General features: G+C 46.5%; 70 protein-coding genes, 4 tRNA genes and 3 pseudogenes (1 of these 77 running past the window's edge). 39 read left to right on the plus strand and 38 right to left on the minus strand.

The window, feature by feature from the left end; genetic code table 11:
* From L5M29_RS14530 to L5M29_RS14545, 4 genes and pseudogenes are all read right to left on the minus strand, one after another.
* Positions 1 to 234: pseudogene (locus tag L5M29_RS14530) on the minus strand (transposase) (it extends 307 nt beyond the left edge of the window).
* Positions 235 to 386: 152 nt separating this feature from the next.
* The gene (gene arsH, locus L5M29_RS14535) at positions 387 to 1,109 is read right to left on the minus strand and encodes an arsenical resistance protein ArsH (RefSeq protein ID WP_311981122.1); all 723 of its coding nucleotides are present in this window, start codon (positions 1,107 to 1,109) and stop codon (positions 387 to 389) included.
* Positions 1,106 to 1,540, minus strand: a complete 435-nt coding sequence (gene arsC, locus L5M29_RS14540; protein WP_198573266.1) for a glutaredoxin-dependent arsenate reductase — start codon at positions 1,538 to 1,540, stop codon at positions 1,106 to 1,108. The genes arsH and arsC overlap by 4 nt, the downstream gene beginning before the upstream one ends.
* An 87-nt stretch (positions 1,541 to 1,627) precedes the next feature.
* Positions 1,628 to 2,911, minus strand: a complete 1,284-nt coding sequence (locus L5M29_RS14545; RefSeq protein WP_263168391.1) for an arsenic transporter — start codon at positions 2,909 to 2,911, stop codon at positions 1,628 to 1,630.
* A gap of 357 nt (positions 2,912 to 3,268) precedes the next feature.
* Between L5M29_RS14545 and L5M29_RS14550 the strand changes: the two genes are divergently transcribed.
* From L5M29_RS14550 to L5M29_RS14580, 7 genes are all read left to right on the plus strand, one after another.
* Positions 3,269 to 3,616, plus strand: a complete 348-nt coding sequence (locus L5M29_RS14550; RefSeq protein WP_105250495.1) for a metalloregulator ArsR/SmtB family transcription factor — start codon at positions 3,269 to 3,271, stop codon at positions 3,614 to 3,616.
* A gap of 90 nt (positions 3,617 to 3,706) precedes the next feature.
* Positions 3,707 to 4,705: a permease gene (locus L5M29_RS14555; RefSeq protein WP_263168392.1), complete on the plus strand. Its 999-nt coding sequence runs from the start codon at positions 3,707 to 3,709 to the stop codon at positions 4,703 to 4,705.
* A gap of 11 nt (positions 4,706 to 4,716) precedes the next feature.
* Complete coding sequence (locus L5M29_RS14560) at positions 4,717 to 4,830, plus strand: thioredoxin family protein (RefSeq protein WP_263168394.1); 114 nt, start codon at positions 4,717 to 4,719, stop codon at positions 4,828 to 4,830.
* Positions 4,831 to 4,894: 64 nt separating this feature from the next.
* Positions 4,895 to 5,905: an ArsJ-associated glyceraldehyde-3-phosphate dehydrogenase gene (locus L5M29_RS14565; RefSeq protein WP_263168396.1), complete on the plus strand. Its 1,011-nt coding sequence runs from the start codon at positions 4,895 to 4,897 to the stop codon at positions 5,903 to 5,905.
* 5 nt (positions 5,906 to 5,910) lie between these two features.
* Positions 5,911 to 7,161, plus strand: a complete 1,251-nt coding sequence (arsJ, locus tag L5M29_RS14570; protein WP_263168397.1) for an organoarsenical effux MFS transporter ArsJ — start codon at positions 5,911 to 5,913, stop codon at positions 7,159 to 7,161.
* 456 nt (positions 7,162 to 7,617) lie between these two features.
* On the plus strand, positions 7,618 to 9,108 hold the full coding sequence (locus L5M29_RS14575; RefSeq protein WP_173248049.1) for a SulP family inorganic anion transporter: 1,491 nt from the start codon (positions 7,618 to 7,620) through the stop codon (positions 9,106 to 9,108).
* A gap of 32 nt (positions 9,109 to 9,140) precedes the next feature.
* The gene (locus L5M29_RS14580) at positions 9,141 to 9,995 is read left to right on the plus strand and encodes a universal stress protein (protein ID WP_173248047.1); all 855 of its coding nucleotides are present in this window, start codon (positions 9,141 to 9,143) and stop codon (positions 9,993 to 9,995) included.
* Between the two features lie 147 nt (positions 9,996 to 10,142).
* Here L5M29_RS14580 and L5M29_RS14585 read toward each other — a convergent pair whose 3' ends face one another.
* The 4 genes from L5M29_RS14585 to L5M29_RS14600 form a co-directional block, all read right to left on the minus strand.
* A complete protein-coding gene (locus L5M29_RS14585) occupies positions 10,143 to 10,727 on the minus strand; it encodes a YSC84-related protein (protein WP_105250489.1) in 585 nt (194 codons plus the stop codon).
* A 152-nt stretch (positions 10,728 to 10,879) separates the two neighbouring features.
* The gene (locus L5M29_RS14590; protein WP_263168398.1) at positions 10,880 to 11,794 is read right to left on the minus strand and encodes a hypothetical protein; all 915 of its coding nucleotides are present in this window, start codon (positions 11,792 to 11,794) and stop codon (positions 10,880 to 10,882) included.
* A gap of 57 nt (positions 11,795 to 11,851) precedes the next feature.
* Complete coding sequence (locus L5M29_RS14595; protein WP_071940633.1) at positions 11,852 to 12,250, minus strand: nitrous oxide-stimulated promoter family protein; 399 nt, start codon at positions 12,248 to 12,250, stop codon at positions 11,852 to 11,854.
* A gap of 147 nt (positions 12,251 to 12,397) precedes the next feature.
* The gene (locus L5M29_RS14600) at positions 12,398 to 12,757 is read right to left on the minus strand and encodes a DsrE/DsrF/TusD sulfur relay family protein (protein ID WP_006083495.1); all 360 of its coding nucleotides are present in this window, start codon (positions 12,755 to 12,757) and stop codon (positions 12,398 to 12,400) included.
* Positions 12,758 to 13,031: 274 nt separating this feature from the next.
* Between L5M29_RS14600 and L5M29_RS14605 the strand changes: the two genes are divergently transcribed.
* The 7 genes from L5M29_RS14605 to L5M29_RS14635 all read left to right on the plus strand — a co-directional run bounded on the left by L5M29_RS14605 (position 13,032) and on the right by L5M29_RS14635 (position 18,614).
* On the plus strand, positions 13,032 to 13,868 hold the full coding sequence (locus L5M29_RS14605) for a hypothetical protein (protein WP_263168399.1): 837 nt from the start codon (positions 13,032 to 13,034) through the stop codon (positions 13,866 to 13,868).
* Positions 13,869 to 14,011: 143 nt separating this feature from the next.
* Complete coding sequence (locus tag L5M29_RS14610) at positions 14,012 to 14,323, plus strand: hypothetical protein (protein ID WP_131524950.1); 312 nt, start codon at positions 14,012 to 14,014, stop codon at positions 14,321 to 14,323.
* Between the two features lie 9 nt (positions 14,324 to 14,332).
* Positions 14,333 to 15,787, plus strand: coding sequence for a protein adenylyltransferase SelO (locus tag L5M29_RS14615; protein ID WP_263168401.1), 1,455 nt, complete (start codon positions 14,333 to 14,335; stop codon positions 15,785 to 15,787).
* 13 nt (positions 15,788 to 15,800) lie between these two features.
* Positions 15,801 to 16,133 (plus strand): DUF3630 family protein, encoded by a 333-nt coding sequence (locus L5M29_RS14620; RefSeq protein WP_263168403.1) that lies wholly within the window; start codon positions 15,801 to 15,803, stop codon positions 16,131 to 16,133.
* A 2-nt stretch (positions 16,134 to 16,135) separates the two neighbouring features.
* On the plus strand, positions 16,136 to 17,158 hold the full coding sequence (locus L5M29_RS14625) for a serine/threonine protein kinase (RefSeq protein ID WP_263147576.1): 1,023 nt from the start codon (positions 16,136 to 16,138) through the stop codon (positions 17,156 to 17,158).
* A gap of 129 nt (positions 17,159 to 17,287) precedes the next feature.
* Positions 17,288 to 17,896, plus strand: a complete 609-nt coding sequence (locus L5M29_RS14630; protein ID WP_113941610.1) for a thiol:disulfide interchange protein DsbA/DsbL — start codon at positions 17,288 to 17,290, stop codon at positions 17,894 to 17,896.
* Between the two features lie 505 nt (positions 17,897 to 18,401).
* Entirely contained in the window at positions 18,402 to 18,614 is a 213-nt protein-coding gene (locus L5M29_RS14635) for a DUF1107 domain-containing protein (protein WP_006083486.1), read from the plus strand.
* Here the strand turns inward: L5M29_RS14635 and L5M29_RS14640 are convergent.
* Entirely contained in the window at positions 18,611 to 18,832 is a 222-nt protein-coding gene (locus L5M29_RS14640; protein WP_006083484.1) for a cell division protein ZapB, read from the minus strand. The two genes, L5M29_RS14635 and L5M29_RS14640, sit on opposite strands and share 4 nt — an antisense overlap.
* Before the next feature lie 179 nt (positions 18,833 to 19,011).
* On the opposite strand from L5M29_RS14640, the gene L5M29_RS14645 reads away from it, so the two are divergent.
* Together L5M29_RS14645 and L5M29_RS14650 are read left to right on the plus strand one after the other, a co-directional pair.
* Entirely contained in the window at positions 19,012 to 20,505 is a 1,494-nt protein-coding gene (locus L5M29_RS14645; RefSeq protein ID WP_263168406.1) for a Na+/H+ antiporter NhaC family protein, read from the plus strand.
* Positions 20,506 to 20,586: 81 nt separating this feature from the next.
* Positions 20,587 to 20,940, plus strand: a complete 354-nt coding sequence (locus L5M29_RS14650; protein ID WP_173248029.1) for a RidA family protein — start codon at positions 20,587 to 20,589, stop codon at positions 20,938 to 20,940.
* A gap of 163 nt (positions 20,941 to 21,103) precedes the next feature.
* Here L5M29_RS14650 and L5M29_RS14655 read toward each other — a convergent pair whose 3' ends face one another.
* Both L5M29_RS14655 and L5M29_RS14660 read right to left on the minus strand, forming a co-directional pair.
* Complete coding sequence (locus L5M29_RS14655) at positions 21,104 to 21,445, minus strand: hypothetical protein (RefSeq protein WP_219251781.1); 342 nt, start codon at positions 21,443 to 21,445, stop codon at positions 21,104 to 21,106.
* Between the two features lie 13 nt (positions 21,446 to 21,458).
* Positions 21,459 to 21,731 carry a Rho-binding antiterminator gene (locus L5M29_RS14660; RefSeq protein ID WP_131524943.1) on the minus strand — a complete coding sequence of 91 codons (273 nt, stop codon included), beginning with the start codon at positions 21,729 to 21,731 and terminating at the stop codon, positions 21,459 to 21,461.
* 229 nt (positions 21,732 to 21,960) lie between these two features.
* Between L5M29_RS14660 and L5M29_RS14665 the strand changes: the two genes are divergently transcribed.
* Positions 21,961 to 23,052, plus strand: coding sequence for a branched-chain amino acid aminotransferase (locus L5M29_RS14665; protein ID WP_263163952.1), 1,092 nt, complete (start codon positions 21,961 to 21,963; stop codon positions 23,050 to 23,052).
* A 72-nt stretch (positions 23,053 to 23,124) separates the two neighbouring features.
* On the opposite strand, the gene L5M29_RS14670 is transcribed toward L5M29_RS14665, so the two are convergent.
* From L5M29_RS14670 to L5M29_RS14695, 6 genes are all read right to left on the minus strand, one after another.
* Complete coding sequence (locus L5M29_RS14670; RefSeq protein WP_263168462.1) at positions 23,125 to 27,651, minus strand: EAL domain-containing protein; 4,527 nt, start codon at positions 27,649 to 27,651, stop codon at positions 23,125 to 23,127.
* Positions 27,652 to 28,021: 370 nt separating this feature from the next.
* Positions 28,022 to 29,227, minus strand: a complete 1,206-nt coding sequence (gene prpF, locus L5M29_RS14675) for a 2-methylaconitate cis-trans isomerase PrpF (RefSeq protein WP_263168408.1) — start codon at positions 29,225 to 29,227, stop codon at positions 28,022 to 28,024.
* Positions 29,228 to 29,320: 93 nt separating this feature from the next.
* Positions 29,321 to 31,924 (minus strand): Fe/S-dependent 2-methylisocitrate dehydratase AcnD, encoded by a 2,604-nt coding sequence (gene acnD, locus L5M29_RS14680; protein WP_263168409.1) that lies wholly within the window; start codon positions 31,922 to 31,924, stop codon positions 29,321 to 29,323.
* A gap of 80 nt (positions 31,925 to 32,004) precedes the next feature.
* The gene (gene prpC, locus L5M29_RS14685; protein WP_014611487.1) at positions 32,005 to 33,132 is read right to left on the minus strand and encodes a 2-methylcitrate synthase; all 1,128 of its coding nucleotides are present in this window, start codon (positions 33,130 to 33,132) and stop codon (positions 32,005 to 32,007) included.
* 167 nt (positions 33,133 to 33,299) lie between these two features.
* A complete protein-coding gene (gene prpB, locus L5M29_RS14690) occupies positions 33,300 to 34,178 on the minus strand; it encodes a methylisocitrate lyase (RefSeq protein WP_006084450.1) in 879 nt (292 codons plus the stop codon).
* A 52-nt stretch (positions 34,179 to 34,230) separates the two neighbouring features.
* On the minus strand, positions 34,231 to 34,998 hold the full coding sequence (locus L5M29_RS14695) for a GntR family transcriptional regulator (protein WP_006084449.1): 768 nt from the start codon (positions 34,996 to 34,998) through the stop codon (positions 34,231 to 34,233).
* A gap of 300 nt (positions 34,999 to 35,298) precedes the next feature.
* On the opposite strand from L5M29_RS14695, the gene L5M29_RS14700 reads away from it, so the two are divergent.
* Positions 35,299 to 35,793: a DUF523 domain-containing protein gene (locus tag L5M29_RS14700; protein WP_263168411.1), complete on the plus strand. Its 495-nt coding sequence runs from the start codon at positions 35,299 to 35,301 to the stop codon at positions 35,791 to 35,793.
* Positions 35,794 to 35,800: 7 nt separating this feature from the next.
* On the opposite strand, the gene L5M29_RS14705 is transcribed toward L5M29_RS14700, so the two are convergent.
* From L5M29_RS14705 to L5M29_RS14715, 3 genes are all read right to left on the minus strand, one after another.
* Positions 35,801 to 36,745 carry an acyltransferase gene (locus tag L5M29_RS14705; protein ID WP_263168413.1) on the minus strand — a complete coding sequence of 315 codons (945 nt, stop codon included), beginning with the start codon at positions 36,743 to 36,745 and terminating at the stop codon, positions 35,801 to 35,803.
* 13 nt (positions 36,746 to 36,758) lie between these two features.
* Positions 36,759 to 37,655 (minus strand): acyltransferase, encoded by an 897-nt coding sequence (locus tag L5M29_RS14710; RefSeq protein ID WP_212600634.1) that lies wholly within the window; start codon positions 37,653 to 37,655, stop codon positions 36,759 to 36,761.
* A 112-nt stretch (positions 37,656 to 37,767) separates the two neighbouring features.
* Positions 37,768 to 39,294, minus strand: a complete 1,527-nt coding sequence (locus L5M29_RS14715) for a YifB family Mg chelatase-like AAA ATPase (RefSeq protein WP_263168415.1) — start codon at positions 39,292 to 39,294, stop codon at positions 37,768 to 37,770.
* A 216-nt stretch (positions 39,295 to 39,510) separates the two neighbouring features.
* Between L5M29_RS14715 and L5M29_RS14720 the strand changes: the two genes are divergently transcribed.
* From L5M29_RS14720 to L5M29_RS14740, 4 genes and pseudogenes are all read left to right on the plus strand, one after another.
* The gene (locus L5M29_RS14720; protein ID WP_263168416.1) at positions 39,511 to 40,629 is read left to right on the plus strand and encodes a YwqG family protein; all 1,119 of its coding nucleotides are present in this window, start codon (positions 39,511 to 39,513) and stop codon (positions 40,627 to 40,629) included.
* Between the two features lie 678 nt (positions 40,630 to 41,307).
* Positions 41,308 to 42,336 (plus strand): annotated as a pseudogene (locus L5M29_RS23760) (ABC transporter substrate-binding protein).
* 45 nt (positions 42,337 to 42,381) lie between these two features.
* Positions 42,382 to 44,165: pseudogene (locus tag L5M29_RS14735) on the plus strand (GGDEF domain-containing protein).
* A gap of 755 nt (positions 44,166 to 44,920) precedes the next feature.
* Positions 44,921 to 46,237 (plus strand): hemolysin family protein, encoded by a 1,317-nt coding sequence (locus tag L5M29_RS14740; RefSeq protein ID WP_105250472.1) that lies wholly within the window; start codon positions 44,921 to 44,923, stop codon positions 46,235 to 46,237.
* 193 nt (positions 46,238 to 46,430) lie between these two features.
* Here L5M29_RS14740 and ilvY read toward each other — a convergent pair whose 3' ends face one another.
* The gene (ilvY, locus tag L5M29_RS14745; protein WP_105250471.1) at positions 46,431 to 47,303 is read right to left on the minus strand and encodes an HTH-type transcriptional activator IlvY; all 873 of its coding nucleotides are present in this window, start codon (positions 47,301 to 47,303) and stop codon (positions 46,431 to 46,433) included.
* Between the two features lie 249 nt (positions 47,304 to 47,552).
* Between ilvY and ilvC the strand changes: the two genes are divergently transcribed.
* The 10 genes from ilvC to L5M29_RS14795 all read left to right on the plus strand — a co-directional run bounded on the left by ilvC (position 47,553) and on the right by L5M29_RS14795 (position 59,872).
* Complete coding sequence (gene ilvC, locus L5M29_RS14750; RefSeq protein WP_131524931.1) at positions 47,553 to 49,031, plus strand: ketol-acid reductoisomerase; 1,479 nt, start codon at positions 47,553 to 47,555, stop codon at positions 49,029 to 49,031.
* A gap of 724 nt (positions 49,032 to 49,755) precedes the next feature.
* Positions 49,756 to 51,429 carry an acetolactate synthase 2 catalytic subunit gene (ilvG, locus tag L5M29_RS14755; RefSeq protein ID WP_011790989.1) on the plus strand — a complete coding sequence of 558 codons (1,674 nt, stop codon included), beginning with the start codon at positions 49,756 to 49,758 and terminating at the stop codon, positions 51,427 to 51,429.
* Positions 51,426 to 51,683, plus strand: coding sequence for an acetolactate synthase 2 small subunit (ilvM, locus tag L5M29_RS14760; protein ID WP_006083459.1), 258 nt, complete (start codon positions 51,426 to 51,428; stop codon positions 51,681 to 51,683). Before ilvG ends, ilvM begins: the two co-directional genes overlap by 4 nt.
* A 57-nt stretch (positions 51,684 to 51,740) precedes the next feature.
* A complete protein-coding gene (gene ilvD, locus L5M29_RS14765; protein WP_263141166.1) occupies positions 51,741 to 53,600 on the plus strand; it encodes a dihydroxy-acid dehydratase in 1,860 nt (619 codons plus the stop codon).
* 17 nt (positions 53,601 to 53,617) lie between these two features.
* Positions 53,618 to 55,219 carry a threonine ammonia-lyase, biosynthetic gene (ilvA, locus tag L5M29_RS14770; protein WP_263168464.1) on the plus strand — a complete coding sequence of 534 codons (1,602 nt, stop codon included), beginning with the start codon at positions 53,618 to 53,620 and terminating at the stop codon, positions 55,217 to 55,219.
* 207 nt (positions 55,220 to 55,426) lie between these two features.
* A complete protein-coding gene (locus L5M29_RS14775) occupies positions 55,427 to 56,560 on the plus strand; it encodes a pyridoxal-phosphate-dependent aminotransferase family protein (protein ID WP_263168422.1) in 1,134 nt (377 codons plus the stop codon).
* Position 56,561: 1 nt separating this feature from the next.
* Entirely contained in the window at positions 56,562 to 56,822 is a 261-nt protein-coding gene (locus L5M29_RS14780) for a hypothetical protein (RefSeq protein WP_263168423.1), read from the plus strand.
* 489 nt (positions 56,823 to 57,311) lie between these two features.
* Positions 57,312 to 57,932 (plus strand): imm11 family protein, encoded by a 621-nt coding sequence (locus tag L5M29_RS14785; protein ID WP_263168424.1) that lies wholly within the window; start codon positions 57,312 to 57,314, stop codon positions 57,930 to 57,932.
* Between the two features lie 47 nt (positions 57,933 to 57,979).
* A complete protein-coding gene (locus L5M29_RS14790) occupies positions 57,980 to 58,498 on the plus strand; it encodes a DUF4303 domain-containing protein (protein WP_263168426.1) in 519 nt (172 codons plus the stop codon).
* A gap of 510 nt (positions 58,499 to 59,008) precedes the next feature.
* Positions 59,009 to 59,872, plus strand: coding sequence for a Tim44 domain-containing protein (locus L5M29_RS14795; protein ID WP_263168428.1), 864 nt, complete (start codon positions 59,009 to 59,011; stop codon positions 59,870 to 59,872).
* A gap of 227 nt (positions 59,873 to 60,099) precedes the next feature.
* On the opposite strand, the gene L5M29_RS14800 is transcribed toward L5M29_RS14795, so the two are convergent.
* From L5M29_RS14800 to L5M29_RS14810, 3 genes are all read right to left on the minus strand, one after another.
* On the minus strand, positions 60,100 to 61,482 hold the full coding sequence (locus L5M29_RS14800; RefSeq protein ID WP_263168430.1) for an IS4 family transposase: 1,383 nt from the start codon (positions 61,480 to 61,482) through the stop codon (positions 60,100 to 60,102).
* A 140-nt stretch (positions 61,483 to 61,622) separates the two neighbouring features.
* Complete coding sequence (locus tag L5M29_RS14805; protein ID WP_263168431.1) at positions 61,623 to 62,987, minus strand: sodium-dependent transporter; 1,365 nt, start codon at positions 62,985 to 62,987, stop codon at positions 61,623 to 61,625.
* A 368-nt stretch (positions 62,988 to 63,355) separates the two neighbouring features.
* Complete coding sequence (locus L5M29_RS14810; protein WP_263168465.1) at positions 63,356 to 63,856, minus strand: Lrp/AsnC family transcriptional regulator; 501 nt, start codon at positions 63,854 to 63,856, stop codon at positions 63,356 to 63,358.
* A gap of 189 nt (positions 63,857 to 64,045) precedes the next feature.
* On the opposite strand from L5M29_RS14810, the gene L5M29_RS14815 reads away from it, so the two are divergent.
* Positions 64,046 to 64,771: a substrate-binding periplasmic protein gene (locus tag L5M29_RS14815; protein ID WP_263168433.1), complete on the plus strand. Its 726-nt coding sequence runs from the start codon at positions 64,046 to 64,048 to the stop codon at positions 64,769 to 64,771.
* An 83-nt stretch (positions 64,772 to 64,854) separates the two neighbouring features.
* Here the strand turns inward: L5M29_RS14815 and L5M29_RS14820 are convergent, their stop codons facing one another.
* The 3 genes from L5M29_RS14820 to L5M29_RS14830 all read right to left on the minus strand — a co-directional run bounded on the left by L5M29_RS14820 (position 64,855) and on the right by L5M29_RS14830 (position 67,944).
* Positions 64,855 to 65,664 carry a phosphatase PAP2 family protein gene (locus tag L5M29_RS14820; protein WP_173913158.1) on the minus strand — a complete coding sequence of 270 codons (810 nt, stop codon included), beginning with the start codon at positions 65,662 to 65,664 and terminating at the stop codon, positions 64,855 to 64,857.
* A 94-nt stretch (positions 65,665 to 65,758) separates the two neighbouring features.
* Positions 65,759 to 67,237, minus strand: a complete 1,479-nt coding sequence (gene creD, locus L5M29_RS14825; protein WP_263168436.1) for a cell envelope integrity protein CreD — start codon at positions 67,235 to 67,237, stop codon at positions 65,759 to 65,761.
* Positions 67,238 to 67,413: 176 nt separating this feature from the next.
* A complete protein-coding gene (locus L5M29_RS14830; RefSeq protein ID WP_263168438.1) occupies positions 67,414 to 67,944 on the minus strand; it encodes a hypothetical protein in 531 nt (176 codons plus the stop codon).
* 249 nt (positions 67,945 to 68,193) lie between these two features.
* On the opposite strand from L5M29_RS14830, the gene L5M29_RS14835 reads away from it, so the two are divergent.
* Positions 68,194 to 69,366: a winged helix-turn-helix domain-containing protein gene (locus L5M29_RS14835; RefSeq protein ID WP_263168441.1), complete on the plus strand. Its 1,173-nt coding sequence runs from the start codon at positions 68,194 to 68,196 to the stop codon at positions 69,364 to 69,366.
* On the opposite strand, the gene L5M29_RS14840 is transcribed toward L5M29_RS14835, so the two are convergent.
* From L5M29_RS14840 to ubiK, 3 genes are all read right to left on the minus strand, one after another.
* Positions 69,363 to 69,710: a hypothetical protein gene (locus L5M29_RS14840; RefSeq protein ID WP_263168444.1), complete on the minus strand. Its 348-nt coding sequence runs from the start codon at positions 69,708 to 69,710 to the stop codon at positions 69,363 to 69,365. The genes L5M29_RS14835 and L5M29_RS14840 overlap by 4 nt on opposite strands.
* Before the next feature lie 36 nt (positions 69,711 to 69,746).
* Positions 69,747 to 70,112: a hypothetical protein gene (locus L5M29_RS14845; RefSeq protein ID WP_263168445.1), complete on the minus strand. Its 366-nt coding sequence runs from the start codon at positions 70,110 to 70,112 to the stop codon at positions 69,747 to 69,749.
* Between the two features lie 93 nt (positions 70,113 to 70,205).
* Positions 70,206 to 70,460, minus strand: coding sequence for a ubiquinone biosynthesis accessory factor UbiK (gene ubiK / locus L5M29_RS14850; protein ID WP_006083441.1), 255 nt, complete (start codon positions 70,458 to 70,460; stop codon positions 70,206 to 70,208).
* Positions 70,461 to 70,694: 234 nt separating this feature from the next.
* Between ubiK and rep the strand changes: the two genes are divergently transcribed.
* Positions 70,695 to 72,707, plus strand: a complete 2,013-nt coding sequence (gene rep, locus L5M29_RS14855; RefSeq protein WP_263168447.1) for a DNA helicase Rep — start codon at positions 70,695 to 70,697, stop codon at positions 72,705 to 72,707.
* Between the two features lie 47 nt (positions 72,708 to 72,754).
* On the opposite strand, the gene L5M29_RS14860 is transcribed toward rep, so the two are convergent.
* Positions 72,755 to 75,403 carry a diguanylate cyclase domain-containing protein gene (locus L5M29_RS14860; RefSeq protein WP_263168450.1) on the minus strand — a complete coding sequence of 883 codons (2,649 nt, stop codon included), beginning with the start codon at positions 75,401 to 75,403 and terminating at the stop codon, positions 72,755 to 72,757.
* A 206-nt stretch (positions 75,404 to 75,609) separates the two neighbouring features.
* On the opposite strand from L5M29_RS14860, the gene L5M29_RS14865 reads away from it, so the two are divergent.
* The 4 genes from L5M29_RS14865 to L5M29_RS14880 all read left to right on the plus strand — a co-directional run bounded on the left by L5M29_RS14865 (position 75,610) and on the right by L5M29_RS14880 (position 76,157).
* Positions 75,610 to 75,686, plus strand: a tRNA-Arg gene (locus tag L5M29_RS14865).
* A 53-nt stretch (positions 75,687 to 75,739) separates the two neighbouring features.
* A tRNA-His gene (locus tag L5M29_RS14870) sits at positions 75,740 to 75,815 on the plus strand.
* Positions 75,816 to 75,847: 32 nt separating this feature from the next.
* Positions 75,848 to 75,924: transfer RNA gene (locus tag L5M29_RS14875), tRNA-Pro, on the plus strand.
* Positions 75,925 to 76,080: 156 nt separating this feature from the next.
* Positions 76,081 to 76,157 (plus strand) — tRNA-Pro (locus L5M29_RS14880).
* 258 nt (positions 76,158 to 76,415) lie between these two features.
* Here L5M29_RS14880 and L5M29_RS14885 read toward each other — a convergent pair.
* From L5M29_RS14885 to L5M29_RS14915, 7 genes are all read right to left on the minus strand, one after another.
* Positions 76,416 to 78,335: an EAL domain-containing protein gene (locus L5M29_RS14885; protein ID WP_173496181.1), complete on the minus strand. Its 1,920-nt coding sequence runs from the start codon at positions 78,333 to 78,335 to the stop codon at positions 76,416 to 76,418.
* An 8-nt stretch (positions 78,336 to 78,343) separates the two neighbouring features.
* The gene (locus L5M29_RS14890; RefSeq protein ID WP_105250450.1) at positions 78,344 to 79,051 is read right to left on the minus strand and encodes a transglutaminase-like cysteine peptidase; all 708 of its coding nucleotides are present in this window, start codon (positions 79,049 to 79,051) and stop codon (positions 78,344 to 78,346) included.
* 19 nt (positions 79,052 to 79,070) lie between these two features.
* The gene (locus L5M29_RS14895) at positions 79,071 to 79,679 is read right to left on the minus strand and encodes an OmpA family protein (protein ID WP_105250449.1); all 609 of its coding nucleotides are present in this window, start codon (positions 79,677 to 79,679) and stop codon (positions 79,071 to 79,073) included.
* Complete coding sequence (locus tag L5M29_RS14900) at positions 79,676 to 81,097, minus strand: TolC family outer membrane protein (RefSeq protein WP_263168454.1); 1,422 nt, start codon at positions 81,095 to 81,097, stop codon at positions 79,676 to 79,678. Before L5M29_RS14900 ends, L5M29_RS14895 begins: the two co-directional genes overlap by 4 nt.
* A gap of 29 nt (positions 81,098 to 81,126) precedes the next feature.
* Complete coding sequence (locus L5M29_RS14905) at positions 81,127 to 82,509, minus strand: HlyD family type I secretion periplasmic adaptor subunit (protein WP_168825932.1); 1,383 nt, start codon at positions 82,507 to 82,509, stop codon at positions 81,127 to 81,129.
* Positions 82,506 to 84,683: a type I secretion system permease/ATPase gene (locus L5M29_RS14910; protein ID WP_263168456.1), complete on the minus strand. Its 2,178-nt coding sequence runs from the start codon at positions 84,681 to 84,683 to the stop codon at positions 82,506 to 82,508. Before L5M29_RS14910 ends, L5M29_RS14905 begins: the two co-directional genes overlap by 4 nt.
* Positions 84,684 to 84,772: 89 nt before the next feature.
* On the minus strand, positions 84,773 to 88,366 hold a 3,594-nt coding region (locus L5M29_RS14915), incomplete at its 5' end, for a type I secretion C-terminal target domain-containing protein (RefSeq protein WP_263168457.1).

The following is an 88,366-nucleotide window of genomic DNA, read 5'->3' on the forward strand; positions in this document are numbered from 1 at the left end:
AGTGAAAAGCAATAAGGCACGTTTTCGACGAACAACTTCGTGGCAGGGCAGTGATAATGGCTAAGTCGCTAAACAAACGTGGACGGCCTTTCTTGCGCAACTTAACTTCGGCTTTCCACTTGTTTGTGGCGTCTTATCAATCCAGAAGGTGGGTGAACTGCGGTTGATTAAGGCTTGGTTGTATTGCTTCCAGTTAGTCGTTTTATAGCGAGGTTTCGGCTTGGTTGATGGCAAGTTACAGAGAGTTTTTAGCTGGCTTTAAGGATTTAGGTGCTCACTCGTGTATTTGGAATGTACTTATTTGGCGTGATGGTTCTTATATGGAGTAAAAGTTGGCGCAGGGCTAATCTTTTGCTCCATAGTCGAGAATACTTTTAGTGTTTAATCTATATTTCTTTTTGATTTACTCGGGTTGATAGCTCTGAAGCGCTTTCTTTGCGTTCGCTATATCGGTTCGTGAGGAAATCAACATTGCCCCTCAGGAGTAAAGTGAATTTCATCAATTCCTCCATAACATCAACTACGCGATCGTAGTAAGGCGAAGGTTTCATTCGGCCTGCCTCGTCAAACTCTAACCAAGCTTTTGCGATTGAAGACTGGTTGGGTATGGTGAACATGCGCATCCATCGTCCCAATATACGCATTTGGTTTAGTGTGTTGAAGGACTGTGAACCACCACTCACCTGCATTATTGCTAATGTCTTACCTTGTGAAGGCCGGACAGCACCTTCAGCCAAAGGGATCCAATCGATTTGGGCTTTCATAATACTGGTCATCGCACCGTGGCGTTCTGGTGAACACCACACCATACCTTCGCACCAACGTACCATTTCTCTTAGTTCCATGACTTTGGGATGACTGTCAGGCGCATCATCAGGAAGTGGAAGTCCAGAAGGGTTAAAAATACGCACCTCTGCGCCCATGTGTGTTAATAGTCGAGCGGCTTCTTCCGTCGTCAGTCGGCTATAGGAGCGTTCTCGTACTGAGCCATAAAGCATCAGTATTCTAGGCGGATGGGTTAGAGGAGTTAGATTAAAACAGTCCATATCCATGTTATTAACCATTAATTCTTGTTTGAGTGCTGGCATATCGTGGTTTAGTGGTTTCATGTGCGAACTCTTTGTCCCTGTTCATTAATGATGATTTCGCCATCTTCTTTGGTGAAAGGGCCTTGTTGTGCTTTGGTCAAAATATCAAGCACTGTCTCAGACGGGCGACAGAGTTTTGTGCCTCGCGGCGTAACGACGATAGGACGGTTAATTAAAATGGGATAAGTCAGCATAAAGTTAACCAGTTCTTCATCAGTAAATGTGTCTTCAGAAAGTCCTAGTCGTTCAAATGGTTCAACATTGTTGCGTAACAATGAACGCACAGAGATTTTCATCTCATTAATTAACTTAAGTAATTCATCGCGGGAGGGCGGCGTTTCTAAGTAGTGGATGATTTGGGGTTCGACTCCACTATTACGGATCAATGCTAAAGTGTTGCGCGATGTGCCACAGGCTGGATTGTGGTAAATCTTAATGCTGTCATCAATCATATTAGTCATAACATGTCTCTGATAAATAATCGCTTATAAATTTATCCATAGGCACTAAACAGATGCTCTAGTGCCCATGGACGAAGATTAGAAGGAGAGGCGCAGCGCCAGTGCCGCTAGGGTGACAAATAGCACAGGTAGCGTCATCACTATGCCGACGCGGAAATAATAACCCCAGGTAATATTGATATTTTTCTGCGCCAGTACATGCAGCCATAGCAGGGTTGCTAAACTGCCGATGGGGGTGATTTTAGGACCCAAATCGCTACCAATCACGTTAGCGTAAATCATGGCTTCTTTAATCACGCCGGTCGCATTGCTACCGTCTATCGAGAGGGCGCCAATTAACACCGTTGGCATGTTGTTCATGAGGGACGATAAAAACGCGACCAAGAAGCCCGTGCCCATAGTGGCAGCCCAAAGCCCTTGTTCTGCCAAGCTATTTAATACGCTTGATAGGTAATCGGTTAAGCCTGCGTTGCGAAGACCATAAACAACCAAATACATGCCGAGTGAAAAGATCACTATCTGCCATGGCGCGCCGCGCAGTACCTTAGTGGTATCTATGGCTTGGCCTTTTTTCGCGACAACAAACAGGATCAGGGCACCCACGGCAGCCACTAAACTCACGGGCACACCGAGCGGTTCTAAGCCAAAAAAGCCCACCAAGAGTAAGACTAATACGCCCCAACCGGTTTTAAAGGTGTTGAGGTCGCGAATGGCGGCCTTAGGTTCGCGTAGTTTTTGCAAGTCGTAGGTCGCGGGAATATCTTTGCGGAAAAACAGATGCAGCATGACTAAGGTGGCACTAATAGCAGCAATATCGACAGGCACCATCACAGAGGCGTATTCGTTAAAACCTATGTTGAAGAAGTCCGCTGAAACAATATTGACTAGGTTAGAGACAATTAACGGCAAACTTGCGGTATCGGCAATAAAACCCGCCGCCATTACAAAGGCTAAGGTTGCTCCGGCGCTAAAGCCCAGAGCCAGTAACATAGCAATCACTATGGGGGTGAGGATCAGCGCCGCGCCATCATTGGCAAACAATGCGGCAACAGTCGCGCCGAGTAATACTATGTAAGTAAAGAGTAAACGGCCACGACCTTTGCCCCAACGGGCCACATGCAGCGCGGCCCATTCGAAAAATCCCGACTCATCCAATAATAAACTGATGATGATCACGGCAATAAAGGTGGCGGTCGCATTCCAGACAATATTCCATACCACAGGAATATCCCCTAAGTGCACCACACCCAGTAGTAGGGCCAATACGGCGCCCAAGGTAGCACTCCAACCTATGCCTAACCCCTTAGGTTGCCAAATTACTAACACTATGGTGAGAACAAAAATTGCCCCAGCTAACCACATACAAGCTCCTAAAAGGGCAGAGACTGTCTACCCGTAATCATAAAATAATGCCCTCACCTAACGATATTGTCGGTGGGTCTGAATGATTTTTTATATGTGAATTTTCGTATATATCTTAGTATTGAACACTATACTCAAGCACCATTTTGACTAATGCATGAAACTTAAGGTGATCTTATATACGGATATTTACATATATGAAAATTCGTATATATTGTACAAGGTCTTTCCAAAAGATCCATAGCCATGAAAAATGAGTGTTGTTTCTTACCGCTCACAGCTTGCTGTTTGAATGAACCTTTAGGAAAGTTAACAAAAGGATCAAAATGTTTCTATTAGTTCAGTCTAAGGGCATCAATGATTAATCCAACCCAGTTTTTTAAATGTTTAGCCGATGAAACCCGCTTGCGTTGCATGATGTTGATCCAGCAAGAGGGGGAGCTCTGTGTCTGTGAATTGACCGAGGCATTGCAAGAGACCCAGCCTAAGATTTCGCGACATTTGGCCCAATTACGTAAATGCGGTTTATTAGTTGATCGCCGTCAGGGGCAATGGATTTTCTATCGTATCAATAATGACTTACCCGAATGGAGTCAGTTAGTGTTGAGTGAAGTTACCAACCAAAACACTGTATTCCTTGAAGAAAATATGCGTAATTTGTGCAAGATGGGCGGGCGTCCTGACCGTGCTAAAGCTTGCTGCTAGAAGACTAGCAGCAAAAATTTAACCTCAAATATACGTTTTTTCATATGTTTGCGTGTCTAAAGTTTTGCTTAATATTAAGGTGGCGTAACAATGCTGCAAATATTTTCAGATTTAGCAAGCTGGTTAACTTTTGATTTGATGGGTTTAGAGCCTAATACTAAGCTCGCCGACGCCATCCATTTTTTTATTGAAGATACCACTAAGATTTTTGCGCTCCTGTTGCTGATGATTTATGGCATCGCTTTGGTGCGGGCCTCGCTCAATGTCGAGCGGGTTCGGGATTACTTGGCGGGTAAAAATCGTTTTGTCGGTTACTTTATGGGATCGGGTTTTGGCGCTGTTACCCCATTCTGCTCATGTTCGAGTATTCCGGTTTTTTTAGGTTTCACTTCCGCGGGGATCCCCGTTGGGATCACTATGGCATTTCTGATCACTTCGCCGTTAATTAATGAAGTCGCCGTTCTGTTGCTTGTGAGTCTGTTGGGCTGGAAGTTTACTGTGATATACGTGCTGGTCGGCATGTCAGTGGGTATGTTGGCGGGGGCATTTTTGGACACGATCCGCGCTGAGCGTTGGCTGCAGTCCTTTGCCGCCAAAGCACTCGAGCAAGGAAAGGCACAAGCAAGTCACGATAATAGCGAGGGTATGACATCAACATCCATGACGTTAACGGAACGGCATGAATTTGCGAAAGGCGAGACCCTAGAGATTTTTGGCCGAGTGTGGAAATGGGTCATTATTGGGGTTGGGCTTGGCGCCGCACTCCATGGATTTGTGCCTGACGGTTGGATCGAAGCCCACTTAGGCGATGGTCAATGGTGGTCGGTTCCTGCGGCGGTATTGATTGGTATTCCTCTGTATTCCAATGCGACTGGGGTTATTCCTATCATGGAGAGCCTTATCACTAATGGCTTGCCCGTAGGGACGACATTGGCATTTTGTATGTCTACGGTTGCCGCCAGTTTTCCCGAGTTCATTTTGCTCAAGCAGGTGATGCAATGGCGTTTGCTGGCCATCGTTTTTGCTATTTTATTGATTTCATTCACCTTAATCGGTTGGATCTTTAACGCTATAGGTCCCATTCTGTGAGAATTATAAAAATGTTAAATATCAAAGCATTAGGTAGTGGATGCGCTAAATACACTAAAACCGCTGAGATTATTACCGCCATTGCCAACGAGAAGGGCATTAGCGCGGCTATATCGAACAGATAACGCTTTAATCTTAAAAAAATAATATAAAACACCTAATATAAAACTGAGTGTGAAGGATGCAGGTATGACAATCAAAATCGGGATAAATGGCTTTGGCCGTATGGGACGTTTAGCATTGCGCGCTGCTTGGAGCTGGGAAGAGGTTGAGTTTGTGCAGATTAATGATCCCGCAGGGGATGCGGCGACCTTAGCCCATTTGCTGACATTCGACTCTGTGCATGGTCGCTGGCAGTACGAAGCCAATGCCGATGGTGATGACATCATTATCGATGGCAAGCGTATTCGCTGTACACGCAACAAAACCATCGCCGAAACCGATTGGTCCGCCTGCGATGTGGTGATTGAAGCCTCGGGTAAGATGAAAACCAAAGAAGTGCTGCAAGCTTATTTAGATCAAGGCGTTAAACGCGTTGTGGTCACAGCGCCTGTTAAAGAAGAGGGCGTGTTAAACGTTGTCATGGGGGTGAATCATCAACTCTATGACAAAGCCATTCATCCGATTGTGACTGCGGCCTCCTGTACTACTAACTGTTTGGCGCCAATCGTCAAAGTGATCCACGAAAACCTCGGCATAGTGCATGGTTCCATGACGACTATTCACGATATTACCAACACTCAAACTATTTTAGATGCGCCGCATAAAGATCTCCGCCGTGCACGGGCCTGTGGTTTAAGCCTTATCCCTACGACAACAGGCTCAGCGACGGCCATTACCCATATTTTCCCTGAACTCAAAGGTAAGCTTAACGGCCATGCGGTGCGGGTGCCATTAGCGAACGCCTCATTAACCGATTGCGTGTTCGAGGTGAGTCGCAAAACGACCGAAGCTGAAGTCAATCGCCTGTTAAAAGAAGCGGCAGACGGACCGCTAAAAGGTATTTTAGGTTATGAGGAACGACCGTTAGTCTCGGTTGATTATAAAACCGATCCGCGTTCGAGCATTATCGATGCGCTATCGACCATGATTATCAATGGCACTCAGGTCAAACTCTACGCTTGGTATGACAACGAGTGGGGTTATGCCAATCGCACCGTCGAACTGGCCCGCATGGTCGGTCTGATGGATAAGGCATAGGCTTTATGGCTAAGCTGACAGGGTTCTTGTCTAACATATCACCCGAGATCCGCCAGTATTTGGTGGTCACAGGCAACTATTGGGCATTCACGCTTACCGATGGCGCATTACGTATGTTAGTGGTGCTCCATTTCCATGGATTAGGTTATAGCCCGCTGCAAATTGCCATGCTATTCCTCTTCTATGAAATCTTTGGGGTGGTAACGAACTTAGTCGGCGGCTGGCTTGGGGCGCGTTTAGGCTTAAATAAGACCATGAATGTGGGCCTATTTATGCAGATTGTCGCCCTTAGCATGCTGCTTGTGCCTAGCGGTATGCTGACGGTTGCTTGGGTGATGGCAGCACAGGCCTTGTCGGGTATCGCTAAAGATCTCAATAAAATGAGCGCTAAAAGCAGTATCAAGTTGTTGGTGCCCAATGATGCTCAGGGTGAGCTGTATAAGTGGGTTGCCATGCTCACTGGCTCCAAAAATGCGCTAAAGGGCGCGGGGTTCTTCTTGGGCGGTGCCTTACTGACCCTGTTTGGATTCCAGCAGGCCGTGTTAGGCATGGCGATTGGCCTATTGCTGGTGTGGATTTTTAGTCTGTTAAGTTTACAGCGCGATTTAGGTAAAGCCAAAAACAAACCTAAGTTCACGGAAATTTTCTCTAAGAGTCCGGCGGTAAACACGCTTTCTGCCGCACGCATGTTTTTGTTTGGTGCGCGGGATGTGTGGTTTGTGGTGGCTTTACCCGTTTATTTGGCCTCAACCTTTGGTTGGGGTCATTGGTATGTCGGCGGTTTTCTCGCACTCTGGGTGATAGGTTATGGCATAGTGCAAGGCTTTGCACCTCGATTGACGGGGACAAAGTCGGCGGGCAAAAACAAGGTTCCCGATGGACGTAGCGCCTTAGGTTGGGCGGCGATATTGAGCATAGTGCCGGCAGGCATTGCGCTGGCGATAAGTTATGACTTCCATGCCGCGAATATACTGATTTGGGGATTGATGCTGTTTGGCGCCTTATTCGCGATCAACTCTTCATTACACAGTTATCTTATCGTCAGTTATGCGGATGAAGATGGCGTATCGTTAGATGTGGGTTTTTACTACATGGCTAATGCTATGGGGCGTTTGATCGGGACTGTGTTGTCTGGCTGGGTGTATCAAGTGTATGGCATGGCGGCTTGTCTGTGGATATCGGCGGCATTTATTGCGTTAGCGGCGCTTATCTCAATCAAACTACCTCGGCATAAAGCGATATCAGATGGTGCTTAATACTTACCTAAGCTATCCCTGAGTTGTTGCGGTTGTTTTTATTCAATACCCACCAAAGTATGGTGGGTATTTTAATCACTCTGATGTTAACTGAAGTTTTTTGATTTTGAGCAAACAACTCTCTATACTCCGGCCTGTTTTATACACGTCATTATGTCGCTATTCCCAATAGCACAACTATTTTTAATGCAGTCAAATTTGAGTTGGCTCATATAAGTGAGGTTATTTTTCGGTGATGAGCATTAAGCCGCATTAGTTTAATCCTTCCTTCTTGGATCGTTAAGATCCGTCCTTAGTCGCTACCGACTCGGTAGTTGTTTTGCAGTACCCCATAATCCCAATTGCATTCCGTCACCTTGACGCATAAGTACCTCATTGGCTATGCGCTGACATTTGAGTCAAGTGTTGATATTAGCTATTGGAAGATATGATTAAATTTCAATCAGAGTGAGTGACATGATACAAACCATGAAAAAAGAGTGGTTCTCCAACATACGCGGAGATCTGTTAGCCGGTATTGTGGTTGCACTGGCGTTAGTCCCTGAGGCGATTGCCTTTTCTATTATTGCAGGCGTCGATCCTAAAGTCGGCCTGTATGCTTCATTCTGTATCGCAGTGGTCATCGCGTTTACAGGTGGCCGTCCTGGTATGATCTCTGCCGCAACGGGCGCTATGGCGTTGTTGATGGTGACCTTAGTGAAGGAACACGGCCTCGAGTATTTACTCGCGGCGACCCTATTAACGGGTGTGCTGCAAATTGCCGCGGGTTACTTAAAGCTAGGAAGCTTGATGCGTTTCGTCTCCCGCTCTGTGGTGACAGGCTTTGTGAATGCACTGGCGATTCTGATCTTTATGGCCCAGTTGCCCGAACTGACCAATGTGACTTGGCATGTCTATGCGATGACGATTGCAGGTCTTGGTATTATCTATTTATTCCCACTTATCCCTGTGATCGGTAAATCCGTACCTTCGCCTCTCGTGTGTATTGTCGGATTAACACTTTTTGCGGTTTATATGGGGTTAGATATTCGTACTGTCGGTGACATGGGGCAACTGCCTGATACTTTGCCTATTTTCCTCTGGCCTGAAGTGCCATTGACCCTTGAAACTCTGATGATCATCTTCCCATACTCGGCCGGCCTTGCCGTGGTGGGTTTGCTAGAATCTATGATGACCGCCACCATAGTCGATGACTTAACCGATACCCAAAGCGATAAGAATCGTGAGTGTAAGGGCCAAGGTATTGCCAATATCGGCGCGGGTTTAATGGGCGGTATGGCCGGTTGCGCTATGATTGGTCAGTCGATCATCAACGTTAAATCGGGTGGTCGCGGACGGTTATCGACCTTTTCAGCGGGGGTATTTCTACTCATATTGATTGTATTCCTCGGCGAATGGTTAAAGCTCATCCCTATGGCGGCACTGGTTGCCGTGATGATCATGGTGTCTATCGGTACTTTCTCTTGGGATTCAATTCGTAATCTTAAGCATCATCCAATATCAACCAATCTTGTGATGGTGGCGACCGTTGCTGTGGTGGTCGCTACCCATAACTTAGCTATGGGAGTATTTGTGGGGGTATTACTCGCGTCTCTGTTCTTTGCTAATAAAGTGGGCCGTTTTATGGTGGTTAAGAGTGTAACGGCTGCTGCCGACGCTGGTCGCCATTATCAAGTTATTGGGCAAGTCTTTTTTGCCTCGGCAGATAAGTTCAGTAATTCATTTGATTTTAGGGAAGTGGTTGATAAGGTGACTATCGACTTATCTCAAGCGCATTTCTGGGATATTACTGCGGTATCGGCCCTAGACAAGGTAGTGATTAAATTCCGTCGCGAGGGAACTGAAGTGGAGTTAATTGGCCTTAACCAAGCAAGTGCAACCATAGTCGATAAGTTTGGGGTGCATGATAAGCCTGAAGACGTTGAAAACATGATGTCTGGTCACTAAGCCCTTAGCAACACAGGAAAAGGAAAATAACGATGACAAATGTGATTGCCTGTATCGACGGTTCAAAAGTGACACTCGCTGTATGTGACGCCAGTAGCTGGGCCGCTCAGCAACTGGATGCCCCAGTAACCCTATTACATGTATTGGATAAGTCAGCCTATCCAATAGAGTCAAATCTGTCAGGAAATATTGGCCTAGGTACACGGGAGCACTTGCTCAATGAAATGGTTGAGCTTGAAGCGCGTCGAGGCAAACTCGCACTCGAGCAGGGTAAGTATATGTTGCAAGATGCGCAAACGCGCATCGTGGAGGCACAACCCGCAGTCGTGGTTGAAACCTTGCAGCGTCACGGCGATTTAGTCGAAACTCTGTTAGAGCAAGAATCCCATGCCAGACTGGTGGTGATGGGCCGTCAAGGGGAGCAGCATCAAGATCAGACGCAGGCCATTGGCAGCCATTTAGAAAATGTCATTCGCACGCTTAAGCAGCCTATTTTAGTGGTGATGGACGAGTTTACTGCACCGAAGCGATTTATGATCGCCTATGATGGCAGTGTGACCGCAAGAAAAGCCCTCGATCGAGTCGTAAGCAGTCCGCTACTTAAAGGGCTCGAATGTCATTTAGTGATGGTGTCTGATGATCAATCGCTGGCGACAGCTGAACTGGCGTTGGTGACCGAATCTCTGATTGCGGCGGATTTCAATGTGGTTACCGCCGTTTGTCAGGGAGAAGTGCAAACGGCCCTTGAGATCTATCAACTTGAGCATCAAATCGATCTTATGGTGATGGGCGCCTATGGTCATTCGCGTATTCGGGAGTTTTTTGTGGGTAGTAATACCACAAGGATGATCAGTAAAAGCCATATCCCCTTGTTATTACTTCGCTAAGTTAAATATGCATTTCAACTTATTTCGCTCAATCCTAATGACTTGGTTTTAGTTAGAACATCTGAGTCAGAAGCTTGAGGTAATCATTTAAGAAAAAACGGCGAGCATTTAGGCTCGCCGTTTGATATCACAGTCGAATGGTTCGTGTTAGTTAGCTTTAGGCTCGAAGCTAAAGGCTTGACCCGCAAGAGCGGCTTCAAACATTAAGCCGCCTTTTGCTGCGGTAAATACCGCCATACCGTTGATATAAGAGCCGCTCGCTGAGCGATTACCACCCGATTGGCCTGCGCCTGCTGAGTTGCCTGTGGTTCCTGCTTGAGCGCTTGCTCCCATGTTGATGGCAACTGCCGACGCTTGGGCGTCAAACTCGAAACTGCCGCTCGTGAAGGCTTCATAGGCTTTGGCATCTTTAAAGAAGATGATTTCGCTGTAGGCTTGTCCACCTAATTGAAAACCGATGGATAATTGAGTCAGACTCGAATCACCCATATAGGCACCGCCTTGGTAGACTCGGCCTTTGCCATAGGCTGCACCGATCCCAATTCCGCCTTTACCCACAGTTGGGAATAAAGCATAGCCATAGGCTGTGTCGAAAAATTTACTGGTTTCTTTCGCTTTTTGGAAATTGACTACAGCCTGATCGTAGCTTTCATCTGCATGTACAGTTGGGGCTGCAAATAGGCTCACAATAAGGCATGTTGATGCCGCAATGGCTGTTAAAAATGATTTCATGGTAACGCCTCTTCAAGTCTTTAGTTGTTCCAGACTAGCCTTTATCGACACAAATGACAGCCAAAAGTGACATATGTGTCAGCTTAGGTTCAGTGTTCGACTTAATGGTTGGAGTGATATTGGTGGTGATGATTGGAGTGCAGTTTCGCCAATTAGTTCTTAGGTGGCGAAGAACCTTGGTTTTTTTCTGCATCGTCCTGCTGAACTTGATGCAAAAAGTCATACTCCTCTGGGGTGAGAATATTTTCAATGACGAGTGGGCGTTGCTCTAGCTCTGGTTCGGCCATGCGGCCTTTTAAGTAGGCAGAGCGGGTGATTTGCTTTAGCCCATACACCGCCAGCATATACATGCTCAGTAGTAAGGTCAGCCTTGGCAATGCGTGGGAAAGTAGCGATAGATTATCACCAAGATAGAAAGGCAAGATCACCACAAATACGCGGATTAACCAATTCAACAACATGGCCAAGGTCAAGCTTATCAGCCAACGAAACCGAATGGTGCCGAGCGCCTCTTGGGTTTGAGTGACATCTCTTTGATTGCGCTTATGTCGACGAAACAACATCCACAGCGCGATAAAGTAAAAACAGGTTTGTACAGATAACAGCGCTGGGAGTAGAGCGCCCCATTGGCTGATACTCATTTCTTTAAGCATCAGAGCTATGGGTTGCCACTCGTTAATGGGATGTGCAGTTAATCTTAGGGCAATATCTAAAATGGCGAAAACTAATGTTAATGCAGATGGCCAGTAATGCTTTGAAAACCCTAGCGGTTTATGGGTTGGTGCTAAACTGCGTTTGCAATATAGATAGAGCAAAGGCATGAGCAAAAAATAGATAGGGTTAATCAGATTGAATAGGATATGAATGGGAATTGGACTGTTATCGCGGTTCAACATACCCGTGAGGAAGTATAGAGCAATAAGACTTAAGAAAGCGGCGAGGAGTTTTTGGTTAGCGTCTGGGTGATAGAAATAGCGAATATAAATAGCTAACGCGAGGCAATGTACGCCTCCAAATAATGACAACCACCAGTAAGCTTGAGTGAAAAAACTATGAAACTCGTTCATATGCGATACCTCGAGCCCTGTTATATCAGGGAAATCGGCTCGGTAAAAGTATCGCCGTTAGTTTTTCTGTTGGCTTGCTATGCGCTGATGACGATTTGAAGCCGCCTCGGGCACAACGCTGGGAACGGGAATGCGTTCCGCGAGTAAGTGCTTGATTGCACGAACGGGATGCGGTAATAACATCCGTGGACCAGAAAAGATCATGATCTCTTTGACGATTTGTTTCTGCGCAGGTTTGTAGCAATGCACTGGGCATTTATTACAGGTGGGTTTGTTTTGTCCGTAGGGGCAGCGATCTAGGCGTGTTGCGGCATAATCCAATAACTCAATGCAATCTGCACATAGGCTCGTCGCGTCTTGGCCTTGGTGTTTCGCCTTGCAATAAATTGTCACCATTGCGGCAATGGTTTGGTGTTCGTACAGGAGTTTGCCCGTAAGCAGTGTGGCTGTGCCCATTGGAATACCTTAGCTTGTCACTCGGATATCCCATCATAGGCAGTGAAACTGGCGCTGACAAAACGAAAGCGCCAATTTATGAAGGTGCGCACAAAATGGTGCTTTAAATAATCCAACTATCCCCAATGTCACACCTAAAAATAAATCTTAGATATGCATCACTTTGTCGGCGGCCAGTGTCCAGCGAGTTAAATCTTGTAGTGTGCCTATGTGCGCACCTTCGATAATCATTTCCGCTGTGACGCCTCGTGCTTGAGCGCAGGTCTTGCAAAGTAGAATAGGAACTTGCTGTGCCGAGAGAATTTCAAACATCTGCTGCAGGTTGTAGCTTAAGTCCGGTGTGGTTTGATTTTTGAGTGCGCCAAACACGGCATCTGACATGAGAAAAAGTTTAAGATCGACCGCTTGCTCGTCCTGATCCTTCAGGGCTAATGCGATGCGTAAGCTGTTAAATAGCTTTTCTGTCCCGTAAGGGCTGGCGTGGGCCACGATAAGAATACTTTGCATCAGGTTTTCCTTATATTTGTCGTAAACTGGGCGATTGGGGTGATAAGGCAATACGGTTGCGTCAGTCTAGCGCAATTGACTATAACTATTTGAGCGCAAGATCGTATAAAAAGGCATAAATACTTGATTTGCACCGACACAATGGACTTTAATAGCGGTTAATCTCTGCTCAATTTTTAGCTAGACTCGGTTGCCATGGACACTGTCCTGATGGACGTTGGCAAACCCATTGACACGGCTTCTGATGAGAAGCGGCCATCAAAGGTGAACAAGAATGAAGATCTTAGTCGTATTTATACTGATTGCTGTCGGGGTGTTTTTATTCCTTCGCGCGCAGCGATTGGCGAAAGAAGAACAAGAGGCGATGAAACCCAAGTCGACCAAGGTAAAACCTGTAGTTCCCACCGAAGAGGCACCTATTTTCTCCGCTGCTGAGCCCGAGCGTGTAGAACCTGAGCCAGTTAAAAGGGTTGAGGATACTGGCGTGGCTGAAGTCGAGCCCGTTATCGAAGTTGAAGCCGAATTAATGCCCCGTGAGACTAATGAGCCTGCGAGCATTTCGGTGGCGCTAGACACAGATATCATCGAAGTCGATATTCCTGCGGCCCATAATGAAGAGGCGGTGATCATTTTAGGCGCCACGCCTGCAGATGAACAAGATGATGTTAAGACTGAAGCAGAGCCAGTATCGAACACACGTTCTGAGGTAGGTGCGCCAGGGGCTTGGGCGAATGTGACTTTAGTTCGGGCCTTTGAGGAGTATCAAGGAGCGACGTCAGCCAGTGCTCGCTATACCGCGCTGCAAAATATGATTGCTGAATGCTACAAACAGCGTAAATCGGCGGATTACCTCAACTATGGTGCTCAATTAGCGGAAGAGTATATTGCACTGTTCCAAGCGGCTAGCGCCGAGCAAGGCAAAGATACTGAGCTTAAATCTTCCGGTTTCCTGCATTTAGCCACCTTGCTAAATGATACCCAAGCCTTCGATGCCGCCATTGTCATCTGTCGCAAAGCACTTGAGCTTGGGCTGAGCGATGGCACTGTCACTGGCTTTGAGGGCCGAATCAACCGGATTGAGAAAGCACAGACTAAAGCAACCACGGCTTGATATGTTGTAGGGAGCGCTTAGCGGGTAAACCCTTAGTCGAAAAGCGGTTATTTCCCTCGTCTAAGCAGTGTAGAATCCCTGCTAACTGAATGCGCAAAAGGCGAACTAAGGTTCGCTTTTTTTATGGGCTTAATAGGGGAAAAATGAAACTAAGCTATGCCTTACCGAATGTCTTATTCGGGCTTGGATTATTGCTACTCAGTGGCTGTACTAAAACCCCAGAATGGACCCTATTTTATTATCCCGATGTGAGTGCCATTCCGGTGACACCTTTGCAGGCCGAAGATATTAATGGTTACTACGATACTCTAGCGCAATGCCAGAGCAAGGCTCATGGTATGCAACGTCTAAGTCGTTCTGGCGTGAGTGGTTTTGGCCTTGGATCTTATCAATGTGGGCACCTATGCGAGTTCGACGATAAGTCGGTGCTGGTTTGCAAGACCATGAGCCAATAGGTGGGCAAGATGAAGTTTAAACAGGATTTTTTTACTCAGCTGCCTGAGTTTTACTCGCAAGTATATCCACAAGGGATAACTAAGCCTGAATGGCTGGCATGGAGTAATGACGCCGCCCAATTGATTGGCTTGAGCCAACCCACCGATGAGTTGTTATTGGGCTTATCTGGTAATGCGGCCGTCGATGGCGCGACCTACTATGCCCAAGTGTATAGCGGCCACCAATTTGGCGGTTACACGCCGCGCTTAGGGGATGGACGCTCGATCATTTTAGGTGAAGCGATTGGTCCAAATGGCGCATGGGATGTCGCCCTTAAAGGTGGCGGTCCGACGCCTTATTCGCGCCGTGGTGATGGCCGCGCTGTGATGCGCTCCGCGGTGCGCGAGTTTTTAGTCTCTGAGGCGCTGCATCATCTGCAGGTGCCGACGACCCGCGCCTTGGCTGTGATTGGCTCTGATTTGCCCGTATGGCGTGAGAGCCAAGAAACCGCAGCCATTACCGTACGTTTAGCCCGCAGCCACATTCGTTTCGGTCATTTCGAGTTTTTCTGCCACAGTGAGCGCGGCCGTGCCGACAAGCTGACTCAATTACTCAACTTCACTATTACTCAGCATTATCCCCATTTGAGTTGTGATGCCGCAGGTTATAAAGCGTGGTTTTTACAGGTAGTGCAAGATACCGCTAAGATGATTGCCCACTGGCAGGCGGTCGGTTTTGCCCATGGCGTGATGAACACAGACAATATGTCGATTCTGGGTGACAGTTTTGACTTCGGTCCCTTTGCGTTCCTCGATACATTCCAAGAAGACTTTATCTGTAATCATTCGGATCCCGAAGGTCGCTATGCCTTTGGTCAGCAGCCGGGAGTAGGTTTGTGGAACTTGCAACGTTTAGCGCAGGCGCTCACACCAGTGATCCCATCCGATGACTTAATTGCCATTCTTAATCAATACCAAGAGGCGCTAGTGCAGCCTTATTTGCGCTTGATGCGGGCAAAACTAGGTCTATCAGCAGTTGATGTTTCGTCGGTGGAGCAAGTCAAACAGGATCTCGAACTTATAGGTCGATTCACTGTGCTGATGGAGAAAAATCAACTCGATTACACTCAGACTTGGCGTCAATTAGGCAAGTTAGATCCAACCAGCAAACACAGTGCGCTGCGGGATGACTTTATTGATGTCAGTCAGTTTGATGCTTGGTATCAAGCCTATCAACAGCGATTGGGCGCGGTGGCTGATATCCCTGCGTGGCAAACTGAGCGCAATAGTGTGAATCCCAAATATATTTTGCGTAACTATTTAGCCCAAGAGGCGATAATCGCGGTGGAAGAGGGTAATCTTGCGCCGCTGCATTTGCTGCAAAAAATCTTAACTCAGCCCTTTGCCGAACACGCAGAGCATGAAGACTTGGCCAAGCGTCCGCCGGACTGGGGCCAAGGTTTGATCATGTCATGTAGTAGTTGATGGGATAACAAGCATGAAATTATCAAGTACGCATTTAAAAGCCATGAGCTTAGATACCATTAGCTTAGATAAAAGTGCCTTAAGTTTAGCGGTCAGTGCGGATATCGATTTTGATCGTTTCGCCGACTTTGCCGAACCCTTAGCCGCGGCGCTAGATTGCACTGTGCGCGAGCGTCAGTGGGGTGCCGACAGGCATCAATGGTTATTAGAATTTGAAGGCAGCCAGTTATGGCTCAATTATGAGTTTTACGGCAACATTTGCTGGCTCTCGACCGAACGAGAAGCCGATTTTGAGGTGCTGGAATACTTAGCCACTTTGCTGCAACCTCACCTAAGAGTGAACTGAATATGAGTCAGAATATGACGCCACCAACCACGAGTTCTAGCGGCGCAGAGTTCCATTTTCAAGCCCTAACACCGGATTTGATCTTAGATGCGATCGAAAGTCTGGGCGTGTACCCAGAAACGGGCTTACTCGCGCTGAACAGTTACGAGAACCGCGTTTATCAGTTCCGTAGCGATGAAGGGCTGCGTTATGTGGTGAAGTTCTATCGCCCAGATCGTTGGAGCGATGCGCAGATCCAAGAGGAACATGATTATGCGCTCGCACTCGCGGCAGAAGATATCCCGATTGCCGTACCTGTAATTATCGAAGGCCATACGTTACACAAGTACCAAGGTTATCGATTTACCCTGTTTCCTTCCTTGGGTGGTCGCGCCTTCGAAGTCGATAATTTAGAGCAGCTGGAATTAGTGGGTCGGTTCATCGGTCGGATACATCAGTACGCGGCGCAAACGGTATTTGCTGAACGTGAACCGCTGAATCCGCAGATTTTAGGCGCCGAGCCGCTCGCGTGGTTAAAGCAATCTAATCTGGTGCCTAATAGCCTACGCTTGCCGTTCTTTACCGTCGTAGAGCAGGTGCTGGCTAAGGCGAATGCGATTTGGGATCGCCAAGATTTTGCGGCCATTCGTTTGCACGGCGATTTACACCCAGGCAATATTTTGTGGACGCCAGACGGTCCCGGATTCGTCGATTTAGACGATGCTCGCATGGGACCGGCGATTCAAGATTTATGGATGATGCTAACCGGGGATAGAGCGCAGCAACTGATGCAGCTTGAGATCTTACTCGAAGCCTATGAAGAATTTTGTGAGTTTGATACAAGACAGTTAGCCTTGATTGAACCGCTGCGGGCGCTGCGTATGGTGCATTACAACGCGTGGATTGGCCGTCGCTGGGACGATCCGGCCTTCCCGATGAACTTCCCTTGGTTTGGGGATGAAAAGTATTGGGAACAGCAGATTTTGGCGTTCAAAGAGCAATTATTTGCCCTTAGCGAACCACCACTGAGCCTAGTGCCGTATTAGCATTGAGCAAAATATGATTTCACAGACGTATCTTGTGACATTAGATTGAACTCTTAAGCTTGAGTTACACTCAAAAAATGGAATATGTTAGTCTCCAGCCAATTTATCAAAATGATTTAAGGAATTTTCATGAAAAAAGTATTACTCATGGCCGCGGCTCTGTTACTGGCGCCACTGGCAGTATCGGCTGTGGAATACCAAGAAGGCGTGCATTACACAGTGATTAACGATGGCCCAGCAACAGCGAAGCCTGAGATTACTGAGTTTTTCTCTTTCTATTGTCCGCATTGTTTTACTTTCTCTAAAACCGTAGTGCCAAAAATTCTCACCGATAAGCCAGAAGGCGTTGCGTTTAACCAAGCACACGTTGATTTTATCGGCAAAGAGATGGGGGTTGAAATGTCACGCGCATTTGCAGTCGCACATCAGTTAAACGTCGATGAGAAAATGGATGCGGCGTTATTCTCTGCTATTCATGAGAAGAAACAGCATTTTACTAATCGCGATGATGTTCGTGCTGTGTTTATTGCTAACGGTGTCGATGGTAAAACCTTCGATGCGGCTGCAGAGTCTTTCATGGTAAAGGCGCAAATGGCAAAGATGAAGCGTGATACTGAAAACGCTAAGCTGACGGGTGTACCTGCTCTGGTTGTTAACGGTAAGTACCGTGTTGAAACAGGAGCAATCAAATCCTACGACGAGCTGTTAGAAATTGCTTTCTACCTAGCAAGAAAATAATTCGATAGGCGTTACCCGCACTGCTGTCATATGAGCGGATGATAATGCTGTATCGATTGCATGTTAAAGAGAGCCTAAGGGCTCTTTTTTATTGGGGCGGTTGGCAACAACAAGGCAAATAGCGCTTTGATAGGGAGCTTAACGTACTGAGTTAGGCCTCTGTAGGCTAGTCGTTTGAACTTATGGAATAAAGACGAGGCAAAAAATGGGCAAAAAAAACCGTACTTCTTGTAAAAGAAAGTACGGACTTGAGCCAGAGGACTCATTTTTACCCTGAGTAACGCTAATAATTTAGCAGAGTGTCAAAAAATTGGCAAGTGACATTATTATGGCGTTCTTCTTTTTTGCTCACAGGGTGACATATTCATAGTTTAACTAAATCAAACGATTAAGTATTTTTGGCGATAAAAGATGAAAAATACCACTCTAACGATGAAACTCAAGTGGCAAAGCTTCTGTCAAACAACTGTAATCAATAACAACAAGAATGCTTGTAGGTGGTCATATGAGAGTTTTTCCTGTCTACGCACCTAAGCTTATCGTTAAGCACGCGCGTATTTTTCTCACTGGTGTTATTTGGGTTAAAGATTTAGGACGATTGGAATTTGAGAAGGGACGGTTTTTACTGCCAAGAAAAAGCCTGCCAAAAGTGAAGCAGGCTATTTTAGAATTGAACGAACTGATCGAAGCGCAGCATCATCAAACTAATGCAGTTTAGATTTCGCTGTTTAACAAGCCAACAAGGCCAGTCACTTTTTCGTTCCAAGAAGTGAGTTCTTCTTGTAGTTGCTGGTTTTGCGCATTCAATTGTTGATTGTGCTCACTCAGCGTAGACGCTTTTTGCTTCTCTTCTTCAAGCTCCATTTTTAGAAGCTCGATAGTTTCGAGTGCAGCCTGGATTTTGGTTTCCAGTTTGGACAGTAATTCAAGGCTCATCTGGAGAGTCCTATGGTTTCTGGATGGGACTGTGATTCTAGCAGTGCCTAGAACTTAAGGAATAGCGATTCTTGCCGTTTGGTTAAAAAACACCCTATTACTGGGTTCTAAATTAAGTTTTTTTGCATTTGTTATTAACTCGTTAGTATTCTTGGTTTTATTTTTTATCGGAATGGTCCATGTCGCCTAGTTTGCTCGCCATACTCCCGCTACTGTTGACCTTAACCTTAGCCCTATTTTTACGCCGCACACTGGTGGCGTTAGGCGTAGGTATTGTCTCTGGTGCCCTATTAATCGCCCAATTTGATCCTCTGCAAACTGGGTTGTATTTGCTTGATATCGGTGCAAAACAATTTTATGCCCAAGGCGCGTGGCAAGCGTGGCATCTCAATGTGCTGTTCGCCATGTTACTCCTCGGTAGCATGACGCAATTGTTAGCACGTGGCGGCGCCGTGGGTCAGTTTGGCGATTGGCTGTATAGCCGTATTCGTACTGAGCGTCAGGCGCGTCTTGGGGTCGTATTTCTTGGTTGGTTAGTGTTTATCGATGGGATTTTCAGTTGTCTTGCTGTCGGCCATGTGTGTCAGCCGCTCAGCCAGCGTTATGGTATTCGCCATGAGCAGCTCGCCTATTTGGTTGATTCCAATGCTTCGCCTTTATGCGCGCTATTGCCTTTCTCCAGTTGGGGCCCCTATGTGATGGCGCTTATCGCGGGGATCAGCTTTTTGCCCGTGTCGCCGCTGGAAGCCTTTATTGAGGTGGCCTTATTTAACTTTTACGCCATCGTGACCTTAGGCTTGTCCGTGCTCGTCGCTTGGTATGGTGTAGGTTTTCACTCTTTTGTTGCTGCTACTGCTGTGGAATCTTCCAATACGGTCGAGGTTAAGGGAAATCCTTGGCTGCTCGCAATCCCTATGCTGACTCTGCTGTCTGCTTCAGTGGGATTAACTTTGTGGTCGGGGGCTCAGCAGGTCTCTTCTTGGGATGTGTCACTTTGGCTTGCTAAGGCTGATATTGGTGCTTCTATGCGTGATGCTTGTTTGTTGGCAACCTTAGTCACTCTTGCCATGTTAGGCTTGTCTGGGCGACGTTTAACGGCGTTAGTGGGGGATTTGAGCCACGGAGTTCGCATGATCGCCTTCGCCATTGCGATTTTACTCTGCACTTGGATGATTGGCGCTGTGATCCAAGATCTTGGCGTCGCTAAATTATTGGCTGCTTGGGCTAAGGCTTATCTTTCCCCGCATCTGCTGGTAGCGGGAATGTTTTTACTCTGCGCGATAATGGCTTTTGCGACGGGTTCAAGCTGGGGAACATTTGCAATTATGATCCCTATTGGCGCAGAGATTGCCCATAACTTAGATCCTCATTTGTTGTTACCTGTACTGAGCGCTGTGATGGCGGGGTCGGTATTTGGCGACCACTGCTCGCCCATTTCAGATACCAGCGTGCTCAGTGCGACCAGCTCTGGTTGCGCTCTCCATGACCATGTGGTGACTCAGTTGCCCTTTGCTTTGATCGCGGCATGCGCAGCGTTAGTCGGATTTCAATTAGTCAATTTAGCCGTGGCGACGCCGTTAGTGTGGCTGGCCGTGGTGAGCTGTAGCCTAGGATTATTTGCCTTGATGGCACGTTTTTATTCACCTTTGCCCAGATTCGTAGCGCAGACATAAAGCCAGTTTATCGCTAAAATGGCCGATTCGGTTCTTGCTGAGCCATTTATTTAAGTGCATATGATTTAAGAGATTATCAATATGAGTATTACCCGTTTAGATGTAGGTACCCGCATGAGCAGTATAGTGATCCACCAAGGTACTGTGTATCTGTGTGGTCAAGTGGCGAAGGACAAGTATCAAGGTATCACCGAGCAAACTGTCACTATGCTTGAGGAGGTCGATACCTTGTTAGCGCAGGCGGGAAGTTCGCGTGAGCATTTACTGTCAGCGACTATTTATCTGAAAGATATGGGTGATTATGATGCGATGAATGCGGTATGGGATGCTTGGGTGCCTAAAGGTCATGCGCCAGCCCGTGCTTGTGTGCAAGCCGCTATTGCCGAGCCAGAATATTTGGTTGAAGTCTCAGTGATTGCGGCGGTTGCGGTTTAAGCGCTAAGCTATTTTTCGTCCAGTTAAGAAACCTGTTTCGATCCCTATTTCGAATCCTGTCACCGAGTGTCATGACTCGGTGAAGCTTTTCCGCAATACACCTCGCTAACTAAACCTGCATGGTTCAGCACGTTCACTCTCTTCTAACAAAACCCTTTTTGCTTTAACCTAATAAGTATTCCATTAAATGTGCAGGGACAAGCGGCGGATGATCCCCATATTGTTCTGAGAGTGCGGTGGCGATAGTCTCAATATCTTGTTGGGCTAAGCCTTGTTCGATAATGGCAAACGCCCAAGGAGCCTCGGTTTTGAGTTTGAGGAAATAAGGCGTTTCGACAAATTGTGCGAGTGAGTAAGCGGAGCCTCCTAAACCATGCCCCCAACCTTCGCTGACCTGAAAGGGTCTATCTAAATGTGCCATATCAAATTCAATGAGATGAGGGTATTGGCCGTTATGCCCACCGATCCAGTGACCGATTTCAACCGATAAAATCATAGTTGCCATGTTATATCCTTTGCTAGGGTTGCTTGGCCGCAATGAGTACTCGGCTAAATTCAGCATTAGGCTCGAGGGGCGTGATGGCGGCGATATGGTCGAGTCTAAGGGATTGTTTAGTTTGTTGCAGTTGGATGATAAGCCACTCAGTTTTGTCGGCTCTTGTCTGCGTGGTGATGGCTTTACCTTGGCACTGGGTGCCATCAATAAGCTCAATTTTGAGTTGATAACCACGCAGACAGGCGAGTTCGAGATAGTCGTAGTGGGCGCAGGGGATCATTTTATAATCTGACATTGGATCATCTCATTGGGAGTTCGACCCTATTGTGGCAAAAATACTTGCCATTGGCATTATGTGTGACCCAATGCGGATTGTTTTATCCTGTCTCTGAGGCTGTATGAAAAGTTGAACCAGGCGTGTTAGCGAGTTTTTTATTTGCTTAGACCTTTAGATATGCGAGCCCCTCTTGACTTTATTCCTGTCGCTCCCTAGTCTGCTTGTTCAGTAATCAAGGTGGTATGCGATGGAAATAACTTACAATTTAAAACCTGCGTCCGAGCGCCGTACTGAGCAATTCAAGCCCGAGGGGAATGTGGGCTTTGGTAGCCTCAGAACCGATCATATGTTTTTGATGGATTATCATGATGGACAATGGTGCGATCCGCGCATCGTTCCTTATGGACCATTTGAAATGGCACCGGGTGCAATGGCGTTGCATTATGGCCAGTCGATCTTCGAAGGCGCGAAAGCCTTTATGCACGAAGATGGCGAGATTTATACTTTCCGCATTAATAAGAATGCTGAGCGGATGAATCGCTCCGCCGATATCGTCTGTATTCCCAATATCGATGAACAAATGCAGATGGATGCGATCAATGCGTTGATCGATGTCGATCGCCTCTGGTTCCCGATGCAAGAAGGCGCGTGTCTGTATATTCGTCCTTTTATTTTTGCGACCGAAGACCGCCTCTCTGTGAGCCCAAGTTCGCGTTATACCTTCTGTGTTGTGTTAAGCCCAAGTGGCGCTTATTACGCGGCTGGCGTGAACAAAGGTATACGCTTACTGATCAGCAAAACTTTCCATCGTGCAGTATCGGGTGGCACTGGCGCCTCAAAAGCCGCGGGTAACTATGCGGCTTCGTTGCGTGCGGGTAAAGCGGCGGCAGCCTTTGGTGCATCGCAAGTGCTATATCTCGATTCAACCAATCAACAGATTGAAGAAGCGGGCGCGATGAACCATTTCCACATTCTGAAAGATGGCACTGTGATTATTCCAACCTTCACAGATACTATTTTGAAGTCGATCACCTCGCAATCCATTATGGAATTGGGTGAGATGCTCGGTTGTGAAGTGCGCCAAGAGACTGTCATGCTTGATAAATTTATCGCTGATATTGAATCTGGTGAAATTATCGAGGCGGGTGGTTTTGGGACGGCGGCCGTGGTTTCTGCTGTGGGCTCCTACATTTTTGAAGATGGCCATGTTGTCACTGTCGGTAATGGTGAAGTGGGTGAGCATGTTCAGCGCATCTATAAACTGTATACCGAAATCCAAAAGGGCCATATTAAAGGTCCTGAAGGCTGGGTTAAGCGTGTTAAACGTTTAGCAAAGTAAGGAATTTGTGGTGATGTTTAAAGGCTCCTAGGAGCCTTTTTTATTGGCTGTTTTTGTCGATAATGCCTTAAATCAAAGTGGCTGTGGCTTAGATTGATTTTTGAGTAAGGTTAAACAATCTTCGGCATTTAAGGGTTTACTGAGTAAGAAACCTTGTACTTGATCGCAACCCTGCATCGCCAAGAAGTTGAGCTGTTCTTGGGTCTCTACGCCTTCGGCGACGACATTCAGTTCTAAGCTGTGAGCGAGGGCAATAATGGCGCTGGTGATGGCGGCATCGTCGGGATCGTTGGTGATGTCTCTGACAAATTCTCGATCGATTTTGAGTGTGTCTATCGGGAAGCGTTTGAGATAGCTTAGGCTCGAATAACCCGTACCAAAATCATCCACGGCTATGGTCAATCCTAGGGCCTTGAGTTTAGATAAGATGCTGACCGATTCCTGCGGATTGCCCATGATCATTGATTCAGTAAGCTCAAGCTCAAGGGATTGAGCCGGGAGACCTGATACGGCTAAAGCAACTTCGATGGTGGAGATAATGTCCGCTTTCAGTTGGCGAGCCGATAGGTTGACGGCAATAGTGATCCCGTTAAATCCTAGGCTATTCCATTCGGCTAATTGCTGGCAGGCGTGGTTGATCACCCAATGGCCAATTTGAGTGATGATACCCGTTTCTTCCGCGAGTGGAATAAATTCCACAGGTGAAATAGGACCAAGTTCAGTGTGATACCAACGTAAAAGTGCTTCCAGTCCTGTGAGTGAACCATCTCGTAAACAGAATTTAGGTTGATAAACCAAGCTTAGTTCTTTGCGTTGGATAGCTTCCTTTAAACCACTTTCGAGTTGTACATGACGGGTGGCGATTTCATTTAACTTAGAGGTATAAAACTGAAAGTTATTTCGACCTGATGATTTTGCGTGGTACATGGCGGTATCTGCAAATTTAATCAGTGAGTCGGCATTGTCCGCATCGTTAGGGTATAAGCTGATACCAATTGAGGTCGAGATGGTCAGCGTTTTATCGTCCAATAGGAAGGGCGTTTGGAATGCTCTGAGCACTTTTTCTGAGATCAGGGTTGCGGCTTTTGTTTTCGCAACACCTTCTAAAATAATAGTAAATTCATCGCCACCTAAGCGTGCGACAGTATCGCCATCACGCACCGCATTTTGCAGTCGTCTTGCCACGGCTTTCAGTAACAAATCCCCGACATGATGACCCATAGAGTCGTTGATATGTTTAAAGCGGTCGAGGTCTAAGAACAGCAAGGCAACGATATTATTCGCTCTGTGCGCTTGAGTAATCGCGTGATTGAGTCTGTCTTGAAATAAGGTTCGGTTCGGTAAGCCAGTTAATGTGTCGAAGCTGGCGAGGAAACGCAGATCTTCTTCGGCTTTTTTTCGCTCTGTGATGTCGGTAAATACTGCAACGAAGTGACTGGTTTCGCCTTTGATATCGATCACTTGGTTGATCTCAAGCCAGACTAAAATGGCCTGACGTTGTTTATTGCGGATCCACAGTTCTCCGACCCAATGTTTGTGACGCAGTAGCTGTTGTTCAATCGTATTGAACAACTCCCGCTGTTGGCGACTAAAGGCTAAGTGAATGAAATGCCTGTCGGTTATTTGGCGTTCTGTGTACCCTGTAATGGCACAAAATGCTGGGTTGACCGAACGAATTCGATAGTTTAATCCTCCCACTACAACGGCTTCGTTCATACTGTTGAGCACTTGTGATGACAGTACCAACTCGTTTTCAATCAGTTTGCGCGAGGTAATGTTACGGTTGGTCCCTGTCATGCGGATCGGATTATCTAGGCTATCTTTTTCCACCACTTTACCGCGGTCTAAAATCCATACCCAATTACCGGGGGAACGTTCGACTCGGTACTCTGCTTCGAAGAAAGGCGAACGACCTTGAAGGTGTTCGTTAAGCTCAAATTTGAATCTTTCTCTATCCTCTGAGTGCATGCTCTCATGGGCTATATTGCTGCTATTCCAATGGGGGACTGAAGAATCCATATTGGTACGATAGACGCGATTTTCTGGTATGTTCCAGTCCCACATGCCATCGCCAGAGGCCCAAAGTGCAAGTTTGAGTCGCTCCTCTGAGGCGCGGATACTGGTTTCAAATTCGCGCTGTTGCTGGCGTTTTCTTTTACGCCAGATAATGATCCAAGCCAACAGCCATAGAGAGAGCAAGCTATAGAGGGCGTAGGCGAACTGAGTTCGATAGAAGGGCGCTTGTACATGAAGATCGACAGAAAGGGCGTAGTCACCTTGAGTGTTGTATTGCAGCCCATGGCGAACATGCAGTTGGTAGTGACCAGGATTAATATTGGTGAAGGTGATTTCATTACCTGTGGGGAGCTCATGCCACTCGTTATCAAATCCCTCAAGAAAATAGCTGAAGCGGTTTTTACCCGTATAGCTGAAATCCAATGAGGTCACCTCAAAACTGATCAGCTGATCGCTATAGTCCATTACTATGCTAGGTGGATGGCTCAAATCGAGAATAGTGTGCCCTTTACCCGCAATACTATAGCCAGTGAGTGCGACTTTAACATCGGGTCGTTGATCTGGAATTGACTTTGGATTGAAACGATTTATGCCATTAATGCCACCAAACCAGAGATCGCCATCGCTGTCTTCAAGTTTTACGCCACCGTTAAACTCCAGTGCTTGTAGCCCTTCTTGCTCATTAAATATGATGACACGATTGGTTTTGGGGTTTAGTTTTCCTATCCCCGCATTACTACTAAACCAAATGTTGTGTTCTTGATCCTCGAGTAAGGCATAGATGGTATCACTTGGTAATCCCTGATTGCGGGTATAGTGGCTAAAACCTGCATCAGTCTCTTGGGACGGTAACTTGCTGATCCCACCATGGGTGGCAAACCATACCTCGCCCGATTTTGTGACTAAAATATCGCGGACGCGGTTGTTGATCAGGCTGTTTTTGTCTGAGGATTGATGGAAGTAGGATTTACCTGTGCCTGTTTTCATATCCAGCTTAAGGAGGCCATCGAGTGTACCTATCCATAGCGTATCTTTGTGTGTTCTGAGGATTAAAAACTGGTTTTGTGCCGGATAGAAATTATCAATATGTGCCAATGAGATAAAAGTAAATTCATCGGTATCTATCGCCTTACGGTAGAGAGCATTGGTTGTTGCCACCCAGAGGCGACCTTGCTCATCAATATCTAAACTACGGATATAATTGGTTTCTGAGCCTTGATCAGTACGTTCTGTCACCTTGAGTAACTGGAAGTGGCCATCTAGCGCCAGTCGACCTAGCCCATAGTTAGTGGCAAACCAAAGCACGCCATTTTTGTCTTGGTCGATATCTCGCAGGGTAAGATTCAAGTTGCGTTGATGCATCCCTAAGGCATTAGCAAAGAGTTCCGTGTAGTGTTCATATTTCCCATTGGCCAACATGCGTTTAAGCCCAGCACCTTCGGTGCCTATCCATAGCGCATTATCTTGGCTGCGGAACAAGGTGCGAATGTTGTTACTTTGTTGCGACAGGTTGGGGATGGATTCGTAAATATGCTGAAAATATTGACGACGGGTATTAATTTTATCTAGACCAGAATAACTGGCACCTAACCATAAATTGCCAAAGGGATCTTGCAGTAAGCTCAGCATGTTATTTTCACTGATACTGTTGGTACGCTTAGGATCATACCTGTGGTAGGTCGCAGTAAATGCCTTATCGTTTCTCTCGAGTTGAATGAGACCAGCTTCTGGCCCAACAACCCAAAAGTCACCCTGCTCAGTTTGGATAAAATCTTTAATGTAAGGCACATTATCGTCTGTCTGCCAGAGGATTTCGCCCTGTTGTGACGCCAAGTTGTAATGCCATAATTGCCCACCCAGAGCTAAGGTGATCGCATTAGCGGAATGTGCCCTAATTTGATGTGCAGTGAGATTCTGCGGGACATTTAAGCGAGTGATAGTATTGGCACTGACAGCAAAGGTGCCGCTATCTTGTGTTCCTGCCAGCAGGTAAGTGTCTTCAACATTGGCTAAGCTGGTGATGTGGGGTTGAACACTATTACCTAAGTTCACTTGGGTAATGCGTTTGGTTTTGGTCGATAGGGAAAATAGTCCTGCTTTAGTACCAATCCAGAGTGTATTGCCTACAACGCTGAGTTTGGTTGTGCGCGGATCGGTAAGCCCTTGTTCTTGGCCAAAGTGTTCAAAGGTCCCTGTGCTCAAATCGAGTCGATTTACCCCTTGGCTGAAAGTCGAAACCCAGATATTACCTTCTGAGTCTTGAATAATGTCAGAGACATAGCTCTCAGAAATACTCCTCGGATCATTGGGTGAATGGGGGAAAATATTGAAGCTGTGACCGTTATAAGCATGCAAACCATCTTGAGTGCCAATCCATAACATACCTGCATTATCCATAAACAGGCTAGTAATCGTATTTTGGGTAAGGCCATCTTCACTGCGAATATGTTCAAATTTGAGCTGTGTGGAAGCCGCGCTCAATGGTTGAGCTAATCCATTGCACGAGATCCCCCACAAACTTAGGATAAAAAGCGTACTAAACATTAGCTTGTGGATTAGTTGACTCAAATTTTCCCCTACCAAAAACGGACCCATCCTGATTAGGTTTCTATTTAGTTTAGTTCTTAGCCTAGACCTTACATGCCATTTTGCTGTAAAAATGCGACTTAAATTGCTGACTTGGTTTAAAAATAACCAAAATCGATGGGCGCGATTCTGTAATAGATCATGCAATATATTAACTGTACCGTTTTACTGCCAATATTCTTTTTATGACGAGTTTGTATTCTGGCGTTTTTGCTAAAGGATCTTAGCATTGTTTCAGGTATGTCAACATATCATGCTAAGACAAATACGGGCGAAGCAGATTAAAATGATGGGCGAGAATAGAAAAAAGACCTTGCCGGAAGGGGAGAAGCAAGGTCTTTGGTTGAACTGTTTTACTTAGATAAAGTTACGCAGCGGGCACCCGCACAAAACCTTCCATCAGTACCCGGGCGCTGCGGCTCATAATGGCTTTGACGACTGTCCATTCACCATTCACTAAGTTTGCCTCGGCGCCAACGCGCAAGGTGCCAGAGGGATGGCCGAAACGTACAGCATCTATCGTTTTGTGAGTGTCTCCACCGCTTGCGGCTAAGTTGACTAAAGTGCCGGGAATTGCCGCCGCCGTACCAATCGCAACGGCAGCCGTGCCCATCATAGCGTGGTGCAGTTTGCCCATCGACAAGGCGCGTACCAGTAGGTCAATTTCATCTGCATTGACGGTTTTACCGCTCGATGACACATAGGCTTTAGGTTTAGCGACAAAGGCGATCTTAGGCGTGTGTTGGCGTGCAACTGCTTCATCAATATGCGAAATCAAGCCCATATGCACGGCGCCATAGGCGCGAATGGTTTCAAATTTGGCAAGGGCGGCATTGTCGCTATTAATATCATCCTGTAGCTCAGTGCCTGTGTAGCCTAAGTCTTCTGCGTTGATAAAAATGGTGGGAATGCCAGCGTTGATCATAGTAGCGTTAAAGCTGCCAATGCCCGGCACTTCTAGCACATCGACAACATTACCCGTAGGGAACATGTTGCCCCCTTCACCGTCTTCATCGGCGGCGGGGTTCATAAATTCGATTTGCACTTCGGCGGCGGGAAAGGTCACACCATCGAGCTCAAAATCACCGGTTTCTTGCACTTCACCCTGGGTGATTGGCACATGGGCGATAATCGTTTTGCCTATGTTGGCTTGCCATATTCGGACTGTGCAGATGCCATTCTGTGGAATGCGGGCCGTATCAATTAAGCCATTGCTGATGGCAAAGGCACCGACAGCGGCGGTCAAGTTGCCACAGTTACCGCTCCAATCGACAAAGGGCTTGTCGATAGCCACTTGGCCAAAGAGGTAATCGACATCGTGATCGGTTTGGGTGCTAGGGGAGAGGATCACGGTTTTGCTGGTGCTCGAGGTTGCTCCGCCCATGCCATCGATTTGTTTACCGTAAGCGTCTGGGCTGCCTATCACTCGCAGTAACAAGGCATCACGGGCGGCACCTGCAACTTGTGCGGCCTTAGGTAAATCCTGCAGACGGAAAAACACGCCCTTGCTGGTGCCGCCGCGCATATAAGTCGCGGCGACTTTGATTTGTGGCGGGAAAAAATTCTTACTCATGCTATTAACTCCAAGGGGAATAGCGATACAGGTTAGCGTTGCTATCAAAGGTGGCGATTCACGTGTGGAGTCGCCACCTGTTGAAAGCGAGTTTTACTTCAGATTCGACTCTAAAAAGTCCTGAGCAAAACGCTGCAATACGCCGCCCGCCTCGTAGATAGACACCTCTTCGGCGGTATCGAGACGACACGTCACCGGCACTTCGATGCGCTCCCCGTTTTTACGGGTGATGACGACAGTCAAATCCGCTCTTGGCGCTGGCGTGCCGAGGACATCGAACACTTCTGTGCCATCTATTCCATAAGTTGCACGATTGTCGCCCGCTTTAAATTCAAGTGGCAACACGCCCATACCGACTAAGTTAGTGCGATGAATGCGCTCGAAACCTTCGGCAACAATGGCCTCAACGCCCGCTAAACGCACGCCTTTGGCAGCCCAGTCGCGGGACGAACCTTGGCCGTAATCTGCGCCCGCTATGATGATCAGCGGCTGCTTACGTTCCATATAGGTTTCAATCGCTTCCCACATACGGGTCACTTGACCTTCTGGCTCGATACGCGTCAGTGAGCCTTGTTGCACTTTGCCATCAACCAGCGCCATTTCGTTTTTAAGCTTAGGATTGGCAAAGGTTGCGCGTTGGGCGGTTAAGTGATCCCCCCTGTGGGTGGCGTAGGAGTTAAAGTCTTCCTCCGGCAAGCCCATTTTGTGCAGATATTCGCCTGCGGCGCTGTCCATCATAATGGCGTTAGAAGGCGATAAATGGTCCGTGGTGATGTTGTCACCCAGCACCGCCAGTGGTCGCATGCCTTTTAACGTGCGCTCTCCGGCCAATGCGCCTTCCCAGTAAGGTGGGCGACGAATATAAGTAGATTGCGGACGCCAATCGTACAGCGGGCTGATTTTTTCGCCGTAATCGACGGCTAAATCGAACATGGGCTCGTACACTTTACGGAACTGCTCAGGTTTAACACTGGTCGCAATCACGGCATCGATTTCTTCATCCGATGGCCAAATGTCGATAAGTTTGACGGGGTTGCCGTCTTTATCTAATCCCAACACATCCTTTTCGATATCGAAACGTATGGTGCCTGCAATCGCGTAGGCGACGACCAATGGCGGCGATGCTAAGAAAGCTTGTTTTGCATAGGGATGAATACGGCCATCGAAGTTGCGGTTACCCGATAACACTGCGGTAGCGTACAAGTCGCGGTCGATCACTTCTTTTTGAATCACAGGATCCAGCGCGCCACTCATACCGTTACACGTCGTGCAGGCAAAACCAACAATGCCAAAGCCGAGTTGTTCAAGTTCAGGTAATAGCTTGGCTTCTTCCAAATACAACTGCACAGCTTTTGAGCCGGGGGCGAGTGAGGTTTTGACCCAAGGTTTGCGGCTTAAGCCTTTAGCGTTGGCGTTGCGGGCAATGAGACCTGCAGCAATCACGTTGCGTGGGTTACTAGTATTAGTACAGCTGGTAATCGCCGCGATAATCACAGCGCCATCGGGCATTAAGCCGGGCTCGTTTTCGACTACGCCGCTAATTCCGCGCTCAGCCAATTCTGATGTTGGCACCCGTGCATGTGGGTTTGATGGCCCTGCAATGGTGCGCACCACCGAAGATAAATCAAAATGCAGTACGCGTGGATAGTGCACTTCGGTCAAGCTGTCGGCCCACAAACCTGCGGTTTTGGCATAGGTTTCAACCAGTTTAACTTGCTCGGCTTCGCGGCCAGTTAAGGTCAAATAATCTAAGGTTTGCTGGTCGATGTAGAACATGGCCGCAGTAGCACCAAACTCAGGTGTCATGTTCGAAATCGTGGCGCGATCGCCTAATGTCAGCGCCGCTGCGCCCTTACCGAAGAACTCTAAATAAGAGGAGACGACTTTTTGTGCGCGTAGAAACTCGGTCAAGGCTAATACGATATCGGTAGCCGTAATGCCTGGCTGTGGTCTGCCCGTGAGCTCGACACCGATAATGTCCGGTAGACGCATATAGGATGCGCGCCCTAGCATGACGCTTTCGGCTTCTAAGCCACCGACACCTATGGCGATAACGCCGAGCGCATCAACGTGCGGCGTGTGGCTATCGGTGCCAACTAAGGTATCAGGGAAGGCCACGCCATTGCGTGAATGCACTACAGGCGACATACGCTCTAAGTTAATTTGGTGCATGATGCCGTTACCCTGAGGGATAACATCAATGTTTTTAAAGGCTTTTTGCGTCCAATTAATAAAGTGGAATCTGTCTTCGTTGCGTCTGTCTTCGATGGCGCGGTTTTTGGCGAAGGCGTCTTTATCAAACCCACCAAATTCGACAGCGAGTGAGTGATCCACAATTAATTGTGTTGGTACAACAGGGTTCACTTTGGCGGGATCGCCACCCTTAGCGGCAATAGCGTCACGCAGACCTGCAAGGTCAACTAAAGCGGTTTGCCCCAAAATATCATGGCAGACCACGCGGGCAGGAAACCAAGGGAAATCCAGTTCTTGCTTAGATTCGATAATCTGTTTTAGCGAGTCGGTCAAAACGGCCGGATCGCAGCGACGGACTAAGTTTTCGGCTAAAACGCGCGAGGTGTAAGGTAGCTTGGCATACGAGCCAGCTTGAATGGCTTCTACGGCTTCGCGGGTATCGAAGTAATCGAGTTGAGTGCCGGGTAAGGGCTTGCGATATTGGGTATTCATAGCAGTGCTCATAACATCATCCATTTCGGAAAATGAATTTGGCGCGAGACTTACATTGAGTGAAATCTCGCGCCAAGTGTGGTCAATTTTGCTTAACGGTTGGCAATCGGTACCACTTTGCGCGGTGCCACGCCCACATAATCGGCACTCGGGCGGATGATGCGGTTGTTAGATCGTTGCTCCATCACGTGCGCCGCCCAGCCTGTGACGCGTGAACACACGAAGATTGGCGTAAACAACTTAGTCGGAATATCCATGTAGTGGTACGCGCTGGCGTGGAAGAAGTCAGCATTACAGAAGAGTTTTTTCTGTTCCCACATCAGGGCTTCGCAGGCAACTGATACTCGATATAGGCGGTCGTCACCGTTGGCAGCCGCCAGTTTTTCTGACCATTCTTTGATGATGGCGTTACGTGGATCGCTGTCGCGGTAAATTGCGTGGCCGAAGCCCATGATCTTATCTTTACGCTCGAGTTTGCCCATTAAGATGTCGCGCGCATCGGCTTCATCTTTCATATCTTGAATGAGTTCCATCGCCGCTTCGTTTGCGCCGCCATGCAGCGGACCGCGCAGTGAACCAATCGCCCCTGTGACGCACGAATGCATATCTGACAGGGTGGAAGCACATACGCGAGCGGTAAAGGTTGATGCGTTAAATTCATGTTCTGCATAAAGAATTAACGATACGTCCATCACTTTAGCATGCAGTGCCGACGGCGCTTTACCATGTAACAAGTGCAGGAAGTGTGCGCCAATTTGATCGTCATCGGTTTCAGTATCAATACGCACGCCATCGTGGCTAAAGCGATACCAGTAACAGATGATCGATGGGAACGCGGCGAGTAAACGGTCGGTAATTTCACTCTGTTCGCTAAAGCTGTGCTCGGCTTCTAAGTTGCCTAGCATAGAGCAGCCAGTACGCATCACATCCATAGGATGAGTGTCGGCTGGAATGCGCTCCAATACTTCTTTTAATGCTTGCGGCAGACCGCGAAGGCCTTTGAGTTTGGTTTTGTAGGCATCAAGTTGGGCTTGAGTGGGCAGCTCGCCGTAAAGAATAAGGTAGGCGACTTCTTCGAAGGTGGCATTTTCACCGAGATCTTTCACATCATAACCGCGGTACGTTAGGCCCGAGCCTGACACGCCCACTGTGCTCAATGCGGTTTCGCCTGCGCTCTGGCCACGTAATCCTGCACCGCTTAGTTTTTTAGCTTCTGACATAATCCTTCCCTTCCGTTAACTCTGTTTGGTTATTGCTGGCGGATTTCAGTGCTCATTTCAGAGCACTTATTCGCCGACATTTATTGGTTAAGGCTGCACTTTTTATGTAATTTGTTTAACGCTAAATCTGTTTTAACGCCAAACCCTGTAGGGTTGCAGCTTTTCGGTTATTTATCTTGGCTGAACAGTTGATCTAACTTGTCTTCAAAGGCGTGGTAGCCCAAGTATTTATACAAGTCTTTACGGGTCTGCATAGTGTCTAGCACGTTGCGTTGATGACCATCATTCATCAGCGCTTGCATGACGTTCAGTGCGGCTTGGTTGGCTGCACGGAAAGTACCGAGTGGGTAGAGCACCATGTCGGCACCCGCCTCGGCGAGTTCTTCTTTATTGAACAATTGGGTTTGACCAAATTCAGTCATGTTCGCCAAAATCGGTGCTTTTACCTGTGCTTTAAAATGGCGATATTGGTCTAGCTCAGTTAAGGCTTCGGCGAAGATCATGTCGGCGCCGGCGGCGATATACGCTTGAGCACGTTCAATACCCGCTTCTAAACCTTCCACGGCGACCGCATCGGTACGCGCCATGATCACAAAGTTAGGATCGGTACGGGCATCGACGGCCGCTTTAATGCGATCGACCATTTCTTCAATGCTCACGACTGCTTTGTTGGGTCTATGGCCGCAACGCTTTTGCGACACTTGGTCTTCCATGTGCACAGCAGCGACGCCGATTTTTTCGAATTCTTTGATGGTACGAGCAATGTTGAATGCGCCGCCCCAGCCAGTATCGATATCGACCAATAAAGGCACTTGCGTGGCAGAGGTGATGCGGCCGGCATCAATCAGCACGTCATTCATTGAGGTCATGCCCAAGTCAGGCAAACCGTAGGAAGCATTGGCAACGCCAGCGCCCGAAAGATACAAGGCTTGGAAGCCTGTTTGTTCTGCCATTAAGGCAAAATAGGCATTGGTGGTGCCAACGATTTGTAACGGTTTGGCCTTAGCAAGAGCTTGGCGAAAACGTAATCCTGCGCTTTGGGTCATGGTTTTATCCTTTTCCATTTTATGGGAAGTGGGCATATTGAGCCGTAAGAACTTAGCTAATGTTGGCTAAGGTTTCTTTTGCGGCTGCATTGGCTTGCAATTCAATTAAGCGTAATTCGGTATTTTTACGCCCCTGTTCGATATGGCGGCGCATCAGCAAACTTGCCAACTCACCATCGCGCTGGGCAATGGCTTCGACTATGCGTCTGTGTTCGGCAATCGCTTTCACGGGGCGATTTTTATTAGTGCACTGGTAGCGATACATACGCAGCAAGTGATACAGGCCGCCGACTAAGGTTTCCTGCAGATGCTTGTTACCGCTGGCTTGAATAATTTGGTAGTGGAAGTCGACATCGCCTTCCTCTTGGAAGTAAGTATCGCCCTTGGCGAGCGCCGCTTCTTGCGTTGCGAGCAGATCTTCTAGCTTGGCTAATTGTTCTGGGGTAATACGGCTGGCGGCGAGTTCGCAGGCCATGCCTTCAAGTACGCTACGTAGTTGATATAAATCGTTAAGTTCACTCACCGTCAGTTGGGCGACGCGGGCACCAACATGGGGCGCACGCACCACTAAACGTTGTCTTTCTAAGGTTTGCAGTGCTTCGCGGGTCGGGCCGCGGCTGATGCCGTATTTTTCGGCCAGTGCTTGCTCGTTAATCTTGCTGCCCGCAGGCAGTTCGCCCTTGATGATGCTGGTTTGGATCTGCACCAAAATTTGATCGGCTAATGTGGTCGACGTCTTATCTGCCGAGGTCGATTTGACCTTGTGCAGGTGGGGAACTTGAGTGTCATCAGAAACGAACGTCGTGTCTTGCTTCAACATAGAGCGCATCACTATTAATAGGATTGTCGACAATGGGTAAAAAATAGCCCTCCCTTGGTGGATTGTCAACAATGTGTTTACTTAGACGTAAGTCTATATTTCAATGGATTTCTGTTTTTATTGTTGATTTTTATCATTTTATTTTGATTATCTCGTTATTAATATTTTATGTTATGAATATTTAAATATTAAATTGTCAACAATGGAGTGGTTTTAACCTTCCAACCTCGTTGCGGATGTTGATGGTTTTGGGGGAAATCGTCCAAATGCATTTGGCATGTTTATCCTTCGCGTTATGCTATGGGCGGAATGAGACATTTGGGGATGACAGTGGAAAAAGTGTTAGTGAGCAGTTGTTTACTCGGACAAGCGGTGCGCTACGACGGTGGCCATAACTTGATGGAGAGCGAGCTGGTGCAAACGTGGCTCGAGCAAGGGCGGATTGTGGCGATTTGTCCCGAATGTGCAGGCGGTTTGCCAACACCTAGACCGCCAGCGGAGCGGTTTGGACAGCGCATCTTAACTGCCCAAGGTGAGGATATGACCCACGCTTTTAGTCTGGGAGCCGATCTCGCGCTTAAGCTGGCGCAGCAACACGGGATTAAAGTGGCGATTTTAAAAGCCCGCAGTCCATCCTGTGGTAATAGGCAGATTTACGATGGTCAATTTGTAAAACAGTTAATTGCGGGACAAGGATTAACAGCTGAAAAACTCAGCGCCGCAGGAATAACCGTATTCAATGAATTGGAATTATCCGCTGCAGCGGCAGGCGTTGCTGAACTAGAGCAAAACTAGGGACGAGCTAGCTTGCTTGAGTGTGATTAGTGCTGGTGGCCTTATTGTTCACACTTTGATGTGTTTGGAGTAAAGCATGGATTTGTTGATCTTTTTCCGCCCACACTTGGTTTAACCAGCGTTGGAATTCGACACGGTACTCAGATTCAGAGAAATAACGTGCCGCATCTACCTGAGGCACGGGCAGGGCGTTAATTCGCACAATAATTTTACTGACCTTACCATTCATCACCCCAAACAGAATATCTTCAGGCGCATCTGGGTAGACGATTGTCATATCCAGCAGGTTAGTAAATTGTTCGCCCATGGCTGATAAGGTAAAGGCGATACCACCCGCTTTAGGACGTAACAAATGTTGATAAGGCGAGTTTTGGCGCTGATGTTTATCTTGGGTAAAACGGCTGCCTTCAACATAGTTAATGATTGAGGTGGGCATATTGCTAAACTTGGCACAGGCGCGGCGTGTGGTCGCTAAATCTTTGCCCTTAAGCTTTGGATTCTTTTTAAGTTTTGCTGGGCTGGTTCTATTCATAAATGGCATATCCAGCGCCCAACATCCTAGGCCCATGATAGGCACATAGGCGAGTTCTTTTTTGAGGAAGAACTTCAGCATAGGGATGTGGTTACGTAACACGTAAGTTTGCGCGGCGATATCGAATCCACTGAGGTGGTTACTGATCAGTAAATACCAGCTGTTTTTATCGAGTCCTTCGAGCCCTTTGACATCCCACTCAATTTTAGCGATCAAATACAAGATGCCACCGTTGCAGCAGGCCCAAGCCCACATAAAACGGTTCATGACCGTAGTCACCGCATTGCGCGCACCTTGTGCTGGCATCACAAGTTTCACTAATCCGCCAATGCTGATAAGCGAGCCCCAAACGGCGGTATTAATGATCAGCAAGCTTAAGCTCAGCATAAACAACACTGAACCAGGCAGGAAATTCAACATAGTGGCGTTACCTTTATTCTTTATTCGCTTGGCTAGCGAGTTGGCTTAACACTTGATCCTTAGTGAGCCAGAGTTGATTCAGTTGTTCTTGGAAGCCAATTTTAAAATCGCGGTCATTCATATAATCACCGCGCATTGCAGGATCAATATCGGAGACCTTGATGTGTACTTTAACGCTTGGCAACTTGCCTGTCAGGTAGTCCCAATAGCTCGGTACTGCGTCTGGGTAGTAAATGGAGACATCGACTAGCTTGTGGATCTGTTCACCCATGGCTGATAGCGCGAAGGCCATGCCGCCCGCTTTAGGTTTTAGCAAATGTTGGAACTGTGAGTTTTGTTTTTGATGCTTAGCCTTGCTGAAGCGCGTGCCTTCGACAAAGTTCATCACACTCACAGGCTTAGCCTTAAACTTAGTACAGGCTTTACGTGTAATTTCAATGTCTTTGCCCTTTAACTTAGGATTCTTACGCAACTGTGCCGTGCTATAACGACGCATAAAAGGAAAATCGAGTGCCCACCAAGCTAGGCCTAATACAGGCACAAAAATCAGCTCTTGCTTGAGGAAAAACTTTAAGAAAGGGATTTTTCGGTTAAAAATCCGCTGCAGGATCAGGATATCGACCCAAGACTGGTGGTTGGCAATCACCATATACCACTCTTTAGTGGAAAAGTCGGTGTCACCACTCAGTTCTATTTTAACGGGATGCAAGCAACGCTCAATCACGCCATTGACGCTGATCCAAGCACTGGCACAAAAGTCGAGCACATGACTAGTCGCAGTCCTTAATGGACTGATAGGTATCAGTTTTATAAAACTGATTAACACGATTGGGATAGTCCAAAAGACGGTATTTATAACGTAACCTAAAAATGCAATACAGCCTTTTATCTGTGAAAACAGCATTCCCATCCGAGCCCCCTGACAAAAATTGGAGGCCTATGTTACTCGGTGTAGGCGTTTGGCTCAATCTTAGGCACTGCTGGTCGGTGCATTTGTTCATCTTCACTGTAAAGTGGCTGACTCAATATTGCTGGGATAGTCGTGCCAGCAACCTATCCATAGCACGATAACCCAGTGCTTGGGCAAGATGACGGCGTTCTGTGTTAGGCACTTGTTCCAGATCGGCAATCGTGCGGGCGACTCTTTGTATACGATGAAAACTGCGAACAGATAGGCCAAGCTTGACCACGCTTTGCTCCAAAAATACTAAATCAGCATCACTGAGCCCGCTGAAGCGTTTCAATTGTTTCCCTGTAAGTTCGCTATTGAGCACACCAGCACGGGCGAGTTGTAGCTCACGCGCCAGCTTCACTCGTTTGGCGATATCTTGGCTGGTTTCTGTCTGCGGCGCGGCTTGAGTCAAGGTGCCCGCGGGAAGTTTGGGCACTTCTATGGTCAAGTCGAAACGATCGAGAAACGGACCTGAAAGCCGCGAAAGGTAACGTTGGATTTGTTCTGGGCTGGATCTATGATGGCTATCCAAGTCGCCACTAGGGCTAGGATTCATCGCTGCGATTAATTGGAATCGACTTAAAAATGTCAGCTTAGCGGCGGCGCGGGAAATCACTACTTCGCCGGTTTCCATCGGTTCGCGCAGGCAATCTAAGACTTTACGCGGAAATTCAGCCACTTCATCCAAGAATAATACACCGCGATGGGCGAGGGAGATCTCCCCAGGTTTTGGGATACTGCCACCGCCCACGAGGGAAATTGAAGAACTCGTGTGGTGCGGTGCCCTAAATGGTCGCTGTAAAAAATGCTGCGGTTTAATGTCGAGTCCTGCAACGGAATGAATTGCCGCCACTTCTAACGCTTCCTCATAATTGAGTGCGGGCAATAGCGCCATCATGCGGCTGGCAAGCATGGTCTTGCCAGTACCTGGCGGGCCTAGCATCAAGAGGTTGTGGTTACCCGCAGCGGCAATTTCGAGTGCTTGCTTGGCCTGATATTGGCCAATCACATCGCTCAGGCAAGTATGGGACTCGGGTGTCTCTTGGCTTACCCATTCTAACTGTGGCGCCAGTGTGGGCAGTTGGTTTTGCCCTTGTAAATACGCGGCTAGACTTTGCAGATGCGAACCAAATAACACATTGGGATAGCCGACTAGCTCTGCATCGTGGCGGTTATCTAGCGGTAAGACCAAGGTATGGTCTTGGCGCTTCGCCGCGATAATCGCGGGCAATAACCCTTGGCAGTAACGTATGTGCCCTGACAGTGCCAGCTCGCCGACAAACTCGATATTTTTTAAACTGTTAATGGGAATCTGTTCCGAAGCGGCCAATATGCCCACGGCGATGGGTAAGTCGTAGCGGCCACCTTGTTTAGGTAAATCAGCTGGCGCGAGGTTGACTGTTATCCGCCGCATTGGAAACTCGAATCCCGCATTGATCAAGGCACTGCGTACTCGCTCACGGGCTTCTTTTACCGAAGCTTCGGGTAATCCCACCAGATTAAATGCCGGTAAGCCGTTACTGAGATGCACTTCAACAGTCACGTCGGGTGCTTCGACCCCACAACTGGCTCGGGTATTGACGCAGGCAATCGCCATAAACAAATCCTTTTGTGGTCATTTCGCGCAGAATTTGAGTGTAGCAGTAATTAATGGGAGGGGTTTCCTATCGCCTAGGTCGTTGCCCTTCTCATTAGCAAGCCGTTGACTCCGGCTTTGCTAATCGTGTGATAGGTTTGGCAATTTACCTTATTTGAAGATGGCAAATAGTTGATAGAAATGATAAAAAGCAAACATTGGAGTCGTGAGGTAAATATGGATATGTTGTTAGCAGAAAATTCCCCCATTCGTCAGCAGCTGCTCGAGCAAAAGCTGGTGCAGTTTAAAGACCCGCATCTTGCCCATACGTTATCTACGTTTATTCGCAGTAGTGTCGATCTCTATCCCAGTGCAATCGAAGACTATGCCCAGTTAGGTAACAGCCGACTGGGTGGATTGCCTGATTTGCCTGTCGGCATGGATTATCCGGTGACTTTGGTCGGAAGGGAGGAGATGCTGGATGCTTACGCTGAGGAATTCGACCACACTCGCGAGTATATCGAGGAGCATTACTGTTGGTCGCAAGATTCGGATTGGGACGAGGCTGCGCAAGCCTTCCGTGTGCCTATGCAATTTATCGCACAGCTCAACTGCAGCGACCTGAAGGCGTTTCAATCTTATTTGCCTCGAGAAGGGCGATTGTTGTTCTTTTTGGAGCGCTGGCGATTCTCGGAAATGCTTCGCGGCCATGTCTATTATGTCGCTGAGGATCAACAACTGAACTCTGGAAAAGCGATTGCCGAACCTAAGTTCGACGATGCGGTATGTGCAAACTATGAGTATGAAGAGGCTTATCAACTTCAGGGAATTGCCAGCATTAAGATGATAGCCCCTGACATGATTAATAGTGACAACCCGCATTTAGTAAAGTTAGCCAAGGCACGTTTACAAGCGCTACCAGAACCGCAACAAGCTATGGTGCTGGAGGCCCTAGCGGTTGTGGATGACGAATTGGCATCTGAGTGGCAAGATCAGCTCTACTTCTTTGACCTGATGAAAATGAATAAGCAGGGGTTAATTCCCGGGCAGATTTTCACTCAAGCGCAGTGGGCGGCACTACCTGAATGGCAGTCATCCAACCTGCAGGAATTGCTCGTTCCCGAGCAGCCGCTGCCCTATTTCGATGGGATAGCCAGCATTAATGGCCATGGTGATAGCCGCTATAAAGCACCCGAACTCCGCGCCGCAGCTGAATTAGGCGGCAATGCCGAAGATTATCTAGTACTGTTCAAAGTCGTCTACAGTGAGCATTCTATGCAGTTGAATTTTATTATCCACCAAGCGGATTTAGCGCTAGGCAAATTCGATCGCATTTACTGCATTTATGATTATTAGCGTATTGAAAGGTTGGCTACTGCCAACCTTTTTGTTTGGCGATGCGGGCTACACAGCAATAGGAGTACATCGAGACGATTGAAGGTGTATGTTGCGACCGATTAAAAGAAGAGTCACAAGCACAATTTAGTGCCTTTGAATGAATATGAGTTATAAATGATTGATTCTAGGAGAAATGATTACGACTGAATAGATTGAGCACTTGATGATTATATTTAATTATTTCAATCAGTTAATAGAGATTAGTCAACCTATGCCATTATATGAGGGCATCGTTGCACAGTCTCAGTTGGTTGACCCTCCACTGAAAATCATGGTACCCCTCACGACCTTGATTCAACTTGACCGCCAGGCTGCATTAACGTCTGAGTTCTAACTTGTATTCCTTTTAAGTCCCCGTCATTTTCTCCGTGGTTAGGTCGCAAGACTGACCATAAGGCCGCCACTTACATTCTGCTACTGAGCCACTCGAACTCCTTATACAGACAGGGTGTCGGAATAAATAGTCAGCATATAAAGTATACTTTGTATCATTTTGTGGTTTAATCGAAACATCTGCTGCCGATTTTAGCAACATTTTGGGCGGCGATGCGGTAACAAGGTTGTGAATCGATAATAATAAAGTGACCTCTTGTGAAGGATGACATTTGAGGGAACATGGTCGAGGAGAACTCGCCTATGCGTTCGTGGATGTTAGCGTGTGTGTTTATCTGTACTGCGGGTTTTGGTGGGGCAGCATGGGCAAAACTCGATGTGGTTTTCTTTAATCCTGGGGCTGTCGATGACAGTTTTTGGGGAGATGTCGACCAATTGATGTTGGCGGCATCGACGACACTCGATATTAAACTCGATATCATTCATTCCGATCGCAATCACTTCAAGATGATCACCCAACTCGATGAGTTGTTAGCTTCTGCAAAGGCGTTACCTAATTACGTTATTCTGGTTAATGAAAAACAATCCGCGATAAAAATGCTGCAGGCGCTTTATCCTCACCCTGTCTATGTGCAATTGATTTTAAATGATATTTCCCCTGGCGAGCGTGATGCCCTGCTGCAAGATCCCCATTGGCAAGAATATTTGTTACCCGCCATTATTCCCGATAATTACGCTATTGGTTCGGCGACCGCTAAGGCCTTAATGGATGACTTAGAGGGAAAGGCGGCTAAAGTTCTGTTGATTTCGGGCGATAAATAGACGCCTGCTTCAGTGCTACGAACCCAAGGCGCCAGTGACTATTTCTTTATGCAGTCCAATGCCACTCTGACTCAAACGGTTTATGGCCAATGGAGTGAGGCTGTGGCTTATGGGCAAGCGTTAACCCTGCTGAATCGTTATCCTGATCTGAATGTGATTTGGACCGCCAGTGATCGTATGGCGATTGGGGTGCTTAAGGCATTGAAGGAAAAAGGTTTGGTGTCTGGTAAAGATGTATTTGTCGGTACGATCAATACTTCACCTGAGATTTTACAGCTTTGTCGCCAGCACTCTGTGAGTGTTATTGGTGGCGGGCATTTTTTGGTTGGCGCTTTAGGTTTGGTCGAATTGCAATATTATCAGCAGCATAAAAAATATCTCCCCTATGACAATGTTGCTTTGTTCGGTGTTTTGCAACCAGATTCGGCATTTTATCAAATGTTAGTTGCTCGAGATTGGCCACAGATTTTCCAGTCTCAGATTTTGAATAAGTTGCCCCTCAAGGCGTAATAACAGGTGTACATGAAGCATCGTAATCATTCTATTAGCCACAAGATGACGCTGATTATTATTGGGGTGAGCTCGTTTTTTGCTGTGTTAACTATGCTGGTACAGTTGATTTGGAACTATCAGGATAGTATCGATAATGCGACTTCGGATATCCGCGAGTATTCAGAATCTATTTTGCCAAGCGTGGCTAAGTCACTGTGGGACGTCGACCGTAGCTTGTTATCGGATTTGCTCTCTGGACTGGGGATGATGCCATTAGTGTCGAGTGTACATTTAGACAGTATCGATGGCGTCACTATGCATCTGGGTAAACCTTTGTTAACCGATGATGAGTCGCAAACTCTATTTCACTATCCTGTGACCTATCAAGAGCAGTCGATAGCGACTTTGACCGTAGGGTTAGATACCAATCGGCTTTACTACGAGCTGTGGCGGCAGTTGATTTTTATCGTGCTTGGTAATGGGTTAAAGACCCTATTGATGATTTATTTGATTTTGACCTTAGTGCGACTCATGGTGACAGATAGATTGTCGGCACTGGAAGATTTCACTAATAAAATCAATCTTAACTCGTTAAAAAAGTTATCTGTGCCCGAGACGGTAACCGCAAGACCCGATGAAATAGCCCATGTGGCATTGTCACTTAAAGGTATGTATCAAAGGATACGTAATGATTTAGCCATCAATAAACGTCAGCAACGTGCACTGCAACAACAGCAGCATTTATTGTCTGACTTAGTCAAAGAACGAACTAAAGAATTAGATTGGCAGTCGCAGTCGAATCAATTGTTGGCCGAGATTTCGTTGCAATTTTTGAGCATAGATACCTGCAATGTGGATAAAACCTTAACTGAGGTATGCCACAAAATAGGTCAGTTATTTGATGTTGAAAGGGTGAGTCTTCTCGAATTCCATCAGCAGCATGCCTATTACCGCAGCTTTTGGACCAGTGACTTACACGCAAATAAGGTCCAAGTGATTTCGGTAGATAATATTGCTCAACTGGCTAAAAAATTCGAGACGGAATCGACCTTAGTGATTGAGGATCTTGAGGCGTTAAAGGCTTTTCACCACAGGAATATGAGGTAATGAAATCCGTGGGGATATGTTCGATTGCCGCCTTTGCGATTAAAAATGCTGGGGAGTTATTGGGATTGCTCTCGCTGTCGACTGTGTCGCGGCCATTAAATTGGAACGCCCAGAAAAAGAATATGCTGACCCAATTCGCCTCCGCATTGAACGAGTTACTGCTACGCGAACAGAAAGAGCGTCAGATGATAGTGCTACAACAAGCGCTGGTTGCCGCGAATAGCCAATTAAAGGTGATGGCTGAAACCGATGAATTAACTGGCTTAGCTAATAGACGACCCTTTACTGAAAGATTAGCTACTGTGCTACAAGCTAACACTCCAGCGGGATTGTTAATGTTAGATATCGATTATTTCAAATCCTACAACGACACTTATGGTCATCTTGAAGGCGATACTGTGCTTAAACGGGTGGCTGATGCCTTAGCACAGTGCGATATCCTGCCGCACAATGCTCTATTGGCTCGCATTGGTGGTGAAGAGTTTGCTTTGGTCGTCGAGCAGGTCACGCCAGCACAGTTAACGGCTATTGCTACGCAACTGTGTTATCTCGTTGAGCAACTCAATATTCCCCATCAAGTATCTCCGTTGGCTGTGGTGACGATCAGTATTGGCAGCGTGTTTTTGCCATTAGATAAGATCTCTGGGTTTAAGATGGCCGACGTATTACGCCGCGCCGATGTTTGCCTCTATCGCGCTAAGGATAAAGGTCGCAATAGAGTCGAGGTTGAAGTGATTTAATGGGAGCCGGTTGAAGGTGATTTTACTCTTTCGCCAAGATATCCCAACACGTTGCTGGATTGGCTACTGAGCTTCAAGAGTCTAGGCGCTATGCTGCAAAATTGGAGACATATTCGGTTAGCATCACCACGCCACAGACGTCCTCAATCATGCTAACTAATTGATAACATTTATGTGAAACACAGCTGTAGATAAGTCGCTAAGATAAAAATTACTCAAGGTGAGGTAATATTAGGCGGCAGATGAGATATAATCTGTCGCCTATTGTCGATTTAGCGATGCACTCTGAGTGACATCCATGCTGCCATTCTGGACGTATTTTACGTAACGCAATTAAGCAAAGCCACGACTGCATAGTCAATTCTGTTGGTTTAAATGTACGTTCTAGCAGCTCAATATCAAAGCCACCGCGCTCGGATGTCTAATACCATCGAGTCGAGTAAAATAATTAAATGCTGTATATTCAGTCGTTTCGACATAAAAAATTACTTAAATGATGCAAGTGCATTAGCGCTATGCGTGGGCTGCGAGAGCGGAGTCACGCATAACTCGTGAATTTGCAGATATACTGAGTGCACCCTAAGGATTGTCATCTAAGCGCTCATTCATCTCAGGGGTGAAAGTGGTCAATACAATCTTGTTGTGCAGCGACCAGACAAAGCAAACTTTGCTCAAATACAATGAATTCAACTGACTCGCGAGCAATAAGGCGCGGGTTGGTCCTAGTTAGTCCAGTGTTAAATGAAAGGTGTTACATGAGTCTCTTTGATAACGTGATGATTATATTGTGTCTAATCGGCGCGAGTTGTTTTTTCTCTATGTCAGAAATTGCACTTGCCGCTTCACGTAAAATTCGTTTACGTCAGTTAGCCGATGAGGGCGATGCACGAGCAGAAAAAGTGCTGCAGTTACAAGCCGTTCCCGGTAGCTTTTTTACGGTAGTACAAATTGGTCTTAATGCCGTTGCCATCATGGGCGGTATTGTGGGTGAGTCGGCATTTCGGCCTTACTTCTATCAGTTGCTTTCCCCTTTAGTTGCCGAGCCTTGGCTGAGCCAATTGAGCTTTGTTTTATCCTTCATAACGGTAACCAGCGCCTTTATTTTAGTCGCCGATTTAATGCCAAAACGCATTGCCATGGCGATGCCTGAGCCTGTCGCTTTAGCTGTTGTCGGGCCTATGTCTTTCTGTATTGTGCTATTACGCCCATTAGTATGGTTTTTCAATGGCATGGCGAGTGGTATCTTTAAACTGCTGCAGATCCCAACTGTGCGTAACGATGCTATCACCTCCGACGACATTTATGCCGTCATGAATGCCGGTGCCGAAGCTGGGGTGCTAGATCGCGGTGAGCAACAGATGATGGAAAATGTGTTTGAAATGCAAACCGTTTCTGTGACTTCGGCCATGACGGCCCGTGAAAGCTTAGTGTACTTTTTACTGCAAGACAGTGAAGAAGATATCAAGCGTAAAATTTCTGAAGATCCCCATACTAAGTTCCTCGTCTGCGATGGTCAGTTAGATATGATCAAAGGCTTCGTGGATGCGAAAGAATTGCTGATACGTGTGATTAACGGTGAGAATATCATCTTAAAAGGCAGTAACTTAATCCATACTTCGCTGATCATTCCCGATACGCTGAGCCTGTCAGAAGCGATGGAATACTTTAAAAATAGTCGCGCCGATTTTGCCGTGGTCATGAACGAATACGCCTTAGTGGTGGGGATTGTGACTACTAACGATCTACAGCGCGCCGTAATGGGGGCTTGGTCATTGCACGAGAGCGAAGAGCAGATCATCGCCCGCGATAGTAACTCTTGGTTAGTCGACGGTGTGACGCCTATTACCGACGTAATGCGCGCCTTTGGTATTGAGGAGTTTCCGCATAATCAGAACTACGAAACCATTGCTGGTTTTATGATGTATATGCTGCGTAAAATCCCTAAGCGTACGGATTTCGTGAACTATGCGGGCTATAAATTTGAGGTGGTCGATATCGATTCGTACAAGGTCGATCAGCTATTGGTGACTCGTATCGATCCTATTGATAAGCTCAACTCGCCGGATGTGTAATCCTGTCATCTTGTGTTGATTGCCTTGCGATAGAAATCCTGTGGCAATAGTTCGTTAGCACCAATTTGATAGCAACTGTTTGATAGTGAAGCGGTTCTCTTTAGCTAAGTTTTTAGTTTTTTGAGAGCCGTTTTAGCTTTATATCTCGTTGAAACTCTTCACTCGCACTTTTATTTTGTATTACTTTCCCCGTTTAAATCACATCCAAAAACGCATTAACGATGGGATCATCAAGTCGTTTCACTTTGCAGCAGCAACCTAGCTCGAACGGTGGAATCGCCACTGGCGACGAGAGTAGCTGAATGCGATCTCGCACTGGACTGTTATTGATCACCACTTCGGGGCTCATGCTCACGCCACAACCTAACGCTACCATAGAGGCGATCGCTTCTTGGCCCGAAACTTGGGCGTAAATATTAGGGCTGATGCCCATTTGTTTGAACCAGTTATCGGCGCGGCGCCGTCCTGGGCCGTGATCTGGGATGATAAAGGGCACGCTCGACCAATCTATAGGCGTTTGACTCACTTGTTGCTGTACTGCACAGCGGATCGTCGGTGCGATAATCGACAGCGGCACATCGTCGATTTTGGCAAAGTGTAAGCTGCTGGGAAACGGATCGGGCAGGGCGGCGATGGCGATATCGGCGCGATTCTGCTGCACTTCTGCTAGCGCGTTCGCTGCATCTCCCGTGGTTAAGGCGATTTCGACGAAGGGATGCTCTTGGCGGAATAGATCCAATAAACCCGGTAAATGACTGTAGGCGGCAGTGACCGAGCAATACAGATTTAACCGACCGCGCAGCACGTCCTGCTTGAGATCGATACTGTGCTTGAGTGTGCTCCAATGGTTCAAAGTCTGCTCGGCGAATCGCTTAAATTCGTGTCCCGCGTGGGTTAAGGTCACGCTGCGATTATCCCGCTCTAACAGCTTAGCGTTCACTTCTTCTTCTAATCTTTGCAGTGCTCGGCTTAAGGTCGATGGGCTCACATGCATCTGCTCCGCGGTCTTGGCGAAGTGCAAACTGTCACATAAGTGCAGGTACAATTTGAGGGTACGAATATCCATAACTTATCCTGTTTAGCCTGAGCCTGAGCCTGAGCTTGAGCTTGAGTGCTGCATATTGCCGCCGATGTTGCTGCCAGTGTTACTGAGCGTTATTGCGGCTGACGTTGCGTATAATGCAATATGAAGTTTCGAATATATCATTTTAAGCAATGATAAGCATGGGTTATAGTGATTTCAATCACAACCAAGTCGTAACATTATGTTAGTTTGGTTGCGTCCAAAATTTCTGACTTATAGGTGGTATATCAGATGGCTAACTATTTTAACTCTCTGAATTTACGTCAACAATTAGCACAGCTTGGCCAATGTCGTTTCATGGATCGTTCTGAGTTTAGCGACGGCTGTAACTACATCAAAGATTGGAATATTGTTATTTTAGGTTGTGGTGCTCAAGGTCTTAACCAAGGCTTGAACATGCGTGATTCGGGTCTGAATATCTCTTTTGCCCTGCGTCCTGAAGCGATTGAACAGAAACGTGCCTCATGGCAAAAAGCAACCGATAACGGTTTCCGTGTCGGTACCTTTGAAGAATTAATCCCCGCGGCGGATCTGGTCCTTAACCTGACGCCGGACAAACAGCATTCAAACGTGGTTAACGCGGTTATGCCACTGATGAAGCAAGGCTCTACCTTGTCTTACTCACACGGCTTCAACATCGTTGAAGAGGGTATGCAAGTTCGTTCCGATATCACTGTGGTGATGGTTGCGCCTAAGTGCCCTGGCACTGAAGTGCGTGAAGAATACAAACGTGGTTTTGGTGTGCCTACCCTTATCGCGGTTCACCCAGAAAACGATCCAAACGGTGACGGTTTAGAGATTGCTAAAGCCTATGCTAGCGCAACGGGTGGAGACAGAGCCGGTGTTTTACTGTCGTCTTTCATCGCAGAAGTGAAGTCGGATCTGATGGGCGAGCAAACCATTCTGTGCGGTATGTTGCAGACGGGTGCCATCTTAGGTTACGAGAAAATGATCGCCGATGGCGTTGAGCCAGGCTATGCGGCCAAGCTTATCCAGCAAGGTTGGGAAACGGTCACTGAAGCGCTGAAACACGGCGGCATCACTAACATGATGGACCGTTTGTCTAATCCAGCCAAGATTAAAGCATTTGAAATTGCAGAAGATTTAAAAGAAATTCTGCAACCATTATTTGAAAAGCACATGGATGACATCATCAGCGGCGAATTCTCTCGCACTATGATGGAAGACTGGGCGAACGATGATGCGAACTTACTGCGTTGGAGAGCTGAAACTGGCGAAACAGGTTTCGAAAATGCGCCCGTATCGAGTGAGCATATCGACGAACAAACCTATTTCGACAAAGGTATTTTCCTTGTTGCTATGATCAAAGCGGGTGTGGAACTGGCGTTCGATACTATGGTGTCTGCGGGTATCGTGGAAGAGTCGGCCTATTACGAGTCACTGCACGAAACCCCACTGATCGCTAACACGATTGCCCGTAAGCGTTTGTACGAAATGAACGTAGTGATTTCAGACACAGCCGAATACGGTTGCTACCTGTTCAATCACGCTGCCGTACCTATGCTGCGTGACTATGTTAATGCCATGTCATCTGAGTATTTAGGTGCTGGCCTGAAAGACAGCGCAACCGGTGTCGACAACCTAACGCTCATCGCTGTTAACGAAGCGATTCGTGAAACGGCAGTGGAATATGTTGGTGCTGAGCTTCGCGGTTACATGACAGATATGAAGAGCATTGTTGAGGCTTAAGTGATAGTTAGTTAAGCCCAGCATTGGGGGAGAGGGTTGAGACTCAAAGGACTTGGGTCTCAGCTCAGTTCCCAAGCAAGCTCAAGATAGTGAAACGCGCATCTTGAGCTTGCTTAGTGATGAATCAGCTTAGTGATGAATCAGCTTAGTGATAAATCAGTTAGTGAGAAACAAATTTTTTCCTGTTCAGTGGGTTGTCGAGCGGGCAAAAACGACACAGTTAGTGAGTCTATCGTTCAGTAGGCGCATCGCGCCGACTGAGGCTCAACAGTTAACGTTTTACTTTGTTGTTTTGCATTGTCTCGGCAGGGAAGCTGAATTTTTTTTGACAAAAGATATTTTTTATTGTGTTTGGCTGTCGCTTTATGGTAAAGCTAATAGCTCGCGGTAGGGCAAAGTCCAAAGCGAAACTAACTTTCATGCAATACCCCAATTTTAGAAACACCGATTAGGAATCCATATTGATGTTTAACCAAGCTGCCAAGCTCATTCTCGTGATTATTACCGTCGTGATTATTAAATCACAGCGGGGGCGGCGCATGGCGAACTGATAGACCTAAAAGGTTAAAAGTTTCGAAAGAACCCCCCGCTCCGAAAGGACCGGGGGGTTCTTCGTTTCAGGGCCTAGAGCAAGGTTCTAAGCTTCGAAAGAGTAAAGATTTCGAAAGAGTAAAAAATTAGCGTCGATTTTCGGCAATTCAGGACTAACGTAGCGAGAGAGAATATGGAACCAGGGCAGATGATCAGAGGTGCAGACGCGGTAATCAAAGTGTTAGCAGCACATGGAGTCACCACAGTGTTTGGTTACCCAGGTGGTGCCATTATGCCAATATACGATGCCCTCTATGGAAGCCCTGTTGAACATCTCTTAAGCCGTCACGAACAAGGCGCGGCCTTTGCTGCCGTAGGATACGCAAGAGCCAGCGGTAAAACCGGCGTGTGCTTTGCGACATCAGGCCCTGGTGCGACTAACCTTATCACCTCACTTGCCGATGCGTTGCTAGATTCAGTGCCTATCGTGGCTATCACAGGCCAAGTCTCCACCGCCGTTATCGGCACTGATGCGTTTCAAGAAATCGATGTACTGGGCATGTCACTGAGCTGCACTAAGCACAGCTTTATGGTGACAGACGTCAACGACCTGATCCCAACCTTGTATCAAGCTTTTGAGATCGCCGCATCCGGCCGCCCTGGCCCTGTGTTGGTCGATATCCCGAAGGATATCCAACTTGCTCACCTTGAATACCGTACGCCTTTGCTGGCCGTCATGAACGAACCACAAGCCGAGATGAGTGATATCGAGGCCGCCCGTGCGCTGTTGGCAGAAGCGAAACAACCTATGTTGTATGTCGGCGGCGGTGTGGGCATGGCGGGCGCGGTCGATCAACTGCGTGAGTTTATCAAAGTAACGGGTATACCTTCGGTCGCAACCTTGAAAGGGCTTGGCAGTATCGCCCACGGCACGCCCGGTTACTTAGGCATGTTAGGCATGCATGGTGGCAAAGCGGCTAACTTAGCGGTACAGGATTGTGATTTGCTGATCGTGGTTGGCGCCCGTTTCGACGACAGAGTCACCGGCCGTTTAGCGAGCTTTGCCGACAAGGCCAAAGTGATCCATTTAGACATCGACGCCGCTGAGCTGGGCAAGTTACGTATGCCAGAGGTGGCGATAGCCGGTGACTTACGCCAAATCCTACCCGCCTTAGCCATGTCGATGAACATCACGCCTTGGCAGGCCGAGGTGGAGCATTTATCCCGTAAACACCAATGGGATTATCAACACCCCGGCAGTTTGATTTACGCCCCTGCGCTGCTGCGCCGTTTAGCCAATAAGTTACCCGAGGACAATGTTGTTTGTTGCGATGTGGGCCAGCACCAAATGTGGGTGGCCCAGCATATGTGGTTCCGCCGCCCTGAAGATCATCTGTCCAGCGCGGGCTTAGGCACTATGGGCTTTGGTTTACCCGCGGCCATTGGCGCACAAGTGGCGCGCCCCGATGCGACTGTGGTGACTGTCTCTGGCGATGGTTCTTTTATGATGAATGTGCAGGAGCTGACCACCATCAAGCGCCGTAAGCTGCCGGTGAAAATCGTGCTGGTTGATAACCAAAAGCTTGGCATGGTGAAGCAGTGGCAACAGCTATTTTTTGAAGAGCGCTACAGTGAAACGGATTTATCCGATAACCCTGATTTTGTCTTATTGGCCTCCGCTTTTGATATTCCCGGCCGCACGATTTTTTCTTCCGACGAAGTGGAAGAAGCCTTAACCGAAATGTTAGCGGCTAAGGGCCCGTATTTGTTACACGTTGCAATCGACGATGCTTTTAACGTTTGGCCACTGGTGCCCCCCGGCGCATCAAACAGCGATATGATGGACGAAATGGAGAAACAAACATGATCCACTCTCTGGAATTAACGGTTCAACAACGCCCCGAAGTGCTTGAGCGTGTTTTGCGCGTGACTCGCCATCGCGGCTTTACGATTACCCAAATGCAGATGCGTATGAATGACGACGCTAGCCTGTCGCTGGATATGGAGGTCGATAGCGAACGTGCCATCGAACTGTTAAGTAATCAGTTGAATAAACTGATTGATGTGACCCAGTGTAAGGTATTGTTACCTCTGAGCTTGCAACAAACGGCGAATGCTTAAGCATTCGTCATGTGAATTAAGAATACGATTTTCGATTTGAGATAAAGGATACAGTCAATGCCAAAGTTACGTTCAGCTACCAGTACCGAAGGCCGCAATATGGCGGGTGCCCGTGCGCTATGGCGCGCCACAGGGGTGAAAGACAATGATTTTGGTAAGCCAATTATCGCCATTGCCAACTCCTTTACTCAGTTTGTACCGGGTCATGTGCACTTAAAAGACATGGGCTCACTCGTCGCGAGCGCCATCGAAGAAGCGGGCGGTATCGCCAAAGAATTCAATACGATCGCAGTCGATGACGGTATCGCCATGGGCCACGGCGGCATGCTTTACAGTCTGCCATCGCGCGAGCTTATCGCCGACAGTGTGGAATACATGGTTAACGCCCACTGCGCCGATGCTTTAGTGTGTATCTCCAACTGCGACAAGATCACCCCCGGCATGTTGATGGCGGCGCTGCGCCTCAATATTCCCGTCGTATTTGTGTCTGGTGGACCGATGGAAGCGGGTAAAACTAAGCTGTCGGATAAGCTCATCAAGCTCGATTTAGTCGATGCAATGGTGGCGGGCGCCGACTCGAACGTGAGCGATGAAGACAGTGCCAAAATCGAGCGTAGCGCGTGCCCAACCTGCGGTTCTTGTTCGGGTATGTTTACCGCCAACTCAATGAACTGTTTAACCGAAGCACTAGGATTATCGCTGCCGGGTAACGGTTCTATGCTGGCAACCCACGCCGATCGCCGCGAGCTGTTTTTGGAAGCGGGTCGCCGCGTGATGGCGCTGGCAAAACGTTATTATCATCAAGATGATGAATCGGCATTGCCACGCAATATCGCTAACTTTAAAGCCTTCGAAAATGCCATGACCTTAGATATCGCCATGGGCGGCTCATCTAATACCGTTTTGCATTTATTGGCCGCCGCGCAGGAAGCTGATGTTGACTTTACCATGGCGGATATTGACCGCATGTCGCGCCTGGTGCCGCACCTTTGTAAAGTTGCACCATCAACGCCTAAATATCATATGGAAGACGTGCACCGTGCGGGTGGGGTGATGGGGATTTTAGGTGAGCTAGACAGAGCCGGATTACTGCATACCGATGTGTTTCATGTGGCGGCCGATGAAGGTGGCAATTTGAAGTCTGTATTGGCGAAATACGATGTGATGCAGACGCAAGATGAAAAAGTAAAACACTTCTTTATGGCGGGACCTGCGGGGATTCCGACCACTAAAGCCTTTAGCCAAGATTGTCGCTGGCCGTCACTGGATAATGACAGACAAGAAGGCTGTATCCGTAGCCGCGAGTTTGCCTTCAGCCAAGAGGGCGGGCTTGCCGTATTGTCGGGCAACGTGGCCGAAAACGGCTGTATCGTTAAAACGGCGGGCGTGGATGAATCGAATCTGACCTTCATCGGCTCGGCGCGCGTCTATGAAAGCCAAGATGATGCCGTGGCGGGTATTTTAGGCGGCGAAGTGGTGGCGGGTGATGTGGTTGTTATTCGTTATGAAGGCCCGAAAGGCGGCCCGGGTATGCAAGAAATGTTGTATCCGACCAGTTACTTAAAATCACGCGGTTTAGGCAAGGCCTGCGCGCTGATAACCGACGGTCGTTTCTCCGGTGGCACTTCAGGTTTATCTATCGGCCACGTCTCACCCGAAGCTGCCGCTGGCGGTACGATCGCCTTGATTGAAAATGGCGATCGCATCGAAATTGATATACCAAAGCGCAGCATCAAGCTGGCGGTAAGCGATACTGAACTCAATGCTCGCCGTGAAAAAATGCACAGTCTTGGCCCAATGGCGTGGAAACCTATTGGTCGCCAGCGTTATGTATCACTCGCGCTTAAGGCCTATGCCATGCTCGCCACCAGTGCCGACAAGGGCGCGGTGCGCGATCGCAGTAAACTGGAGGACTAATTATGTTTACTGCATCTATGTTGCCACTTGCATCGCAAACTCAGGCGGATTTAGCCCATTTTCAGTTGGCACAAAGCTATCTGCAAAAAATCCTGTTGTCATCCGTGTATGACATAGCGAAAGTGACGCCGCTTTCAAGCATGAACAAGTTATCGGCGCGTTTAGGTTGTCAGGTATTTTTGAAGCGCGAAGATATGCAGCCAGTGCATTCCTTCAAGTTACGCGGTGCCTATAACCGTATCGCCCAGCTGACGAAAGAAGAATGCCAGCGCGGCGTGGTGTGCGCTTCGGCAGGCAATCATGCCCAAGGTGTAGCTATGTCAGCGGCGAGTCGCGGTGTGGATGCTGTGATTGTGATGCCCGAGACAACGCCCGATATCAAAGTCGATGCGGTGCGCCGTTTAGGTGGCAACGTGGTATTGCACGGCCAAGCCTTCGATCAAGCCAATGGTTTTGCGATGGCGATGGCCAAAGAAGAGGGCCGAGTCTATATCGCGCCTTTCGACGATGAAGCTGTGATCGCAGGCCAAGGCACTATCGCCCAAGAGATGTTGCAGCAGCAGCGCGATCTCGAAGTGGTATTTGTGCCCGTGGGCGGCGGCGGTTTAATCGCGGGTATCGCAGCCTATTACAAGGCGGTGATGCCGCAGGTGAAAATTGTCGGTGTCGAGCCAGAAGACGCCGCCTGTTTAAAGGCAGCGATGGAAGCGGGCGAACCTGTGACGCTGGCGCAAGTCGGTTTATTTGCCGATGGCGTGGCGGTTAAACGTATCGGCACTGAGCCGTTTCGAGTCGCGAAACTTTATGTCGATGAAGTAGTGACTGTCACTTCGGATGAAATCTGCGCTGCGGTGAAAGATATCTTCGAAGACACCCGTGCGATCGCCGAACCCGCAGGGGCCTTGTCCTTAGCTGGGCTTAAAAAATATGTCAGCGCTAATGCCAATGGTGATTGCGGCAATGGTGAAAAGGTCGCGGCGATTTTAAGTGGCGCCAATGTGAATTTTCACAGTCTGCGTTATGTGTCGGAACGCTGTGAGCTTGGCGAGCAAAAAGAAGCGGTACTGGCGGTGAAAGTCCCTGAGCGTCCGGGAAGTTTCTTAACATTCTGTGAGTTGCTCGATAAGCGGGTGATGACAGAGTTTAACTATCGTTTCAGTAGTCGTGATCTTGCCGTGGTGTTTGCCGGCATTCGCTTAAGCCGAGGCCAAGGTGAGCTAGAACAAATCATTGCCACCTTAGAGGCTAATGGTTTTGAAGTTCAGGATTTATCCGGGGATGAAACCGCGAAATTGCATGTGCGTTATATGGTCGGTGGTCATCCACCAGAGCCTTTAGAGGAGCGTTTGTTTAGCTTCGAGTTCCCTGAACATCCCGGTGCGCTGCTGAAGTTTTTAACTACCTTGCAGAGTAAATGGAACATTAGCTTGTTCCATTATCGCAACCACGGCGCGGCCTTTGGCCGAGTGCTGGCGGGGTTTGAAGTACCCGCGAGTGATGCTTTGCCGTTCCAACAGTTTTTAACTGAGTTGGGTTTTGTCTATCAAGAGGAAACTCAAAGTCCTGCCTATCAGCTGTTTTTAAATGCGGGTAACGGCAACAAGGCGTTACAACCTTAGCTATCTCTGCATGTGGCGCTTATGTTAGTCATAACTAAGGCTAAAGGAGGAGCGCACAGGCGCTCCTTTTTGTGGTAGTTTTGTAGACTTAATACTCTAGCCGCCGATTAGCGCGCCACAGTTAAGTCGCTGACTTAATCCGCTGACGATTGGCTAACGAATAATAACTAGACTTCGACCTACACCTACACGCATTAAGGAGACATGATGTTACCAGCACCGCGTTTTACCGCTTTTAATCCTCCTCGCCGTATTTTAATGGGCCCTGGCCCGTCGGATGTTTATCCCGAAGTGCTTGCGGCGCAGTCCAGACCTACGGTTGGCCACTTAGATCCGCTGTTTGTGGGCATGATGGATGAGCTTAAGAGTCTGATCCAATACGCCTTCCAAACTAAAAACGAAATGACCATGGCGGTATCAGCGCCGGGCAGTGCGGGCATGGAAACCTGTTTCGTTAACTTAGTCGAGCCGGGTGAGAAGGTGATTGTCTGTCGTAACGGTGTGTTTGGTGAGCGTATGCGCCAAAACGTCGAGCGTATGGGCGCCATTGCCGTGCTGGTGGACAATGAGTGGGGCACACCTGTTGATCCTGCAGCGGTTGAAGCGGCACTGAAAGCCAATCCAGATGCCAAATTTTTAGCCTTTGTGCACGCCGAAACCTCAACTGGCGCGCTGTCCGATGCAAAAAACCTGTGCGCATTAGCTAAAACCTATGGTTGTTTGAGCATAGTTGATGCGGTCACTTCCCTTGGCGGCGTCGAATTAAGAGTTGATGAATGGGGCATAGATGCTATTTATTCTGGCAGTCAAAAGTGTCTCTCCTGTGTACCGGGTTTATCGCCTGTGTCTTTCTCGAGCGCAGCGGTAGAAAAACTCAAGAATCGTAAAACCCCAGTGCAAAGTTGGTTCCTCGATCAAAGTCTTGTGATGGCCTATTGGACCAGCGCGGGCGGCAAACGCAGTTATCATCACACTGCGCCAGTGAACGCGCTTTATGCACTGCATGAATCCCTGCGTATTTTGGCGGCCGAAGGCTTAGAGAATGCATGGCAACGCCATCACGAAATGCATTTAGTGCTGCGTGCTGGGCTGGAAAAGTTAGGGCTTAATTTTGTGGTTGCCGAAGATTATCGCCTACCGCAGCTGAATACGGTTTATATCCCCGCAGGTGTGGATGATGCCGCAGTGCGCACTCGTTTGCTGAAGGATTACAACCTCGAAATCGGTGCAGGCCTTGGCGCCCTTGCGGGTAAAGCATGGCGTATCGGTCTAATGGGCTTTGGTGCCCGCCGTGAGAATGTTTCTTTATGCCTCAAGGCATTAGAAGAAGTGTTGAACTAATATGCCAAAATTACGCCTTGCTCTTTGCGGCCTAATGATCGCTTTGCTCAGTGCTTGTTCAGTGAATAATACGAGCAATGTCTCCTGCGATTTTGTGCGCGGAACCAACAATAATCAAAGCATGCGCGATGCGAGCGGCCACGATACGGGCAGCGCCGATGAGCGGCAAAAAGATGTCGGTATCGGCTTCTTGAATGTCATCTTCGGCGGCATCAGTCGAGCACTTTCTTCCGATGATTCATCGGATGGAAAGTGTTTGTAACTTAGTTAGTTTTAGTGGTTTTGATTAAACGAAAATCCCCGCAATGCGGGGATTTTTTAATTTTGTTAATAAAGTCGCTTTTGGCAGCAGGTAATATTGATTTAGCACTGTCATTCCAGTGATTCGCCGACTTTAGTTTAAAAAAATAAGTTGATCCTATCGGCCCTACGGCGGCATCTGCTATATATGGCTAGATTTATAACAAGACTAGAATGTCGCGAACACATGGATGTGAATGAGCGACCATGCCGCCAACGGTCACTTCCACGACAGTGCTTAATCCCGTTAAACCCTTGGTATGCCTGATAGTCTGTTATTTATAATTATGCATTCCGAGAATTTAACAATTGGTGGCTCGTTAAGCTTTTTTGACTTGCGAAGGAATATTATGGCTAGCAACAGAGTAAAACGATGTTTAAAATAAATTTAAGTTTGCGCTAATGCTTTCTTAGAGACATTAAACTTTTAACCTATTACAGGGTAGTGATTTTGAGTACAAATCTACAGCCATTTTTTATTGTGCAATCAGATCCTGATGGTAAGGGAATACCGTATTTTATGGATAAACATTGGACTCCTGAGCTACCTGACTATGAGTTTTATGACTCACCACCATGTGAGGTTGATTTTTTTAATGCTTATTCTCTTAAAGCAAAAACATATCAACTGAATGGTGATTATTTGGTTGATGAAAATTTAGTTTCTAATGAAATGTTATACTTGTGTGAAAAATTAAATGTTAAGTGTATTCGTATTCCTGTCGATATTAACTTGCATCGAGGATTTCGTCCGCAGAAAAAGTACTTTTTATTTTTTCCACTAAGTTATTTGTCTATCTTAGATAAGGATGAGTCCACTTATGCTATCTCGATTGACTTAGATTCTGGAAAATTGAACACGCAAGAGGAACGTGGGTTAAAGAAGACATATTATGAGTCTATAGATAAATTTAAAATAAAGAATAATATACGTGAACATTTATTCTTTTGTAACGAGATAGCGGCTTCTGTATGTTCTATTCAGTTTAAAAATGAGTACGAAGCTCTTGGTTTAACAGGGGTGAGTTTTAAGGAGATAAATGAACATTATCAGTATTCTGCATGGAGCTGAGTGCATCATAAAATGAAAATATTGAAGCTAAGTACAAGGAGTGAATAATGGACTGGATTGAGTTAGAAGAAAAATGCTTTGAAATTACATACGATACAATCAAGATGTTATTGTTAGAAAATAAAGATGAGGCATTCTATGCGGTATCTCTTTACACTGACAGTAGTGCCATGTCAGCATCATTAAGTGCTAGCTCTGAGGGTAAGCTTAAAAGCATTCTCGTTGCTGAAGAAGATCAGAGCATAGAGTGTGAAAATTACTATAGATGGGTAGTATCTGAGTGGTTTTATGATGGATATAATGCGGGAGCCTTCTCCAAAATAAGTAAGATGCTTCGAGAGGACTCATCTCGAGAAATAAACTTTGCAAAGTTTAAAAATGAACTAATTAAGACATTATCAAATGTACTAATCAGAATAAAAAGAGAACTGCCTATTGAGCTAAATTCGACAGTGTGTTTTGTTTCAATTACTGACGACGATGAGTCTGAGGAAATAGAAAACTCTTCTGCAAAATTAATAAACGATGCCCCCCTTTTAATGGCATTTATTTTAAGATTTGACTAATTAACCGTACAGGTTTATCTATAAGAATAGAAAAATAATCTCTTTTTAAAAAAGATGAAAAAATATAGGAAAAACGCATCTTTTCTTCATGGAGATTATTCTAAATTTTCTTCATGGAGATTATTCTAAATCTTGATTCAAAAGATATGACTGCTGAGATGGTTACCCCTATCTGGGGATTGGACTTCGGTTTGGGTCGTTCTGGCTATCAGAATGTACGGTAGTTTATGGGATTAAGCACTGGAATGTAAGTGACCGTTGGCGGCATGGTCGCTCATTCACATTCATGTGATCGCGACATTCGTATGTCCATATACAGCAGATGCAGCCGTCGAGCCCTCAGGGATGACTTATTTTTAAACCAAAGTTGGCGCGTGACTGGAATGACAGTACTAATCGCAACTCACTAAATATGCACAGGACAATCAGCCTTCGCTTTTTGCTAATTGACATATAATGTCATCCCGCTATTATGGCAGCACCTCAGATTACACGAACAAGATCCTATAAATGAAAAAGTTATTTATTATGCTGGCGATGATTTTTGCGGTTAGCTTAGTTACTAGCCCAGTCGTTGAAGCGAAAAAATTCGGCGGTAGTAAATCTATCGGCAAAAGCCATCAAACGGCTCCGGCTCAACCAGCGGCGACTAACACACCGACTACGGCGCCAGCGGGAGCGCCGGGCAAAAAAGGTATGATGGGCGGCATGTTAGGCGGTTTATTAGCAGGTGGCTTATTGGCTGCGCTGTTTATGGGCGGTGGTTTTGAAAATATTCAAATCATGGATATTTTGATTATCGGTTTGCTGGCATTCGTGCTATTCAAAATCGTCCGTACTGTGATGGCCTCAAAAGCGGGTGCGCAGCCAAGACCAGCCTATGCGGGTGCTGGCCAACCCAATCCAAATATGCAGCGTCAACAGACTGAACAAACAGGTTTTGCCACCAATACAAACAGCGGCAGCAATGGTTTTGGCCAAGCGACAAGCGCAGTTCCCTTCGATTTGCCTGCCGGTTTTGATTTACCAAGCTTTTTGGAAGGCGCTCGTAGTCACTACAAAACCCTGCAATTGGCGTGGAATGAAAACGACTTAAGCAAAATCCAAGAGTATGTTGCTATTGATCTTTACAATGAACTCAGCAACCAACGTCGCGAGTTAGTGGGCGATCAGCACACAGAAGTGATGTTTTTGGATGCAGAACTTGTCCGCGCCACACACAATGCAAATCTTGCGGAAGTGAGTGTTAAATTTAGCGGCCGCTATCGCGATACCGTTGAAGGTGTAGAAGAGGACATTAAGGAAGTATGGCATTTGGAGCGTAACGTAGCGCAAGCCAACTCACCTTGGTTAATCGTGGGTATCGAACAGTAATCAGCTCAGTGTTTAAAGCAGCCTTAATCTCTTAAGGCTGCTGTTTACATCCCCTTTCGTTTCAATCCAGCCTTCCCTAACAGTTCAACGTCATCGATAGATTGAAAAAATCCGGCTGTCATCGCATTCACTATTGGCGGCAGCAAGACTTTGCTGATTATTTTAAAGTAGTTAATTAGTGCATCAATTGCTAAATAAAAAATCCCCGCACTTAGCCTGTCTCTTGATCACATCTTTTGCTCAAGAGACAAGGCTAGCTGGTAACCTTCAAGGATGGTTTGCAGTTTAAACCATCCTTGCCATAACCTTTCCCAGCCTACAATTCCGCTTCGTTTGCTGTCATTCCAGCCCGCGAGTTTTCCTAATCTTAGATAAGCCCAATGCACACTGGGGACTTGTTCGGGCGGTTGGCTTTTTTCCGTCTTTAGCCATAACAACTTCCAGGCCAATGGGCTTAACAGGGTATCGCAAGGCCGTTTTTTCGCTTGTTCAGCTTGGCCTGCGTAACAACGTAGTTGCTGGATACGTGTGGCGATAAATGCCAGAATCACAATCATCCGCTCCAAATTATCTTTGCTTTGCATCCGTAAGTCTTCCACCTGCGTTCCGCCCGTTTTCCAGGATTTATGGAAGTCTTCAATCAGCCAGCGGCGCTCGTAGTAGTCAAGAATTTGCTGCGCCTGCTCTGCTGTTGTGATTACCTCAGTGGTCAGCAGGTGCCAACAGAGGCCATCTGCGCTGTCTTTCTCCTGACAACCCACATAAAACAGCGGCACAGACTGGCCCGTTTTATTCGCCGGAACCTTCACGGTAATGGGCGCAAAGCGGATATCACAGTGCGCAACTCTGGCTTTGCGACCGCCTTTTTGTTGCACCTGTACCATCCGCTCACCGGCACTTTGCAGCGTCTCACTAAACGCATAGAGTTTGTGCTGGTCTTCTTCAATACAGCGGCTTTGCATCGAGCGCACAATAAACCGTTGTTGTGTATCGGTTTTAAAGCGCAGGTATTCGATGATATCGGCTTCACGGTCACAAACCGAAATCACCTTCTGCATCTGTGGTCCCAAGCGAGTCGCCATCGCTGCTGAAGCCCGTTGCCATTTGTAACTTTCTTTCTGTTCATAATCACGTTTGGCACGTTGTTTTTTCTGGCCATAGGCCTCGCGGTCGCGTGCCCAGCGATGCTGCTCAATCAGTCCAACGACCTGCTGCGCCTTGGGTGCAAACAAGAAAACCGTGTGCGCTTCCAGCCCACTGGAATGTTTATGGGCTGTGGTGTGTCCAAGTTCTGCAGCGACACTTTGATGGGTGAATTCCAATGACGTGGTGTCTTCCAGCGCCAGTAGGCAATCAAATGGTTCGCAGGCTTGCACTGTGGCAGCAAAACCTGCCTCAGCAATCGCTGCCGGACTGATATGCTCGTTACGGACAAAGCGATAAGCGGCTTCAATGTCTGCACTGGATGAAAGAGATTGCACGATAGATTGTCCTGTATGAGCTGCAAGTTGAGCCGCCAACTGTACAAGCCGTTTGGTCCTTCGTACATCCCCTAATTTTGCGCGCTGAAAAATGCTCTGTGCCCAGAGTGATGGTTCACTTAAAAACATGGCATGTGGTATCTGAAACAAAAGGTCAGGATCAGATCAGGGTAATTGAAAATGGTTCAAAAAAATCCCCCGGGGCAAACCGAGGAATTTGTGTAGAAGAGACAGGCACTTAGCGGGGATTTTGTTATTCGCTCAAAGGGTTACACAAATTGCCTGATGGCGATCGCGATGATCAGAACTGGGCACACATACTTCACGTACCTTGGCCAAATGCGCCAGAAGAGTCCTGTGCTATTGACACCTTCTTGCCCACGAATTGCCTTGAGCAGGTGGGTTTGGCGCCAAATCCAACCTAAGTAAACCGCAATACCGAGGGCGACCAGCGGCTGGGCGATTTGGGTGGTCAGCATTATAGTGAAACTAAATAGCGTCTCAAAAAATACCGCCAGTAATAAGGATAATGAGGTCAACAATAGGCCGATGATCAAGGTGGCGCGTTGACGGCTGAGTCCGAACTTTTGCATCACATAACTCGTCGGCACTTCGGCGATGGATATGGCCGAGGTTAAACCCGCGATGATCAGCAGAACAAAGAAAATCACGCTGATGATAAGGTTAGCCGTATCTCCTAAGGTGGAAAATAACGCGGGTAAGACAGTAAACACCAATGCATCCGAATCGAGTAACTTGCCCTCAGCATTAAAAATCTGCACGCCATTGTGCTGGGCCACATACATGGCTGGGATAATCAAGAAGGCGGCGAGAAAGGCGATGCCGCTGTCGGTAAAGGCAACCCAGACGGTCAGTTTAGCAATATTCTCTTTTTGGCTCAGATAACTGCCGTACACCATCATGGCACCTGTGCCTATGGTGAGGGAGAAGAAGGTTTGTCCGAGCGCGCTGATCAGGGTATCCGGTGCCAGTGCCTTGGTAAAGTTAGGCGTTAGTAGCGCACTTATCCCTTCGCTCGCACCATTTAGGGTGAAGATATACGCCACGCCCGCGATCAGCATGATCAGTAATAACGGCATTAAGCGTTTCGACCATTTTTCTATGCCTTCTTGCACGCCTTGCAGTAATACCAGAAACACCAGCGTGCTGAAGATCAGTGTAAACACCAGATTACGTGACAGCGAAAAATCCACTAGCCAAGCGGCGGTATCATTCGAGCCAAAGGCTGTGGCGATAGGCGCGATGGCAAAGCTGACAAACCAGCCGGAGAGAATACTGTAGAAGGTATAAATCAATCCCGCTGTCACTATGGAAAGCAAACCTATGGTCTTGCCTAAACCGCGGGTGAGCGAGTTGAAGCCGAGTTTGCCCATGGCATCGGCGGGGTTGGTTTGCCCGTGGCGACCTATCATGAGTTCAGCCATCAGCATGGGAATGCCTAGGATGAAAATCAGCACTAGGTACACAAGTAGAAAGGCGCCGCCACCATGGGTGGCCGCTTGGGTGGGGAATCCCCAAATATTGCCGACGCCAACGGCGCTACCTGCGGCTGCCATGATAAAACCTAAGCGTGAGCTGAAGTGGTTAGTCGAACTTGTATTGGCCGATTGCATTATGCCTCCCGTAAAAAGAAGGCGTATCTTAGGCGGATAAATAAGAAGTTCAACGCAATTTTAGTGCGTTAAAATGATGTTAATCGGCAATTTATATTCTCATTTAGCTGATATTTTGGTGTTATGTTTTTCTTGATGGCTTAATGCGAGACTATATTGCGAGTAGCGATGACTCGCGGCCTCACTTTAGCGAATAATTGCGATGATAAAAATGCAATGAATTGTGATCTTATGGTCAAAAAATACCGTATGGCAGAAGCTTAGTGGGTATTTTGATGCTATGACTTTACTTGAGCCGCGATTGTGACTGGATAAGTCTGAGTCATGTCGCAACATTGAGTGTCAGAACGCCGTATCTTTTACTGAGCCTATGGTTGAATGGTGATATGGCTTAAGGGAATGGCCGTGTGGTCTTTGACCTTTTTCAACACAAAGCTGGAATGCACACCTGCGATATGCACATTGGTCGTGAGTTTATCTAACAGGAAAGTGCGAAAGTGCGCCATATCTTGCACTAACACTTTGAGTTGGTAGTCTGCTTCAGAACCTGTGATCAGCGCGCATTCTTGGACTTCTTCGTAGGCCAGTACATTGGCTTCAAATTGATTAAGAATTGCTGGCGTGTGTTTTTCCATCCGCACATGGATATACGCGGTCAAATGCAGGTTGAACTTATCCGCCGACAGACGCGTTGCATAATCGGCAATATAACCCGCTTCTTCTAAGGCTTTAACACGGCGCGAGCAAGGAGATGGCGATAGTCCGACTTTATTGGCCAGTTCGAGGTTCGATAATCTGCCGTGGGTTTGCAGTAAGCGCAGAATCGTTAAATCGAGTTGATCGAGTTTGTAGGGGTGAGTGTCTGTCATCGAAAGCTTAGGGTTAACTGAGTCAGCCTCTAGTTTGCCAGTCTTAGCCGACTTTGCCAAAAATCTTGATCAAATGAGACATTTTAAGGTTGTGACAGTGATAACGGATAGAGATTTTGGGAGTCGCGCTGTTTGGAACTCCCGTTATTTACCGCTATTGTTATGATACTAATAAGAGTGAGACACTGTATGCGCTTGAGTTTGTTGCTAATCTGCTTATTCATATTACCGACTTATGCATTTTCTGCATCGTTAACCATTGGTAGTGCTCTAAATCGACCACCTTATATTATCGAAGATGCTGAATCAGGGCTTGAGATCGATATTATTAAGGCCGCGTTTAAGGAAATGGGGCAGCCAGTCAACTTCAAATTCTACTCTCGTAAACGCCAAGTTTTATATTTCAATAAAGATCGATTGGATGCTGTAATGACGATGAACTCTGCAAATGGCGTTGATGGTTATTGGTCTAATGATTATGTTGAATATACCAATGTGGCGATCAGTTTGTCCGAACAACGCCTTGAAATAACACGTATTGCGGATCTTAAAAAGTACAGTGTTGCCGCTTTTGAAAATGCTCGCTTCTTACTTGGCCCTGAGTTTAATGCCGTAGCGCAACAGACTATTTATCGTGAAGTCGATAGCCAATTAAGCCAGAACCGTATGTTGTACTTAGGTCGCATTAATACTGTGATTGCGGATCGTTATATATTCGCTCAACTGAATAAGTTCGTTGAGGATGATGTTGATACCCAGCAAGCATTAAGCTACCACTTTATTTTCCCCCCAACATCCTATCAAATGGTGTTCCACAACTCAGTGGCGCGGGATACTTTCAATCAAGGGCTCGCTAGAATTAAGGCCAATGGGATTTATCAGGCCCTAGTGGCAAAATACTTAGGCAGTGCTTAGCAATGCCTAAGTATTTAACTTCATAGTGTTTGAAGCTGTCGTATTTGAGTCGACAGCCAAATCGAGACGCTGAATTAACAGCGTTAGCGTTCAGATCCTTTAGCAAACGCATGGGAGAGTGGACGCAACTTACTGACAAAGAACACGCTACATCCGCTGATGATGGCGGCTAAAAAGGTTGAAAACAGTACATCCTGCGGCCAATGCATGCCAAGCAGCATACGGCTTAATCCCATCAAAAATCCCCAGCTCCATAACGCCATGACTAAGCTAGGTAATCCAGCGAGTAGCAAATAGTAGCTGGCGGTAAGCACTAGCGTCACTGCAAAAATAGTATGTCCCGAAGGAAAAGAATAGCCGATTTCATCTTCCCAATGCTGATGGATCCGTGAGTCGAGTTTCAAGGCAGGTTCTGCAGCGATCAAGCCATCGAGTGCATTGGCAATTGTCTTTGAACGTGACTGTTTATCCAATTGATAAAAGGCATCGAGTGAAAGCGGTTCATGCTTAGGCAGTGCTTGTTCTGCTAGAAAAACGAGATTAGGTCTGGGTTCTTTAAAATAGGATTTGAGGGTGTGGCTTAAGCCTAAACTGATAACTTGGCTGAGGCTGATGGCAAAAAATAAACTTATAAAGAGTGGTTTAGGCATATGACGATAGGCGATCGCCAATACAAACAAGACTGTTGCGACGCCATAGGGCGCAGTGCCAGTCATGGTAATCCAATATAAGGTTTTGGCTAAGGTAGAGTGCAGATCGATCAGTGGAAACAGCTGATTCTGTGTCAGTAATAGTAAGCCCGGAATGGTTGCCAACAGTATCCAAGCTAAACCTAAACGGCGTAAAAGATAGACGCTATGGGTCAAAATATAAGCCTCTTCATAAAACGCCATAGGCTACAACGCGGCAATGGTTTTGCCAATAAAAAAATCCCGACAGCAAAAGATGGCGCTGTCGGGGGGTCTTCAAGGGTGGAGCGGTAGGGCGCTATTGCGCCGTGTTCTTAGGGTGATGCCTAGTCACGAACATCAAAATCAACAGTACGACTAACAGTAAACCTGAACCCATCAATAGGGCGTAATCTTCCAGTTGCAGTATCGAGTACAGCACGGTATATAAACTCACCAGCATAATGCCTACTAATGCACCGCGCTTAATACTTGCTGTGGCACTCCCTACGTAAGCCGATACCGACAGCACGGGAATACAGGCGGCAATTAAATAGGCATGCAAGAAGGCTAGATGCTCAGATAGCGAGAGTAGTAGCAAATAGAACAAGGCCATGGCGCTGCCGACTAACACATATTGAATCGTGCTGAGGCTGGTTTTTTGTCCGATTTCGAAGATAAACAACATGATAAAAGTCAGCACGATAAACAGTAGGCCGTATTTTACCGAGCGATCAATCTTGCCGTAGTGAGTCACTGGTTCGAATAAAATCGCATTAGCCGACACTTCAGTCAGAGTCGATTGATTACTCTTAATAAACTCTTGTGGATAGTTACGGGTTAAGTGGCTGATATTCCAACTTGCAGTAAAGCCTTGCGCGTTGATGTCCCGTTCTGCGGGTAATAATCCCTTAAAGCTTGGATGCGGCCAGTCGGCGCGAATATTGATTAGCGTTTGCTCGCCTAGTGGCAATGCGCTGATAGACTGAGAGCCGCGTAGTGTCATGGCAAAATCCACACTAAAATCACTCGCTTCGCTGACTTGGATCTTTTGATTAAAGCCTTTTTCTAAACCGCCAGTGGTTAACCCCGTGCCCGACATCAGCGAGCCAGAGAGTAAGGTCGATTCACCGGTGATTTCAATTTTTTCTACTTTATCAATTGCTTGATTCGATGACACCCCAAAGACTAACCGGGCATTTTTGTTATCGAAGGCGATAAGGTTAGGAATATCATAACGGTTAAGGCTGAAGTCGGCCTGACCTTGTAGAGCTGCGTTATACACCAGCGATTGATAAATACCACGAGTACGGAAGTCATGCTTGAGATCTAAATCTAGCTTGAGTTTTTTCGGTAGTATGACCAACTCATCTTGATAGGTACGCTTCACTTCATGGCGAGTTTTACCGTCGTTACTGACTTCTTCTTGCAACACAAAATAGCTGTAAGGGATCACCAGCGCAGGACCTGAGAGGGTTTGCTGCTCACCCCATGAACGGCCGATTTCATCGACAACGCTGTGGTAAAGGGCTTGGCGATCAGAAGTCATATCCATAATGATCCCCAGCGGGATCAACGCGAGGATTGACAGTATGCCAATGGTTAAGGCTTTTAATAAGGTGGTGTTTTTTAATGCCGTTCCCTTTGCGGTGGCTACTGCCCACGGTTCTTGTGCTGACATATCGATTCCTTGACTTCGATTAAATTTTTTGAGGAGTGCTCGCACCACTAAATAGGCTGCGCTACCAAATAAGGCCAAACTAAGTAGGGTGAGTACCCAGAAAATAATGCTGAACATTGAATTTCATTCCCTATGAAATACGACCGAGACTTATCCGCTAAGATTGTGCAGAGTTAACTCGGTATCACGGCGGGTATTAAAACAGATTTTTTTACAAAAGTTGCGGGCAAGTTGCTGATCAATAGTGGCAAAATTATGGCGATTGCCGCTAAACCCATACTCATTATGCAAGTTTATAAATCTGATAGTGGGGTGTCTTTGCCAAATTTGGGGTGTTTTTTCTCGTAGTCATTTTCTTTTTTAATATGCTTGAGCAGTGCTTCGAAGCTTTGTTTAAAGACGTCAAGTTCTGCGGAATAGACTACGGCATGGTGGGAAAACCAGTGGTGTTTTTCTCGATCACGGTTACTGTAATCAGGCCAAATACGTAGCTCATACTCATCACCCATGACGACAATGACATAGGCAATGGCGCCATTGCTAAAGATGATACATTGGGGCAGGTACACCAGCTCTTCGCCTTTAAATAACTCATACTCTATCGCTTCGGTGCGCCAACTCACTATCGGTAGCGGCGCCTTGATAGAGCAACCAATCGACTGATGCTGATTAAACAGTACGGCGTTAATGTCATCCATTGAAAAGGGCTGGTGATCGCCATTTTTAGCAGCAAGTGAATACAAGATATTCATCAAAAATGGCAGCTTAGTGCCATTACCCGTTTTGCGGCCGCAGAGTTGTGCTTGGCGATAGTAGATATTCATCATCAATCCTTAATGAAGAGCCTATGCCAGATAGGCTCTATTTCGAGTCGTGAAACTAACGGGCAGGTAAACCGATAGCCGTTAAGGTATAAATGGCTTATGTTATCCGAAGATACTGCCTAGTGAGTAGACTTGTGCGTACATTTCACAAACCTACTCGTTGAATAGTGTGATAAATGCTTTTGTTTTCAGTTTGTTATGTTTTTTGCTCTGGTTTGGTATTTGCTTGTCGTTGAATTTGGAGAATCGATGTCTAATCCCTTTTCACCCCGCGAGTGGCTGCAATTAAATATGCAGCAGCAAGGATTATTGCAACCATATACCTCTGTCACCGAGGCAATTTCACGTCTCAGTTATGTACAAATTGACTCTATCAACGTGGTTGAGCGAGCGCATCATCATGTGCTGCATAGTCGTATGCCAGAATATCAGCCAAAGATGCTCGATATGGCTTTAGCCAAAGGAGAGGTCTTCGAATATTGGTCCCATGCGGCAGCTTATTTACCGATTGCCGATTACCGTTTTAGTTTGCAGCGTAAACAGCAGCTGCAAAATGGCGGTAAGCATTGGTTTGAGCCCGACGATAAAATAATGCAGGAAGTGCGGGCGCGAATCCTTGCAGAAGGGCCACTCAAGGCCAGTGATTTTGAACACAGTGAAGCTAAAAACGGTGCCTGGTGGGATTGGAAACCCGCGAAAAAAGCCCTAGAGCAGCTCTTTATGCGTGGTGAGTTGATGGTGGTGCGGCGGGAGAAATTTCAAAAGGTTTACGATCTTACCGCGCGAGTGTTGCCACAAGATGTAAATGCCAAAGCACCGACAGATAGTGAATTTACCCGCTATCTAATTGATCGTTATCTTGATGCCCACGCCTTCGGTACTGCGGCGCAAATGGCTTATTTACGCAAAGGTATGAAATCAGCAGTAGCCCAAGAGTTGGCAGAGTTGTTAGCTCACGGGTTATTAGCGTGTTTTAAGACGGCGGGCCAAAGCTACTTTTATCGCCCTTCATTACAGCTAAATGCACCATTACCTAATAAAGTGTGGCTGCTTAATCCCTTCGATAATTTATTGATCCAACGGCAAAGATTAAAGCAATGGTTTGATTTTGATTATCAAATTGAAGTCTATGTCCCAGCCGAAAAGCGTCAGTATGGTTATTATTCTTTAGCGATTCTGTGGCGCGACATTTTTGTTGGCCGCGTGGATGTTAAAGCCGATCGCCAAGCTAACCTATTGCTATTACAGCAATTGACCTTAGAAGAGGGCATGATGGTGAATGGCTTAGATGAGGATTTCTGTGCGGCCTTTGATATCGCAGTCAGTGAATATGCTCGTTTCAATGGCTGTGACCGCTGGAAGTTAGTCAAAGCTAACCATAAAGGCCTTAAGCAAAAGTATGCTCGCCAACAAAAGCTTTAATTATTTGTCTCTTTAGTTGGAGCATCCATAAAGCGAAAGCAGCCATACAGTAAGATTAGATACAGCAGTGGCAACGCAGCAATGACTAAAGATGAAGAAGTCGCAGTGCTATCGCTCGTAATGCGATAACAGGGAATATACACGGCGGGATAAACTAGGCTTCCCCATAGAAAACACTGATTCATCAATCGATAGATAAAAGCGGGTTTAATGCTTGATTGACTGGCCAGTCCCATCAAACTGGCGAGAAGCACACCGGGATAAGTGAGTAGCGGCACGCCACCAAGCAACCATAATGCCCAAAGAAGATAGTCCTGATAGTGTGTGCTGATTGTGACATCCATTGTAGCTTCATTCCTTGATTGTTCGACGCTAAAGCATTAAGTCTGTTTATGCTCTGGTTGCAGCGGTGGCCTTACTGCCAGCCCTTGCTGCATCTTAAGCCAAAAGCTTTGCTGACATAGATTGCTAAAGGATTTTTGCTGCGGCGAAATCGCAATATGAGCTGTTACAACCCGATAGCTGAGCCAATAATCTTCACAAACCATGTCTGACTCATAAGCTTGTTTATCTTGCTCGCTTAGCTTGCTAATCACAACCCCGTTATCGAAGTGATAAAGCGTTATGGACTCACAAATCTCCACATTATCATCGTGATAGGTTTGCTGCTCGTTTGATTGGCTTATCACGTAGACAGGGCTTGGATAGCCTTCAATAGCAAGGATATAGCTGGCGAGTTGTTGCATTATTTCCCCAAGTGACTCAATGCTTGAAGTGTTAAAAACAAAAAGCACAGCTGCGCTATCGCTAACTGTGCTCTTTCAAACATGCATGATAAGTTAGCCCGCTGCGTTGAGCTTTTTTTCTAACTCATTGACTTGAGCTTGTAGGGCTTCTAATTTTTCGCGGGTTTTCAGTAGTACATGTTGCTGCACATCAAATTCTTCACGGGAAACCATATCCAACTTGAGCAATTGATTTTGCAGTACTTGCTTACTGCGCTCTTCAAATTCACCGGCAAATTGCTTTAGACCGCTGGGCAAACTTTCGCTCAATTGTTTCGCCATTTCTTCGATTTTCTTTGGATTGATCATAATCTTGTCCGCCTCTTTACTGAATAGCTCGATTGTAACTCAGTACGTTAGCTTTCAAAAGTAAAGCAGACGCGTGAACACTTTAGTTGGCTGTTGTTGGGGTTTATATCACGGAGAAGCTTATCTACAGAGTTGAGTTCTGCTCAACCTAAGCGGGGATTTGTTAGCCTTAAAACTGTCGATTCTGCTATGATCCCATCCCTTTCTGTCGACTTGTTTGGATATTGCGCAAAGATGAAACTCAATCCCGCCCAAAACGATGCTGTTCATTATGTTTCAGGCCCTTGCCTAGTCTTGGCGGGTGCGGGTAGTGGTAAAACGCGCGTAATTATCAATAAAATCGCTTACTTGGTCGAAAAATGTGGCTATAAGGCGCGTAATATCGCGGCGGTGACCTTTACCAATAAGGCTGCCCGTGAGATGAAAGAGCGGGTCGCTCAGTCGATGGGCCGCAAGGAAGCCAGAGGTCTGTGGATTTCAACCTTCCATACTTTAGGGCTTGAGATCATTAAACGCGAGCATAAGGTCTTAGGTTTAAAACCGGGTTTTTCGCTGTTTGATGATCAAGATACCTTGGCACTGCTCAAAGAGTTAACCCAAGACGAGTTGGATGAAGATAAAGATTTACTCAAAGTGCTTGCCAGTACGATTTCAAACTGGAAGGGTGGCTTAATTATTCCCGAGCATGCACGCAAAATCGCTAAAGATGAGCAACAGCACTTATTTGCTATGTTGTATCAGCGTTATGCTCAACATATGAAAGCCTATAACGCTTTAGATTTTGACGATTTGATTCTGATGCCAACCTTATTGTTGCGCCACCATGAAGAAGTGCGTACGCGCTGGCAAACCAAGATCCAATATTTGCTGGTGGACGAATATCAAGATACTAATACCAGCCAATATGAAATGGTAAAGCTGTTAGTGGGTGAGCGGGCGCGCTTTACTGTGGTGGGGGACGACGATCAGTCTATCTATTCATGGCGCGGTGCTAAGCCACAAAACCTCGTGTTATTGGGTAAAGATTTTCCGCAGCTTAAGCTGATTAAATTGGAGCAGAACTACCGTTCTAGTCAGCGAATTTTGCGGGCGGCCAACATTCTTATCGCTAATAATCCCCATGTTTATGATAAAGCCCTGTTTAGCGAGCTTGCTTATGGTGAGCCGTTGCGGGTGCTGTTTGCCGCCAATGAGGAGCAAGAGGCTGAACGTGTTGTTGCCGAAATTGTGCGGCACAAGTTTGTCGGCCGTACTCAGTTTGGCGATTATGCGATTTTGTATCGCGGTAACCATCAATCACGGTTACTAGAACGCGCACTGATGACGAACCGTATTCCTTATAAATTGAGTGGTGGTACGTCATTTTTTGCTCGTGCTGAAATTAAAGACATCATGGGCTATCTAAAGCTCGTGGTGAATCCCGATGACGATAATGCTTTCCTGCGCATCGTTAATTTGCCTAAACGTGGCATAGGTCCATCAACCTTAGAGCGTTTAGGTAATTTTGCCAACGAGAAGCATATTTCTATGTTTGCGGCGATTTTTGAGCCTGAACTGAATCATCATTTACCGCCTGCGGCTATGTCATCTTTATATCAATTTGGTCGTTTTATTGTGGAGACTGGGGATCATGCCGAACGTGGTGAACCCGTCGAGGCGGTGAAGCATTTGATCCGTAAGATCAATTATGAAGATTACTTATACGAAACCAGCACCAGTGCCAAGGCCGCTGAAATGCGGATGAAGAATATCTCAGAGCTTTACCGTTGGGTGACTGAGATGCTCGCGGGTGATGAGTTAGATGAAGCTATGACCTTGCCAGAGGTGGTGACTCGATTGACGCTCAGGGACATGATGGAGCGCAATAGTGAGGATGAAGGTGGCGATCAGGTGCAGTTGATGACCTTGCATGCTTCTAAGGGCTTAGAGTTTCCCTTCGTGTTTATGGTTGGAGTAGAAGAGCGTATCTTGCCCCATCAAACCAGCATAGACGAAGATAACGTCGATGAGGAGCGTCGGTTGGCGTATGTGGGTATCACTCGAGCTCAACGAGAGCTTTGGTTCACCCTCTGCCGCGAAAGGCGCCAATTTGGTGAAACCATGCGTTGTGAACCAAGCCGTTTCTTACTTGAGTTACCTCAAGATGATGTGGTGTGGGAAAACCGTAAGCCACAACAAACGGAGCAGGAGCGGATGCAAACGGGGCGGGCAAATATTTCTAGCTTAAGAGACATGTTTAAAAAATAGCGAGCGGTTTCGCTTACTATTCTTTTAAATCAGCTACTTATTTTTTACTAGGCATATTCGAGCTGAGCACAGATCTGTGGTTGGGTTTCACATAAGGTAAAAGTGTCGGCTAAAGCAGCCCCCTGGCCCAGCTGATAACCCAGTTCATTGAAGATACGTTTTTGTTCAGGACTATCAATGCCATCGACAAAGGTTTGCAGTTCTAAGGTTGATGCCGTTTTTTGATAAGCGGACATTAACTTAAGCTGTTGCTCGCCTTGTATTTGTTTGGTGAGGTTGGCATCGAGTTTTAAGCCTTTTATCGGCAGAAACAATAAGCTATTTAATGCACTATAGCCGCTACCGTATTGGCTGATGCCGAGTTTTACCCCGAGTTTCTGCAATAATTCAAAGCCATTGATATGATTTTCAGTTTCCTGCACTAGGGCTTTTTCATTGAAGAATAACCACAAATGGCTCAGGTTTAACTGGGTTTGTTTGAGAGTATTTTTCAAACTGCGCAGTACATGCTTATGCTTGAGATGTTGGCTCGAAAGCATGACATGTAATTCAACAGACTCATCATGTTGTTTGAGGAGTTGGGGATAGCTGCTATCTATGATGCTGATCGTATATTTATCGAGCTCAACGGTAAGGTGTGACTGTTCAGCAAGCGTGCTAAGTTGTTCCTGCTGTAAGAGCCCACGCTGCGGATGTTGCCAGAACAGGCGGCTTTCTAATGCATGCACTTGACCTGTTTTAAAATTGACTACTGGTAAGTAACTAAGCTGTATTTCAGCATGGTGTAATGCATGTCTAAATTCAGTTTCTAACTCGACATCCTGCATGGCCTGATGTTGGGCGTTATCATCAAAAATAACATAGCAACCTTTACCATTGGCTTTCGCCTGATACATGGCAGTATCTGCATTACGTAACATAGATTCACTGGTATCAATTCTGTGTTTGCCACTGATGGTGATACCGATACTGGCTCCAGAACTAAATTCCATTGTGCCAAGTCGATAGGGCTGGGATATTTTTTGGATCACTCTTTCTGATATATCTTTCGCGTCGTTGATGTTGTTAATGCTATCGAGCAGTATCACAAACTCATCGCCACCGAGTCGCGCTAAGGTGTCGTTATCACGAATGCAGGACTTGAGGCGGCTTGCCGTCTCAATTAAGAATTTATCACCCTCTAGGTGTCCCATAGTGTCGTTAATCTGTTTGAAGCGGTCGAGGTCGATAAACAGTAGGGCAAACTGTTCTAAGCTATGGCGACGAACATGCTTGATCGCTTGAGATAAACGCTCCATAAACATAGCGCGATTAGGCAGGCCTGTAAGTGCGTCATGTTTGGCATCGTGAACTAGCTTGGCTTCCATACTACGGCGTTGTTGAATTTCTTTCTCAAGACTTTTATTCAGTTCGGCTAACGCTTTGGTACGATCAATAACCTTTTCTTCTAGCTCTTCATAACTGCGTTGTAAGGACTCAGCGGATAGCTTTTTCTCGATAGCCGAGCCTATATGCTGTGATACAAATGTCAGTAATTCTAAGTCTTTAACTTGGTAATTCTGTGTCATGCTAAAACTGTAAATCGTTAACGCACCACGAACTTGATCATGGATAAAAAGCGGGATTCCGATCCACTGATGCATGGTTTGAGTATGATTTAACGCTGGCGCTTGGGAATACAGCTCACCAGAGGCAATTAATGCATTGATACTGCTTTGATCTAGCAGTAGTGGGCGCTTATGTTTGAGCACATATTCGGTTAAGCCGTCTTGTAGCGGCCGAGTGCCTGGGTGCTTATTGGCTAATTGCGATACATAAAAAGGAAACGTGAGGTGGGTTTCTGTGTCGTCTAATAGGGCGATATAGCAGTTATTGGCCGGAATTAAATGTCGAATAACATTATGCAATTGGGCATAAAAGTCTGGGTTGTCGGCACTGGAACTTGCTAGCTCGGCGATTTCGAACAGTGATTTTTGTAAGCGTTCAGCTCTACGCCGTTCATAGACTTCTAGTTTTAACTTATCGTAGGCTTGGCTGAGTTCTTTTGTCCTTTGCTGGATAGCTTGCTCTAATTGTTCTTGATGTTTTAGCCGTTCCATTACCCCAGCAATATGGTGACAAATGAACGTCATTAACTCGAGTTCGATTTCACCATAACTGATATTAGTGTCATAGGTTTGCACCACTAACACACCCGTTACTATATCATCTTGTTTGATGGGCACGCCCAGCCACAGATGACAGGGAGAACCTAAATTAACAATTTCTCCAGCGGCAATCAGTTCATTGACTGTGTCATTGTTACACAACAAAGCTTTCCCAGTTCTGAGTACGTAGCCTGTTAATCCTTGCTGTAATAATGTAGATAGTGATTGTTCAGGATAAAGCTCCGCTGGATGGGCATCTTTCTCATCAGCGAAAAAGGGGATGGCGAGTTCACCTGTGTGAGTATCCAGGGTTGAAATAAAAAAATTATCAGCGGGAATGAGCTGTTTTAGATGGCTATGTACGCCGACATAGAATTCTTCGAGTGAAGAAGCATGAGTCGCAATATTTGATATTTCGAGTAATGCGTTTTGAATGATCTCAGCATGCTTATATTTATGCGCTAATTGTTTTAAGCGAATAATTTTTTTGCGTAAGCGTTCAATTTCACTCACACGCGGCTGGCCAGTTTCATCTTCATCCTTAAACATGATACTCACTAGTTAAATATATGTTTGCTTTTACCAAAGTCTATAATTAGCATGAAATACTGTAACATCCAAGTCATATTTTGGCTGCATTCCGCGTTAAAAGTCAGCTAATGTGATAAAACTTGAGCAGTCAGTAAAAAAAGTGCAAAACAGCTATAGACTCAAAGGGGATTTGACCCTAGTATATGCGGCGCTAACCAAGGCGAGCGCCCATAGCTCAGCTGGATAGAGCGCACCCCTCCGGAGGGTGAGGCCGAAGGTTCGAATCCTTTTGGGCGCACCACTTCCGAATAGAGTTGTGAGCTTTAAGGTTAGTAAAGTAAGTGAAAATCAGTGGTGATTGTAGCTCAGTTGGTAGAGTCCCGGATTGTGATTCCGGTTGTCGTGGGTTCGAGCCCCATCAGTCACCCCATTCATTTACTTTGATATAAAGATTTTCATTCTCGGTGATTAGCGCAGTCCGGTAGCGCATCTGGTTTGGGACCAGAGGGTCAGAGGTTCGAATCCTCTATCACCGACCAAATTCTTCGCGTGACTAGCGAGCTTAATGTAAGTTAAGTAAATAGTTAATGTTTTACGGTGATTAGCGCAGTCCGATAACGCATCCTGATGTTTTGGATAAAAGTGGACGAGAGGGTGAACCCTCTAAGCGTATGTAAATAATAGTGCAAAATTTACGGTGATTAGCGCAGTCCGGTAGCGCATCTGGTTTGGGACCAGAGGGTCAGAGGTTCGAATCCTCTATCACCGACCAAATAAGTAGAAAAGCCTCAGCATTCATTAATGAATACACTGAGGCTTTTTTGCATTGGCGAAATGGAACTACTCACTGACATTATCATGTTTGTTGTCGCTTGATAGCGCATCCTTAATGAGTATAGAAGTTGGCTACAGTTCTTATTTACACCTGGCAGATTTGCTGAACTGTATCGGCATAGTCACTCAACCGTAGAAAAACAAAAAGCTCTTTACGGAGCTTTTTGTTTGCAAAATCACTTCTTAATAATACGGCTTAGTCAAGATTCACTGGCGGGGCGATAAAGCCTTGATAGGCATCGGTTCTAAGCTCGTTAAAACGTTCTAGCTGAGCCTTTTCTTGAATACCCGTCACTATGACTTGAATGTCCAATCCTTTTGCTACGTTGATTAGGGCGCGGCACAATTCGCTATTGTGGTGTGTCTCATCATAGTAGGCGAAGGATTGATCCAGTTTCACATAGCTAGGTCTTAATTCCTGTAGATAAGACATAGAGCCAAACTGACGACCAAAGTGGTCAATACCAAACTTAGCACCGTTATCGCGAATGATGTTACATAAGTGCTGACATGACTTAAGATCACTATAAACACCAGCCTCAGGGATTTCGAAGCAGATACGCTCAATAAATGCGGCATTTCGCAAAAATTGATTTAGCCACTCATGGAACTGAGGATCGTTAATACTTTGGTGGGTTAAGTTAATTGCGAGCGGTTCATAGCTCCGCTCGAGCAGTTTTTGCTCGTAGACAGTTTCAATTAAGCATTTATCGAGTAAGGCACCAAGTGATAATAACTCGATATAAGGCATAAATTGCCCTGCATGGGCGAGTTGATCGCCAAGCTCTAATTGGCAATACAATTCCCGTTGCGCTATGCCATCACCATCGCAAAATTGTATGGGTTGCCATCTAAACTTAAACTTCTTATTGCTGATGGCATGGCTGAGGTTATCGCGCCATTGCTCGCGGGTGAATAATTGCTGCTCTGTGGTTTCAAACCAGTGGAAGGTTTTATTTTCTTGTAATGCTTTTTGAAGGGCATTGTCGGCTTGGGCCAAAATATCCGACACATTCATTTGCCCAATACGTTCAGCAATACCGATAGCAAAGTCTTCGTTGGGCTTACAGCCTGCTTTTGACATTTCTTGATTGATGGTACGGATAAGTGTTTGTAAATATTTGCTGATCTGATCGTGTTCAACATCGGTCACTAAAAATGCAAATTCATAGGCGGCAATACGCCCTATGACCGAAGGCGTTATTTCGTTTAATTGCTGTTGAAACTTTTCTGCGAGGATCCGTATGGTTTCATCTCGAACTTGATAGCCATATTTACTGTGCACTTCTTCGAGCCAGTCGAGCTTGGCGAGGAATAAAGCGCCGCTGCTAGGTTCACTTAACCAACCATTTAAACGACTTACTACATATTGGCGGTTAGGCAGGCCTGACGCCGGATCGACAAGATTCTTCTTACGTAACGCGCCAACCTCTTCGTCAAGAGAATGGAACACTTGTTTCAATTGAGCTGACATGCTGTTAAATGCAGTCACTAAGTCTTTTAATTCGGTGGTTTTGGGTAGTGCCATGTCTGGACCAAATTGGCGTGCTGCGATACTTTTCGCGTGTTCAGACAGGGTGTGGAGAGGTTTCAATATCCATGTTAAGCCTACTCTTGCTGTAAAAATAGCAACGAGAAAAAGTAGTGAGAAGGCTATGATGGTATTGGACATGATTCGCCATAGTTCATGATAACCAAAACCAGGATGAGCAGTGATTTCAAGCTGTGCTAGCTGCAGCCAACCTGAGGTGATAGTGCTTTGTTTTTTGATGGTTTTAAACAGATCTAGATTGATAAACCATTGAGGGACATCTTCAATTTTTAAAGGATTATTCCACTCTTGTTGCTTTCCATCGACCATCCAAGTCAATTTTACATTTTGATAGTAACCACCTTCAAAAATAACATTCACTAAGGTTTCTGCCGCTGCGGTATCGCCGGCTTCGAGTGCTGGGGTAAGCATTAGACCGAGTGAAGTGCTGGCATTGTTTAGATCGGACTCCATTTGCTTTGTTAAAAAGCTTTGAGTCTCAGTGAATTGCACATAGCCAAGGCTTGCAACTACAAGCAAGAACAGGCTAAAAAGCAGCGAATAAATCTGTCTAAACAGTGTCATTTTTGGTGCTACTCCAGTTTTAATTTTGGTTGCCTAAGACGGTCAACACCTAATCTATGGTTAAGATCGTTCCATTTTTCTAATCGTTTTGAGGACCCTGCCAGTACGCCTCGACCTTGCTCTTTATTGAGCCATAACTGTTTACCATTAAAGCTATAAACAGGCAGTAGATCTTTTCTTTTTGTGGCGGGTTTTATTTCATGGTCAAGATTATCGAGCACTAAAGGAATTGATGATGGTGTTTCATAGTAAGCCAATACCATGTGGTATTGATTAACCGTAGTGGCTTTAACCATAGTGATCCGCATCTTGTCCTCTTGAACACCAAGTTGGAGTAGGGTGAAGTATTTTGCGATCGAAAAGTCTTCGCAATCACCGCCATTCACACCAATAAACTCCATCGGCGTTGCCCAATAATTCGAGTCTCCCCATAATTTACTGTCATCCACAAAACGGAATAAATTAAAAAAGTTATTTACCTTCAATAACTTTTCTTTTTCATCTAGCGTACTCGCTTCCGATAATACTTTGAACCAAGCCCTTGCTCGCATTCCAGCACGTTCGCCGTAATGTTTTTCTAGGGTTGAAGTTATCTTCACTTCATCAAGGTTTTGTGTGGGGGCCGCATATAGGCAACATATGCCTAAGGCTGACGCTATTAGGCTAAAGCGGCAGACTCGCAATAATGAATCTTTATAATCAAGTCTGCCGTTCATAACCTAATGTGTTAGTCCTTTATTTTGAGTTGTCATCGACCGAGTAAATTGTCCATTTCATGTCTGCTGCCGTATCATCACCAGTGACTTCTGCAACAACACGACGGTTACGAATTTCTGCTTCCGGCGTCTGTTCTAAAACAATTGGGCGGCTAGAACCATATCCAATAGCAGTTAATCGACTTCTATCAATACTAAAGCGTTCAGCCAGTACTGCGGTGACAGCATTTGCACGTTCTTGAGATAATACTGTATTTCGTTCATCGGTTCCTGTGCGACTCGTGTGACCTTCGATAGTCACTTTGGTCGTTGGATACTGACGTAGAAAAATAGCCACCTCTTCAATTTGAGGATAGTACTCAGGCGCAATATAAGCAGAGTCATTCGGGAATAAAATATTTATTTCCTTTCGCTCGTTAATCGCTTTTATTTTGCCACAGCCATAGTTATCAATACCTGCCCCTTGGGCGGTGTCGTTGCAGCGTTCACGGGCTTCAATGACACCATCGCTATCTTTATCAGATAGATCATAGGTTTGAGTTGTGACCATTTCGTCAATATTAACCGTATCGCGCATCGAACAACCAGCTAAAAGAGTGACACTTAGAAAAAATGTGAGAGTTTTCATTTGTTAGCTCCTCCTTCATAATTGCGCTCTCCGCGCCACGCATCAGGTCTAGTGACTTTAAGTGAGTCTAATAATCGCCCTGTAGAATTGAGCACGCGATACTTAGCAATAACTTCATCATATTCAGCTTGTAAGTAGTCTTTACGTGCCTCGAAGAGCTCATTTTCGGTATCTAATAAGTCGAGTAGACTGCGTTGGCCTAAATTAAACTGTTGTGCATAGGCTGTTTGAGTATCCTTTGCGGCCACGACATGATCGCGAATATATTGTTTTTGCGGCGCTAGCATTTCAAATGCGTTCCAAGCTAGGTTTACCCCTTCAACAACTTCACGTTGGGCGCGTTGGCGGATTTCTTTCGCTTCACCTAACTTGTAAGCAGTTTCTTTTTCACGGGCAAGATCTTTACCCCCCGCAAATAAGTTGTATCTCACCCTCACCATGGCGACGAGATCGTTACTATGACCACCCACATCACTGCGGAAAGCACCAGCACCTGATATTCCATCTTCGCCGCTGATATCGTTATTCCAGTTACCATTCAGTTCTAAAGAAACCTGAGGATAGTAATTGGATTGTACTGAAGAGCGTTCATTTTCAGCGGCACTAATATCGTTTGCTGCAGATTTGAGTATGGGGTGATTCTCTTGCGCAACAATAATGCCAGAGCTAAGATCCTTTGGCAGCATGTCTGCATCTGGCACTGGTAATATTAAGTCCGCCGGAGCCGACGCTACAATTTTGATGTACTGTGCTTTTGCATCAAGTAAATTGTTGCGAGCAGAAATAACGTTAGCATTAGCACGTGCCAAACGTCCCGAGATTTGGGAGAGATCTGCGATTGAGCCTAAACCTGAGTCAGTACGTTGTTTAATCTGGTCATAAATTTCTTTATGGCTGTTAAGGTTTTTCTCGGCTAATTTTAACACTTCATCGGTGCGTAAATAGTTGAGATAGACTTTACTGACATCGAGTGCCATATCTTCAGCTGCAGCAAGCAGTGCCCATTGGTCTGCGCTAGCTTCAAAGCTATAACGATCAACTTCACTGCTGGTGTAGAAACCATCGAAAAGCATTTGTTTTATGCTAACACCAAACTCTCCGGGATTTAATTCAGCCACCCCTTTGCTATCGACTTCGCCGATATTGGGTCGTCTACGTGTCGATACGCTGTCGGTTTGTTCGTAACCGTAGCCACCATTGACATCAATAGTTGGCATATAGCCTGCTATCGCTTGATTAACTTGTTCTTCTCGCGCTTTAAAGCGGTTGAAAGCCACTCGTAAATCTGGGTTTGTATCTAGCGTATGTGCAACGGCTTGTTCTAACGTCTGACTTTGAGCCGATAAAGGTAACAGGATTAATGACAGCACTATGGCTATCTTTGAACATTGAAATTGTCGTATTGCTGAAGTCTTCATGACCAACCTCCCGGTTTATAAAAAAAGGCTTAGTGCTCTCTGAGCGCTGTGTCCTTAGCCCTTAAAATTGGATTTAAAATGTACTCAAGTATGGATCTTTGCCCCGTGATAACGTCAACTGAAGTTAACATCCCCGGAATAATTGGCATCTGTGTGCCATCGTTTTTGGTTAAACTAGATTCTGCTGTCCTAACTCTGATGAGATAGTAGCTATTGCCTTCTTCATCTTGAGAAGTGTCGGCACTAATATGTTCGACAGTTCCTTTAAGGCCGCCATAGCGGGTAAAATCATAGGCGGTAATTTTTACTACGGCGGGTAATCCTGGATGTAAGAAAGCGATATCTTTAGGCAAGATTTTAGTTTCTATCAGCAGTTGATCTTCCGACGGTACTATCTCGATAATATCGATCCCAGGTTGCACTACACCACCCAGTGTATTGATATGTGTGGTTTTAATGGTGCCATTAACAGGGGAGGTGATAATCGCCTTACTGACTTTATCCTGCGCGCCAACTTGTGCTTCATTCATGCGAGAGAGGCGGGTTTGAGTTTCATTGAGCTGTGCGCGCAGTTCTGCAGCGTAAACAAATACGGCTTCACGGCGTTTTAAGATAGCCTCGTCTAATGCCGCTTTCACTTTAGGGCGGAGTAAACGCATTGAATTCAATTCACCTTGCAAGTCGTTTACCGTGCGTTCGAGTTTGAGTAACTCAACTTCAGGAACAATACCTTTTTTGGCTAAAGGTCGAGTGAGTTCAAGCTCGCGGGATATTAGCTGCATGCTCGTCGTTAATGTTGTTGTTTTAGAGGCGAGATCATCAATTTCTTGCTGTCTTTGCTGAATTTGACGTACGAGGATCTCAAGTTGGTTACTTAAGTTATCTAAGCGCCCGTTGTATTCCTCTTGTTGTCTTTTCACTAAGGCGGGTTCCGCAGCAATGATAGCCTCAGGGAATATCAATGCTTCTTTAGTGATAAGCACTTGCTCACGCCAATCAGAGGTCATGTCTGATATCAGAATGCTGTCGAGTTCGGCGCGCATGCGGATAGCATTGGTTTTTAAGCCATAAACCTCTTGCTCTTGTTGAGCAAAGTCGGAGCGAAAGCGGGTATCATCAATACGCACTAAAGGCTGCCCTTTTGTGACTATCTCACCTTCTTGAACGTAGAGTTCTTGCATTATGCCGCCATCTAGACTTTGGATCACTTGAACTTGCGATGAAGGAATCACTTTTCCCGTTCCAGTAGTAACCTTATCTAATTGAGCAAACCCCGCCCACAGTAAAAAACACACTACCATAGCAGCAAGTGCCCATATGATTAATCTGTGTCCGCTGGGAGCGTCTGTCATCATGGCGCCATAGACATCATCAACCATGTCTAAGTCGTTTGTTGTTAAATGTTTACTCATCTTTTAGCCTCTCCGTTCACTAGGCCAAAATTGAGTTTTTCTAGCACTTCTGCTTTAGGTCCATCGGCAACCACATGGCCGCGTTCAAGTACAATAATGCGGTCGACGAGTTGCAATAAATGCATCTTGTGGGTAATAAGAATTAACGTTCTATCTTTGCTGACATTTTGCATTGAACGAATAAATTGTTGTTCAGCGCGAGCATCTAAACTCGCCGTAGGCTCATCCATAAGTAACACTGGGGGATCATTCAGTGTGGCGCGAGCAAGGGCGACAGTTTGTCTTTGTCCGCGACTGAGTGACATGCCGCCTTCGCCGACCTGTTGGTCTAGGCCTTCTGCTTCTAGGTTGGTGAATTGACTCACACCAGAAAGCTGTACCGCGCGGATGAGTTGATGTTCAGTGACTTGACGTGTACCAAATAAAATATTGTCGCGAATAGAACCATGGAATAGGGTGACATCTTGGGGTAAGTAGCCAAAATTACGACGTAAATCACTCGGATGAATTTGTGCTGAGTCTAAGCCGTCGTAGCGCAAGCTTCCTGCCGTGGGTTGAAATAGCCCGACCAGTAGTTTAGCGAGCGTACTTTTACCTGAACCATTTCGACCGATAATGGCAATGCGTTCGCCAGGATTAATCGTCAGCGACATCGGATGCAACACAGGCCTTTCAGAACCTGGATAACTAAAACCAACATGATCAGCATTGATCTTGCCTATGAGTCTTTGTTTGCTAACTAAATGTCCTTTATTTTCAAACTCATCTTCTTGAGTCATGATTTCATTCAGTTGGCGTAGTGCACTGGCTGTGTGGTTTGCTCTAGTCATCAGGCCTGCAAGTTGTGCCATAGGTGAAATGGCGCGGCTCGATAGCATGACTGCCGCAATAATTCCGCCCATAGATATCGCATTATCAGCCACACGATAAACGCCTAAAATCACCACGCAGACAACGGTAAATTGCACCGTAAAGTTCGCTACGTTCGATACTGAGTTGGAGAGCTTTTTTGACCTTAACTGCCAGTTTGCACTGTGGCCTATCATCTGTTGCCAGCTTTTTTGCACAATTCCTTCAGCGCCATTGGCTTTAATTGACTCTAACGCTGATAAGCTCTCGATTAAATGCCCATGTTTTAAGCTTGAAAATTTATTGCCTTCTTCGATTGCCGCTTTGAGTTTAGGTTGAATATAAAGCGTGAAGCCAATAATGATGATGCCGCCAATGACTGGAACTATAGCGAGATCACCAGCGACAATAAAAATAATGATTAAGAAAAATATCGCGAAGGGGAGATCGACTAAAGTTGTGATCGTTGCCGAAGTTAAAATTTCACGAATGTTATCGAATTCACCTAACTGTTTCGCCATGCCGCCGATACTAGGAGAACGTTTTTCTAGGGGAATACCTATCGCTTTAGCAAAAAGTCGCGAAGACACAATAATATCTACTTTTTTTCCTGCAACATCGATGAGGTAACTTCTAAGTTGCCGCATGATAAGATCGAACATATAAGCAATCGCCGCACCAATCGCTAAAACCCAAAGGGATTCAAAAGCGAGGTTTGGGACGACTTTGTCATACACATTCATAATAAATAACGGTGAAACTAAGGCGAATAAATTCACCAATACAGAAGCGATTAATGCATCACGATAAATGGGTGCTGAATCTTTGAGGGTTTGGACTAACCAGTGGGTTTTATTATCGTGTAGATAAACATCGAAGCCCATGTCGCCACGGTATTCTTGTTTGACTAAGAATAAATATCCCACATATAAGGCTTCGAGCGACTCAATTGTCAGTGTTTCTTCACCGCCCGTCTCGGGTAATTGAATAATTGCTTTATCTGATGCAACATCAAGTTCTCGCAATATACAGGCTTTTTTGTCTTTTAATAATAAAATACAGGGGAGCAATATAGGTGATACTTCGTTTAAGCCTTTTCGAGATAGCTTAGCCGCTAGACCCGCTCTTGAAGCCGCCTGAGGCAATAAGTCGGGTGATAACACGGTACCTGACAAGGGTAAACCTGCCGCAAGCGAATCGCTCGAGCACGGATTGCCAAAATGCTCAGTGAGTAACACTAAACAATCCAGCAAAGGATCCACTAACACTCTTTGTGAGGCTGAAATGGTCCATTGATCAATTTTTTCAGAAGCTGCAGCAGACACCTAATTACTTATCCTTTGGATTTTTATATGGTTATGGCAAGTATCGGTCATGATGGCCTATATTTCTATAGGCCATCCAAGCGATTTTATTAAGGAATCATAGTGCCGTTAGTATTATAAGGGTCTATCAGTGGCGTCACTCCTTGTGGTGCATCTAGTGCCACTGGCGCGGCATCAATAATGAGTGGCCCATTACCATTGGTACCAAGTAAGCCATTAATAATACCTGCATTATCAGCTGCACCATATTGGCTATAGAGGTCAACCCCATCAAGCACAATGTGTTGATCGACAGTCCCATCTTTGTTGGCATCTATATCGATAACGGTAGAGCCATTATCTAATCTAAAGCTGAGATATTCATCTAATGTATTAGCCGTTTCTCCTTGCAGTAAATCACTCAGGTCGAGCTTATCTTCATTCACATTGAAATCCACAATGTGGTCAGTGCCATTATCGGCATCAGCATAGCGCCACACGAAGGTATCTGCACCGCTATCACCACGCAGAACGTCATTACCAAGGCCGCCAATCAGAGTGTCGTTGCCAGCACCACCAATCAAGGTATCGTTGCCAGTGCCTCCATAGAGGGTATCGTTGCCTGCTCCTCCATCTAAATAATCATTACCACCTTGACCAAAGAGAATGTCGTTACCGGCACCACCAAATAAGATGTCTGCTTTATCGTTTGCACCAGATTGGTCAAACTCGTCAGTATGTTCACTGATATATCTGTGAACTTGGGCATCACTAGCATCAGCTAGACCTAGCTTATCGGCAACGTAGGCTTTAATGGCTGCGAAGCCTTGACCGCTGATGCCGGTAAAGTGTATCGCATCACCAAAGATGATATCGTCTCCAACACCGCCATCAAAACGATCTGAGCCTGGAATGGCGTTCACTTGGTCGCCAAGGATGGCATCGGCTAGATCATCAGCATCTATATTCGTTTGAACATTACCATCAGTGTCATAAGGTAATAAGTCAGCCTCATTGATGTTTGCGCCCATGCCGATAGCTTGAACCGTGACGCCAAGGCCCGAGAGCAATGCAAAGCCAGCTTGGGAATTTGTAACTGTATCAGTGCTGGTGTCACTACCGTTACCAGACAAAGCATAGTACTGATAGTTACCTTGGGGATCGGGTCGCATTGCTCCAACAGGGCTCCGGCTCACGCTGTAGAAGTCGTCTACGCGGAACACATTACCATTTTCATCAATCACCACACGTCCGTTAACTGTATAGACTTGGCCGAATACGTAGCCAGTGCCGATGACTTGTGACAAGCTACGATCATTATTGTCCCCCCATGTGTCGTAGACATTTGGGTTACCACCCGCATTAGCATTATAGTAGGTCGGTTTGCCGTCAGTGATAAAGAAGGCAAGATTAGTAGCCCCACTATTATTTTGGGCATCACCATTGGCGAACCAGTTGGCCGTGGTAGTGAATACATCCTCATAGTTGGTGCCGCCGCCGCGGCTCATATCATCTAATGCTTCTTGAAGAATATTCAATGCATTGGGGTCACTAAGATCTACACTGATGCTGCCCTTAGCATGAGTATCAAAATCAACCAAGAAGATGTTCACAGTGCCGCTTTGTGGGCCACCGGCACTGTCTATGAGGGTTTGCAATACCTGGGCTAACTGCAATTTCATCGTCTCTAGCGTATCAGCGTTTATACTACCGGAACTATCGACCATAAAGGCGATATTGTAGTTTTGGCCTGGCAGAATAATGCTGCCATCTAAGTCGCCAACCACAATATTGTGCTCGCTGCCAAAATTGACATCTTGGTTTCCAGGTTCACCTTCAGTGCCCTTGAAGTAATCAAGGCGGATGGTATCTTCACCCGTTGCTGAATTAGTGAGATCGGTCCCTTTTTCTCTGGCAACCGCTTCTACCACCAAGTCCACCTGACCTGCATTTGCTCCGGGAACGCGAATTGTGACTCCAGTCAGCGAAGCGTCCAGTGCATTTTCAGCCCAGAGATTGCCACCAGTCCAGCCATTAGGGCCGTTGTAATCCAGCAGTAGCTTGCCATCATTGTCAGCTACACCGAGTAGCACTCCCTGGTAGAACACTTGCGTGCCAGCGGGCAAACCACTCAATTCAATGGAGTCGAGCAATTCGCTGCCGTCACGATCAGTTAGAGATGCATTGATTTCAACTGGGTAGTCAACATAGGTTGGCTGAACCATGACGAGCTGACCAGTGTTCTTGTCAAGTGTATAAATGCCGTCATCAAATTGAATGTACTCGATATCATGAAGCGCCTTAACGACGGCTGCGCCATTTTCTTTAGTTGTAAAATCAAACCAGATATCGTTTTGAGGATGATATCCACTGCCTTTGGTGATGATGTAATCTGCACGATTGCCCATCAGCACGGCAATATCAGTTCCTGTGTCACCATACAAGCCATCATGGCCTAAACCTGCAACCAGAATGTCATTACCAGTTCCGCCATAGAGTGAATCACCTTGAATATGATCGCCACCAACCAGAACGTCATTGCCGCCGTACCCGTAGAGCATATCACCGCCACCTTGTTGGCTGACAAGGTGATCGTTATTGAATGAACCCAACACTTGATCTTGGCCGCTGGTGGTATCGGTCTTCTTAGCTTCGGTACTAAATGGCTGTTTAGTGAAATCACCACTGCGGAACTGTTCAGTTGTAATCCCTGAGCTGATAAATCCGCTGTAAAGAGGTGTGCCATTAGCGGTCAGTATCACGTCAACCAATGGTTTGTCTGCAACTGGTTGAACAGTAATATTGAGTGTTGCCGTATCTCCCGTATTAGTAGTGTATGTCACAGTTGATACATCGCCTGACCAATGTTGATTAGGTATAAACGTGAACTCTCCATTGGATTGTATTAGCAAGCTACCTATGGAGAGGGCCACTGTTTGACCAGCATTGTAGCTTGTTAGTGCACCGTTATGCATAACGGTAAAGCTGACGACGCTGGTATTGCTTGGATGGTCGTTGGTCAGAAGTTGGCCAGTTACCAACTGATCTTCTTGCTCAGTATAACTTTCGCCAGTTGCATAAATTACGATGGCGGTATCAGAGCCTTCAGCAGAGGTGTTGCCAGCTTTATCCGTTTGCGTCGCGGTTACAGTGATGCTTTGGCCGTTAGCGGGTGTGGTTTCGGTCCAGTTGATGACGCCGTTGGCGTAGGTGTAGTCACCAAAGGTGAGGGTGCCGCTGCCATTATCTGTGAAGTCGGTTAAGCGAAGTTCAATCGCTGCACCGCCATTGATGGTGAGCGTGACATAGCCGCCAGCTTCAAAATCAGTATCGTTGATCGATACGGTTAGCTGCACGTCATCGTTGCCAATTTCAGTCGCCGTTAAGAGGCCATCACCCGGCGTGCCATCATCTACAATCCAGACGGTTGGCGCTGATGGAGGGGTGATATCCAAAACGGTGACATTGACGGTGGTGGTTTCAGTCACGCCGCCCGACGTCACGGTGTAAGTGAAGCTGTCAGTACCATGGAAGTTCGCGCTTGGGGTGTAAGTCACGGTGCCATCGGCATTGATGGTCACGGTGCCGTTGGCGCCATTGGTGACGCCGGTGACGGCGGCATCGCTGTTTTCAAAGGTGTCGTTGTCGAGCACATCAATGATAACGGCGGTGTCTTCGTTGGTGAGGGCGGTGTCGGCCACGAT

It is taken from the genome of Shewanella sp. SM95, assembly GCF_025653595.1.
GTDB lineage: Bacteria > Pseudomonadota > Gammaproteobacteria > Enterobacterales > Shewanellaceae > Shewanella > Shewanella oncorhynchi.

What these genes read in the sequence shown, in the direction of transcription:
- L5M29_RS14700 (WP_263168411.1), top strand. Translation starts at nt 35,299, where the DNA reads ATGGGCGGAATGAGACATTTGGGGATGACAGTGGAAAAAGTGTTAGTG.
- prpF (WP_263168408.1), bottom strand. Translation starts at nt 29,227, where the DNA reads ATGAGTAAGAATTTTTTCCCGCCACAAATCAAAGTCGCCGCGACTTAT.
- L5M29_RS14580 (WP_173248047.1), top strand. Translation starts at nt 9,141, where the DNA reads ATGACAAATGTGATTGCCTGTATCGACGGTTCAAAAGTGACACTCGCT.
- L5M29_RS14885 (WP_173496181.1), bottom strand. Translation starts at nt 78,335, where the DNA reads ATGACACTGTTTAGACAGATTTATTCGCTGCTTTTTAGCCTGTTCTTG.
- rep (WP_263168447.1), top strand. Translation starts at nt 70,695, where the DNA reads ATGAAACTCAATCCCGCCCAAAACGATGCTGTTCATTATGTTTCAGGC.
- L5M29_RS14835 (WP_263168441.1), top strand. Translation starts at nt 68,194, where the DNA reads ATGTCTAATCCCTTTTCACCCCGCGAGTGGCTGCAATTAAATATGCAG.
- L5M29_RS14560 (WP_263168394.1), top strand. Translation starts at nt 4,717, where the DNA reads ATGTTAAATATCAAAGCATTAGGTAGTGGATGCGCTAAATACACTAAA.
- L5M29_RS14630 (WP_113941610.1), top strand. Translation starts at nt 17,288, where the DNA reads ATGAAAAAAGTATTACTCATGGCCGCGGCTCTGTTACTGGCGCCACTG.
- L5M29_RS14615 (WP_263168401.1), top strand. Translation starts at nt 14,333, where the DNA reads ATGAAGTTTAAACAGGATTTTTTTACTCAGCTGCCTGAGTTTTACTCG.
- L5M29_RS14840 (WP_263168444.1), bottom strand. Translation starts at nt 69,710, where the DNA reads ATGGATGTCACAATCAGCACACACTATCAGGACTATCTTCTTTGGGCA.
- ilvD (WP_263141166.1), top strand. Translation starts at nt 51,741, where the DNA reads ATGCCAAAGTTACGTTCAGCTACCAGTACCGAAGGCCGCAATATGGCG.
- L5M29_RS14650 (WP_173248029.1), top strand. Translation starts at nt 20,587, where the DNA reads ATGAGTATTACCCGTTTAGATGTAGGTACCCGCATGAGCAGTATAGTG.
- L5M29_RS14695 (WP_006084449.1), bottom strand. Translation starts at nt 34,998, where the DNA reads ATGTTGAAGCAAGACACGACGTTCGTTTCTGATGACACTCAAGTTCCC.
- L5M29_RS14780 (WP_263168423.1), top strand. Translation starts at nt 56,562, where the DNA reads ATGCCAAAATTACGCCTTGCTCTTTGCGGCCTAATGATCGCTTTGCTC.
- L5M29_RS14625 (WP_263147576.1), top strand. Translation starts at nt 16,136, where the DNA reads ATGAGTCAGAATATGACGCCACCAACCACGAGTTCTAGCGGCGCAGAG.
- ilvG (WP_011790989.1), top strand. Translation starts at nt 49,756, where the DNA reads ATGGAACCAGGGCAGATGATCAGAGGTGCAGACGCGGTAATCAAAGTG.
- L5M29_RS14545 (WP_263168391.1), bottom strand. Translation starts at nt 2,911, where the DNA reads ATGTGGTTAGCTGGGGCAATTTTTGTTCTCACCATAGTGTTAGTAATT.
- L5M29_RS14635 (WP_006083486.1), top strand. Translation starts at nt 18,402, where the DNA reads ATGAGAGTTTTTCCTGTCTACGCACCTAAGCTTATCGTTAAGCACGCG.
- arsJ (WP_263168397.1), top strand. Translation starts at nt 5,911, where the DNA reads ATGGCTAAGCTGACAGGGTTCTTGTCTAACATATCACCCGAGATCCGC.
- creD (WP_263168436.1), bottom strand. Translation starts at nt 67,237, where the DNA reads ATGTTCAGCATTATTTTCTGGGTACTCACCCTACTTAGTTTGGCCTTA.
- arsH (WP_311981122.1), bottom strand. Translation starts at nt 1,109, where the DNA reads ATGAAACCACTAAACCACGATATGCCAGCACTCAAACAAGAATTAATG.
- L5M29_RS14805 (WP_263168431.1), bottom strand. Translation starts at nt 62,987, where the DNA reads ATGCAATCGGCCAATACAAGTTCGACTAACCACTTCAGCTCACGCTTA.
- L5M29_RS14660 (WP_131524943.1), bottom strand. Translation starts at nt 21,731, where the DNA reads ATGTCAGATTATAAAATGATCCCCTGCGCCCACTACGACTATCTCGAA.
- L5M29_RS14605 (WP_263168399.1), top strand. Translation starts at nt 13,032, where the DNA reads ATGAAGATCTTAGTCGTATTTATACTGATTGCTGTCGGGGTGTTTTTA.
- L5M29_RS14620 (WP_263168403.1), top strand. Translation starts at nt 15,801, where the DNA reads ATGAAATTATCAAGTACGCATTTAAAAGCCATGAGCTTAGATACCATT.
- ilvM (WP_006083459.1), top strand. Translation starts at nt 51,426, where the DNA reads ATGATCCACTCTCTGGAATTAACGGTTCAACAACGCCCCGAAGTGCTT.
- ilvA (WP_263168464.1), top strand. Translation starts at nt 53,618, where the DNA reads ATGTTGCCACTTGCATCGCAAACTCAGGCGGATTTAGCCCATTTTCAG.
- L5M29_RS14860 (WP_263168450.1), bottom strand. Translation starts at nt 75,403, where the DNA reads ATGTTTAAGGATGAAGATGAAACTGGCCAGCCGCGTGTGAGTGAAATT.
- L5M29_RS14810 (WP_263168465.1), bottom strand. Translation starts at nt 63,856, where the DNA reads ATGACAGACACTCACCCCTACAAACTCGATCAACTCGATTTAACGATT.
- L5M29_RS14655 (WP_219251781.1), bottom strand. Translation starts at nt 21,445, where the DNA reads ATGGCAACTATGATTTTATCGGTTGAAATCGGTCACTGGATCGGTGGG.
- L5M29_RS14905 (WP_168825932.1), bottom strand. Translation starts at nt 82,509, where the DNA reads ATGAGTAAACATTTAACAACAAACGACTTAGACATGGTTGATGATGTC.
- ubiK (WP_006083441.1), bottom strand. Translation starts at nt 70,460, where the DNA reads ATGATCAATCCAAAGAAAATCGAAGAAATGGCGAAACAATTGAGCGAA.
- L5M29_RS14585 (WP_105250489.1), bottom strand. Translation starts at nt 10,727, where the DNA reads ATGAAATCATTTTTAACAGCCATTGCGGCATCAACATGCCTTATTGTG.
- L5M29_RS14740 (WP_105250472.1), top strand. Translation starts at nt 44,921, where the DNA reads ATGAGTCTCTTTGATAACGTGATGATTATATTGTGTCTAATCGGCGCG.
- prpB (WP_006084450.1), bottom strand. Translation starts at nt 34,178, where the DNA reads ATGACCCAAAGCGCAGGATTACGTTTTCGCCAAGCTCTTGCTAAGGCC.
- L5M29_RS14790 (WP_263168426.1), top strand. Translation starts at nt 57,980, where the DNA reads ATGGACTGGATTGAGTTAGAAGAAAAATGCTTTGAAATTACATACGAT.
- L5M29_RS14800 (WP_263168430.1), bottom strand. Translation starts at nt 61,482, where the DNA reads ATGTTTTTAAGTGAACCATCACTCTGGGCACAGAGCATTTTTCAGCGC.
- L5M29_RS14550 (WP_105250495.1), top strand. Translation starts at nt 3,269, where the DNA reads ATGATTAATCCAACCCAGTTTTTTAAATGTTTAGCCGATGAAACCCGC.
- L5M29_RS14895 (WP_105250449.1), bottom strand. Translation starts at nt 79,679, where the DNA reads ATGAAAACTCTCACATTTTTTCTAAGTGTCACTCTTTTAGCTGGTTGT.
- L5M29_RS14820 (WP_173913158.1), bottom strand. Translation starts at nt 65,664, where the DNA reads ATGGCGTTTTATGAAGAGGCTTATATTTTGACCCATAGCGTCTATCTT.
- L5M29_RS14600 (WP_006083495.1), bottom strand. Translation starts at nt 12,757, where the DNA reads ATGCAAAGTATTCTTATCGTGGCCCACGCCAGCCCTTACGGGACAGAA.
- L5M29_RS14900 (WP_263168454.1), bottom strand. Translation starts at nt 81,097, where the DNA reads ATGAAGACTTCAGCAATACGACAATTTCAATGTTCAAAGATAGCCATA.
- arsC (WP_198573266.1), bottom strand. Translation starts at nt 1,540, where the DNA reads ATGATTGATGACAGCATTAAGATTTACCACAATCCAGCCTGTGGCACA.
- L5M29_RS14715 (WP_263168415.1), bottom strand. Translation starts at nt 39,294, where the DNA reads ATGGCGATTGCCTGCGTCAATACCCGAGCCAGTTGTGGGGTCGAAGCA.
- L5M29_RS14565 (WP_263168396.1), top strand. Translation starts at nt 4,895, where the DNA reads ATGACAATCAAAATCGGGATAAATGGCTTTGGCCGTATGGGACGTTTA.
- L5M29_RS14665 (WP_263163952.1), top strand. Translation starts at nt 21,961, where the DNA reads ATGGAAATAACTTACAATTTAAAACCTGCGTCCGAGCGCCGTACTGAG.
- L5M29_RS14720 (WP_263168416.1), top strand. Translation starts at nt 39,511, where the DNA reads ATGGATATGTTGTTAGCAGAAAATTCCCCCATTCGTCAGCAGCTGCTC.
- L5M29_RS14815 (WP_263168433.1), top strand. Translation starts at nt 64,046, where the DNA reads ATGCGCTTGAGTTTGTTGCTAATCTGCTTATTCATATTACCGACTTAT.
- L5M29_RS14590 (WP_263168398.1), bottom strand. Translation starts at nt 11,794, where the DNA reads ATGAACGAGTTTCATAGTTTTTTCACTCAAGCTTACTGGTGGTTGTCA.
- acnD (WP_263168409.1), bottom strand. Translation starts at nt 31,924, where the DNA reads ATGAGCACTGCTATGAATACCCAATATCGCAAGCCCTTACCCGGCACT.
- L5M29_RS14845 (WP_263168445.1), bottom strand. Translation starts at nt 70,112, where the DNA reads ATGCAACAACTCGCCAGCTATATCCTTGCTATTGAAGGCTATCCAAGC.
- ilvC (WP_131524931.1), top strand. Translation starts at nt 47,553, where the DNA reads ATGGCTAACTATTTTAACTCTCTGAATTTACGTCAACAATTAGCACAG.
- L5M29_RS14645 (WP_263168406.1), top strand. Translation starts at nt 19,012, where the DNA reads ATGTCGCCTAGTTTGCTCGCCATACTCCCGCTACTGTTGACCTTAACC.
- ilvY (WP_105250471.1), bottom strand. Translation starts at nt 47,303, where the DNA reads ATGGATATTCGTACCCTCAAATTGTACCTGCACTTATGTGACAGTTTG.
- prpC (WP_014611487.1), bottom strand. Translation starts at nt 33,132, where the DNA reads ATGTCAGAAGCTAAAAAACTAAGCGGTGCAGGATTACGTGGCCAGAGC.
- L5M29_RS14710 (WP_212600634.1), bottom strand. Translation starts at nt 37,655, where the DNA reads ATGGGAATGCTGTTTTCACAGATAAAAGGCTGTATTGCATTTTTAGGT.
- L5M29_RS14555 (WP_263168392.1), top strand. Translation starts at nt 3,707, where the DNA reads ATGCTGCAAATATTTTCAGATTTAGCAAGCTGGTTAACTTTTGATTTG.
- L5M29_RS14595 (WP_071940633.1), bottom strand. Translation starts at nt 12,250, where the DNA reads ATGGGCACAGCCACACTGCTTACGGGCAAACTCCTGTACGAACACCAA.
- L5M29_RS14775 (WP_263168422.1), top strand. Translation starts at nt 55,427, where the DNA reads ATGTTACCAGCACCGCGTTTTACCGCTTTTAATCCTCCTCGCCGTATT.
- L5M29_RS14795 (WP_263168428.1), top strand. Translation starts at nt 59,009, where the DNA reads ATGAAAAAGTTATTTATTATGCTGGCGATGATTTTTGCGGTTAGCTTA.
- L5M29_RS14890 (WP_105250450.1), bottom strand. Translation starts at nt 79,051, where the DNA reads ATGAACGGCAGACTTGATTATAAAGATTCATTATTGCGAGTCTGCCGC.
- L5M29_RS14640 (WP_006083484.1), bottom strand. Translation starts at nt 18,832, where the DNA reads ATGAGCCTTGAATTACTGTCCAAACTGGAAACCAAAATCCAGGCTGCA.
- L5M29_RS14610 (WP_131524950.1), top strand. Translation starts at nt 14,012, where the DNA reads ATGAAACTAAGCTATGCCTTACCGAATGTCTTATTCGGGCTTGGATTA.
- L5M29_RS14705 (WP_263168413.1), bottom strand. Translation starts at nt 36,745, where the DNA reads ATGTTGAATTTCCTGCCTGGTTCAGTGTTGTTTATGCTGAGCTTAAGC.
- L5M29_RS14575 (WP_173248049.1), top strand. Translation starts at nt 7,618, where the DNA reads ATGATACAAACCATGAAAAAAGAGTGGTTCTCCAACATACGCGGAGAT.
- L5M29_RS14830 (WP_263168438.1), bottom strand. Translation starts at nt 67,944, where the DNA reads ATGAATATCTACTATCGCCAAGCACAACTCTGCGGCCGCAAAACGGGT.